At 39.3% G+C, this 100,083-nt stretch carries 91 protein-coding genes, 8 tRNA genes, 2 rRNA genes, 1 other RNA gene, 1 pseudogene, 2 riboswitches and 2 other annotated features; of the genes and pseudogenes, 80 read left to right on the plus strand and 23 right to left on the minus strand.

What is annotated here, in order from left to right:
- Positions 1 to 15 precede the first annotated feature (15 nt).
- The 12 genes from rrf (at position 16) to ACEN36_RS06730 (ending at position 4,837) form a co-directional block, all read left to right on the plus strand.
- Positions 16 to 131: ribosomal RNA gene (rrf, locus tag ACEN36_RS06675) — 5S ribosomal RNA — on the plus strand.
- An 11-nt stretch (positions 132 to 142) separates the two neighbouring features.
- Positions 143 to 218, plus strand: a tRNA-Val gene (locus tag ACEN36_RS06680).
- A 1-nt stretch (position 219) separates the two neighbouring features.
- Positions 220 to 292 (plus strand) — tRNA-Lys (locus ACEN36_RS06685).
- 43 nt (positions 293 to 335) lie between these two features.
- Positions 336 to 417 (plus strand) — tRNA-Leu (locus ACEN36_RS06690).
- 29 nt (positions 418 to 446) lie between these two features.
- Positions 447 to 522 (plus strand) — tRNA-Thr (locus tag ACEN36_RS06695).
- Between the two features lie 4 nt (positions 523 to 526).
- Positions 527 to 598 (plus strand) — tRNA-Gly (locus ACEN36_RS06700).
- 38 nt (positions 599 to 636) lie between these two features.
- Positions 637 to 725 (plus strand) — tRNA-Leu (locus ACEN36_RS06705).
- Positions 726 to 731: 6 nt separating this feature from the next.
- Positions 732 to 805, plus strand: a tRNA-Arg gene (locus tag ACEN36_RS06710).
- Positions 806 to 835: 30 nt separating this feature from the next.
- A tRNA-Pro gene (locus ACEN36_RS06715) sits at positions 836 to 909 on the plus strand.
- A gap of 475 nt (positions 910 to 1,384) precedes the next feature.
- Positions 1,385 to 1,846: a CtsR family transcriptional regulator gene (locus tag ACEN36_RS06720; RefSeq protein ID WP_407096738.1), complete on the plus strand. Its 462-nt coding sequence runs from the start codon at positions 1,385 to 1,387 to the stop codon at positions 1,844 to 1,846.
- 21 nt (positions 1,847 to 1,867) lie between these two features.
- Entirely contained in the window at positions 1,868 to 4,366 is a 2,499-nt protein-coding gene (locus ACEN36_RS06725; protein WP_407126216.1) for an ATP-dependent Clp protease ATP-binding subunit, read from the plus strand.
- A 120-nt stretch (positions 4,367 to 4,486) separates the two neighbouring features.
- Complete coding sequence (locus tag ACEN36_RS06730) at positions 4,487 to 4,837, plus strand: hypothetical protein (RefSeq protein WP_407096642.1); 351 nt, start codon at positions 4,487 to 4,489, stop codon at positions 4,835 to 4,837.
- Positions 4,838 to 4,887: 50 nt separating this feature from the next.
- Here the strand turns inward: ACEN36_RS06730 and ACEN36_RS06735 are convergent, their stop codons facing one another.
- On the minus strand, positions 4,888 to 5,751 hold the full coding sequence (locus ACEN36_RS06735; RefSeq protein ID WP_407126217.1) for a helix-turn-helix domain-containing protein: 864 nt from the start codon (positions 5,749 to 5,751) through the stop codon (positions 4,888 to 4,890).
- A gap of 147 nt (positions 5,752 to 5,898) precedes the next feature.
- Between ACEN36_RS06735 and tadA the strand changes: the two genes are divergently transcribed.
- From tadA to ACEN36_RS06750, 3 genes are read left to right on the plus strand one after another with little or no spacing between them, the layout of a single operon-like run.
- The gene (gene tadA, locus ACEN36_RS06740; protein ID WP_407096644.1) at positions 5,899 to 6,417 is read left to right on the plus strand and encodes a tRNA adenosine(34) deaminase TadA; all 519 of its coding nucleotides are present in this window, start codon (positions 5,899 to 5,901) and stop codon (positions 6,415 to 6,417) included.
- A 3-nt stretch (positions 6,418 to 6,420) separates the two neighbouring features.
- Positions 6,421 to 6,906 (plus strand): ribonuclease domain-containing protein, encoded by a 486-nt coding sequence (locus tag ACEN36_RS06745; protein WP_407126218.1) that lies wholly within the window; start codon positions 6,421 to 6,423, stop codon positions 6,904 to 6,906.
- Between the two features lie 10 nt (positions 6,907 to 6,916).
- Entirely contained in the window at positions 6,917 to 7,201 is a 285-nt protein-coding gene (locus tag ACEN36_RS06750; protein ID WP_407102301.1) for a barstar family protein, read from the plus strand.
- Between the two features lie 27 nt (positions 7,202 to 7,228).
- Here ACEN36_RS06750 and ACEN36_RS06755 read toward each other — a convergent pair whose 3' ends face one another.
- Positions 7,229 to 7,732 carry an ECF transporter S component gene (locus tag ACEN36_RS06755; RefSeq protein ID WP_407126219.1) on the minus strand — a complete coding sequence of 168 codons (504 nt, stop codon included), beginning with the start codon at positions 7,730 to 7,732 and terminating at the stop codon, positions 7,229 to 7,231.
- A gap of 147 nt (positions 7,733 to 7,879) precedes the next feature.
- Here ACEN36_RS06755 and ACEN36_RS06760 point away from each other — a divergent pair, with 147 nt between their 5' ends.
- Positions 7,880 to 8,740, plus strand: a complete 861-nt coding sequence (locus ACEN36_RS06760) for a pyridoxamine kinase (protein ID WP_407126220.1) — start codon at positions 7,880 to 7,882, stop codon at positions 8,738 to 8,740.
- Positions 8,741 to 9,917: 1,177 nt separating this feature from the next.
- Here the strand turns inward: ACEN36_RS06760 and proC are convergent.
- Positions 9,918 to 10,748 (minus strand): pyrroline-5-carboxylate reductase, encoded by an 831-nt coding sequence (proC, locus tag ACEN36_RS06765; protein ID WP_407126221.1) that lies wholly within the window; start codon positions 10,746 to 10,748, stop codon positions 9,918 to 9,920.
- A gap of 151 nt (positions 10,749 to 10,899) precedes the next feature.
- Here proC and ACEN36_RS06770 point away from each other — a divergent pair, with 151 nt between their 5' ends.
- From ACEN36_RS06770 to ACEN36_RS06800, 7 genes are all read left to right on the plus strand, one after another.
- On the plus strand, positions 10,900 to 11,346 hold the full coding sequence (locus tag ACEN36_RS06770) for a CopY/TcrY family copper transport repressor (protein WP_407126222.1): 447 nt from the start codon (positions 10,900 to 10,902) through the stop codon (positions 11,344 to 11,346).
- A 12-nt stretch (positions 11,347 to 11,358) separates the two neighbouring features.
- Entirely contained in the window at positions 11,359 to 13,815 is a 2,457-nt protein-coding gene (locus tag ACEN36_RS06775) for a heavy metal translocating P-type ATPase (RefSeq protein WP_407126223.1), read from the plus strand.
- Between the two features lie 63 nt (positions 13,816 to 13,878).
- On the plus strand, positions 13,879 to 14,100 hold the full coding sequence (locus tag ACEN36_RS06780; protein WP_407126224.1) for a heavy-metal-associated domain-containing protein: 222 nt from the start codon (positions 13,879 to 13,881) through the stop codon (positions 14,098 to 14,100).
- A gap of 444 nt (positions 14,101 to 14,544) precedes the next feature.
- Positions 14,545 to 16,758, plus strand: a complete 2,214-nt coding sequence (locus ACEN36_RS06785) for a heavy metal translocating P-type ATPase (protein ID WP_407126225.1) — start codon at positions 14,545 to 14,547, stop codon at positions 16,756 to 16,758.
- Positions 16,759 to 17,295: 537 nt separating this feature from the next.
- Positions 17,296 to 18,150 carry a DegV family protein gene (locus tag ACEN36_RS06790; protein ID WP_407126226.1) on the plus strand — a complete coding sequence of 285 codons (855 nt, stop codon included), beginning with the start codon at positions 17,296 to 17,298 and terminating at the stop codon, positions 18,148 to 18,150.
- 17 nt (positions 18,151 to 18,167) lie between these two features.
- Positions 18,168 to 18,839 (plus strand): endonuclease III domain-containing protein, encoded by a 672-nt coding sequence (locus tag ACEN36_RS06795; RefSeq protein WP_407126227.1) that lies wholly within the window; start codon positions 18,168 to 18,170, stop codon positions 18,837 to 18,839.
- 6 nt (positions 18,840 to 18,845) lie between these two features.
- Positions 18,846 to 19,430 carry a hypothetical protein gene (locus ACEN36_RS06800; protein ID WP_407126229.1) on the plus strand — a complete coding sequence of 195 codons (585 nt, stop codon included), beginning with the start codon at positions 18,846 to 18,848 and terminating at the stop codon, positions 19,428 to 19,430.
- A gap of 130 nt (positions 19,431 to 19,560) precedes the next feature.
- On the opposite strand, the gene ACEN36_RS06805 is transcribed toward ACEN36_RS06800, so the two are convergent.
- Positions 19,561 to 19,704, minus strand: a complete 144-nt coding sequence (locus tag ACEN36_RS06805) for a putative holin-like toxin (protein ID WP_407096665.1) — start codon at positions 19,702 to 19,704, stop codon at positions 19,561 to 19,563.
- Positions 19,705 to 19,945: 241 nt separating this feature from the next.
- Here ACEN36_RS06805 and ACEN36_RS06810 point away from each other — a divergent pair, with 241 nt between their 5' ends.
- The 4 genes from ACEN36_RS06810 to ACEN36_RS06825 all read left to right on the plus strand — a co-directional run bounded on the left by ACEN36_RS06810 (position 19,946) and on the right by ACEN36_RS06825 (position 23,405).
- Entirely contained in the window at positions 19,946 to 20,797 is an 852-nt protein-coding gene (locus ACEN36_RS06810; protein WP_407126230.1) for an aldo/keto reductase, read from the plus strand.
- A gap of 885 nt (positions 20,798 to 21,682) precedes the next feature.
- Entirely contained in the window at positions 21,683 to 22,354 is a 672-nt protein-coding gene (locus tag ACEN36_RS06815) for a hypothetical protein (RefSeq protein WP_407126231.1), read from the plus strand.
- Between the two features lie 15 nt (positions 22,355 to 22,369).
- Positions 22,370 to 22,828 (plus strand): 8-oxo-dGTP diphosphatase, encoded by a 459-nt coding sequence (locus tag ACEN36_RS06820; protein ID WP_407126232.1) that lies wholly within the window; start codon positions 22,370 to 22,372, stop codon positions 22,826 to 22,828.
- A gap of 25 nt (positions 22,829 to 22,853) precedes the next feature.
- Positions 22,854 to 23,405: a GNAT family N-acetyltransferase gene (locus tag ACEN36_RS06825; protein ID WP_407126233.1), complete on the plus strand. Its 552-nt coding sequence runs from the start codon at positions 22,854 to 22,856 to the stop codon at positions 23,403 to 23,405.
- Between the two features lie 228 nt (positions 23,406 to 23,633).
- On the opposite strand, the gene ACEN36_RS06830 is transcribed toward ACEN36_RS06825, so the two are convergent.
- Complete coding sequence (locus ACEN36_RS06830; protein WP_407096676.1) at positions 23,634 to 25,307, minus strand: hypothetical protein; 1,674 nt, start codon at positions 25,305 to 25,307, stop codon at positions 23,634 to 23,636.
- On the minus strand, positions 25,300 to 26,085 hold the full coding sequence (locus ACEN36_RS06835) for an ABC transporter ATP-binding protein (protein WP_407102284.1): 786 nt from the start codon (positions 26,083 to 26,085) through the stop codon (positions 25,300 to 25,302). The genes ACEN36_RS06830 and ACEN36_RS06835 overlap by 8 nt, the downstream gene beginning before the upstream one ends.
- Positions 26,086 to 26,427: 342 nt before the next feature.
- Between ACEN36_RS06835 and ACEN36_RS06840 the strand changes: the two genes are divergently transcribed.
- The 18 genes from ACEN36_RS06840 to adhE all read left to right on the plus strand — a co-directional run bounded on the left by ACEN36_RS06840 (position 26,428) and on the right by adhE (position 44,055).
- A complete protein-coding gene (locus tag ACEN36_RS06840; RefSeq protein ID WP_407096678.1) occupies positions 26,428 to 27,318 on the plus strand; it encodes a transporter substrate-binding domain-containing protein in 891 nt (296 codons plus the stop codon).
- Positions 27,319 to 27,335: 17 nt separating this feature from the next.
- Complete coding sequence (locus tag ACEN36_RS06845; RefSeq protein WP_407102283.1) at positions 27,336 to 28,022, plus strand: amino acid ABC transporter permease; 687 nt, start codon at positions 27,336 to 27,338, stop codon at positions 28,020 to 28,022.
- A gap of 131 nt (positions 28,023 to 28,153) precedes the next feature.
- Complete coding sequence (locus ACEN36_RS06850) at positions 28,154 to 29,824, plus strand: FAD-dependent oxidoreductase (RefSeq protein WP_407102282.1); 1,671 nt, start codon at positions 28,154 to 28,156, stop codon at positions 29,822 to 29,824.
- 106 nt (positions 29,825 to 29,930) lie between these two features.
- Positions 29,931 to 30,019: signal recognition particle sRNA small type (ffs, locus tag ACEN36_RS06855), an RNA gene on the plus strand.
- 564 nt (positions 30,020 to 30,583) lie between these two features.
- Positions 30,584 to 32,434 (plus strand): DNA polymerase III subunit gamma/tau, encoded by a 1,851-nt coding sequence (gene dnaX, locus ACEN36_RS06860; RefSeq protein ID WP_407096681.1) that lies wholly within the window; start codon positions 30,584 to 30,586, stop codon positions 32,432 to 32,434.
- Positions 32,435 to 32,455: 21 nt separating this feature from the next.
- Entirely contained in the window at positions 32,456 to 32,770 is a 315-nt protein-coding gene (locus ACEN36_RS06865; protein WP_407096682.1) for a YbaB/EbfC family nucleoid-associated protein, read from the plus strand.
- 93 nt (positions 32,771 to 32,863) lie between these two features.
- The gene (gene recR / locus ACEN36_RS06870) at positions 32,864 to 33,460 is read left to right on the plus strand and encodes a recombination mediator RecR (RefSeq protein ID WP_407096739.1); all 597 of its coding nucleotides are present in this window, start codon (positions 32,864 to 32,866) and stop codon (positions 33,458 to 33,460) included.
- Positions 33,461 to 33,753: 293 nt separating this feature from the next.
- Positions 33,754 to 33,984, plus strand: coding sequence for a YaaL family protein (locus ACEN36_RS06875; protein WP_079650937.1), 231 nt, complete (start codon positions 33,754 to 33,756; stop codon positions 33,982 to 33,984).
- Positions 33,985 to 34,017: 33 nt separating this feature from the next.
- A complete protein-coding gene (locus ACEN36_RS06880; protein WP_407102279.1) occupies positions 34,018 to 35,451 on the plus strand; it encodes an aminotransferase class I/II-fold pyridoxal phosphate-dependent enzyme in 1,434 nt (477 codons plus the stop codon).
- Between the two features lie 60 nt (positions 35,452 to 35,511).
- Positions 35,512 to 36,162, plus strand: coding sequence for a dTMP kinase (tmk, locus tag ACEN36_RS06885; protein WP_407096684.1), 651 nt, complete (start codon positions 35,512 to 35,514; stop codon positions 36,160 to 36,162).
- Positions 36,163 to 36,175: 13 nt separating this feature from the next.
- On the plus strand, positions 36,176 to 36,505 hold the full coding sequence (locus ACEN36_RS06890) for a cyclic-di-AMP receptor (RefSeq protein ID WP_407096685.1): 330 nt from the start codon (positions 36,176 to 36,178) through the stop codon (positions 36,503 to 36,505).
- A gap of 67 nt (positions 36,506 to 36,572) precedes the next feature.
- Positions 36,573 to 37,574 carry a DNA polymerase III subunit delta' gene (gene holB / locus ACEN36_RS06895; protein WP_407096740.1) on the plus strand — a complete coding sequence of 334 codons (1,002 nt, stop codon included), beginning with the start codon at positions 36,573 to 36,575 and terminating at the stop codon, positions 37,572 to 37,574.
- A 68-nt stretch (positions 37,575 to 37,642) separates the two neighbouring features.
- Entirely contained in the window at positions 37,643 to 37,984 is a 342-nt protein-coding gene (locus ACEN36_RS06900) for a DNA replication initiation control protein YabA (RefSeq protein WP_407096741.1), read from the plus strand.
- Between the two features lie 167 nt (positions 37,985 to 38,151).
- On the plus strand, positions 38,152 to 39,150 hold the full coding sequence (locus ACEN36_RS06905; protein ID WP_407096686.1) for an NAD(P)H-quinone oxidoreductase: 999 nt from the start codon (positions 38,152 to 38,154) through the stop codon (positions 39,148 to 39,150).
- Between the two features lie 72 nt (positions 39,151 to 39,222).
- Positions 39,223 to 39,981, plus strand: coding sequence for a tRNA1(Val) (adenine(37)-N6)-methyltransferase (locus ACEN36_RS06910; RefSeq protein WP_407096687.1), 759 nt, complete (start codon positions 39,223 to 39,225; stop codon positions 39,979 to 39,981).
- The gene (locus tag ACEN36_RS06915) at positions 39,977 to 40,324 is read left to right on the plus strand and encodes a GIY-YIG nuclease family protein (protein WP_407096742.1); all 348 of its coding nucleotides are present in this window, start codon (positions 39,977 to 39,979) and stop codon (positions 40,322 to 40,324) included. The genes ACEN36_RS06910 and ACEN36_RS06915 overlap by 5 nt, the downstream gene beginning before the upstream one ends.
- Positions 40,302 to 41,183 carry a 16S rRNA (cytidine(1402)-2'-O)-methyltransferase gene (gene rsmI, locus ACEN36_RS06920; RefSeq protein ID WP_407096688.1) on the plus strand — a complete coding sequence of 294 codons (882 nt, stop codon included), beginning with the start codon at positions 40,302 to 40,304 and terminating at the stop codon, positions 41,181 to 41,183. Before ACEN36_RS06915 ends, rsmI begins: the two co-directional genes overlap by 23 nt.
- A gap of 274 nt (positions 41,184 to 41,457) precedes the next feature.
- On the plus strand, positions 41,458 to 44,055 hold the full coding sequence (adhE, locus tag ACEN36_RS06925; protein ID WP_407096689.1) for a bifunctional acetaldehyde-CoA/alcohol dehydrogenase: 2,598 nt from the start codon (positions 41,458 to 41,460) through the stop codon (positions 44,053 to 44,055).
- Positions 44,056 to 44,107: 52 nt separating this feature from the next.
- Here the strand turns inward: adhE and mscL are convergent, their stop codons facing one another.
- On the minus strand, positions 44,108 to 44,515 hold the full coding sequence (mscL, locus tag ACEN36_RS06930; protein ID WP_407096690.1) for a large conductance mechanosensitive channel protein MscL: 408 nt from the start codon (positions 44,513 to 44,515) through the stop codon (positions 44,108 to 44,110).
- A gap of 235 nt (positions 44,516 to 44,750) precedes the next feature.
- On the opposite strand from mscL, the gene ACEN36_RS06935 reads away from it, so the two are divergent.
- The 7 genes from ACEN36_RS06935 (at position 44,751) to ACEN36_RS06965 (ending at position 53,004) form a co-directional block, all read left to right on the plus strand.
- Positions 44,751 to 45,560 carry a hypothetical protein gene (locus ACEN36_RS06935; RefSeq protein ID WP_407096691.1) on the plus strand — a complete coding sequence of 270 codons (810 nt, stop codon included), beginning with the start codon at positions 44,751 to 44,753 and terminating at the stop codon, positions 45,558 to 45,560.
- A gap of 357 nt (positions 45,561 to 45,917) precedes the next feature.
- Positions 45,918 to 46,946: an ABC transporter ATP-binding protein gene (locus ACEN36_RS06940; RefSeq protein ID WP_407096743.1), complete on the plus strand. Its 1,029-nt coding sequence runs from the start codon at positions 45,918 to 45,920 to the stop codon at positions 46,944 to 46,946.
- Positions 46,943 to 47,833 carry a carbohydrate ABC transporter permease gene (locus tag ACEN36_RS06945; RefSeq protein WP_407126234.1) on the plus strand — a complete coding sequence of 297 codons (891 nt, stop codon included), beginning with the start codon at positions 46,943 to 46,945 and terminating at the stop codon, positions 47,831 to 47,833. Before ACEN36_RS06940 ends, ACEN36_RS06945 begins: the two co-directional genes overlap by 4 nt.
- Positions 47,834 to 47,849: 16 nt before the next feature.
- Positions 47,850 to 48,671, plus strand: coding sequence for a carbohydrate ABC transporter permease (locus ACEN36_RS06950; protein WP_407126235.1), 822 nt, complete (start codon positions 47,850 to 47,852; stop codon positions 48,669 to 48,671).
- Positions 48,672 to 48,711: 40 nt separating this feature from the next.
- Positions 48,712 to 50,034 (plus strand): ABC transporter substrate-binding protein, encoded by a 1,323-nt coding sequence (locus tag ACEN36_RS06955; RefSeq protein ID WP_407126236.1) that lies wholly within the window; start codon positions 48,712 to 48,714, stop codon positions 50,032 to 50,034.
- A gap of 10 nt (positions 50,035 to 50,044) precedes the next feature.
- Positions 50,045 to 51,352, plus strand: a complete 1,308-nt coding sequence (locus tag ACEN36_RS06960; RefSeq protein ID WP_407126237.1) for an MBL fold metallo-hydrolase — start codon at positions 50,045 to 50,047, stop codon at positions 51,350 to 51,352.
- Between the two features lie 89 nt (positions 51,353 to 51,441).
- A complete protein-coding gene (locus tag ACEN36_RS06965; protein WP_407126238.1) occupies positions 51,442 to 53,004 on the plus strand; it encodes a bifunctional metallophosphatase/5'-nucleotidase in 1,563 nt (520 codons plus the stop codon).
- Between the two features lie 378 nt (positions 53,005 to 53,382).
- Here the strand turns inward: ACEN36_RS06965 and ACEN36_RS06970 are convergent, their stop codons facing one another.
- From ACEN36_RS06970 to proB, 3 genes are read right to left on the minus strand one after another with little or no spacing between them, the layout of a single operon-like run.
- Positions 53,383 to 54,513: an NAD(P)/FAD-dependent oxidoreductase gene (locus ACEN36_RS06970; RefSeq protein WP_407126239.1), complete on the minus strand. Its 1,131-nt coding sequence runs from the start codon at positions 54,511 to 54,513 to the stop codon at positions 53,383 to 53,385.
- A complete protein-coding gene (locus ACEN36_RS06975) occupies positions 54,510 to 55,754 on the minus strand; it encodes a glutamate-5-semialdehyde dehydrogenase (RefSeq protein WP_092481082.1) in 1,245 nt (414 codons plus the stop codon). The genes ACEN36_RS06970 and ACEN36_RS06975 overlap by 4 nt, the downstream gene beginning before the upstream one ends.
- 18 nt (positions 55,755 to 55,772) lie before the next feature.
- A complete protein-coding gene (proB, locus tag ACEN36_RS06980) occupies positions 55,773 to 56,588 on the minus strand; it encodes a glutamate 5-kinase (RefSeq protein ID WP_407126240.1) in 816 nt (271 codons plus the stop codon).
- A 433-nt stretch (positions 56,589 to 57,021) separates the two neighbouring features.
- Here proB and abc-f point away from each other — a divergent pair, with 433 nt between their 5' ends.
- Positions 57,022 to 58,608, plus strand: a complete 1,587-nt coding sequence (gene abc-f, locus ACEN36_RS06985) for a ribosomal protection-like ABC-F family protein (RefSeq protein ID WP_092481081.1) — start codon at positions 57,022 to 57,024, stop codon at positions 58,606 to 58,608.
- 279 nt (positions 58,609 to 58,887) lie between these two features.
- Positions 58,888 to 59,763, plus strand: a pseudogene (locus tag ACEN36_RS06990) (DUF4349 domain-containing protein).
- A gap of 304 nt (positions 59,764 to 60,067) precedes the next feature.
- Here the strand turns inward: ACEN36_RS06990 and ACEN36_RS06995 are convergent.
- Positions 60,068 to 61,207, minus strand: a complete 1,140-nt coding sequence (locus ACEN36_RS06995; RefSeq protein ID WP_092481079.1) for an acyl-CoA dehydrogenase family protein — start codon at positions 61,205 to 61,207, stop codon at positions 60,068 to 60,070.
- Positions 61,208 to 61,686: 479 nt separating this feature from the next.
- On the opposite strand from ACEN36_RS06995, the gene ACEN36_RS07000 reads away from it, so the two are divergent.
- Positions 61,687 to 62,763, plus strand: coding sequence for an FUSC family protein (locus ACEN36_RS07000; RefSeq protein ID WP_407126241.1), 1,077 nt, complete (start codon positions 61,687 to 61,689; stop codon positions 62,761 to 62,763).
- Positions 62,764 to 63,102: 339 nt separating this feature from the next.
- On the opposite strand, the gene ACEN36_RS07005 is transcribed toward ACEN36_RS07000, so the two are convergent.
- The gene (locus ACEN36_RS07005) at positions 63,103 to 63,618 is read right to left on the minus strand and encodes a type 1 glutamine amidotransferase domain-containing protein (protein ID WP_407126242.1); all 516 of its coding nucleotides are present in this window, start codon (positions 63,616 to 63,618) and stop codon (positions 63,103 to 63,105) included.
- Positions 63,619 to 63,794: 176 nt separating this feature from the next.
- On the opposite strand from ACEN36_RS07005, the gene mgsA reads away from it, so the two are divergent.
- Positions 63,795 to 64,226, plus strand: coding sequence for a methylglyoxal synthase (gene mgsA / locus ACEN36_RS07010; protein ID WP_407126243.1), 432 nt, complete (start codon positions 63,795 to 63,797; stop codon positions 64,224 to 64,226).
- A gap of 54 nt (positions 64,227 to 64,280) precedes the next feature.
- Here mgsA and ACEN36_RS07015 read toward each other — a convergent pair whose 3' ends face one another.
- The 5 genes from ACEN36_RS07015 to ACEN36_RS07035 all read right to left on the minus strand — a co-directional run bounded on the left by ACEN36_RS07015 (position 64,281) and on the right by ACEN36_RS07035 (position 71,214).
- A complete protein-coding gene (locus ACEN36_RS07015) occupies positions 64,281 to 66,827 on the minus strand; it encodes a vitamin B12-dependent ribonucleotide reductase (RefSeq protein ID WP_407126244.1) in 2,547 nt (848 codons plus the stop codon).
- Between the two features lie 266 nt (positions 66,828 to 67,093).
- Positions 67,094 to 68,287: an amidohydrolase gene (locus tag ACEN36_RS07020; RefSeq protein WP_407126245.1), complete on the minus strand. Its 1,194-nt coding sequence runs from the start codon at positions 68,285 to 68,287 to the stop codon at positions 67,094 to 67,096.
- Positions 68,288 to 68,587: 300 nt separating this feature from the next.
- Entirely contained in the window at positions 68,588 to 69,409 is an 822-nt protein-coding gene (locus tag ACEN36_RS07025) for a MetQ/NlpA family ABC transporter substrate-binding protein (protein ID WP_407126246.1), read from the minus strand.
- Positions 69,410 to 69,442: 33 nt separating this feature from the next.
- A complete protein-coding gene (locus ACEN36_RS07030) occupies positions 69,443 to 70,123 on the minus strand; it encodes a methionine ABC transporter permease (protein WP_407096708.1) in 681 nt (226 codons plus the stop codon).
- A 14-nt stretch (positions 70,124 to 70,137) separates the two neighbouring features.
- Entirely contained in the window at positions 70,138 to 71,214 is a 1,077-nt protein-coding gene (locus ACEN36_RS07035) for a methionine ABC transporter ATP-binding protein (RefSeq protein WP_407126247.1), read from the minus strand.
- Positions 71,215 to 71,506: 292 nt separating this feature from the next.
- Positions 71,507 to 71,767: a binding site (T-box leader), on the minus strand.
- Positions 71,768 to 71,827: 60 nt separating this feature from the next.
- Positions 71,828 to 72,093: a binding site (T-box leader), on the minus strand.
- Positions 72,094 to 72,161: 68 nt separating this feature from the next.
- Here ACEN36_RS07035 and ACEN36_RS07040 point away from each other — a divergent pair.
- From ACEN36_RS07040 to ACEN36_RS07070, 7 genes are all read left to right on the plus strand, one after another.
- A complete protein-coding gene (locus ACEN36_RS07040) occupies positions 72,162 to 72,347 on the plus strand; it encodes a hypothetical protein (protein ID WP_407096710.1) in 186 nt (61 codons plus the stop codon).
- A gap of 169 nt (positions 72,348 to 72,516) precedes the next feature.
- Positions 72,517 to 72,621: riboswitch (THF riboswitch) on the plus strand.
- 39 nt (positions 72,622 to 72,660) lie between these two features.
- Positions 72,661 to 73,182, plus strand: coding sequence for a folate family ECF transporter S component (locus tag ACEN36_RS07045; protein WP_407096711.1), 522 nt, complete (start codon positions 72,661 to 72,663; stop codon positions 73,180 to 73,182).
- A gap of 216 nt (positions 73,183 to 73,398) precedes the next feature.
- Positions 73,399 to 74,604, plus strand: a complete 1,206-nt coding sequence (locus ACEN36_RS07050; protein WP_407126248.1) for a hypothetical protein — start codon at positions 73,399 to 73,401, stop codon at positions 74,602 to 74,604.
- Positions 74,605 to 74,617: 13 nt separating this feature from the next.
- Entirely contained in the window at positions 74,618 to 75,805 is a 1,188-nt protein-coding gene (locus ACEN36_RS07055) for a hypothetical protein (RefSeq protein ID WP_407096713.1), read from the plus strand.
- Complete coding sequence (locus tag ACEN36_RS07060; protein WP_407096714.1) at positions 75,802 to 76,740, plus strand: ABC transporter ATP-binding protein; 939 nt, start codon at positions 75,802 to 75,804, stop codon at positions 76,738 to 76,740. The genes ACEN36_RS07055 and ACEN36_RS07060 overlap by 4 nt, the downstream gene beginning before the upstream one ends.
- Entirely contained in the window at positions 76,724 to 77,563 is an 840-nt protein-coding gene (locus ACEN36_RS07065) for a hypothetical protein (RefSeq protein ID WP_407126249.1), read from the plus strand. Before ACEN36_RS07060 ends, ACEN36_RS07065 begins: the two co-directional genes overlap by 17 nt.
- 87 nt (positions 77,564 to 77,650) lie before the next feature.
- Complete coding sequence (locus ACEN36_RS07070) at positions 77,651 to 78,091, plus strand: NUDIX hydrolase (RefSeq protein WP_407126257.1); 441 nt, start codon at positions 77,651 to 77,653, stop codon at positions 78,089 to 78,091.
- Positions 78,092 to 78,163: 72 nt separating this feature from the next.
- Here the strand turns inward: ACEN36_RS07070 and ACEN36_RS07075 are convergent, their stop codons facing one another.
- From ACEN36_RS07075 to ACEN36_RS07095, 5 genes are all read right to left on the minus strand, one after another.
- Positions 78,164 to 78,604, minus strand: coding sequence for an organic hydroperoxide resistance protein (locus ACEN36_RS07075; protein ID WP_407126250.1), 441 nt, complete (start codon positions 78,602 to 78,604; stop codon positions 78,164 to 78,166).
- 95 nt (positions 78,605 to 78,699) lie between these two features.
- Positions 78,700 to 79,515, minus strand: coding sequence for a sugar-phosphatase (gene yidA, locus ACEN36_RS07080; protein ID WP_407126251.1), 816 nt, complete (start codon positions 79,513 to 79,515; stop codon positions 78,700 to 78,702).
- A gap of 34 nt (positions 79,516 to 79,549) precedes the next feature.
- Complete coding sequence (yidA, locus tag ACEN36_RS07085) at positions 79,550 to 80,359, minus strand: sugar-phosphatase (RefSeq protein ID WP_407126252.1); 810 nt, start codon at positions 80,357 to 80,359, stop codon at positions 79,550 to 79,552.
- 17 nt (positions 80,360 to 80,376) lie between these two features.
- Entirely contained in the window at positions 80,377 to 81,756 is a 1,380-nt protein-coding gene (locus ACEN36_RS07090) for an HD domain-containing protein (protein WP_407126253.1), read from the minus strand.
- Entirely contained in the window at positions 81,740 to 82,621 is an 882-nt protein-coding gene (locus ACEN36_RS07095) for a biotin/lipoate A/B protein ligase family protein (RefSeq protein ID WP_407096720.1), read from the minus strand. Before ACEN36_RS07095 ends, ACEN36_RS07090 begins: the two co-directional genes overlap by 17 nt.
- A gap of 252 nt (positions 82,622 to 82,873) precedes the next feature.
- On the opposite strand from ACEN36_RS07095, the gene ACEN36_RS07100 reads away from it, so the two are divergent.
- The 15 genes from ACEN36_RS07100 to ACEN36_RS07170 all read left to right on the plus strand — a co-directional run bounded on the left by ACEN36_RS07100 (position 82,874) and on the right by ACEN36_RS07170 (position 97,860).
- Positions 82,874 to 83,308, plus strand: a complete 435-nt coding sequence (locus ACEN36_RS07100) for a DUF1934 domain-containing protein (protein ID WP_407096721.1) — start codon at positions 82,874 to 82,876, stop codon at positions 83,306 to 83,308.
- Between the two features lie 44 nt (positions 83,309 to 83,352).
- Positions 83,353 to 83,997: a DNA-directed RNA polymerase subunit delta gene (rpoE, locus tag ACEN36_RS07105; protein WP_407126254.1), complete on the plus strand. Its 645-nt coding sequence runs from the start codon at positions 83,353 to 83,355 to the stop codon at positions 83,995 to 83,997.
- A gap of 233 nt (positions 83,998 to 84,230) precedes the next feature.
- Positions 84,231 to 85,088 carry a class II fructose-1,6-bisphosphate aldolase gene (fba, locus tag ACEN36_RS07110; protein ID WP_407096723.1) on the plus strand — a complete coding sequence of 286 codons (858 nt, stop codon included), beginning with the start codon at positions 84,231 to 84,233 and terminating at the stop codon, positions 85,086 to 85,088.
- 643 nt (positions 85,089 to 85,731) lie between these two features.
- Positions 85,732 to 86,991 carry a UDP-N-acetylglucosamine 1-carboxyvinyltransferase gene (locus ACEN36_RS07115; RefSeq protein ID WP_407096724.1) on the plus strand — a complete coding sequence of 420 codons (1,260 nt, stop codon included), beginning with the start codon at positions 85,732 to 85,734 and terminating at the stop codon, positions 86,989 to 86,991.
- Positions 86,992 to 87,371: 380 nt separating this feature from the next.
- Complete coding sequence (gene rho, locus ACEN36_RS07120; RefSeq protein WP_407102260.1) at positions 87,372 to 88,667, plus strand: transcription termination factor Rho; 1,296 nt, start codon at positions 87,372 to 87,374, stop codon at positions 88,665 to 88,667.
- Between the two features lie 153 nt (positions 88,668 to 88,820).
- Positions 88,821 to 89,084, plus strand: coding sequence for a type B 50S ribosomal protein L31 (locus ACEN36_RS07125; RefSeq protein ID WP_407096726.1), 264 nt, complete (start codon positions 88,821 to 88,823; stop codon positions 89,082 to 89,084).
- A 190-nt stretch (positions 89,085 to 89,274) separates the two neighbouring features.
- Entirely contained in the window at positions 89,275 to 90,045 is a 771-nt protein-coding gene (locus ACEN36_RS07130; RefSeq protein ID WP_407096727.1) for a hypothetical protein, read from the plus strand.
- A gap of 173 nt (positions 90,046 to 90,218) precedes the next feature.
- Positions 90,219 to 91,328 carry a D-alanine--D-alanine ligase gene (locus tag ACEN36_RS07135; RefSeq protein ID WP_407102258.1) on the plus strand — a complete coding sequence of 370 codons (1,110 nt, stop codon included), beginning with the start codon at positions 90,219 to 90,221 and terminating at the stop codon, positions 91,326 to 91,328.
- A gap of 73 nt (positions 91,329 to 91,401) precedes the next feature.
- Complete coding sequence (murF, locus tag ACEN36_RS07140) at positions 91,402 to 92,787, plus strand: UDP-N-acetylmuramoyl-tripeptide--D-alanyl-D-alanine ligase (RefSeq protein ID WP_407096729.1); 1,386 nt, start codon at positions 91,402 to 91,404, stop codon at positions 92,785 to 92,787.
- A 369-nt stretch (positions 92,788 to 93,156) separates the two neighbouring features.
- Positions 93,157 to 94,710: a DEAD/DEAH box helicase gene (locus tag ACEN36_RS07145; protein ID WP_407096730.1), complete on the plus strand. Its 1,554-nt coding sequence runs from the start codon at positions 93,157 to 93,159 to the stop codon at positions 94,708 to 94,710.
- Between the two features lie 202 nt (positions 94,711 to 94,912).
- Complete coding sequence (acpS, locus tag ACEN36_RS07150; protein WP_407096731.1) at positions 94,913 to 95,263, plus strand: holo-ACP synthase; 351 nt, start codon at positions 94,913 to 94,915, stop codon at positions 95,261 to 95,263.
- 23 nt (positions 95,264 to 95,286) lie between these two features.
- On the plus strand, positions 95,287 to 96,408 hold the full coding sequence (gene alr, locus ACEN36_RS07155) for an alanine racemase (protein ID WP_407096732.1): 1,122 nt from the start codon (positions 95,287 to 95,289) through the stop codon (positions 96,406 to 96,408).
- A gap of 142 nt (positions 96,409 to 96,550) precedes the next feature.
- The gene (locus ACEN36_RS07160) at positions 96,551 to 96,802 is read left to right on the plus strand and encodes a hypothetical protein (protein WP_407126255.1); all 252 of its coding nucleotides are present in this window, start codon (positions 96,551 to 96,553) and stop codon (positions 96,800 to 96,802) included.
- A gap of 24 nt (positions 96,803 to 96,826) precedes the next feature.
- On the plus strand, positions 96,827 to 97,183 hold the full coding sequence (locus ACEN36_RS07165; RefSeq protein WP_407096734.1) for a type II toxin-antitoxin system PemK/MazF family toxin: 357 nt from the start codon (positions 96,827 to 96,829) through the stop codon (positions 97,181 to 97,183).
- A gap of 132 nt (positions 97,184 to 97,315) precedes the next feature.
- Positions 97,316 to 97,361: riboswitch (PreQ1 riboswitch) on the plus strand.
- Between the two features lie 7 nt (positions 97,362 to 97,368).
- Positions 97,369 to 97,860, plus strand: coding sequence for a QueT transporter family protein (locus ACEN36_RS07170; RefSeq protein ID WP_407096735.1), 492 nt, complete (start codon positions 97,369 to 97,371; stop codon positions 97,858 to 97,860).
- Positions 97,861 to 97,962: 102 nt separating this feature from the next.
- Here the strand turns inward: ACEN36_RS07170 and cbpA are convergent, their stop codons facing one another.
- Positions 97,963 to 98,598 (minus strand): cyclic di-AMP binding protein CbpA, encoded by a 636-nt coding sequence (gene cbpA, locus ACEN36_RS07175; RefSeq protein ID WP_407096736.1) that lies wholly within the window; start codon positions 98,596 to 98,598, stop codon positions 97,963 to 97,965.
- Between the two features lie 131 nt (positions 98,599 to 98,729).
- On the opposite strand from cbpA, the gene ACEN36_RS07180 reads away from it, so the two are divergent.
- Both ACEN36_RS07180 and ACEN36_RS07185 read left to right on the plus strand, forming a co-directional pair.
- Complete coding sequence (locus ACEN36_RS07180; protein WP_407126256.1) at positions 98,730 to 99,440, plus strand: O-methyltransferase; 711 nt, start codon at positions 98,730 to 98,732, stop codon at positions 99,438 to 99,440.
- Between the two features lie 582 nt (positions 99,441 to 100,022).
- Positions 100,023 to 100,083, plus strand: a 16S ribosomal RNA gene (locus ACEN36_RS07185); the annotation flags it as partial.

Genomic DNA, 100,083 nt, shown 5'->3' on the forward strand with positions numbered 1-100,083 from the left:
ATTCTCACACATATGTGTGGTGACGATGGCAAGAAGGTCACACCTGTTCCCATGCCGAACACAGTAGTTAAGCTTCTTAGCGCCGAAGGTAGTGAGGGGTTTCCCCTTGTGAGACTAGGACGTTGCCACGCATATAGTTTTTGGAGGTTTAGCTCAGTTGGGAGAGCATCTGCCTTACAAGCAGAGGGTCAGCGGTTCGAGCCCGTTAACCTCCACCACGAGTCATTAGCTCAGTTGGTAGAGCATCTGACTTTTAATCAGAGGGTCGCAGGTTCGAATCCTGCATGACTCATACTAGTTGCTTGTTGACTAGTATGTTTTGCCTTAAACTAAATGCGGGTGTGGCGGAATTGGCAGACGCACTAGATTTAGGATCTAGCGCCGCGAGGCGTGGGGGTTCAAGTCCCTTCACCCGCATCATTTATTTTTTTTGGCACTAAACAGTTGCCGGCTTAGCTCAGTTGGTAGAGCATCTGATTTGTAATCAGAGGGTCGAGGGTTCAAATCCTTTAGCCGGCACCATTTTGCGGAAATAGCTCAGTGGTAGAGCACCACCTTGCCAAGGTGGGGGTCGCGGGTTCGAACCCCGTTTTCCGCTTTCTAGTTATACTAGAAAATGATAACTTGTTCATTAAAGCCGGGGTGGCGGAACAGGTAGACGCACAGGACTTAAAATCCTGCGGATAGTGATATCCGTGCCGGTTCGATTCCGGCCCTCGGCACCATTTTTAGCACCCATAGCTCAATTGGATAGAGTACTTGACTACGAATCAAGCGGTTGCAAGTTCGACTCTTGCTGGGTGCATCTCTTTTAAAGAGTTTTTACCAACGTATACGGGAATTAGCTCAGCTTGGTAGAGCACTTGGTTTGGGACCAAGGGGTCGCAGGTTCGAATCCTGTATTCCCGATAATAAAATAGAGTATCCAAAAGTGAGATAAGCAATCAGCTGTCTCGCTTTTTTTGTATTATGGAGGACGTGGATGATATAATCAGTGCATGTTTCTTCTATAGAATGAGAAAGTAAGCTGTGGGATTCTAGGTTGTATATCTTTCGAAATGCGCAATAGTAATCAGAATGGTTCAGGTATTCTGCAGCTCATGACTATTATATAGAACTCTAGTGGTCGTTTTGAGGTTATTCAATAGAGAAGTGAGACAAACGTTGGTTCTATTAAGAAGTGGGACTTTTCAAATGGAGTTTTTTCCAGTATAATAATAGTCAGGATTAGTCAAAGGAGTATAGAACCTTTGTTAGGAAAGTGGCCTTATATGAAGGCTGAAAGAAAAGGAGGGTTATTAAAAAGTTGATGTTGGCATGAGTAGCGAAAAAGTGTATGATACTTAGACACCAATCATCAATGGTTTTTAATAACAAACAGCACATGGAAAATAAAAATATGTCAGATATTATTGAAGCTTATTTGAAAAAGGTGTTAGGACACTCAGATCAAGTTGAAATCAGACGTAGCGAAATGGCTGATTTATTTAATTGTGTTCCTTCTCAAATCAATTATGTGATCAACACGCGTTTCACTGTGCAAAAAGGTTATTTAGTGGAAAGTAAGCGCGGCGGTGGTGGTTACATTCGGATTATCAAAGTTAAATTGTTGGACGAATCTGAGATGTTAGATACAATAATAGAAATAGTGGGCAATAGTATTTCGCAAAATGATGCTTATGCAATTGTACAAAAGTTATATGACGATGATTTCTTGAGTAAAAGAGAAGCCGTCATTTTGATGGCTGCAATGGAAAAAACAGTATTGGGACTGGAAACTAAAGTGGCTAAAGAAGTAAGGGCACGTATATTAAATTCTTGCCTGAACAATTTGAGATACGAATAATGATAATGTGGAGGCGAGAAAATGAACGAATTATTTACTGAAAAAGCACAAGCCGTGTTAGAGATCGCTCAAGAAGAGGCAAAAGCATTTCGCCATCATTCTGTAGGTACTGAGCATATCTTACTGGGGATTGTCAAAGAGCAAGAAGGTATTGCAGGTAAAACACTCCGTCAGTTTTCAATCACCGAGCAAGATATTCGTGAGGAAATTGAACATTTTACGGGATATGGAACAATGAAATACATTTCAAAACAAGCTGTTTTACCTCATTCTCCTCGAGCAAAACAAGCTATTACGTATGCGACTGATGAATCTAGACGCATGGGGGCAAAATTAGTCGGGACAGAGCATTTGCTGCTCGGCTTATTGCGTGAAGAAGATATTTTATCTTCTAAAATTTTAGCTAATTTAGATGTGAGCTTGAATAAGGCGCGTCAAGTAGTCTTGAAAAAAGTCGGACAAGGCCAAGTGAAGAACAGCAAACGTCAAAGACCTGCAACAAAGCAGCCCACTGCGGGAACGCCCACACTGGATTCATTAGCTAGAGATTTAACCGCTCAAGCTAAAGAAGGCAAAATGGATCCTGTTGTAGGCCGTCAAAAAGAAGTTCAACGAATCGTACAGATCTTAAGCCGTCGAACTAAAAATAATCCGGTATTGGTTGGAGAACCCGGGGTAGGTAAAACAGCCATTGCTGAAGGCTTGGCACAGCGGATCATAGATGGAGAAGTACCTTCTACTCTTACAAATAAACGCTTGATGATGCTGGATATGGGATCATTGGTTGCGGGAACGAAATACCGTGGTGAATTTGAAGAGCGTATGAAGAAAATTATTGAGGAGATTTATCAAGATGGAGAAGTGATTCTCTTTATTGATGAATTGCATACGTTAATTGGAGCAGGCGGAGCAGAAGGGGCTATTGACGCTTCGAATATTCTGAAACCAGCACTTGCGCGTGGAGAATTGCAAACGATCGGGGCAACAACATTAGACGAATACCAAAAACACATCGAAAAAGATGCGGCTTTGGAGAGACGTTTTGCACCAATCCACATTGATCCGCCAAATGAAGATGAAACAGAAGAAATCTTATATGGTCTGCGTTCACGTTATGAAGATCATCATGGAGTAAAAATTATGGATGAAGCAATTCATGCAGCGGTCAAATTATCTAATCGTTATATCACATCTAGACAATTGCCGGATAAAGCGATTGATCTGATAGATGAAGCAGCTTCTAAAGTACGTATCGATGTTACTGGAAAACCAACGCCAGTTGCAGCAGCGGTGGAAGAGTTGGAAACATTGATTGAAGACAAAGAAGCAGCGATTCAAAATCAAGATTTCGAAAAAGCGGGTCTTATTCGAACGCAGGAAATGAAACAGCGTAAAAAAATTGAAACATTATTGAGAAAACAAGAGAAGAAAGAAACGCCAAATGAACTAGAAGTTACTGAACACGATATTGCTGAAGTTGTGGCATTGTGGACCAATATTCCAGTTCAACAAATGGAACAAAAAGAATCGGATCGTTTATTGAAGATGGAAGATGTGCTGCATAAACGAGTCATTGGTCAAAATGAAGCCGTTGTAGCGGTCTCAAAAGCGATTCGCCGTGCAAGAAGTGGTTTGAAAGATCCGAATCGTCCAATCGGTTCATTCATGTTCTTAGGACCTACTGGAGTTGGGAAAACGGAATTGGCTAAAGCTTTGAGTGAAGCGATGTTTGGAAATGAAGAAGCATTGATTCGTGTGGATATGTCTGAATACATGGAAAAATTCAGTACCAGTCGATTAGTCGGTTCTCCTCCAGGTTATGTAGGATATGATGAAGGTGGGCAATTGACAGAAAAAGTCCGTCAAAAACCTTATTCTGTTATCTTGCTGGATGAAGTAGAGAAAGCTCATCCGGATGTCTTTAATATTCTGTTGCAAGTATTGGACGATGGTCATTTGACAGATGGAAAAGGCCGTAAAGTAGACTTCAAAAACACAATCATGATCATGACTTCCAATCTAGGAGCAACGGCTTTACGAGATGAAAAATCAGTTGGTTTTACTGTGAAAGATACGAAACATGATCACAACATGATGGAAAAACGCATTAAAGAAGAGTTGAAAAATGCTTTTCGTCCTGAGTTCATCAACCGTTTAGATGAAACAATCGTCTTCCATTCATTAGAGAAAACTGAATTGAATGAGATCGTTAAATTGATGTCGCAAACAATCGTCAAACGATTAGCTGATATGGACATCCATGCAAAAATCACACCAGCTGCCATCGATGTGATTTCTAAAGAGGGATTCGATCCTGAATATGGTGCACGTCCATTACGCAGAGCTATTCAAAAGAAAATTGAAGATCTTTTAAGTGAAGAGTTGTTGAGCGGAAGAGTGAAAATTGGGGACAACATCACTATTGGTGCTCAAAAAGGAACAATCCGTTTTACGGTTCGGGAACCTAAAAAGTTAGAAAAAGATGCTAAGGCGGAAAAGGAAACAGCTTCTGTCAATTAAGCTAACCAACAAGAAACGTCTATCAGAATTTTAAATTCTGGTAGGCGTTTTTATTCGTGATTGAAATTTATTTCTGATATGATGAAATAGAGAAAAATACGAAGAGGGAAGTGAATTTCTATGAAAAACACAACAAGAAATATTTTATTAGGTGTTGGAGCTGCTGTAGCTATTGGAGCAGCATACATGGTGACTTCAGATAAAGCAATGGAAAAAGCTGAAAGCATGATTAACCGCAAAAGAGCGAAATACTTTGTGAAAGATAAACTGCATGGCAATGAAAAAGCTATGAAAGTTGTGGAAAACTTATCTGATGAGGAAGTGATCAACTTACTCAACGTTGTGGATAAAGTTAGTCATTTACGCGGAAGTGTCAGCGATTATACACATCAATTGAAAGAAGCGACAACAGAATTTACCGATCTGTTATCGGATAAAAAAGATACCTTTGTAGATAAAGTAAAAAAATAAAACGCATAAAAACCTTCTCGTAAAAGATTGCCTTTTACAAGAAGGTTTTTTTAGTCCAGCGTCAATAAATAACACAACAGCAAGTCATCCATATCACGCAACGATAGACCGCTTGTTTCATGAAAACGATCGATTCGGTATTGCAGTGTGTTGCGGTGGATATAAAGGGATTTTGCGGCTACAGATATGTTGCCTTGGCTTTTCCACATTGCTAAGATCAATTCCTTCAGTTCGTTATCCATTACATACTGAGTTTTCATTTGCTGCATCAATGGGCTTTGTGAAATAGCTTCCGCCGTATAATAATGTAAAGCAACTGAGGGCAAATCAAAAACTTGGGTCTTTTGATTTTTTTGAGCTTCAAAAATATGCTGTTCTTCTTTAAATATATTGGGCAAAGCAGCAGTTATTGGCCAATATTGCCCCATATAATACACAGTCTTAATTGAAAAATCATCGTCTAAGGTGCGAATAATGCCGGCCATTTCTTCGCTGCTCAATAAATCAGGCTGTTTTCCTTGGATGAGAATACCTTTATTTTCTGTTAGGAAAAAAGTATCCTCTATGCCTGAAAATAAACTTTTGAAGGCTTTTAGCCAAAGTCCGCGTTCAAAAGCAGCATCCTTCTTAATGATCTCAAATTGGATAATGCGATAGAAGCCTTCTTCTTTAGGCAAAGCAAAGGACCCATTAACTAAAAAAGTATGCCATTTGGACATTTTTTTCGTTTTAAAGGGAATAGGCTTTTGGTTGAGCGCATATTGAATCAAGGCCAATTCAGTATCGCTTTTTTGGTAACGTTCAAATTGAATCCATTGATCTTGATAAGGAAAAGCTATGTACTGCTTCCCAGAGGTGTTGTATTCGGTTAAAACAGCTTCTGGATACAAGTTTTTTAGTTCTTTAAAGTTCACTTCAGTTCCTCATTTCTGCATTGAAATCGTCAAGCTGAACAAGTTGAGCATTCTTCTCTATTTTAGCACTCTTTGGATTTTTTTGTAGGGTTTGAGAGAGAATATGCTATCATAGGGGAAGGAAATGATGAGCAAAAGGAGCACAATATGGAATTGACCAGTAGGGAAAAAGAATACTTTATGCGCGAAGCTATTGAAGAGGCTAAAAAAGCTGGAGCTAAATTAGAAGTGCCGATCGGGGCTGTAGTGGTATTGAACGGGGAGATTATTGGGCGCGGTCACAATTTGCGGGAAATGACCCATGATGCGACGACTCATGCAGAAATGATTGCCATTCGGGAAGCCAATCAGTGCTTGGGGAATTGGCGCTTGGAGGATACGCAGTTGTTTGTAACGTTGGAACCTTGTCCGATGTGCAGTGGAGCAATGATCTTGTCGCGTGTCAACGAGCTTTACTATGGAGCTCCGGATCCTAAAGGCGGGACAGCCGGTACTTTAATGAATTTGCTTGGAGATGAGCGGTTCAACCATCAAGTAACGATTGAAAAAGGACTTTTAGAAGACGAGTGTGCCGCATTATTGACGGATTTTTTTAGAAGCTTGCGTGTGCGTAAAAAAGCTGCTAAACTAGCTCGCAAAGAAATGGAACAAGAAAATGAGGAGTAGAAGATGAAACAAAAGAAAAATTGGATCGTAACGATTGTCGGTGTGCTGGTACTTTTGCTTGGAGGTCAGCAGATGGACGTATTTGATGCGCTGTTTGATTCAGATTCTCAAGAGTCGCAAATGGAATCACAAACAGTGGATAGTTCCGTGGTTGAAGGACAAGCCTATTCGACGAAAGAAGATGTGGCTGCATACCTGAATGAATTTGGAGAGCTTCCACCCAATTATTTGACGAAAAAAGAAGCAGAAGCTTTAGGCTGGGACAACTCAGAAGGTAATTTATGGGAAGTCACTGATCAGATGTCGATCGGCGGTGATCGCTTCGGCAATTATGAAGAGTTGCTGCCTGAAGCAAAAGGCCGCGTGTATTATGAAGCGGATATCAATTATGACGGGGGTTTCCGTGGAGCTGAGCGGATCGTCTTTTCCAATGATGGATTGATTTTCTACACCGGGGATCATTACGAAACGTTTGAACAGCTTTACTAGGAGGTTAGTGATGGATAAGCGTATTATTTTGGATGGTCAAGAAATGACCAGTAAAAAAAGATTGCATCAATATTTAACGATGCAGTTGAACTTACCGGATTATTATGGGCAGAATCTGGATGCTCTGAAAGATTGTCTGACCACTGATTTTACTCCACAAACGATTGAGATCATTGATGCAGAAGCGATTGAGAAGTATCTAGGAAAATACGGAGAAAATTTGTTGAGAGTCTTTAGGGACGCAGCAGCAGAAAATGAATATTTAGAGATCCACATAAAAAATACCAGCGAGTAGTTTTCGAGACTGCTCGCTGGTATTTTTTTAATTGATTCGTTTGATAAAAATCGGTCCAATAAATTTGTGCAATAGAACGGCAAGTATGGCGCCTACAATTCCTTGCATCAGATTCATAGGAAAAGCGGCTATCCCAGCAGCCAGTCCAAATAAGATCCAATCCCCGATGACATAACCGACCGCCATCCAGATACCGGCGATAAGCGCCGACACAAACGGTTTTGAAGCATTCATTTTCAGGAAAATCCAACCGCACAACAAGCCTTCGATTCCTTTGACAAGGAATGTAATCGGCGCATAAAATGAATAACCCGTAAATAAGTCTGCCAATGCACTTCCTATTCCACCGATCCAAAATCCGCCGGCTGGTCCAAACAGCATCCCAGACAGTAGCAAAATAGAATCCCCAATATTGACATAGCCTTGTGCAAAAGGAATTGGTATCCGAATAATCAACGTCATAACAACTGTCATGGCAATAAATAAAGCATAAAGAACTACATTTTGTGTAGTGAGTGTTTTATGTTTCAATTTCCGTTCCCCCTTAATGTAAATCCATTATACCTTTTTTGATGAGCAGACGAAATGCAGTTTTCAGAAAATTTGAAAGAGAGAGCTGAAATCAGGAACAAAACTGTTATAATAAGGAGAGAATGCAAGGGAATAGTGGTGAAATAAATGAATCAGCCAAAAGTGTTAGTGATACAAGATATTTCTGCAAGCTGTCAAATTTCGATGAATGTAGCTTTACCGATTTTAAGCAGTCTGAATAACAGTACGAGTATCCTTCCGACAGCTCTGTTATCGACTCACACGGGCTCGGGATTTGAAGACTATACTTTTTTAGATTTGACCAGCGAAATGGAGCGCATCCTTGATCACTGGAGACAGCTGGGGGTGTCATTTGATGGGGTGTTGATCGGTTATCTAGGATCGCATGCTCAAATGAACATTGTGAAACGAGTGATTCGTGAATTTGCAACGGATAATGCAATTATCGTGCTGGATCCGGTAATGGGCGATCATGGAAAATTGTATCCTGGTTTTGATGAAAAATATGTTCAGCAAATGCGGGAATTGTGTCAGTTATCCACAGTAGTTATCCCCAATATGACCGAAGCGGCTTATTTAACGCAGACGCCATATCATAAGGGGCCTCATACGAAACAAGAGATCGAATTAGTGATACAAAAGATGCTGGAATGGAATCGGCAGCAAGTCGTTCTGACAGGTGTGATGCCAAGTGAACAGGAAATCGGTGCAGCATCAGGTAGTGTACACGATGAGCAAGTAAAGACGGCTTTTTCTCGGATTTACCCTGGACATTTTGATGGCACGGGAGACCTGTTCAGCAGCGTGGTTGCAGGATTATTGTTTCAAAAAGCAACCTTGGAGGCAGCAACTGAAACAGCCGTCGCTTATGTAGAAAAAGTGATTCAACGAACTGTTGCCAGCAAATCAGATCCTAAATATGGTGTGCAATTCGAAACCGATTTGCTTTATTTGATAGAAAAAGCAGCACAGCTTAGAAATGAATAAAAAGTAAAGGATTCAGACAAACTTCTGAATCTTTTTTGCGTGTTCAGGGTGTATTAAAAGAACGAGCAAATAGAGAATATCTTTAAGTTGTCCACATTTCTAAAGAAAATGTGGACAACTTAAAGAGAAGTCAGAAATAATTGTTCACAGATTCAATAATGTGGACAAATCACATCGAAAGAGAGCTCAGTCATCGACTTCCTCACAATAGTGGGTAAACGATGTGGACGTTTTTCTTTATTCGTCTATTTGGGTTAAAAAAAAGTAGTCAAATGTCGCTAACAAGACGAATAGGGTCCATTTGGTTGAGAAAAAGTAGTTAAATGACGCTAACAAAGCGAATAGCGTCTATTTGGGTTAGAAAAAGTAGTCAAATGTCGCTAATGAGGCGAGTAGCGTCCATTTGAGTGAGAAAAAGTAGTCAAATGTCGCTAACAAGGCGAATAGCGTCTATTTGGGTGAGAAAAAGTAGTCAAATGACGCTAACAAAGCGAATAGCGTCCATTTGGATGAGAAAAAGTAGTCAAATGACGCTAACAAGGCGAATAGCGTCCATTTGGATGAGAAAAAGTAGTCAAATGACGCTAACAAGGCGAATAGCGTCCATTTGGATGAGAAAAAGTAGTCAAATGGCGCTAACATGGCAAATAGCGTCCATTTGGGTGAGAAAAAGTAGTCAAATGTTGCTAACATGGCAAATAGCGTCCATTTGGGTGAGAAAAAGTAGTCAAATGTTGCTAACAAGGCGAATAGCGTCCATTTGGGTGAGAAAAAGTAGCCAAATGACGCTAACAAAGCGAATAGCGTCCATTAGGGTGAGAAAAAGTAGCCAAAAGTCGCTAACAAGGCGAATAGCGTCCATTTGGGTGAGAAAAAGTAGTCAAATGGCGCTAACATGGCAAATAGCGTCCATTTGGGTGAGAAAAAGTAGTCAAATGTTGCTAACAAGGCGAATAGCGTCCATTTGGGTGAGAAAAAGTAGCCAAAAGTCGCTAACAAGGCGAATAGCGTCCATTTGAGCCAGAGAAAATTCTCGAATAGCACTAATATTATTCTGAGGGGTCCAAATTCAAGCTCAACCCGGAAGCACTCTATATTTAGGTTGCTTATTTGCTCGTTAAAAAATATAAAAAGAAGTTGTCCCGATACTCGAGTATTGGGACAACTTCTTTATGTGTTAGTTCATGTTGGTGTCTTTTTCCACAACTGCATCCACAGCTTTCACAACCGATGTCATAAAGCCATTTTCTTCTAAAGCCAGTACGCCTTCAATGGTCGTTCCGCCTGGAGAAGAAACTTGATCGATCAAATTCCACGGCGTTTCGCCACTTTCTAGGACCATTTTCCCACTTCCTAAAACAGCTTGAGCGGCGATTTTGGTCGCCATTTCTTTTGGAATGCCGTATTTGACAGCAGCGCGTGCCAGCGAATCTATAAATAAGAACGTAAACGCTGGTGAGCAGCCGGCGATGGCTGAAAAGACACCAAAGTCAGCTTCCTTCATAACGATCGCTTCCCCAATGGATTGGAAAATACTGATGACAAATTCAACATCATCTTGTGTAGTCTGTTCATTTCCGCAAACAGCTGCCATTCCTTCGCCGATTTGTGAATTCAAGTTAGGCATCACGCGAATGAGGCGCATAGCTGAGTCGGATCCGATCCAGTCGTGCATTTGAGCTAAACTAACGCCAGCTGCGATGGATACCACTACCGGATTGTATTTGAGCAAATGAGTACTTAGTTCGGGTAGTACGGTTGAAAACAGGTTGGGCTTGATAGCCAAGATGACTACATCTACTTTGGACACTAATTCTTCATTAGAGGAACATGCGATGGTTCCTGTATCTGCTGTCAACTTTTCTAATTTTTCTGGACTTCTATTGGAGATATAAATATTTTCTTTAGGAAGGTGTTGTGCTTTGATCATTCCTTTTACGATAGCACTGGTCATGTTGCCAGCACCGATAAAGCCTACTTTCATGTGAAACCTCCTCTCAAATTGCATCTGTAAACCTGTTTGTATTTTACCACAGCAGACCTTTTTTTAAAATATTGAGCAAAAGAGGTTGACTTATATCGATTACAAATGTAAACTATGAATTGTAGACGGATTACAAGTGTAAACGAAAATAAAAAATGTTGAAAGGAAGAGAGCCATGCAAGCAATGGAAAAAATAACTATCAGTGATGCAGAGTGGGAAGTCATGCGTGTTGTGTGGACGTTAAAACAAGCGACTAGTAAAGAAATCAATGCGGTCCTACAAGACAAGATGGCTTGGAAGCCGGCGACCACGAAAACATTGATCGGCCGATTGGTTAAAAAAGGCGCCTTAACCACGGAAGCCATGGGAAATCGATTTATTTATTCTGCGGCGATTAGTGAAGAAGTGGAAATCAAAGAAGCTACTAGCGATATTTTAGCGCATATTTGCAATCGGAAAGCGGGAGAAGCGATTGCACATCTGTTGGAAGAAGCTGCTTTAAGTCACGATGATATGGCGATGTTGGAAGAATTGTTGAAGAAAAAAAAATCGGAAGCGGTGGATGTTGTAGCGTGTGACTGTGTTCCAGGGCAATGCACGTGTCAACACTTTCATGGATAAAGGAGGAGCAACATGGCTCAAAAAACATTCAAAATAGAAGGTATGAGTTGCGCAAGTTGTGTGCAAACCGTTGAAAAAGCGGCCTCTAAGTTATCTGGGGTGCAAGAAGCCAACGTCAACTTAGTGACCGAAAAAATGAATATTCAATTTGATGAATCTAAAACAACTATCGCAGATATCCAATCAGCTGTTGAGAAATCAGGTTACAAAGCGGTTGAAGACGGTGTGCGAAAGAATTTTGTCATCGAAGGCATGAGTTGTGCCACTTGTGCACAGACTGTGGAGAAAGCGACCAGCAAATTAACTGGCGTAGTTTTTTCAAATGTTAATTTGGCTACTGAAAAAATGACGGTTCAATTTGACCCGAGTGTCCTTTCAGTGAATGATATCACGGCTGCTGTTGCGAAATCGGGTTATAGCGCTCATGAAGAAGTCAATTCTGCGGACGCTGTAGATGAAGACCGCGAGAAAAAAGAAGCACACATGAAAGAAATGTGGCGTCGTTTTTGGTTGTCAGCGGTGTTCACTGTGCCGTTGTTGTACGTTTCGATGGGGCATATGATGGGCGCTCCTTTACCAGAATGGTTGAATCCGATGCACAACCCGGGAATCTTTGCGCTGGTGCAATTGCTGTTGACGCTTCCGGTGATGGTGTTAGGGAAGAAATTTTTTACGGTTGGGTTTAAAGCGTTGTTCAACCGACACCCCAATATGGACTCGCTTGTTGCTTTAGGAACCAGTGCTGCGTTTGTGTACAGTTTGGCAGCGACGGTTTCCATTTGGCAAGGGAATGCAGCATTGGCGATGGATTTGTATTATGAATCAGCTGCGGTTATTTTAACGTTGATTACATTGGGCAAATACTTTGAAGCCCGCTCGAAGGGAAAAACGTCTGAAGCGATTAAGAAATTGATGGGCTTAGCGCCAAAGACGGCCAAAGTAATCCGCAACGACAAAGAAATGGAATTGTCGATTGATGAAGTTCAAGTCAATGACATCATTGTAGTTCGACCTGGAGAAAAAATTCCTGTGGATGGCATGATTATAGAAGGCGTGACTTCTGTGGATGAAGCGATGCTGACTGGGGAAAGTATGCCTGTGGAAAAAGTTATAGGAGATCAAGTAATTGGAGCCAGTATCAATAAAAATGGTGCAATCCAATATAAAGCGACTAAAGTTGGAAAAGATACCGCGTTGGCTCAAGTGATTAAATTAGTGGAAGACGCTCAAGGTTCCAAAGCACCGATCGCTAAACTGGCGGATATTATATCGGGTTATTTTGTACCGATTGTAATGGTATTGGCTGTAGCAGCTGGATTCGCTTGGTTCTTAGCTGGAGAGTCAGGAGTCTTTGCTTTGAGTATTGCGATTTCGGTATTGGTTATTGCTTGTCCATGTGCTTTAGGACTAGCTACACCAACTGCGATCATGGTCGGTACGGGTAAAGGCGCGGAACATGGCGTGTTGATCAAGAGTGGTGGAGCTTTGGAAACGACTCATAAAGTGCAAACGGTCGTATTGGATAAAACCGGAACGATTACAGAAGGAAAGCCTAAAGTCACGGATATTTTAGCCGTAGATGGCATCTCAACAGAAGAGTTGTTGAGCGTTTCTGCATCGGCTGAAAAAGGCTCGGAACATCCTCTAGGTGCAGCTATTGTTCGAGCAGCTGAAGAAAAAGGGGTTCATTTGCACAAAACGACCTCGTTCAACGCTATACCTGGACACGGAATCGTGGTGCAGATCGATGGTGACGTGTATTCTCTGGGGAATAAAAAAATGATGGACAACCAGCAGATTTCGTTGGCAGAATTGGCTGGTCAATCAGACGCATTAGCCAGTGAAGGAAAAACACCAATGTATGTGGCGAAAAACGATGACTTGATGGGAATCATTGCTGTTGCGGACACGGTGAAAGGCACCAGTTCCCAAGCGATTGCCAAATTACGCCGCATGGGCATCGAAGTGGTCATGATGACGGGCGACAACAAACGGACAGCTGAAGCCATTGCCAAACAAGTTGGCGTGGACCGTGTGTTGAGTGAAGTATTGCCGGAAGACAAAGCGGCTCAAGTAAAGTTATTGCAAGAAGAAGGCAAAAAAGTAGCGATGGTAGGAGACGGTATCAACGATGCTCCAGCTTTGGCCCAAGCGGATGTTGGAATCGCGATTGGTTCAGGAACAGACGTGGCTATGGAATCAGCGGACATTGTCTTAATGCGCAGCGATTTGATGGATGTGCCGACAGCGATTGAATTAAGTAAAGCCACCATCAAGAATATCAAAGAAAATCTTTTCTGGGCATTTGCTTACAATACGCTGGGCATTCCAGTTGCAATGGGTGTCTTGTATTTATTCAGCGGACCATTGTTGAATCCAATGATTGCCGGAGCTGCGATGAGTTTCAGTTCAGTATCGGTATTGATGAACGCATTGCGCTTGAAACGCTTCAAGCCCTCTGCAAATTAATAGCTGTTTGAGGTAAGAAAGATTACACTAGTATCAAATACAATTTGAAAAGGGGAATGAATGATGAGGAAAGAAATTACGATTGAAGGCATGAAATGTGAAGGTTGCGCAAATGCAGTCAAACAAAACTTTTTAGACGTTGAGGGAGTAAATGAGGTAGTAATCAACTTGGAAGCTAAAAGTGCTCTGATTCAAAGTGATGGTGCAGTAAATGAAGACGAACTACGCGAATCTTTATCTGACACAAACTATTCAGTTGTAGGGATCAAAGAATTAGACGCTTAATTGAAAATAGAACGCTTACCTGTTGCTTAGCACTAGATAGGCGTTTTTTGTTTAATGGACTCTTAGTCTTCTAGCGTGGGTAAAGAAATTTCCTCCGGCCTATGGGGTTGCTTATGAAAGTCATGGGACCGCCTTGAGCCGAAAACCGCATCTCTAGGCTTGCAAGCTTTGCCGAAGCCGTTGGAGCGCTAGCGACGTACGGATATGGTATGCGCAGCGCAGCGGAGAACAAACTCCGAGTAAAAGCTGAAGCTTTTACTCGGGATTAATTCACATTGCATCCTTTTTCATGGCTATAAGCAACCCCATAGGCCTCCAGAAATTTCTAGGAATGAGTTTCTAAAAGGTTTTGGATTAAAAAGAAATGTAGGTTTTACTTAACAATGCAAAATGTTGTAGAACCAACAAAAACACTTATTTGAATTACATTAAGGAGTGATTGGAATGGATAAAAATAAACACGATGAACATCAACACCACGACCATCATCACGAAAATCATGAACACATGAATCACACCGGACACGATCATAAAGAAAATAAAGAGCACGTCGGTCACGCTTATCATGAAGAACAAATAGAAGAAGGGATACATGATGACCACAATACTGCTACGAAACATGGACATCATGATCATACGAATCATCATGATCATGAAAATATGGATCATGACAGTCACAGCGGACACGATCATCATGACCACATGGACCACAGTGGTCATAGCGGACACCATCACCATCATGGAAACTTCAAAGAAATCTTTTTGAAGTCTCTGCCTTTAGGACTTATCGTCATGATTTTGTCTCCGCTGATGGGAATCACGCTTCCGTTGCAATTTACGTTTCCTTACTCGGATATCTTGGTAGCCGTGTTGGCGACAGTTTTGTTCGTTTACGGAGGGAAACCCTTTTATCAAGGGGCTGTAGATGAATTTAAACAACGAGCTCCGGGAATGATGGCGCTAGTAACGCTAGGAATAAGTGTCTCTTACGTGTACAGTATTTATGCTGTGGCGGCACGTTATGTAACCGGAACACATGTGATGGACTTCTTCTTTGAATTTGCTTCATTGATTTTAATTATGTTGTTGGGTCATTGGATCGAAATGAAAGCAGTAGGAGAAGCAGGAGATGCGCAGAAATCGCTGGCAGAATTGCTGCCTAAAGATGCTCATGTAGTGCTGGAGGATGATTCAATAGAAACGCGCTCGGTGTCTGAGTTGAAAATAGGAGACATTGTACGAGTACAAGCTGCTGAAAATATTCCTGCAGATGGAGTCATCAAAAGCGGTACAACCAGAGTCAATGAAGCATTGCTGACTGGGGAATCTAAACCCGTTGAAAAAGGTGAAGGAGAAACCGTGATTGGTGGTTCCACAAATGGCGACAGTGTTTTGTATATAGAAGTAAAGGAAACAGGAGATAAATCCTTCATTTCTCAAGTTCAAACACTTATCGGACAAGCGCAAGATCAACCTTCAAGAGCAGAAAATCTGGCTCAAAAAGTAGCTGGATGGTTATTTTACATTGCTGTAGCAGCCGCAGTTATCGCTTTTATTGTATGGTTGTTTGTGGCAGATTTAGAAAATGCTATTCTTTTTACGGTAACGACATTAGTCATTGCCTGTCCTCATGCATTAGGCTTAGCTATTCCTTTAGTAGTAGCTCGCAGTACCAGCTTAGGTGCGAGTCGTGGTTTATTGGTTAAAGACCGTGAAGCTTTGGAATTAGCAACAAACGCTGATGTAATGGTACTAGATAAAACAGGTACTTTAACAACTGGAGATTTCAAAGTTTTGAAGGTAGAGGCATTAAGCGAAGAGTATTCAAAAAATGAACTCACTGCGTTAATGGCAGGTATTGAAGGCGGCTCGAGTCATCCCATCGCACAATCGATTGCGGGATTTGCTAACGAAGAAAACATTCAACCGATTCCATTCGATTCTATTGATGTTGTATCAGGCGCTGGTGTAGAAGGTGTTGCCAATGGGAAGAATTATCAATTGATCAGTCAAAAAGCTTACGGTCAAGACATAGATATAGAGATTCCTGTAGGTGCAACGCTTAGTATTTTGGTAGAAAATGATACAGCCATCGGGACTGTAGCTTTGGGAGATGAACTGAAAAAGACAAGTTCAGAACTCATCAAGGTGTTGAAAGAAAACGGTATTCAACCACTAATGGCCACTGGTGACAATGAAACAGCGGCTCAAGGTGTGGCAGAAGAACTAGGGATCGACTACAAAGCTAATCAATCTCCGCAAGACAAATACAATCTAGTGGAGTCGCTGAAAAATCAAGGCAAGACGGTCATCATGGTTGGAGACGGGGTAAACGATGCACCTTCTCTTGCGTTAGCGGATGTCGGCGTGGCCATTGGAGCTGGAACGCAAGTGGCTTTGGATTCTGCAGATGTCATTCTGACACAATCGGATCCAGGAGATATTGAATCTTTTATTGAACTAGCTCAAAAAACAACGAGCAAAATGAAACAAAACCTTCTGTGGGGAGCTGGCTACAACTTTATTGCTATCCCGCTAGCTGCTGGAATTCTTGCACCAATAGGTTTTACGTTAAGTCCGGCTGTTGGAGCGATTTTGATGTCATTGTCTACCGTAATTGTAGCGATTAATGCAATGACGTTGAGATTGAAGAATTAATAGTTCCTCAGTAAACGTTAGAAGAGAGCTCTTTCAGAAAACATATTCAAAAATTGGACAAATCAGAGGGCAATTGCCTTCGATTTGTCCAGTTTTTTTTGATTCGAGTCCTGGAAGTTGGAGAGAAAAATAATGATATGAAGAATAATGGAAAAAATAAGATTGTCTTTAAATTTAGATTACATACAAAAAAAAAGAGGCTGGTTTAAAAGATAACCAGTCTCTTTTTTTTGTTTTTTGGCAATTAAATTCACGGGATATATGTATTTAGAAAGAGTTGATCTTTGTAAAAAGTGAGATTGTAGGCTACTACTTCATAAAAGCAGGCAATTTTTGTTAGGGGATACGAGCTATCAGAGGTTTAGCTCATAAAAATAGAAGAATTTCGATAAGAAATGTGAGTTAGTCGTTTTCTATACCCACCATTCTTTTGAAAAGGAACTTCTCGAAAGAATTCCTTCTAAACACATGAAATGCTATACTGGAGAAGAAAATGTAAGGGGTATAGCTTTAATTGGGAATCCAGGAGGAGAAATTATGAGGAAGATTATTTTTACAACGGAAAGTGGCGCAGATTTGCCAAAGGACTTAGCTGAAAAATACACTATCAAAACTGTACCGATGCATGTCGTGATGGATGGAGTCGATTACAAAGATGATGGCTCGCTTCCAGTATCTGACATTTATGATTACTACAATCGAACTAAAATGATTCCGTCTACAACATCTACGAATCCTAATGAATACGAAGAGCTTTTTGCGGAGATTAAACGGGATTATCCAGAGCATACGATCGTGCATATCGGATACACGTCAAAAGCGTCTTCTTCATTCCATAATGCAGAAATTGCTGCAGAAAACTTTACCGATATCCATTTGATCGATGCGTTAAATGTTTCGGCAGGATTATCGGTAGTCGTATTGCATGCGGCTGAGTTGTTGGAAGAGAACCCGGAGATTGCTTTAGAAGAATTATTGGCGAAAATTGAAGCCAGTGTTCCTAAATCAAGAATGGTCTTTGTTCCGGGCAGTCTGGAGTTCTTAAAAGCAGGTGGACGTGTATCTAATGCAGCCTATATCAGTGCCTCTTTGTTGAAAATTAAACCCGTGATTGAATTGGTTGATGGCAAATTGGTTTCCACTAAAAAGTATCGTGGAAAAATGAGTCGAGTGTCTGTCGAATTGATGCAGGATTATTTGAAAAAATACCCTATCGATAGAAAACAGCTTTACTTTGTGTTTTCAATTGGGTTAGACGACAGTATAAAAACTCAAATGGAAGAAGTTGCTAAAGAGAACGGATTTGAAAAAGTAACGTGGATTGAAGCTGGATCGGTCATTTCGACACATGGCGGTCCTGGTGCGTTTGGTATTGCCGGTTTAGAACAGTAAGGAGAACGTTTTTTGTTATGAAGAAAGAACTGGAGTTAAAGCAGCTTTATGAATTGTTGGATAAGTATGTCGAGGCTGGGACGAAGTGGCCGGCTGATACGGTATTTGAGATGATGTTAGGAGCTATTCTCGTCCAAAACACGACTTGGCATAATACGACATTATCGTTGACTCGGCTTGGAGAAGTGACGGGGTTTGATCCTGAAGTGATCGCTGACTTATCGACTGAAGAACTCAAAACACTCATTTATTCAAGCGGCTTTCACAAGCGAAAAACGCAGCTGATTCTGGAATATTTTAGTTGGCTGAAGAAGTATGCGTTTGATTTAGAGAAAATCAAGCGCAAGTACCCTGACAATTTGCGCGAACGGCTGTTGGAATTCAAGGGAATCGGGAATGAAACAGCTGACGTGTTGTTGCTGTACGCATTTGAAGAACCGGTCTTTGTAGCAGATACTTATGCGCTCAAATTATTCCGCCATTTAGGCAGTGAACACAGTACGGATTACCTGACATTGAAGAATTATGTAGAAAGTACCGGCACGTTCACGCTGAAAGAGTGGCAGAAGTTTCACGGGTTGATCGATGAATATGGAAAAGTTCATTTGCGGGGGAAACAAGTGGTTGGGCATCCACATTGGGAAGCGTATAGGTTAGTGATTAAACCAGATTCATCATCAGGAAGTTGATTAGTAGTGGACTTAATAGTCATTATGGGGCCTCAAGCTGTCGGTAAAATGACGGTGGGAAGAGAGTTAGAGAAAAAAATAGAGGCAAAGTTGCTTCACAATCATGAAACGATCGATTTATTTGCCAAGTTTCTCGGTTATGGGAAAGAAACTTTTCGTCTATCGGACCAAACGCGTAAAGAACTCTTCAAAGCTTTCGTCAGCAATAAGCAAAACGTTACCGAAAGCATTATTTTTACAGTTGTAGTAGCGTTTGATTTGATAGAAGATATCGATTTTCTAACTGAAATCAGTGAAATATTTCTGGAAGGACAAGGCAGAGTCTTTCTTATTGAACTGGAAGCAGATTTAGAGACTCGCCTGCAGAGAAACATTGGAGAAAGCCGCTTAGAAGCTAAACCTTCAAAACGAAATATTGAATTTTCTAGAAACGATTTACTAACGACGCACGAAAAGCATCGGTTAAATTCTTTGCCAAATGAGGTTACAGAAAAAATTAAACAGGTAAACTACCTCAAAATAGACAATACGCATCTAGAAGCGGAAAAGGTCGCGAGTAGAATAGCTGAATTTGTTCAAAATAATGGATAGTTTTTTACGTTTGTATTATAATCTTATTGAAGAGGAGATATGCGTGAACATATCCCCATCTTGTAGAACCGTTTAAGACGGTAGCTTTGAACAAGTTAAAAAATAACCGTTGCTGGCTAAAGCAAGACGGTTATTTTTTTTTGTCGTTTTTAGCGATTGCAACCACTAATGTGATTAAGGAAATCAATAGACTTCCAAACATTAGCATGAGTTGCAATGCTTCCGATACGGACAAAAGGCTTCTCCTTTCTAAGACTTCAGCACTTACATACATAAGCACCAACTCCTTTCAAAGATAGCCACCATCTTAACTTTTCTACCAACCAATTATAGCATAATCTATTATAGAAAAAGAATGCTAGAAGTATCTTTTCCCACCATGATCAGGACTTTTCAAGTGATTTTATTTACCGTCGAGTCTTTCATTTGGAATGGCAGATCTTAAAAAGATACAATAGAAGATGAATGAGGCAAGGCAATTGATGAATAGCTAGTGGAAGGGAAGGATGAGAAATATGGAGAATATTTTTGATACTGTTGAATTGAATAATGGTGTGAGAATGCCAGCTTTTGGACTAGGAACTTCTGGAAATAAAGATCAGACAGTCTGCAATGATACGATAAAAGCAGCGGTTGAGGCAGGTTACCGTCTGATTGACACCGCACAAATGTATGGGAATGAAGAGCAGGTAGGAAAGGCCATTCATCAAGTCGATCTTTCTGACAAGAACTTGTTCATTACCAGCAAGGTGGATAATCCTAATCACGGGTATGAGGCAGCCAGCAAAGCCATTGATGAATCACTGGAAAAGCTGGGACTCGACTATATCGATTTATACTTAATCCATTGGCCCGTCGTTGAAGGCCGAGGAGAGAACTGGAAGGAAGACAATATTGAAACCTGGCGTGCTTTAGAAGATGCTTATGAAGCGGGGAAAGTTAAAGCGATTGGTGTTAGTAATTTTATGGTAAAACACTTAGAAAATTTGATTGCCAACTGCCGCATCAAGCCGATGGTTAATCAAATCAGATTGCATCCTGGTGTGCTGCAAGAAGAAACAGTCGTTTTTTGTGAAAAAGAGCAAATCGTTGTGGAAGCTTGGTCTCCGTTGTCCCCAATCAAGCAAATGTCTGAGGATGATAAAGTGCAAGCCATGACCAAAAAATACGGAAAATCCGTTGCTCAGCTGTTACTGCGTTTCAGTCTGCAGCACAACTTTGTTCCGCTGACCAAGTCGTCTCATCCTGAACGGGTAGTAGAAAATGCGGATGTCTTTGATTTTAAAATCTCTGATGAAGATATGGACTACTTGAACAGCCTGAAGTTTGATGATTTAAAAGCACCGGATGTAGATGAAGAAAAATAATCTTTTTAAACAAAGCCAAAATTGTTTTTTGTCAGCAATCTTTAATAGTTTAGTGTATATGAATTAAGTGGGTGACATAATGCAAAAAATAGAAAACATGTTAAAAAAAATGGTTTGATTTAGAGAGTGTAGATATCAGTCGACTATTTGGTTCATATTTTAGTCTAGAGCTAGACAATATCAATGAATATACAGAAGGTAAGTATTCGATAGAAGAAATAGAGAATAGCCTATCGGTCTATGGAATTAAATACAATGAAAAAAGCGAGAAATATTTTTCGGAATCTTGGGGGCATTGTTTTCCTTTAAAGACATTAGATGGGGATCTAGTTTTATTAGTTATTACATTTGAAAAAGATAATTATGAATATTTTACAAGTAATTCTACAAGGTTACAGTTAGATTTGATTGTAGAATTGGGAGTAACAGAAGAAGATATAACTGAGCAAAATGATAAATATTATAGTTACAAAGGTGCTAAAGATATATTGGATAATTATGATAAATTTATCTAGGTTGAGTCAGTATGGTAATATGAGTATGAAAAGCCGTTATACTAGTAAAAGGTATTCGGCTTTTTTGTACATATTTTTTAAGATTCATTTTCTTTTTTATTCAGGTTTACGATTCGGAGAAAGAGTGACTTTACTGACTAGGTCTTGGAAGTATTGAAATGACATTCGGAATATATTTCACTTATATCCAAATGAGAATAACGACGTAACTAAACGACTGAATCAAGTTGGTAAACAAGAGTAGTTGGTTCTTGCAATTTTTCTCACGGGGAAAATTGCATCTGAAAGACATATATACCAATAACTTGACTGGGAAGGTGCTTATTATGTGGTAAAATGGAAGGAAATAGATATAAGGGAGTGAGAAATAGTGTCAGTTGAATTTTGGTTAGCAGCAGAAACTTTTTACAATACTACAATGGTTGCAGTGGCAGTTGTTATTCTAGTGTTGCTGATGTTGACCGGCATGATTTTAGGTTATTCAAAAAGTCGGCACAAGAAAAAGATTGCAGCAGGAGGTGGGGTCCTCATTTTAGGACTGAGTATCTGGCTCGTTGCAGGACATTTGAGATACAATGAATTTTTAGAAGTGAATGATCACGTAACACCTCTAGTGCGCGACAGACAAAAGACATTCGGTGATTACATCTATCGTTCTGAAGATGAGATGCAATATTTTGGCGAATTACATGATCCGGAGAGTGTTCGTGCTTTAGAAATGTACGAAGAAGAAACGGTCACTGAACCCATCATTTATGTGGGAAAAGATGCGAACTTTTACTATTTTGAACAAGATGATGAGTTGTTTAAGCAGCGCGCCAATGTCATTTTTGATACGAGCGCTGAAGAAACCGTAATGATTGGAACCACATTTCACTTGATGAATGAGTCGTTTTTTGAGATTGGCTTTCGAAATCCGCCTTACATTATGTATGATCGGATTGTAGTGAACCAAGAAGATACGGATGAATTGATTGATGTCGAAAATGATGACTTTGTGGATACTGCTGAAGAGCATTTCAGTAAAACTTGGTCTTTTTAAAGGTGGCAGGAAAAAGTGAGTAAAGTGATGTTAACCAATATGTGTATGATTACCAATAGCGAGAGCAACCAGGTTTTAGTGCAGCAACGGATAAAAAGTTGGCAAGGTCTAACCTTCCCAGGCGGCAAATTAGAACCGAAAGAGTCGATCTTAGATTCTGTTGTCAGAGAAGTTAAAGAAGAAACTGGTCTTCAAGTGTCTAATTTGAAACTGTGCGGTATAAAAGATTGGTATGAAGAGGAAGAAGATTTTCGCTATGTCGTCTTTTTATACCAAACAGCTGATTATCAAGGAGAACTATTGGCAGAAACCGAAGAAGGTACTCTGGAATGGATGCAGCTGAATGAACTGACTGAAGAAAACTGCTCTCCAGGATTTGCTGTTACACTAGAGGTTTTCAAAGATTCAGCAAAACAAGAACACTTTTATTATTACGATACTGCAACGAATATCTTACGCAATCAAGTGATGTAAACTATTTTAAAAGGTGGCTGGTGTGATGAATAAAGAATACATTTTTGCTGTACATAATCAGATTGATGGAGAACGGATTCGGTTGAGACCCATTCGACTAAGCGATGCGGAAGATATGTATGAGTATGCATCTGATGCAGAAACGACAAAATACGTCTTTGAAACCCATAAAAGTTTGGAAGACACGAAAGAAAATATTGCGAAATATTTCTTAGCCAGTCCTTTGGGCAAATTTGCTATTGAGCTGAAAGACACTCATAAGATGATTGGGACCATCGATTTGCGTGTAGATGAAAAGGACAAAAAAGCAGAAATGGGTTATACCTTGAATAAAGGGTACTGGGGAAAAGGGTATACTACGGAAGCTGCCAAATTAATGCTGCAGCTGGGATTCCAAGAATTAGAATTGCAGCGAATCTTAGCCGTTCATGATGAACGCAATCCAGCTTCAGGCAGAGTGATGGAAAAATTAGGAATGATTTGTGAAGGAACACTCCGAAACAATCGGTTTGTAAAAGAGGAATCTGTTACAGACAAAATGTACAGTATCTTGAAAGAAGAGTATTTTTCAAACTAAGTTGTTTTAGCGGCAAATTTGGTTAGGAGTGAGATAAATACTTGGAAATGGCTGTCGAGTCCACCTGGAATGGAAACAGGGAGAATATCGAAGAGAAGACGTTTAAAATCCATTTGGGTGTAGAGAAGAGTATCAAACGAGGCTAATAAACTGTATTAGCCTTGTTTGCATTGCAAAAGAAAAAGGCGTTAGCGAGTATATCGCTGGCGCCTTTAATCATTCGAGAAACTAATCGTGTTTAAATGAAAAGAATAATAATTTCATAGTAAGAAGCAGTAAGATGATGGTCAATATCCAGCCGCCGTAAGGAATGTAGCTGTCCAAAGCGTAATTGATAAGCCCAATGACTCCGGCCATGATGACAAATAAGATACTGGTCATACAGCCTTCAGAACTGTTCGCCGCGTTTCTTTCTTGTGAGAATGGGTAGTATTTCATAGTTGCTATCAAATAAACGAAGAAACTGCATGTCAATGCCAGAAAAGCATTCAAAGTGACGGACAGAGCGTCCCAACCAAATAGAAATAATAGAATAGTCCCAGCTGCTAAAAAGAGCGGGCATAAAATACGGATCCAAACGGCTTTGCCAGCTGCGATCACAAAATAGGGTTTATGCGATTTGGGACTTAGTTGAAAGGCCCAAGCTCCTTTGTAATAAGTCGAATATTTCATAGAAGCGACTATCTCCGGCACCAATAAAAGCGTGAAATAAAGGTAGTAAGCTAGATTCGTTTCTCTCAATTCAGCCAAATTAAAGCCATCAGAAAACGAAGTGAAAATCAAAATGACTGGCAAAAGGAAGGAAGTCAACAAAGAAGGATATATTCTTGTTTTGAACTCTCTTTCATTTTGAATCGTTTTCCATGTAAAGTGATAGTAAGGCATCTCTTCTGTATGCTGGCAAATCAACTTCTTCGATATGGTCAGCCAGCGACTGGTTTTTTCTGGACTTTGTTTATTAGAGGCAGCCAGCTGCATTAAGCTCTCTTCCATTTTTTCAGCATTTTTTTGGTAAAAAACGGCCAGTACAATAGACAATACTATCATCAAAATTACATAAAGGGCGTAATAAATCGTGACACCTTCTTGCAGCATTCCTAAAGGAGCCGCAAACCAGATGGGGAACAAAAAGACATGCCATAAATGAGGTATATAGACAATAAAAACATCTACAAAATCAAATACTCTGCCTAATAATTGGTAGCCGACCACCATAAAAATAGACAAACCGATTTGAGTATAAGAGATGATATTTTTTAATTTTTCCCCATCAAATTTCTTTAAGACAAAAGAATAAATCCCTAGAGTGAACAATAGTGTCCAAAAACAAAAAACGATCGTCAGAATAGTCACTAAAAGTCCAGGGACGATTCCATTCACGAAGTAAGTAACGATCACCACCGGACCACCTAAAACCAGTGTAAAGGAAAGCAAATAAATGAACACATGCGTAGTTTTGACGGCATTTAATGTTTTCTTGGAAATAGGTTTCGTGCCCAGCAATTCATAGTCTCTGGTGTCCAATAAAATGGCAGAAAAACTGGCGATCAAGTTGGACAATAACATGATAAACAAATAGCTGAAATAAATAGTGTATTGCCAGATCCAAGAATCTCCTATAAATAAGAAAATCACTGTAAAACAACTGATTAGCAGATAAGCTCCCAATGACCGAAAAAAAGAGTTGCCTTCTTTTTTAGCCGGTTGATCTTGGCCTAATAAATTAGGTTGACGTCCGTCCATAATCAATTTGTTCTCAATGATCAAACGTAATGTTGCGTAATCAATATCATTTTTGAGGTAAATCACTTTAAAAAAATCCATTATTTTCAAGATGACTGAATCCTGTTTGGGTGAGAGATTTGTTTCCAACGATTCCTGATTATTGAAAAAATCATTCATAGACCGATTCTCCTTTCATGGCATCCAGAAAGGCGGCGGCTAATTCTCCTTGCTCATTAAAGCCGGTCAGTTGATTGAATAAATGTTCCAGAGTACTATCTGCTTCTTGAGAAATTTCTTTAAAACTACCGTCTGCCACAACTTGCCCGTTATTCAAAATGAGGATCCGGTCGCTTAACTTTTCAACAGTATCCATAATGTGTGAAGAGTAAAAAATCGTTTTTCCTTGTTCTTTCAAACGTACTAAAATTTCTTTGATGACTAAAACACTGTTTGCGTCCAAGCCATTTAACGGCTCATCCCAGAATAGTAAATCAGGATCATGCAGCAGGCTGGAGATGATCAATACTTTCTGACGCATCCCTTTGGAAAAAGTTTCCAGACGTGCATGAAAAGAAGATTCGATGCCTAGAGCCGTCATCATTTGATAAGCTTTATGAAGGACGACTTTCTCTTCCACTCCATACAGCTGCCCCATAAAGACCAAGTACTCTGCAGCAGTTAGCGTTTCGTAGAGATCTGCATTCTCTGGCACATAACCGATGCGCTTTTTATAGTCCTCTTGATTGTTTTGCAACTTCTCGCCAAAAATATGTATTTCACCGCTATCTTGAGACAATAACCCCATAATGATTTTAACTGTGGTGCTTTTCCCAGCTCCGTTTGGTCCAATGTAGCCAATGATTTGTCCAGGGTAAACTTTAAAATCGATACCTGTTAACACTTCTTTTTCGCCAAAGGCCTTTTTAACTTGCTTCATTTCGATGATGGGTTCCATAGTTCTGCTCCTTTTTGAATAGCATCAGATAACAATCTATTTTTAATAAGAATAACCGAAAACGCTTAAGAAAAACAGAGGAGATTGTAGTTTTTTGCACAAAAAGCAGATATTAAACTAAGTTAAACAGATGAATAATACAGTTTCTATCAGCTGTTTTTTGGAGGAATATAAACAATATTGTTTATGATTATTCCTTTAAAGTAGGCTATTTTAAAGCCTTTCACTAAAAAAGAATACAATTTTGTGCTTGAAGTCGAGCTTTTTCTCATGATGGTTTGACGACAGATAATCACACTGTTACTATTTGTAAGGTGATTAAAAAGAAAAGAGGTTTTTAAGTTGAAGAAAAAAAGCACGTGGTTAACGACTTTACTTGCAGGTGCACTGTTCTTTGTTGCAGCTTGTGGGTCACAAGCCGATACTGGAGAAGAAAATGATGAGGAAGAAGCTGCTGAGGCACTTGTTTCAAGAGGCTGGGAAGAAATTAAAGAAGATGGCACGTTAAAAGTCGCTACATCAGGAACCTATTTCCCTAACTCATATCATGATGGGGATACAAATGAACTAACCGGTTTTGAAGTCGAAATTATACGCGAAATCGCGAATCGTTTAGGATTGGAAGTAGAGTTTACTGAAATGGGCGTAGACGGAATGTTGACGTCATTAAACAGTGAACAAATCGATATTGCAGCTCTTGGGATCGACCGTGATGGAGAAAATGCCGATAAATACAATTATACTATACCGTATAAATATTCTTTCGGATCTATGGTCGTTAGAGAAACAGACAACTCTGGAATCGAAACGCTGGAGGACTTAAAAGGGAAAAAAGCAGCTGGTGCAGCGACAACTTCTTACATGAAAGTAGCTGAACATTTTGGAGCAGAATTAGTAGTTTACGATAATGCAACCAATGATCAATACTTGTGGGATGTAGCAAATGGACGTACAGACACAGTATTGAATGACTACTATGGTCAAACAATGGCACTAGAAGCGTTGCCAGAAATCCCTGTAAAAATATTGGAAGATGTTTTCTATAATCCAAGTGAAACCAATTACGCTATCAAAAAAGGAAACGATGAATTAACGGATCAAATCAATGCTCAGTTAGAAGCGATGCATGAAGATGGCACGCTAAGTGAAATTTCGAAAGAATTTTACAATGGGGAAGATGTAACCGTTGAAAAAGATTATGATTTCCGTGAAATTGATGTTTCTGCCTACTAAGGAGTTGGAAAAAGACGATGTCTGGAATACAATGGCAATACATTTTTGATCCACAACTCGCGTTAGAAAGTATTCCTTTTATACTGAAAGGATTGCCTTACACTCTTGGAATTGCTCTAGTCAGCACCATTTTTGGAACGATCATTGGTTTTTTTGTGGCTATTATGCGGATATCGAAGATCAAACCATTGGAATGGATCGCCCGCTTTTACATTTCTTTTATGAGAGGAACGCCGGCTCTGGTACTGCTTTTTTTATTGTACTTCGGATTGCCTTTTATAGGGATTCAATTTGATGCTGTGACAGCGGCTGTGATTGGGTTCAGTATCAATTCTGCTGCCTATATTGCTGAGACGATTCGTTCAGCGCTGTCTTCCGTAGATCATGGGCAATGGGAAGCAGCTTATGCTCTTGGATTGAAAAAATCCTTTATTATGCGCAAGATCATCATTCCTCAAGCAGCTCGGATTGCGATTCCGCCATTGAGCAACGTGATGCTGGACATTATCAAAGGTACATCCTTAGCAGCGATGATCACAGTGCCGGAGATGTTTCAAAATGCCAAGATCGTTGGTGGACGAGAATTTGATTACATGACGATGTACATCTTAGTAGCCGTTGTGTATTGGGTCGTCTGCAGTTTATTTGGCTTCTTGCAGGAGTACTTGGAAAAACGCACGTCAGTTTATGTAGAAACGCATTAAGTAAAAAAACAGCAACGTAAAACTAGCTACTAGTCACGTTGCTTTTTTTTGTACATTTGTTTCTTCAAATTTTATGAATTGTAAGTTACACTAAAAGAAATCAGTGTCACTTAACTAAGGAGGAAAATGCGATGAGAATCATTGTGATCGGCTCGGTAGCTGCAGGAACATCGGTAGCGGCTAAAGCCAGAAGAAATACAGAAGAAGCAGAAATCGTTGTCTATGAACAAGGAAAAGATATCTCATATTCCGTTTGCGGAATCCCCTATGCTATTGGAGGAGAAGTGGGCAGTATGGATAAATTGACTCCGCGTGATACCCAATGGTTCAAGACACGCTATAATGTGGACGTATTAACAGAACATAATGTGGTTCGCATTGATAAAGATCATAAAACGGTCCAAGTCCGCAATCTGAGAACGGGCGAAGCTTTTCTGGACCATTACGACACACTCGTATTAGCAACAGGAGCAAGACCCTATACTCCGTCGCCATTTGACAAAAGGACATATTCCAATGCATTTCAAGTTCGCACAATAGAAAATACGCGCCATATCAAAGACTATATGGAGAACCATTCTGTCAAAAAAGCAGTCATTATCGGAGCCGGATTTATTGGTATGGAGATGACTGAACAGTTGACCAATCTAGGGATAAAGGTCAGTGTAGTGGAGTTTTCTGATCAAGTGATGCCCTCTTTGGATGCGGATATGGCTTTTCGAGTGGAAGAACACTTAGCAGAACATGGAGCAGAACTTTATCTTGGGGACACGGTTGCTGAGATTATGGGAGAAGAGAAAGTGGAGCAGCTTGTGACCACTAAAGGACAGACTTTAAAAACAGACCTGGTTATCTTAGCGGCTGGCGTGCGTCCCAATACGGAGTTGGCAGAAGAAATCGGAATCGATTTAGGCGAGTCCAAGGCAATCAAAGTGAATCCTAAAATGCAGACGTCTATTCCTGATATCTATGCAGTAGGAGATGTAGCGGAAAGTTTTTCAGTTATTACAGGACAGCCTCTTTACCGTCCGCTGGGTTCGACAGCGAATAAAATGGGGCGTATTGCCGGAGATGCGATAACAGGCGGTCAATTAGAACACCGCGGCATACTCGGTACCGGCATTTATCGCGTATTTGACCTGCACATTGGCCAAACGGGTTTGACAGATAAAGAAGCAGCTCGACAAGGATATGACGTAGAGGTCCTTTACAGTATCAAACCAGATCATGCCGACTACCTGGGCGGCACAGAATTGACGATCAAAGCATTAGCGGATAAAGCTTCAAAAAGAGTTCTAGGCGCTCAAATTGTAGGGAAGAACGGCGTGGATAAACGGATCGATGTCTTAGCTACAGCGATCACGTTTAAAGCTAAAGCAGAAGATTTGTTCCATTTGGACTTAGCGTATGCGCCTCCGTTTGCAACGACAAAAGATCCTGTGCTGTATACGGGGATGGGACTGGATAATGCATTGAATCGCAATCCGTTGATGACGCCGGAATTTTTAGTAGCGTGTCAAAACAAAGGCGATAATTTGCAGATTATCGATACACGCTCCAAAAAGGATTACGAGGTTTCGCGGGTGAAAGGTGCCGTGCATATTCCTTTAGCAGAACTCCGTGACAGAATCGGCGAGCTGGATAAAGCGATTCCCACAGTAACGTATTGCAATAAAGGAGTTACGGGAAATGCTGCTCAAAATATTTTGCTGAATATGGGGTTTGAATCGGTATATAATTTATCTGGGGGAAATAAAAACTATCAACTGTTCCAAAAAATGATGCACCGTAAAATGGACTAAGTATATCCTAACGGGCTTTTGAGTCATAAAGGACACAAAAAAAGAATTGTTTTCGAAAAAGACTGGATATCTTTGGAGAAATTTAGTATAATTGGAATTGCCGAAAGGCCGTATAGCAATGGTGGACTTACGAATCGTGTCAGGTCTGGAAGGAAGCAGCACTAAGTTTGCTTCACCATGTGCTGTATGTACATAGAATAATTTTCAAAAAAATTGGATATTATAACATAACACCAGTCGTTCATGCGGCTGGTTTTTTTCGTTCCAATATAGTTGCCTTTATCAAAATACCCTCGAGTGGTAAAGTTTTATAGTTATCGAGCCTCTACTTCACAATTGGAGTGGATAAACGAGTTGAAATGTGAGCTAATGAGCCTCTACTTCACAATTGGAGCGGATAAGTGAATTGAAATATGAGTTAACGGTCCTCTATCTCGCAATTAGAGAGAATTACGAAGTTGTAATGTTAACTATCAGTTCCCTATCTCATAAAAAAATCGAATTTTTATAGTGGATTGTTAACTATGCAAGCTAAACAAAAGAACCGATTACTATTTCTAAAGAAGGTGATACTTGCCCTCTGTATTTGGAACGTGAAGTGTATTTGGCTACGGTTAAAAAGGTTGAATGATTATAGAGTATAGGTTTGTATCGGGAAATCGTAAACCTTTTAAAAACAGTCTCATGAATGGTTTAAATTTGCTCCGATTTACCGTATAATAATATCTAGTACAGTGGTTAAAGGAAGGGAGAAGCAAGATGAGTTATCAAGCACTTTATCGAGTGTGGCGTCCACAGCGGTTTCAAGATATTGCAGGACAAAAGGCTATCACTCAAACACTTAGAAATGCTTTGATTCAAGAAAAGACGAGTCATGCTTATCTTTTTACTGGCCCTCGTGGTACAGGAAAAACGAGTGCAGCAAAGATTTTTGCAAAAGCGATTAACTGTCCTAATTTATCAGATGGAGAACCGTGTAACGAATGTGATACCTGTAAAGCGATCACGACGGGGCAATTAAATGATGTTATTGAAATCGATGCAGCCAGCAACAACGGTGTCGAAGAAATCCGCGACATCCGAGACAAGGCCAAATACGCACCGACACAAGCAGAATACAAAGTTTACATTATCGATGAGGTGCATATGCTCTCAACGGGTGCCTTCAATGCTTTGCTGAAAACTTTGGAGGAACCGCCTAAAAATGTAGTGTTTATTTTAGCAACAACCGAACCGCATAAGATTCCATTAACGATTATTTCACGGACACAGCGGTTTGACTTTAAACGAATCTCCGTCAGAGATATTTGTGACCGAATGGAATATATTCTGGGTCAGGAAAATATCGGTTTTGAAGAAGATTCCCTGAAAGTCATTGCCCGAGCAGCAGAGGGCGGAATGCGTGACGCATTGAGTATTCTTGATCAGGCCATTTCATTTGGCGACGATGTTGTCACTATGGAAAATGCAATGGCTGTTACCGGCAGCTTGACACAAGAGCGGTTGGTTGAATTCTTCAATGCGATTACTCAGCACAATACGGAAAAAGGGTTGTCCTTAGTACAAGAGATCCTTGCTGAAGGAAAAGATGTGGCTCGCTTTGTAGAGGACATTATCCTGTTCAGTCGAGATTTGCTGGTCTACCAGCAAGCTCCGCAAAAAGCCGATATCTTGGAAAGTGCTCATGTAGACGAGCATTTTATGGAGTTAAGCAAAACAATCGATTCGCATGTGCTTTATGAAGTGATCTCAACGCTAAATGAAACACAACGTGAAATGCGCTTAACGAGTCATGCAGATGTCTACATTGAAGTAGCAACGGTCAAATTAACGCAGCTTCGTGCAATGCCAACCGCAAATCCTAATCTGGGACAAGCACCAGCAGCTAATATGGAAACAGCTGCTGATAGTCCGCGAATGTCAGAATTAGAAGCCGAATTAGCACAAATGAAAAAGAAAATGCAGGACATTCTGGCAAACGGCTCTGGACAACCAGTCGAAAAAGCGAAGAAAAAACCGAAAGCCCCTATCAAAGGAGCTTTCAAACCCAATTCGACAGCCATCTATAAAGTACTGGAAGTAGCAACCAAGGGCGATCTGGTCCAACTAAAAGACGTCTGGCCAGATTTGTTAAATATGTTGTCAGTAACGCAACGTGCGGTAATGAAAGCTTCTACACCAGTTGCAGCTAGTCCAAATGGTTTGATTGTTTCATTTGAATATGATATTTTGTGTCAAAAGGCTACTGACGACAGCGAATTAATTGAAGCTGTCAGTGAGTATTTACGTCGATTGATTGGCCACTCGCCGCAAATGATCTGCGTGCCGGCTGAACAATGGCCTACGATAAGAAGTACCTATATCAAACAGAACAAAGATAAAATGAAAGCAAAAAAAGCATCTCCTGCTCAACCAAGTCCAAACACAGAAAAAGCGAGTGGAAATTCGCCTGTTCATAGTGGAAACCATGGTGACTGGGAAAGTTTAGACCAATTGATTCCAACGGATGAGGAAGAAATGGAAGAAACAACAGAAAAAAAAGAGGATCCAATCGTCAGCCAAGCGATGCAAATGTTCGGTGCTGACATCGTCGAAGTTCGAAACGATTAAAATAAGAGAGGAAGTTTTAATATGCGCGGTGGAATGGGAAATATGCAAGGTATGATGAAAAAAATGCAAAAGATGCAAAAAGAAATGCAACAAGCTCAAGAGGAATTGAACGCTACAGAGTTTGTGGGTTCTGCAAATGGGGACTTAGTAAAAGTAACCTTTACGGGAGACAAAAAAATGACGGGTATTTCAATTGACCCAGAAGTGATTGATCCTGAAGACAGCGAAATTTTGGGAGATTTAATCTTATTAGCTACAAACGATGCTTTGGCTAAGATCGAAGCTCAAACAGAAGCTTCTATGGGCAAGTACACTAAAGGTATGCCAGGATTCTAACAGCAAGATTAAAATGAAGCAGGAAATGGGATGCCGTTGCGGGATCCCTTTTTTAAAGGAAACAAAAGTTTGTAAATGAGGAAGGAAATGGACATGCAATATCCTGAACCGATATCAAAATTAATGGATAGTTTTATGAAATTACCCGGAATTGGTGCGAAAACAGCTGCTCGATTAGCTTTTTACACTCTTTCAATGAATGAAGATGACGTCACTGATTTTGCAAAAGCTTTGATCAGCGCTAAACGTGATTTGCACTATTGTTCTATTTGTGGGCATATCACTCAAGGAGATCCTTGTGAGATTTGCCAGGATAAAGCTCGTGATCGCAGCATGATTTTAGTTGTGGAAGATGCAAAAGATGTGATCTCAATTGAAAAGGTAAGAGACTACAATGGTTTGTACCATGTATTGCATGGTATTTTATCTCCTATCGAAGGGACAGGCCCTGAAGATATCAATATCCCTTCTTTATTGAAGAGACTGCAGTCTGATGAAGTACAGGAAGTGATTTTGGCTACCAACGCCACCGCTGAAGGAGAAGCGACAGCCACTTACTTGTCGCGTTTGATCAAACCGGCCGGTATCAAAGTTACCCGATTGGCTCATGGATTATCTGTCGGCAGCGATATCGAATACGCCGATGAAATCACGTTAATGAAAGCCGTAGAAGGACGCCGCGAAATATAAGAGAGCGGAGCAGAGCGCTTAGGGTTCCGTAGAGTTCGACTTTTTTCTTTTCATTGGGTGTTTTTCCCAATAAAAAGAAAAAATCGAAATCATAGGAATCCTGCTCTGCGTAGCTCGTCTAAAGAGCAGAGCGTGGAGTTGGGCGTTTAGACTCTCATAGAGTTTACTTTTCTCTTTTAGTTGGGTGGTTTTTCCCAACAAAAAGAGAAAATGAAATCATAGAGAGTCTGCCTTGCGCAACGCGTCTAAAAAGCAGAGTCAACCCTTGATTTGTTCAGAAAGTTGGAAATAAAATGGGATGGAAGAAAAAATATCGATTACGCAAAGAATACGATGATTCTTTATTGCTCCTAATGAAAAAGTTGAGAGAAGATTGGGAGATGTCTAAAAGAATCGAACGTTCTTCTATTGAGAAAGATGGGCAATTATTCGCGCAAACTAAATTGGCGGAAGCGAAATATTTTTACCTGTTCAAAGAAGCCAGAGAACGTAAAATCAAAGGCGATTTGACAGGGAAATACTAAATAGAATAAGAAAAAATAAGGAGGGTGAAAGTTGTGAAGCAAGAGAAACGTATTCAACAACAACGCCGTCCTCTTTTTTGTGCATTGCAAAGTCATCTCCAACAGGAAAAAGTTTCTTTTCATGTTCCTGGACACAAGAATGGGGTAAATTGGCCTGCGGAATCTTGCATGAAGCAGGTATTGGCAATGGATCAAACCGAAGTATCCGGCTTGGACTATTTGCACGAAGCAGAGGGCGTATTGAAAGAAAGTCAGGATTTGCTGACAGATTTCTATAACAGCGAGCAAAGCTACTATTTGATCAACGGCTCTACTGTAGGAAATTTGGCGATGGTTTTAGGAACAATATCGAGAGGGGATGCGGTATTGGTCGATCGCTCCTGCCACCAGTCGGTTATTCATGCTTTAGAGTTGGCAGAGGCTGAACCTATTTTTATTACCCCTACTTATCAAGCGGAGAAAAAGGAAGCTGTAGGTTGGGACTTTCTTCACATTCGCTCAGGATTTGAAAAAGCGGATTCCATAAAAGCACTTATTTTGACGTATCCTTCTTATAATGGCCAAACTGCTGAATTGAAAGAGGTAATGGATTACGCTCATCAGCAAGGAGCGATCGTATTGGTAGATGAAGCGCATGGTGCTCACTTCACGCTAGGTGCACCATTCCCGCTTTCTGCATTAGACCAAGAGGCAGACGTGGTAGTGCAGTCTGCTCATAAGATGCTGCCTGCCCTAACGCAAACAGGATATTTGCACATTGGAAAACAGCTTCCTAAGCAAATACACCAAAATATAAAGCATTATTTGCATATGCTGCAGTCGAGCAGCCCCTCTTATTTATTGATGCAAAGCCTGGAATACGCTCGCTATTTCTTGTCGCAATTTACAGCAGAAGATTTGCAAGAGACATTTGCTTCTCGCAATCGGTGGATTGAGTTGTTCAAAGAAAGCGGATTGGAGTTTTGGCAAAGCGATGATCCTCTAAAAGGAAGAGTACACTGGCCTGACCATAACGGGGATCAGTTGGCGCAGCTGTTGGAAGAACAAGGGCTTTATCCAGAAAAAAATGATCCTGAAGCTGTTTTATTGACTTTTCCACTATTGAAAGCTGACGAAGTTTCTTTGAAAACAACTCAAGAACTCCATTTGCCGCGAGGAGTGCCTAACGAAAAGGCGCAAAAAATGGAGCAGAACTTTGACTATCCCGTGTTAACTAGTTTAGAGATGGGGTATGCGAAGCAGAAAAAAGCTGCTGTAAAAAAAGTACCTTTAGCAGAAAGTGAAGGCGAAATTGCTGCTCAAAATATTACGCCGTATCCTCCAGGGATTCCGTTAGTATTGAAAGGACAAAGGATTCTGTCAGCGGATATTGTCAGTTTGCAGATGAGTTTAGATAAAAAACACCGCGTTGTGGGACTAGACAAAAATAATTGTCTATCTATTTATTCTGTCAAAGAATTCAGTTAGACTGAAACGCTTAGATACAGTATAATGATAATAAGATAAAAGATTGAGGGGTTTTTAAAGTTGAAGGGAATCTTTATTACCATAGAAGGTCCGGATGGGGCTGGCAAAACGAGTGTCATTAAGGAATTGCTTCCAAGATTAGAACAAACTTTGGAGCAGCACATATTGTCTACAAGAGAACCAGGCGGCAGTCGGATCGCTGAAAAAATTCGAGAGCTTATTTTAGACCCTGAACACACAGAAATGGATATTCGAACGGAAGCATTGTTATACGCTGCGGGCAGAAGACAACATTTAACGGAAAAGATTCTTCCAGCCTTGGAACGAAATGAAATTGTTTTGTGTGATCGTTTCGTAGACAGCTCTCTTGCTTATCAAGGTTATGCTCGTGGAATCGGAATGGAAGAAGTTGCTTCAATCAATCGATTTGCGACAAATGATATTGAGCCTGACTTTACCCTTTATTTAGATATTGAAGCTGAGGTTGGTTTAGAGCGGATCCATAAAGGAAAAGAAGAACGTCAATTTGACCGTTTGGACCAAGAAAAATTAGAATTTCACGAAAAAGTTCGTGAAGCTTATCTGAAGCTTGCCGACTTAAATCCCGAGAGAATCACAATGATCGATGCTGATCAAGAACTAAACCAAGTTGTTGAGGTTTGCTATAATACCATTATAGAAAAAATAACTAACCATTTTAAGATAGAGTAGGAGAGGGTTACTGATGAAACTTATTTTAGCGATCGTTCAAGATAAAGATGGAAACCGTTTATCAAATGTATTTGTAGATAAAGGGATTCGTGCAACGAAATTGTCTACAACTGGCGGCTTTTTAAAAGCTGGAAATACTACGTTTATTGTTGGGGTAGAAGAAGCAAGAGTGGATGAGGTATTGGACATTATTCGCGAAAATTGTTCTGCAAGAGAACAATACATGCTTCCTCCAACCAGTTTTGATGTTTCAATGGAGACTAGTTTTCCTTATCCAGTTGAAGTAGAAGTCGGTGGAGCTACGGTGTTCGTGATGCCGATCGAACAATTTGAACGTTTCTAATGAGGATGGAAAGAAACCTAAATACAGCAAAAGTGAACAGTAAGGTCGTGATCTAATCGAAAATAGAATAAATCGGCTCCAACCTGTACTCATGCAGCAGTTTCAGCAAAAAATGCAGCACAACAAGCTGGCTCATGCTTATCTTTTTGAAGGAGCAAAAGGTACGGGAAAGAAAGAGCTGGCCTTATGGATTGCTGCGGGGCTTTTTTGCCCAAATAAACAAAATGGAATACCTTGTACGACGTGTCAAAATTGTACGAGAGTATTTGAGCAGCACCACCCGGATGTGGTGGAAGTTGAGCCAGAAGGTCTATCGATCAAGGTAGAACAAATTCGTTATTTGAAGTCTGAATTTGGGAAAAGCGGTGTAGAAGGAAATCAGAAAGTTTTTATTGTCAGCGATGTGGAAAAAATGACAGTGGGTGCAGCGAACAGCTTATTGAAGTTTTTAGAAGAGCCTAGCGGAAATGTGACAGCCTTTTTATTGACTACTGCCAAGCAGCGGATCCTGCCGACCATTTTATCCCGTTGTCAGTTGATTCACTTTTCTCCGCTTCCAAAAGACATCTTGCAACAAGAGTTAGAAGATAAAGGGGTATCCAAAAACCAGGCAGCATTGCTGGTACATTTGACCAATGACATTGCGAAAGCTCACGAAATGAGTCAAGATGAATGGTTCATGGATGCACATCCAGTCATATGGAAATGGTTCTTGAAAATTGCTAAAAAAGATAAGCAGAGTTTTGTCTTTGTTCAAACGACAATCATGAATCATTTTAAAGAACGCAGTCAGTACCAATTAGCTTTAGAACTGTTACTGCTCATTTACCGAGATGCATTAAGACTAGCTTACGATGCAGAGGCCTCTCGACTTGCTTTTCCTCGCTACCAAGAAGAATTGACTCAATTCGTGGATAATAAATCATCTAAGATCATTATTTCATCAATAGAAGAAATCTTAGCCAGCCAGAAAAAATTAGAAAGCAACGTCAACGCTCAAGGTATATTTGAGCAATTAGCGATTCGTTTAATGAATGACGCATCACGTTTGCCAGCAAAATCGCGGTAAAAAAGTAATGAATAGAACAAGAAACGTTCTGTTTTGAAGGAGGATCAATGATAAGCGTGGGTGAAAAGATGGACAAAAAAACTTTGTTTGATAGTTTCAATCGTTTAGAGAATGATGCGGGCCAAGCGTTGAATCGAATTTCAGAATTAAAAAATGAAATTGGTGCATTGGTTGAAGAAAATGCTTCATTACGGATTGAAAATCAACATCTGAGAGATCGATTGACAGATTTGGAAAAACCAGATGCTAGTAAAGAACCAGCCGAGACGGAAATGTCAAAATCTCGTTTGAATCTTGAAAAAATCTATGAAGACGGCTTTCATGTCTGCAACGTATTCTATGGCTCAAGAAGAGTCGATGATGAATCTTGTGCGTTTTGTTTAAATGTGATTTATGGCGAACGCCGTTAAAAAGAATCCGATAAAAGTACTTAGTCCAAGCTGGTCGAACGAGCCCAGTAAAAGCTGAGTATTTTTTTGTTTTTCTGAAGTATAAGCGTAATCAGTTCTAAATAGAAAAAAGAAAGTTAGCGTGTTATAGTGGATGTATTTGATAAGATGAAAAGTGAGGGATATCTATGAAAGCAGTCAGCATGAAAAAACCAGGAAGTGCAGCAGAATTGATTATGGAAGAGCGCGCTAAACCAACGCCTCAAAAAGGTGAATTACTGGTAAAAGTAAAAGCAACGGCTATCAATCGAACAGATATTATGAAGCGTGAAAATCAACAATTGAAACCGCCATATCCTATTTTAGGTGTTGAAATGGCGGGAGTGGTGGAAGAAAATAACAGCTCGAATAAGGAGTTTACACCTGGAACTCGAGTAGCTAGTTTAGTGAACGAGGGAAGTTATGCAGAATACGTAACGGTTCCAGCTGAACGAGCGATTGTACTGCCGGATGAAACTACTTTTGAAGAAGGGACAGCCATACCAGAAGTATTTTTAACAGCTTACCAAACGTTGTATTGGTTAGGTGAATTAAAACAAGAAGAAACTGTATTGATTCATGCAGGCGGAAGTGGTGTTGGAACGGCTGCTGTCCAATTGGCGAAACAACTGACTGGCGCAAAAGTAATCACAACAGCTGGTTCAGCAGAAAAATTAGATTTTTGTAAAAGGTTGGGAGCAGACGAAACAATCAATTACAAAACAGAAGATTTTTCTGAACGTGTTCTTGAAATGACAGACGGTAAAGGGGTCGATTTGATTTTAGATTTTATCGGAGCTTCTTACTGGGAGAAAAATCTGAAGTCCATCAAAGTAGACGGCCGTTGGATTTTAATTGGTGTTTTAGGTGGCGCAACGGTTGAAAACGTCAATCTAGGTGCGTTATTAGGTAAACGGGTTTCCCTGATAGGGACATTATTGACCCCAAGATCAGATGAATACAAAGCTGAATTAACGCATGAATTTGCAGAGAAGGCATTGCCGCTGTTTACAGCTGACAAAATCCATCCGATTGTTGATCGTGTATTTCCATTTGAAGAAGCCGCGGATGCGCATCGCTATATGGAAGACAATAAAAACACAGGGAAAATTATTTTGTCTTTGGAAAAAGTGGACAGCAGAGACTAAACTTCCTTAAAACGGAGAGCTGCATTATGCTATAATAAAAAAAGTATACTGAATGAAGGATGTGTGACGTGCATGGACCAGTTGCTACAAAGTGACGAACGAGTAGATCGAATTATCAGTCAAGACTTGGATATTATCCAAAGTCCTTCTGTATTTTCTTTTTCACTGGATGCTATTTTATTAGCTGATTTTGCTCAAGTTCCAAAGCATCATAAAGGAAAAGTTGTCGATTTATGTGCGGGGAATGGAGTTATTGGACTGATCTTAAGTCAAAAGACGAAAAGCCCGATCATTGGAATCGAATTGCAAAAACGTTTAGCAAACATGGCTGAAAGAAGTATTCAGATGAATCAGTTGGAAACAAAGGTGTCCATTATTAATGGGGCAATAGGAGATGCTGCAAATTGGATCAAACATGATTCTGTAGACGTAGTGACTTGTAATCCGCCTTATTTTGCAGCTACCGAAAAAAGCACTCGTAATCCGAACCAGCATTTGGCTATTGCGCGTCATGAATTACATACGAATTTAGACGAAGTGATGAAAGTGACTAGCGGATTATTGAAAATGAATGGAAAAGCTTATTTTGTCCATCGCCCAGACCGATTGTTGGAGATTTTAGAAACAATGAAAGCTCATCGCTTGGCGCCTAAAAAATTGCGGTTTGTTTATCCAAAAATTGGGAAAGAAGCCAATACAATTTTGATCGAAGGTATCAAAGATGGAAAAGATACGGGATTCCGCGTGCTGCCTCCATTGATTGTTTATGATGAAGAGAACCATTATTTACCGGAAGTGAGTGCTATGTTATTTGGAAAAGAACACCATTAGTTATTTCTATGTCTTGTATTGCAATGACGGCACCTTTTATGGCGGCTATACCACAGAATTAAAACGGCGTGAAGAGGAACATAATTCTGGCACTGGGGCCAAATACACCAAACCTGTTAAAAGGCGTCCGGTGCATATGGTCTATGCGGAAGCATTTGCTACAAGAAGCGAAGCCACTAAGGCAGAATATGCGTTTAAACAGCAAACGCGCAAACGAAAAATACAGTACTTGATGCAACAAGGAGTTGAATTTCCTCTTTCCGCAGATTCAGCATGTGTGGTGAATATGGAAATGTTAAACACTAAGGAGGAAACAGCAGATGTTTCAGCAAAAGAGTTTTGAGCCGCAATCCACTGGGACATTGTATCTCGTTCCTACTCCGATAGGGAATTTAGAAGATATGACGTTTCGGGCGATCCGTCTTTTAAAAGAAGTCGATTTGATTGCATCAGAAGATACGCGAAATACGCAAAAATTATTGAATCATTTTGATGTCCATACGAGTCAAATCAGTTTTCATGAACACAATTCCCAAGAACGGATCGGCCAATTGATCGATCGGTTGGAAGACGGACAGGATATCGCTCAAGTAAGTGATGCGGGCATGCCTTCTATTAGCGACCCTGGACATGATTTAGTAGTAGCTTGTATTGAAGCAGGTATTTCGGTCGTGCCACTTCCTGGAGCAAATGCAGCTCTGACAGCATTGATCGCTTCAGGTTTGAGTCCACAACCATTTTATTTTTACGGTTTTTTGCCGCGTAAAAAGAAAGATCAAGTAGAAGCGCTAGAAGAATTGAATTTGCGGCCGGAAACGTTCATCTTGTATGAATCCCCGCACCGGTTGAAAGAAGTGCTGAAGAATATGAGCACGGTATTAGGCGAAACTAGAAAGATCGTTTTATGTCGTGAGTTGACGAAGCGGTACGAAGAATTTATTCGAGGGACGATAGAAGAAGTTCAGGAATGGGCGCAAAACACAGAGATTCGTGGAGAATTTTGTGTGATTGTTGAAGGAAACAGCGAAAGCTCCTTGTGTCCGGAAGAAGATATGAGTTGGCAAAAATGGACAGTCAGAGAGCATGTTACACAAGTCATGGAGGAACAACGCCTGCGCAGTAAAGAGGCTATTAAAGAAGTGGCTAAAATACGCGCTATGAAAAAGCAGGAAGTTTATTCACACTATCATGAGATAAATTAAAAGAAGAGCAAAAAATCCATTTAATTTTCTGTCTAATTAAATGGATTTTTTTGTTTAATTTTAAAAGCACTTAGAGAAAAAATACAGACCATATATGCTCAATTATTAACAAAACAACTGTACTAATTATTCGTCGATCCTGTTATAACATTTTTTAGTTCGAAAATAGAAGTTTAAAATAAGCGAATTTAATCACATAAAATGATTTACTTTCTAAAAAAAATGAGGTAATATCATATGTGAAATAGATAACAAAGTTTGGAGGAATAGGAATATGCAAGAAGTGCTAAGAGAATTTAAAACAAAAGAAGTTTCCGTTGAGGATGTTATTCAAGGGTACACAACTAAAGCTAAAAAAGCGTTGACAGAGTTGGAAGACTTTAATCAAGAAAAAATTGATTACATTGTCCATCAAATGTCGTTGGCTGGACTGAATGACCATATGCGCTTGGCTAAATTAGCCGTGGAAGAAACTAAACGTGGCGTTTATGAAGACAAATGTGTGAAAAATATGTTTGCAACAGAATCCATTTGGCATGATATCAAAAATGATAAAACAGTTGGCGTCATTCAGGATGATGAACAAGCCGGGTTAATGACGATTGCAAGTCCGGTCGGAGTAGTGTGCGGAGTAACTCCGGTAACTAATCCAACTTCTACAACGATGTTTAAAGCCATGATTGCTGTAAAAACAAGGAATCCGATTATTTTTGCTTTTCATCCAAGTGCTCAAAAATCATCCGCTGAAGCGGCTAGAGTATTGTATGAAGCTGCGGTAAAAGCAGGGGCACCAAAGAATATTATTCAATGGATCGAGACACCCTCGTTAGAAGCCACGAATACGCTGATGAATCACCATGATATTGCGGTTGTACTGGCTACTGGGGGATCAGGAATGGTAAAAGCGGCTTATTCTACAGGAAAACCGGCACTTGGTGTAGGTCCTGGAAACGTACCAAGCTACATTGAAAAAACAGCTAAAATCAAGCGGGCTGTAAACGACATTATTCTGTCGAAAACATTTGATAATGGAATGATTTGTGCTTCTGAACAAGCGGTAATCGTGGATCAAGAGATCTATGATGAAGTAAAAGCAGAATTCGAACGTCTACAAGTATATATTGTGCCTAAAAAAGAGTTGGCTTTACTGGAAAATACCGTGATGAATAAAGACAAAACAGCGGTAAACCCAGCTATCGTTGGTCAATCGGCAGACACCATCGCAAAACTTGCTGGTCTGAAAGCACCAAAGGGCACTAAAATATTGGTGGCGGAATTAGATGGAGTGGGCAGTGAATATCCATTATCAAGAGAAAAACTATCTCCTGTATTAGCTATGCTGAAAGCGAACGATACAGCACAGGGATTTGAATTAAGCCAACAAATGTTGGAACTTGGCGGACTTGGGCATTCTGCAGCCATCCATACCAATCGTATGGATCTAGCAGCAGAATTTGGAGAACAAATGAAGGCCGGTCGTGTGATTGTCAATTCACCTACTGCGCAAGGGGGCATCGGGGATATTTACAACAACATGCTGCCATCTCTAACCTTAGGATGCGGTAGTCATGGGCGAAATTCCGTGTCAACAAACGTTTCTGCAGTGAATTTGCTGAATGTCAAAACAGTAGCAAAAAGAAGAAACAACATGCAATGGTTCAAATTACCGCCAAAAATTTTCTTTGAAAAAAATTCGGTCCAATACTTGCAAAAAATGCCGAATGTGAATCGTGTATTTGTAGTGTGTGATCCTGGTATGGTGCAATTTGGATATGCAGATATTGTAGAAAATGAATTGAAGAAACGTTCAAATCCAGTAGCTGTGCGCATCTTCTCAGATGTGGAACCCAATCCGTCTATTGAAACGGTCAATCGCGGAACAGCAGCTATGCGAGAATTCCAACCGGATACAATCATTGCCTTAGGTGGTGGATCGGCTATGGATGCGGCTAAAGGAATGTGGTTATTCTATGAACAACCAGAATCTGATTTTGATGGTGCAAAACAAAAATTCTTAGACATTCGTAAGAGAGCGTACAAGATTCCAGATTTGAAAAAAACACAATTTGTTGCTATCCCTACCACATCAGGAACTGGTTCAGAAGTAACTCCGTTTACCGTTATTACAGATAACGCGATCAATGTGAAGTACCCGCTGGCTGATTATGCGTTGACACCAGATGTGGCCATCATTGATGCTCAATTCGTGATGACAGTGCCTAAATCCATTACGGCAGATACTGGGATGGACGTATTGACTCATGCAATAGAATCCTATGTTTCTGTTATGGCAAGCGATTATACAAAAGGCCTTAGTTTACAAGCTATCAAACTGGTTTTTGAATATTTGGAAGAATCCTATGCTTTTGCTACTGAAGAGGCCCGCGAAAAAATGCACAATGCTTCTACTTTAGCAGGGATGGCTTTTGCAAATGCCTTCTTAGGGATCAATCATTCTTTAGCACATAAAATTGGAGCTGAATTTGAGATTCCACATGGCAGAGCGAATGCAATCTTGATGCCCCATGTAATTCGCTACAATGCTAAAGCTCCTTCAAAACATCAATTGTTTCCGAAGTACGAGTATTTCCGAGCAGATGAAGATTATGCTGAAATTGCTCGTTACCTTGGGTTAAAAGGAGAAACGACAGCTGAATTGGTAGAAGCTTTGATTCAAAAAATCTACGAATTAGGGAAAAAACTGAATATTCAGATGAGTATGAAAGAGCAAGGAGTTACAAAAAAACAACTGGATCAAGCGGCAGACAGATTAGCAGAATTAGCCTTTGAGGATCAATGTACGACAGCTAATCCAAAAGAACCATTGATTGCAGAGTTGAAAGAAATTTTATACGCTACTTATAAAGGTTAAGCTAAAAGACACTTCTCTCTATTTTGAGTGAAGTGTCTTTTGATTTTGTTCATTAGATAGAAGTGCCTTTATCCTTGGCCAGCAAGTCACGGATTTCTTTTAAATATTGCTCAGAAGGAGGTACTTCCACCTCTATCTCTTCTTCCTCAACCTGTTTCATGAATTTGCCTTGGGCATTATTGATGACTTTCACAAATAGAAAGATAACAAATGCAATAATCAAAAAGTCGATCACTGAACTGATAAAAGCTCCGTAAGTAAGTTCTACTCCAACAATCGTGAAAGAAAGGTTCGATAAATCAGATCCGCCGGTAAGAGCACCAACCACGGGGCTGATAATGTTGTCCACAAGTGAAGTCACGATTCCTGTAAAAGCTGAACCGATAACGACCCCAATTGCTAAGTCCAGAACATTCCCTCTAAAAGCAAATTCTTTAAACTCTTGTATAAAATTTTTCATATTGTTCCACCTCCTTGCTTTATTCATTATAGTATTAGATGAATTGTATTCACAAGAAGAATGTTTATAGAAAGGGATAGCAAATTTTAATAGTAATTTAGTTTTATTATTATATAATTGAATCAAGGGATTCAGAGTTTGCTTCTGTAAAGGAATAAACACTGAGTGTCTAAGCTGATGAATTGTGTTTACCAATGTATTAGCTTTAAAATAATGGAAACAAGGAGGCTATATCATGAGAAACAAAAAAGTTGCAACAGCAGTTCTTTTTCTAAGTACACTGGTTATTGGAGCATGTGGAAATGGGGGAGGTAGCGCAAGCAACGCAAGCTCTGCAGACAGCCAATCGAGTGTTGAAGTCACTCAATCAGAAGAAGTCTATCAAAATATGTACGATGACAGTGTGGTTCTGTTTGAATCTGGAAAATATAGTGAAGCCGGCGGGACGATTGATTTATTGTTGCAAAATGATCTTTCTGAATATGCTGATTTAGAAGCGAAAGCCCAAGACTTAAGAGATAAAATCAGCAGTGCACAAGTTGAAACGATGAAAGAAGAACCTACTTATGAGTTAGTTGAAAATTCTGTTTATAAAGATGAACGAAATTCTGTATTGATCAGTCAAGAATACGCGGCTGCTACAGGAAATGATATTCTAGAAGCTTCTGATGAAGAAATTAAAACTTGGTTGGCAAGTAAAGAACAAGAAGCAAGTCAACCAGAAGCCACTCAATCCGAAAGCAGCAGTGAGAGTACTGAAACAGAAGAGTCAGAAAGTGTTGAAACAGCGTTAACTCCTGAAGAAGAAGAGGTTTTTGTTTTAGAACAAGTCATTGCACAAACTGGAATCTCTCCAGAAAATAATCAATTCTTTACTTCAAAATTAGATGATGATACTTATCAAGTCGAGATTCGCAACTCTCACGAAGTAGATGGAGTAGAACTGTCCAATATGGTCGGTATGTTCGAGTTCACAATGTCTAATGAACAAGTTAAGAAAATGGACCCGATGACGGGTGAATACGAGGTAGTTGATCCTCAATAAAATGAATAGGCACGATAGAAAAGGGGTTGTCTCATAAAAGAGGCAGCCCTTTTTCTATTGTGTGAAATCTTCTGTGAGTAATCCAAATACATCTCGGTTAAACACGAACGATTTATAGTTATTAAACCTATATAGTTGCTTTATAGATAAAGCCTCCAGTACTACAATATACAACAAATGCACATTTTAAGCAATATGTTTACAAAAACAAAACAAACGAACTTGTTAAATCACGAACTTTACATTAAATTTATGTATCCAAATCCATTCTGGTTTGTTACAATGTTTTTGGATAGGAAAGCAGTAAAGAAAAAATAAGAGGTGAAAAGTGTGCAAGTTCATTTTGAAGAAATTGCTATGGATTATGGAGACAAAGAAGTATTGCATGATCTGAATTTTGTTATTCCCGAACATTCGCTGGTTTCTATATTAGGACCAAGCGGCTGTGGAAAATCAACGACTTTGATGTTGATATCAGGATTAACCTTTCCTACGAAAGGGAAAATATTTTTCAATGAGAAAGAGGTCACCAAGCAAGATGCTGTAAAAAGAAAAGTGGGCATGGTTTTTCAAAATTACGCCTTGTACCCTCATTTGTCTGTTCTAGAAAATATTATGTTCCCGTTGAAAATGGTAAAGATGCCTAAAAAGCAACGGAAAGAACGTGCACTGGAATTAGCCAAGCTTGTACAGATCGAAGACCACATACATAAGAAACCTAAGCAACTTTCAGGTGGACAGCAGCAGCGAGTTGCCATTGCCCGAGCGCTAGCAAAAGAGCCGGATATTTTATTGATGGATGAACCGTTATCCAATTTAGATGCCCGTTTGCGAATCGAGATGCGCGAAGAGATTCGCCGTATCCAGCAAGAAACTAATGTTACCACTATTTTTGTGACTCATGATCAAGAAGAAGCGTTGAGCATCTCAGATCATGTGATGGTATTAAATGAAGGACACATTCAACAAATCAGCGAGCCGCAAAAACTTTACGAGCACCCAAGTAATTTATTTGTAGCGGAATTTTTAGGGAATCCAGCCATCAATACATTTGATGCAGATGATTCGCGGATCAACCTTTCTACGTTGGAACTTCCTGAAATGATCCAGCAGCAAGTGAAGAAAATCGGTGTTCGCCCTGAAAACATCGTCCAAACAATAGATCCTACTAAAGCTTTTTACACGGGAGAAGTCACTCATATCGAGCGGATCGGGAAAGACACATCGATCAAATTAATCCAAGATGGACTGGCTATTGTTGCCAATAATATAACAGGGGAATTTCAAATCGGTGAGACCCTTCATCTGACGATTGACGCAAAGGATGTCCTTTACTTTGATGCTGCAGGGCAAGCGTTGCTGATGGAGGAGGAGGTTGCTCAATGATCCAGAAACCAACTTGGAAAAGCTCTTTAAAAGCCTATATGTACTTAGCCCCCATGTTGATCGTTATGCTGACATTCAATATTTACCCGATTTTTAAATCTTTGGCGATGAGCTTTTATACGGATTACAATTTTTTCCAGGATATCGTCAACGAATATGGTATCGGAAACTTCGTGGAGATTTTCCAAGACCCTAATTTTCATATTGCATTGAAAAATACGTTCATTTTTGTATTAGGAGTAGTTCCTTTGTCGATTGCTTTATCTCTGTTAATCGCGTTGATGTTGAATAAGATAAAATTGCTGTCCAGCTTTTTTAGAACGATTTACTTCTTGCCATTTGTAACGAGTACCGTAGCGATTTCACTGGTTTGGAACTGGATTTACCACACACGTTTTGGATTGATGAACTATTTTTTAGGCTGGTTTGGCATCAATCCAATCAATTGGCTGACGGATCCAGATTACGCTTTACTAGGATTGATCATTATGTCCGTTTGGAAAGGATTAGGATTTAACATCATTCTCTTCTTAGTGGGGTTGAACAATATTGATGAGAGTTATTATTCAGCGGCTAAGATTGATGGAGCAAGTCCATGGCAACGATTTTTAAATATTACGATTCCATTGTTGAGTCCGACAACGTTTTTAGTAACTGTTACGGGGTTCATCAATAATTTTAAAGTGTTTGATGAAGTTTATGCGATGTTCCAAGGTCGACCTGGTCCAGGAAATTCCGCGTTGACAGTGGTCTATTATTTATACGAGAAATTTTATACGGAATACAATTATGGGGAAGCGGCAGCAGCTGGAGTAGTATTGTTTATCATTATTTTACTCGTGACCATTCTTCAGTTGGCTTACAATCGCAAATTTGTCCATTATTAAGAAAGGAATTGGCTAAATGAGTGAAAAAGTACAAAAATCCATTTTATATATTTTACTAACGCTTGGCGCCATTACGATGTTGATTCCTTTTGTATGGATGCTGTCAACGTCTATCAAATCTGCCGGCGAAACAATGCAGATGCCGCCTATATGGATTCCAGACGATCCTAAATTTGAAAATTATATTGAGGCTTGGAACGCGGCGCCGTTTGGACGGTATTTCTTAAACAGTGTTTTGGTGACGGTTCTCTCGACAGCTGGCGAACTGATCACCACGATTTTAGCGGCCTTTGCTTTTGCGAAGATGGAGTTTTATGGAAAAAATATTCTCTTTACGATTTTAATTGCGACCATGATGGTGCCGGGAGAATTATTGATCATTCCGAACTTTGTAACGTTGTCCAATTTTGATTTGATCAACACGTATGCCGCACTGATTGTCCCTTGGCTGGCAAGTATCTTCTCTGTCTTTGCGTTACGACAGACTTTTCAAGGTGTTCCAAATGAATTGTATTACGCTGCAAAAGTGGATGGCTCTAGTGACTTCCGTTTTTTATGGTCCATCATGGTGCCTTTAGGAAAGTCTTCCATTGTAGCGATTGCGATTTTAAAAATTATTGGAAGCTGGAATTCATTCATGTGGCCGCTGATTGTGACCAATGACACGGAGCTTCGAACATTGCCGGTTGGATTGCAAGCTTTCACAACCGAAGCGGGAACACGCTTTGAGTTGTTAATGGCTGCTTCAACCATTGTGATTATCCCAATGGTCATTATTTACATTTTCCTTCAAAAACAGATTATTGCTGGGATATCTAAGAGTGGGTTAAAAGGGTAAAAGCCCAAAAAATTATACATACAAGGGAGAGAAAGAAGAAATGGAAAAGTCTAGAAAGTTTTTGGCAGGAGCAGTTACGTTAATGAGTGCATTTGTATTGGGAGCTTGTGGAGCTGGTGAAGGGGAAACGGCAACAACGGAAGAAAGCAGTTCAGGGGAAGCGACAGGCGAAGCAGTAGACATCACGTTTTGGCATGCGATGAACGGCCCTCACCAAGAAACGATCACTAAATTGACAGATGCGTTTAACGAATCGCAAGACCTGTATGTAGTTGAAGAGCAGAACCAAGGCGATTACAATACACTGCAACAAAAAATCATGGCATCTGGCGTTTCGGGCGATTTACCGACAATGGCTCAATTGACTCCAGGGAATGTTCCGGATTTAGCGGAAAACAATTTATTGGTTCCTTTAACAGACATGCTCGTTAGCGATAGCGGCTTTACGCAAGAAGCACTAGATGATATTTATGAAGGATTCTTAAGCAGTTCAACGTATAATGAAGAATTGTATGCCATGCCTTTTTCCAAATCGACTCGAGTAATGTATTTTAACCAAGATATCTTGGATGAATATGGCGTTGAAATTCCAACGACTTGGGAAGAAGTCGAATCTTTAGGAGAACAAATGGTAGCTGCTGGAGACGAGGCTGTCGCATTAGGTCTTGAGAATGGTTACGAAATGGAATACGAAACATTGGCTCGTCAAAATGGAGCTGAATTTATCAATGGGGAAACCATGACAACCGATATCGGCGGTGAAGAAAGTGTGGAAGCTTTAACACTCTTAATGGACTTGATTGATCAAGGATATGCTCGTACAGCAGGTGAAGATGGATTCTTCTCTGGTCCATTTGGCCGCGGAGAAAGTGCTCTATACATTGGTTCAAGTGCTGGTTTAGCGCACGTGGTTCCTGTTGCTGAAGAAAATGGCATCAATTGGAGTACTGCTGAACTGCCTGCTTACAATGATACTCAATTGACTTTATTTGCTGGAAACGATTTAGGGGTCTTCTCTTCGGCAACAGAAGAAGAACAACAAGCTGCGATTGCTTTCATGGCTTTCTTATTGGAACCTGAAAATACAGCTACTTGGGCAATTGAAACTGGTTATGTGCCGATCCGTCGTTCTGCATTGGAAGTAGAAGAATACAAAACGTATTTAGAAGAAAATCCTCGTGCTCAAGCAGCGAACTTGGAATTGGAATACGGCATGTCTTCTCCTTCATTTGCAGGTTCTGGAGAATACCGCAACAATTTATTGGAAACATTGGATAGTGTATTAGTAAATAATGCAGACATCCAAGAATCATTGACTCAATTAGAAGAAACTACGCAAGCGATATTAGACGAAAACAACTAGGAGCGATTGAATGACGACATTTCAGATTTGGAATGGTCTGAATACAATTGGCGGAAATATTGTTGAAATACGGACCGAAAAAGCGCGTGTTATCTGTGATTTTGGACTAACCGGTATTGGAAAAGTGATTGAAAATACCGATGGGCTTAGCGAAATGGAGTATTTGATTAAGCATGGATTTATGCCCGCTATTCCTGAATTGTATGATACTTCCGCATTTCAAATGGTAAAGCTGTCTTCAGTTAAAGACAGCTCACTGGAAACAGCAATTTTTATCTCTCACTTGCATTTGGATCACATGGGATTATTGAAATACTTGCCTGCTGCAACAAAAGTTTATTTATCAGAAGAAACGGATAAACTGTACCAAACGTTAGTAGCCGTTGGCGAAGAAGAGGAAAGTCCAGTAGAATGCATCACGTTTAAGGGTAACGAGAAAATCGAAATTGGCGATATTCATGTCCAACCTAAATTGACGGATCATGATACGATTGGAGCTTGTGCCTTTTTCATTGAAGCACCAGGGTTAAAATTGATTCATTCAGGTGATGTGCGTTTGACGGGTTATTACCCGGAACTCGTAGACAAATGGGTACAAGAGGCTGCTGATTGGCGACCTGATGTGTTGTTGTTGGAGGGGACTTCCTTTAGTTTTGAAGAACCGAAAGAATCAGGTTATGAGTCAGAAACAGCACTAGTCGAAAGTTGGAAAAAACTGCTTCAGTCCACAATGGATCAAATCATTTTTTACAATCCGTATATTCGAAATGTGGATCGATTACGAAAAGTTTCTCTGGCAACAGAAGAATGCGGTCGAACTTTTGTGTTTGAGGAATCTTATACGCAATTGATGCATGCTTTTTATCCAAATGAAACATGGACAGTTTTGACGGAATCAGCAACCAGTTCTCAAGAACAGTCTGACATAAAGTGGATCTCTTTAGCAGAGGTGCAGCAACACCCGGAACACTATGTGTTGCAAAACAGCTTTAAAAATAGTGAGATGGTATCGGCATTTGAAAAAGGGATTTATGCCCACAGCAATGGCGAACCGCTTGGCGATTATGACAGCAACTATGCCGTTTTACTGGACACATTGGCTGCGAGTCAGTTTGAATTCTTACCAATTGGTGCCAGTGGACATGCGGCTCAAGAAGATTTGATCCGTATCGCCAAAAAAGTACAAGCTAAACAAACGATACCGTGGCACACATTTGAACCAGAAAAAATGTACCAACGATTTATGGCGGAAGGGGTACCTGCTTTCTTAGCAGAAAAAGGAAAAGTCTATTCTGCAGCTGAAATTCGGCATAATTAACCCTGACGCAACAGAAAACCATTTGGCGATAACAGCTGAATGGTTTTCTGTGTTAAAATCAAACGAACTAAACAATGGAGATGACGCAAATGGAATTGACGATCCTAGAAACGAGTGACTTGCACGGTTATTTATTTCCGACTACTTATCAAAAAAGAAACATGAACGAACCGTTTGGTATTTTAAAAGCCGCAACGCTCTTTGAAGAAGAACGCGAAAAAGCGAATGGTCCGGTGTTTACAGTGGAAAATGGAGATTACATCCAAGGCTCTTCTTTAAGTTATTATCTAGCTAAACAACGCAAAGACCCTGCTGAGTTGATGCAAGCACTGAACGCTATGGGATATGATGTAGGAGTTTTAGGCAATCACAGTTTTAACTATGGACTGGATTATTTGAAAAAAGGTATTGCAGCAACTAATTTCCCAGTGATGTCAGCCAATATTTTAAATGCGCAAAATGAACCTGCTTTTGGAAAAGGGTATGGTGTATTTGAAAAAGAAGGCGTGAAAATCGGCTTTTTAGGATTGACGACGCAATACATTTCGCAATGGGAACATCCGAATCACTACGCAGGTTTGCATTTCCAATCCGCCGTAGAGTGTGCCAAAGAAATTGTTCCTTTACTGCGTGAAGAAGCCGATATTGTGGTGGTCAGCTACCATGGTGGATTTGAGCGGGATTTAAAAACTGGGGAGCCCACAGAAGTATTGACGGGCGAGAATGAAGGTTACCAATTGCTCAGTGAAGTGGCTGGAATCGATGTCTTATTGACCGGGCATCAGCACCGAGTAATCGCAGAAATGGTGAACGGAGTTGCGGTTATTCAGCCGAGTGACAAAGGCAGTTATGTGGGGAAAGTTGTTATGCAATTGGAGCCAAAAGCTGATGGATATGAGGTTGTATCAATGATACCGAGTTTGATTTCAGTAGCAGAAGCTGAGTGCGATGCCGAATTGAAACAACAATTTGAACCGCTGCACAAAGAAGTGGAAGACTGGCTGGACCAGACAGTCGGAGTGGTGAAAGGCGACATGAACATCATCGACCCGCACCAAGTCCGAGTCAAAGAACACTCGTATATTGAACTGATTCAAAAAGTGCAAATGGACGCTACCGGAGCAAGCATTTCTGGGACAGCTTTGTTTAATAATCAAGGTACTGGATTTGACAACACGATTACCACGCGCGATATCGTGACCAATTACATTTATCCTAATACATTGGCAGTGTTAAACATTACCGGAGCTGAGTTGAGAGAGGCGTTGGAGCAATCTGCAGGCTATTTTACTTTGGAAAGGGATGGTACGATCGGCGTGAATCCTGATTTTATGGATCCGAAACCGCAACATTACAATTACGATATGTATGAAGGTGTGGAGTACATTATTGATGTCAGTAAACCCATTGGCTCGCGCATTGTAGAGTTGACCAAAGATGGCAAAGCCATTCCTGATGATGAGCCGTTGGAAGTAGTCACCAATCAATACCGCGCGGTTGGTGGCGGGGATTATATGATGTTTGATGCTTCGAAAATCGTGCGTGAAGTAACGACGGACATGAGCGAACTGATTGGGGAGTATATCAAAAAGAACCCTGTGATTGATGCGAGGGTGAATGATAATTTTAAAGTCGTGAACGGAAAAGAATAGAGGATATAGTGACAATTGAAAAGAGTACCTGTGATTTTTGGCAGGCACTTTTTTTCTTGCCCGGTTGTGTAAGGGGGTATAAAAAAAGCTTTTTACTACTTTTCTCTTAGCAGCTCGTGTACTGGGCTGCCTAGTGAACAATAGGCTTCAAGAATTTGGTTAGATTGTGAGCTAGAGTCTGCCTAGTGAACAATAGGCTTCAAAAAATCGGTTAGATTGTGAACTATAGCTTCACTAGCTCACAATAGTTCTCGAAAATCCCGGCAGAATATAAGCTAGAACCCCTCTAGCTTATATTTCCACTAAAAAACACCCTATCTAGCGCTCGGGATACATCGAGGAACGCTAATTAGGGTGTCTAGTGGATAACTAATTCTGTCATCTTTTAATGTAGTTTTCTATCGGATAATCTCCTACAGGCAAATCTGTAACCTCTCCATTAATGAGCTGTACCAAAATTTTCGCAATCATCGGGCCACTGGTCAGTCCTGACGAACCTAGTCCGCTTGCGGCATATAGCCCAGGGGCGTCGGGAACTTCTCCGAAAAATGGCGCAAAGTCGGAAGTATAAGCACGCGTACCCACACGAATCCCTTTGATATCTGCAACAGCTAGCTGAGGAGCCATTTCAATGGCTTCGTCCAGCATCACACGCAATTGTTGTTTAGTCGGCTCTAAATCATAACCTTGATCATTTTCATGAGTCGCACCGACAATCACTTTTCCGTTGGCAAATGGAATGATGTCTTTTTCCCCATCCGGCATAACCACCGGCCAATCGTCTGTCTTTGCATCCAAATGCAATTCGACCAATTGGCCTTTTTGAGGACGAATATCCACTGCATATCCCAGTGGCTCAAGCAATCCCGGTAACCAAGCACCGACTGCCAAAACGACTTTATCAAATGAGTACTGATTAGTTTCAGTCTTTAAGCGATAAGGTTGTTTTTCCCCAAGCTCGATAGTTAGTTGTACCTCATCATTATAGACTGAAGCACCATTTTTCTGAGCTTTTTCTTTTAATTTGCCAGTCAATAAGGCACCGTCAACTTTAGCACCGCCAGAAGCAAATAAGGCAGATTCTGTTGTTTCAAGAAGCGGCGTTTTTTCTTTGATTTCTTCAGGAGACAAGATCGCTAATTTTCCAATAGTAGGGGCATCCTCGCGTCGTTTTAAAGCAATTTTTTCTAATTTAGCTAAGAGTTTAGGCGTTTTTTTGAACACTAAAGTTCCGACTTGACGGTAAATGTCCGAACGAGCGGGATCTTCGCCTAAGTCTTGCATCAATTGAGGGTAAAAGGCCGCACCACTAGCGGCTAATTGGTACCACTGCTTGTTTCGACGTTGCGACAACCATGGACAAATAATCCCGGCTGCAGCTGAAGTAGCTTGACCAATTCCACTATCAAAAAGAGCCACCTCGTATTGAGAATGTTGGCTGAGGTAAAAAGCTGTTGTGGAGCCGACAATTCCGCCACCCACAACAGCAATCTTTACTTTTTCACTCATCGTATTTGACCATTCCCATAGACAATGGTTTTGTAAGAAGTTAATTCTGGCAATCCCATTGGTCCACGAGCGTGAATTTTTTGAGTACTGATGCCAATTTCCGCTCCAAATCCAAATTCAAATCCATCTGTAAAGCGAGTAGAAGCATTGATATAAACAGCAGCTGAATCGACTTCATGAAGGAATTGCTGACTAGATGCATAATCGTCTGTCACGATAGCTTCAGAATGCCCCGTGCTGTAACGATCAATGTGTTCAACTGCTTCTTCCAGATCTGAAACCACTTTAACAGCTAAAATGTAATCCAAAAATTCTGTTTCCCAATCTTCTTCAGTGGCAGGAATCGATTTGGACAAAATAGTACCCGCTTTTTCGTCTGCACGCAATTCAACATTGTATTCAGACAAGGCTGTTTCAATTTCAGGTAAGAAAGCAGCAGCCACATCTTCATGGATCAACAATGTTTCAGCAGCGTTGCATACGGACGGACGCGAGCATTTGGCATTGACGATAATGTCTTTAGCCATTTCAAGTTGCGCATCTTTATCAATGTACACGTGGCAATTGCCGACACCTGTTTCAATGACTGGGACTGTAGCATTTTCCACAACTGCTTTAATCAAACCAGCTCCGCCTCGAGGAATCAAAACATCTAAATACTCGGTCAATGTCATCAATCCTGTAGAGGATGCTCTAGAAGTATCTTCTACCAATTGAATCGATTGCTGAGGGAAATCCGTTTGACTCAAAGCTTTTTGTAAGATAGTAATAATCGCTTTATTCGTGTGAATCGCTTCTTTTCCACCACGCAAAATAACGGCATTTCCGGATTTAAAGCACAACACACCAGCATCTGTCGTGACATTTGGACGAGATTCATAAATGATTCCAATAACGCCTAAAGGAACGCTTTGACGGCCGATAGTTAAGCCGTTGTCCAGTGTACGCATAGAATGGACAGTTCCGATTGGATCGGGCAACCCAGCTACTTGTTTGATACCTTCTGCCATAGCGATGACGCGTTCTTCATTCAATGTCAGACGGTCCAACATCGTTCCTTTAATTCCGTTGCTTTCAGCGGCAGCTAAATCTTGTTGATTCGCTGTTAGAATATCCTTTTGGTGTTCCACTATTAATTGACTCATAATGAGTAGAGCTTGGTTTTTTTCTTGAGCAGAAGCTTGAGCTAATTTGCGCGAAGCTTTTTTGGCGTTTAGGCCTAACTGATTTAAAGTTTCCATAGTAAACTTCCTTTCTGGTTAATCTTTAGGAGTAAACAACGTTCCGACTTCTTTTCCGACCACGATATCAAAAATCGTATCCGGTACTTTTCCGTTCGTTAAGACCATTTGTGCATGAAGATTCAGCATGTGGTCTGCAGCTTTTAATTTCGTGATCATTCCACCCGTTCCAAATCGAGAACCTTGGCCACCGGATTGCTGGTAATGAGCGTCCGTAATGTCAGAAATTTCAGAGAATAAAACAGCATCTTGATGTGTATTCGGATTTTTATCATAGAATCCAGCTACATCCGTCAGCATGATCAATAAATCAGCGTTTGTAATTTCAGCAACAATCGCAGATAATTGGTCGTTGTCGCCAAACTTAGTCAAATGATCCAATTCTTCTACTGAAACTGAGTCGTTTTCGTTCACAATTGGGATGACGCCAGTTTTGAGTAATTGTTCAAATGTGTTTGAAGCATTTATTCGGCTTTCGGGAAAGTCTACAATATCGCGGGTCATTAAAATCTGCCCGATGATCTGACCGTAGCTAAGGAAAAATTTGCTGTATAGATTCATGAGTTGGCTTTGGCCGATAGCAGCGACCGCTTGTTGTTCCGGTATCGTTGCAGGGCGTGTGGACAAGTTAAGCAGATCCATGCCTACACCAATTGCACCAGATGAAACTAAAATAATATCTTTTCCTCTGTTTTGCAAATCGGTCAGTACAAATGCCAACCGCTCAATACGTTGTAAATTGACGCTCCCATTCGGGTACATTAAAGTGCTCGTACCCACTTTAATGATAATACGTTTGCTGTTAGCAACTTTTTTTCTGGCTAATGTATTCAAGTATGTCCCACCTTAATGTTTCATCATTTTAGTGATTATTGTATCAGTTTAACGAAAGAAAAACCACCACAGCAAGAAGAGGATTAAGATGAAAGCCTTTAAAATGAAAGGAAACACATTTTAAAATGACGCATAAAGAACAAATGAGGTGCAATACAAATGCTTGTATCAAGACGAATAAATTGCTAGAATAAAGGCGTAGAGAAATCTAAGAAAGGTACAGGTGTAAGCCGATGCGTATTATTCAATCTTAATTCAGAAAAGAATGTGTTGTTCTATAGAAGAAAAGTTGATGTTTTCAGCTTATTTGATATGGACAAAATAACAGGACTGAACGTAGATTGAATGGGACATAATGGCTATACCTATACTATAAATAGGCTTATTTAGTTATGTGCAGGCAATCTTCTTCAGAATTGAAGGAGGTTTTTTTGTGCTTTTAGAAGTAAAACAAATTGAAAAATCTATTGGAGAAAAGACACTATTTACGATACCAGAATGGCACATCTATGAAGGCGATCGAATCGGTATCGTTGGAAGGAATGGGTCCGGGAAAACGACGTTGCTGAATATTTTGGCTCAAAAAGAAGAGCCCGACACTGGTTTTGTCCAACTCAATGGCATGGCAGGCTTTATCGAGCAGTTGCCGGATCATGAACCATTGGATACGTTAAGCGGTGGAGAACAGACGAAACAACAAATCAATCGAGCATTGTCAATTCAGTCAGGGATTTTATTTGCGGATGAACCCACTAGTCACCTAGATACGGATGCCCGCCACTATTTGGAAAAACAACTGAAGCATTTTTCGGGAGCTGTCTTAGTAGTTTCCCATGATCGAGCTTTCTTGAATCGCGTGTGCAACCGGATCGTAGAGATAGAAGAAGGCAAGGTACATTTTTACACAGGAAATTATGAGTCCTATCAAGCTCAAAAAGAACAAGAAAAAGATTTTGCCCAGCAAGAATACGAGGCCTATACAAAAGAAAAGAAACGCTTAAAGAAAGCCATGATAAGTACTCATCAAAAATCAGAAAACTTACGAAAAGCACCTAAACGGATGGGTCCTTCTGAAGCGAGGTTGCATAAAATGGGCGGACAAGATTCCCGTAAAACCTTGGACAAAGCCGTGGGGAATTATGAGAAACGAATGGAACATTTGGAAGTGAAAGAAAAACCCGTTGATCTTTCGCCAGTTAAAATCCAATTGGACAAAGGAAGAGAGATTCACAATTCTATTTTGATTTCGGGTACAAAAATCCAGAAAAAATTTGGTTCACGAGTGTTGTTTGATAACGCAGAATTTCAGTTATTGAACCATTCAAGAACTGCTTTAATTGGACCAAATGGATCTGGGAAAACATCTTTAATCAAAATGATGCTCCAAGCAGAAAAAGGGATTCATTTGGCAAAAAATATTCATTTCGGCTATTTCAGCCAGTCATTGGATCTATTAGATGAATCTGAAACGATTTTAGAAAACGTGATGAAAAAAAGTACGAAAGAAGAATCATTTGTCCGTATGTTGTTGGCAAGACTATTATTTAAAGGCAATGCAGTATTTAAGCCCATTTCAGTTTTAAGCGGCGGAGAGAAAAACAAAGTTTCTTTAGCACTTTTATTGGCGAGTGATGCGAATGTATTGATATTGGATGAGCCAACGAATTATTTAGACATTGCTTCTATGGAAGCTATTGAAGAAGCCTTAAAGGGATATGAAGGAACTATTTTATTTGTTTCTCATGATGAGCAATTCGTCAACAATGTTGCGACTCACATTTGGCAAATTAAAGACCGAAAAGTTCTTGCAAAAGAAGTTGATACAGATGATGAGACCTTTAGCCAACAAGAAAAGCCGGAAAAAAAGAATGTTGCTAGTGAAGAAGAATTGCTTGTATTGGAAAATCGACTGAATGCAGTGATTTCAAAGTTATCTCTATTGCCGGAAAAAGAGCCTAAAGATCAATTGGAAGAAGAATATTCTACATTGCTCCAACAGATTCGTCAATTAAAAAAATAATCGTGGAATTTATAGAAGTTTTGGGACAATAGTTCAAACGTCTACTATAAAACCGAACGCATTTTGACCCGCTCCCTTCCTACGTTTTTCAAAAGGATTATATTTTAGTTCAGCTTTTAGAAAAGGTATACTAAAGCTATTAAAGAAGCATTGAGGAGGGGTTGGATGAAGAAGAAAGCCGGATTATGGACTTTAGCCCTATTATGCTTATTGGTTGGCTGTTCTTCAAATGGAGTAAGTGATTCAGAAAATGCTGCGGAGGATAAAGGCATTACCCAGATGAATGAAGCGCAAGATACCACATCCCAAGAAGAGAATAGCGCTAATTTATTGATCGGAGAAAAAGTTATCACCACGATAGACATGACTTACGAGACTATCGAGTATCAAAACTCTGTCACTCAGTTAAAAGAAATTATAGAAAAACATCAGGCTTATATCGAGACATCAAATGAAACGACAAATAGCTACAATGGCAACAGCAATAGGACAGAAGCCAAACTTCGTCAAGGAACGTTCTCTATTCGTATCCCAGTTGAAGCAGTGGATGATCTTTTAGCTGATTTAGAAGGAAACCTCGGAACTAAGGTCAGTGAACAAATTGGAAACGAAGATGCGACTAAACAGTATCAGGATACGCAGATGAGAATTGAAGTATTGCAACGCAAAGAAGACCGGTTGCTGGAATTATTAGATCAAGCTACAGTGATAGAAGACATTTTAGCGATTGAAAATAATTTATCCGAAACCGTTGCAGAGAGATAAATATTGCAGTCTCAAAATGATAACATCGATGAACTTGTGGAGTATTCTACTTTGTATCTAACGCTTTTGGAACGATCTAGAATCTCCAGCCAACCAGGTTCAACTATGCCATTTTGGGAGCGGGCAAAAGAAGCCATTGTGGATTCAGCGTACACATTCTATTACTGGCTTCAAGATACAGCTATCTGGTTGATTTATGCATTGCCTTATTTGATTATACTGGCGGTTATTGTTTTGTTAGTATTGGGAGTGCGCCGTACGAATTGGTGGAAGAAAAGAGAGGCTGAAAGAGCATCTAAAAACCGACAACCGAGTCGCTATCAAGAAAAGAAAAAAATAATGGCTAAAAGAAGCGACAAAAAAGAGCCGAAAGAGAAAGATTCAGAATAGAGTGGGCCTTTAAAAACAGTTGTGACTCCTATCCCTTAGCAGCAATAAAAAACACAAAAAAATCGATGACACAAAAAAGCACTCCCATTTGCCTAACGAAGCAAATGGGAGTGTTTGTGTTCAACTGCTTTAGCATACGTTGAATCACAGAAAAGGGCTGTCTCTACTTTGGAGGAGTAAAGAGTAAACAAGGGGTTGCTTGTTTATTTGGTATAAATAGAGTATAGCTTTCAAATATGAAGAATCTGTGATAGAACTTTTTTCTTTTAGCGAAATCAGTTTTTGCAGTCCCAATCCATTAAATTTATCTTTCAATGGGCCCTAGCAAAAGGTTTGCCCATGAATCATGGAGCGATTCTTGGTCAGAAGGTTGGAACAACCCAGCATAGACATCCCGCAGTAAACGAGACAATTCGCTACTGTTGGAGTAAGAACCGCCTCCAGAAGCGCGTACCATTTCTTCCACTGTTTTAAACGAAGCTTCCACAGAATAGTTTTTAATCGCGGACAGCCGCGGCATCCAATATTTTCCATGGTCCACATCGTTTTCCACATCATCGGCAAGGGTATTGATTTGAGGCGGAATAGAGTCTAATAATAAAGCAGCTTCCGCGATACGCCAACGGATATTTTTGTCTTGGTCGTAAGTCGTCCCTTGAGCAATTGATTTGCGCTTTTTCACACGTTCAATTCCTAATTCTAAAGCGCGTTTTCCAATTCCGTGATATGTTGCAGCTAGTAAGATTTCAAAGTGGGCAAAAATACCAAATACGACGGGATCAAAACTTGGTCCTGGAGCTACTTTTGTCAAAATATTTTTTTCAGCCGCATAAGCGCCCTCCAACATTAAGTTGTAGGATTGGGTACCTCGCATACCAAGTGTATCCCATTCTGGTTTAACTTGGACCGTTTCAGGATTGTTCTCGATATAAGCAAACACAGATTGCGGATCGCCGTTGTTATCATCCATTCCATAAGTCACCATACGAGTAGCTTCTCCAGACATCGAAATAAACACTTTTGGTCCATAAAAACGGTAACCGCCATCATCTTCAGGCTTCGCTTGGCAAATAGATCCAAAAAGAACACGATCATTAGCAGGCTCTGAAATAGCAAAAGAGAGCAAGTGCCCATCAACTGCATCTTTTAAAAGTTGTTCGCCTCGCTTATTACCATGGCTGATCATATATTTTCCAACGCCCACAATGATTTGATGCATATTAATACCTAAAGCTGTCGCAGGAGCTGCTTTTGCAAGACGAGTTTGCTCCTGTGCGATTTCTTTCAGCGTCAATCCATGGCCGCCATATTCTTTAGGCACAAAGGCTTTGTAATATCCCGCTGCCTTTAAGGCTTCGTAATCTTCATAGGGAAAACTATTTTCTTGATCGTATTTTGGTGCACGATTGTGAATCTCCTCTAATAAATCCTCGCTCAAAAACATGCTTTTTCCTCCTTGAATCCATTTATTTATATAACTAAAGATAATTCAAAACAAGTCGCCACTGCAAGCATACAAATGAAATAGGAAGGCTTTGAGGCGTATTATGGCTATTATTCTTTCAAATAAGTAGAAGAATCTCTTTTTTAAATACAATGATGTTTTTTTCAGAAATCTCTGGAGAAAACAAAAAAACCACTTGCTGCATGAGCAAGTGGTTAAAAGGAGTAGTACCTGATACTTTGGAGGAGTATAAGGTAAAAATGAAAATATAAAAAGTTGGTTGTTATTGGTATGAGTTAATAATACTCAACAATTGTGAAGAAATTATGCCTAAACTGTACATTTTTTTCTAATTGTATCTGGATAGGTTTGTCATAAAGAATAAACAAACAGCAAAAAAGGTGTATAATAGAAGAGTTACTGAAGTTTTGCTCGATAAATACAGGAACAATTAAATGAATAGAGTGGGTGATTGACGAATGAGCAAAATAGAAATAACCGTCAAAGATCTCTTATTGATCAAGGAAACGGATGATTCCCTCCTAAGAGTTTTTGGAGCTGGAATTACAACAGGATTGATGCTTTTTATTGGCTATTTCTCAGGCAACATGCAAATTGGAACTTTTGGGGCACTAGGTGCATTTGCCTTTTTGTATTACTTACCGATTCCAACAAAATTTTTAATGAGGCGAATTTCTAAAGTAGGAATTTGTATCATACTAGGATTCTTTTTGGGAGCTGTATCGACTTTTGTACCGTGGACGATTCCTATAACCATTAGTGTCATCAGTTTATTTGGTTTTATTATTTTTAGGATATTAAATGCACCGAAACCAGGAGCTTTTTTTGTCATTATGGTTAGTTCTATGGCAACAGGAACGTCATTAGACTTTATAGGAATCTTAAACGCTACCTCATATGTTGTATTTGGAGTGATAGCAGCTGTTCTTGTCGCTTCTGCAGTAGGAATAATGCATCGCAGATTAATTGGGGACATTGAGCCGTACAAATCCATTCCTTTTAGAGAAAAGCTTGATTATGCACTTAAAAATGATTCAAAATTATTGCTTTCTTCTATCCATCATGCAGGGATTATCTTTTTTGCGACTTATATCGGGATGTCTTTAGGATTAGGAAACCCTTATTGGGTCACGATTTCTTGTGCAGCAGTTCTGCAAGGAAGAGAATTGATCATTATTTTCCATCGGAACGTTCAAAGAATCATTGGAGGAATTATCGGATTACTATTAGGGATTATCTTATTTTCTCTAGATTTGAGTGTGCTTTCGACCATCATTATTATCACTGTTCTAAATATTTTTGTAGAATATTGTATGGTTCGGAATTACGGACTTGCTAATTTCTTTACCAATCCGCTATCTTTGTTGTTAGCTAGCTTGTCGAGTGGAGCTTTTGTAAATGACTTGGTCATTTATCGATTTGCAGGTTTGGTGTTAGGAAGTTTTATCGCGTTTATCGGAGCAGCTATTATTGCGCTGGCGATTATGCTGTATAAAGGCCAATTAAAAATACCAGAAAGACACCATAAACCATAAAAAATAAAGTAAATTTACATTGTAAATAGTGTGTGAGCTGAGAAGCTTATGCATTATTTTTTTAGCGAAAAAGCAGATAAAGCATATGGAATCCGGTCAAGAAGTTCACTCTGAAATTATTTTTTACAAAGATATTTAGACAATAAAAAAGTAGAAACCAGGGGAGGTTTCTACTTTTAGGGATAAGTCTCTTTTCATTAGGGGGAGAAAAGAGTCTGAAAATTTTTAGGTTTACTTAAACGACTAAAAATAGTATAACAATTTCCCAAAAACTTTTCATGAAAAATAGGTGAAGTTTTTAGGGTAGTTTAATGAAAAATTACTTATTTAGTAAGCGATTTAATCTAATGCAGCTACAATCGCTTTGTTGAAAGCGGGCAAATCATCTGGTGTACGACTGGAAATCATACCACTATCATCTGTCACAACTTCTGCATCAATAAAGTCAGCTCCAGCATTTTTTAAATCGATCGCTACTTGTTTAACGGAAGTCAATTTCTTACCTTTTACTACTTCAGCATTGATCAACAATTGAGGTCCATGACAGATAGAAAAAATAGGTTTTTGATCGTTTGCAAAAGCTTTGACAAATGCAAGGAAGCGATCATCTTTACGAAGCTGATCTGGAGAAAAACCGCCTGGAATATATAAAGCATCAAAATCTTCTGGTTTCACATCGTCAATTCCTTTGTCGATAGTAACAGAAGCTTCACCTTTTTTACCGTCAACTGTTTCACCAGCTTCAAATCCAATTGTAACTACTTCGTGGCCAGCTTCAGTTAATGCTTCATTTGGAGAAGTAAACTCAACATCTTCGAATAATTTGGTAATGACTGTTGCTACTTTTTTTCCCATAATAATCTCCTTCACTGTTGTTTTTTTGATTCTAAATTAAGTGTAACGAAATTAGAAAAGAGCATCAAGTAATAGGGCTTTTACAAAAAAATTCTCACAACATAGAACTTAGTTTCAAATGTAGAATGCTAAATGGTATGATAAGGAAGAAAAGATATTGGAATGGAGTGAGTGATTTGATTAAATTAAATATTGCTTTGATTGCCCATGATAAAAAGAAAGACGACATTGTGAAATTGAGTATCGCTTACCAAGAAATCTTAAAAAATCATACTCTTTATGCTACTGGAACGACCGGTGAAAGGATCATTGAAGCCACAGGATTGCCTATTCATCGTTTTAAATCAGGCCCATTAGGTGGAGATCAACAGATTGGTGCTTTCATCTCAGATAACAAAATGGATATGGTGATTTTTATACGTGATCCCTTGACTTCACAACCGCATGAACCGGATATTTCTGCTTTGTTGCGTTTGAGTGATGTCTATGAGATTCCTTTAGCAACAAACCTTGGGACAGCTGAAATGTTGTTGCGTGGGTTGGATGCTGGTTTCTTGAATTGGAGAGAAATTGCTAAAAAAAGAGAACGAGATTTAATCGATATTTAATCAAATGAAAAATCCCCATGGAACAATTGTCCATGGGGATTTTTCAATTTGATATTACAAACCACATTTCAATTGAGCATTACAGTTGGTACATGTGTTGCATCCACCAATATCTTCAACCGTACCTTGGCGGCAAATAGGACAAGTATCTCCAATTTCGTTACCAACAGTACTTTCTTCAACATTCGTAAATGTTTTGGTTTCCACTGTAGTTTCTTGAGGAGCTCCTATAGATGCGTCCTCTTCCCAATTATTTTCTTCCGCTTTAAGAGTCAATACTTGAGTATCGCGGCTGCCGTCAACGTAAACTGTACCGCCTTTAGCACCTCCGTTGTAAAGACGTTCATAAATTCCTTGAACTTGTTCTACGCTGTAACCACGTGGCGCATTTACCGTTTTAGAGATAGAGCTGTCTACCCATCGTTGGATTGTTGTTTGCACATCTACGTGAGCTTCAGGAGCTAATTCCATGGCTGAAACAAAGAATTCAGGAAGAGCATCTGCATTTGCTTCAGGATGCTTGTCCAAATATTCTTGAACGATATCCGCTTTGACTTCAATAAACTTGCCTAAACGTCCACTTCTATAGTAAGAGAAAGAGAAGTACGGTTCTAATCCAGTAGAGACACCGACCATCGTTCCTGTAGAACCTGTTGGCGCAACCGTCAATAAATGAGAATTACGAATACCATGTTTCAAGACGCCTTCACGAATGTGCTCCGGCATTTCTTTCATGTAGCCAGTGTTGATAAAGTTTTCTCTCAATTGAGCTGTTTCTTCATCAGTAGCTCCGATTAAGAATGGGAAACTGCCGCGTTCTTTAGCTAGTTCAATGGAAGCTTCATACGCGGAAACTGCAATCGTTTGGAAGACTTCGTCGACTAATTGATTGCCAGATTCAGAACCATAAGTCTCACCAGCATAAATCAATAAATCGGCTAATCCCATAACACCAAGACCAACTCGGCGTTCGCCAAGAGCTTGTTTTTCGTTTTCTTCTAAGAAGTAAGGAGTCGCATCAATAACGTTGTCTTGCATTCTAACGCCCGTTTTAACGGTTTGAGTCAATTTGTTAAAGTCTACAGATTGCGTATCTTTATTGACCATTTGTGCCAAATTAACGGCTGCTAAGTTGCAAACTGAAAAAGGAGCTAAAGGTTGTTCGCCACAAGGATTTGTAGCCACCACTTTTTGGCCGTATGCAGTAGCATTGGTTTTTTGGTTGGCATTGTCGATAAAGAAAACACCAGGTTCTGCAGAATAAGTCGCACAAATGTTGATCAATTTCCATAATTCGCGTGCACGAATAGAACGATAGACACGTATGCCATGGCCTTGAGCTTCCCACTCACGAACATCACCGCAGTCTGCCCAATGAGCATTGTAATAGTCCATTTCTTCAGGGCTGTAATTTTCAACATCAGGGAATTTCAATTGATATTCTTCGTCGTTTTCGACAGCCTGCATAAAATCATCTGTTAAGCACAGCGAAATATTGGCACCTGTTAAGAAATCTGGATTGTGAACAGAGTAAGTACCACCTGTGTGCAATTTATCTTCTGCTTCTTTGATAATAGAAACGTCAAATCCACCAGTTCCAGGCATGTTTTTGTAATTAAGGACTCCTTGATACAACGCTTTTTCTTTTTCACTGAAAGGAGTAAAGTTCAATTTTTCTTGAGCCAGCTGTTTGATTTGCTCGTCTTCTGTTTGCTCAATTAAGAAACGAAGAATACGAGGGTTTTGCATTTTGGAAATAATAAACTCAAGCACATCTGGATGCCAGTCAGCCAGCATGATCATTTGAGCACCTCGACGGCTGCCACCTTGTTCTACTAAATGGGTCAATTTAGCAATGTCGTCTAACCAAGAGATGGAACCAGAAGATTTCCCGTTTACTCCACGTGCTAATGTATTGCGAGGACGTAAAGTCGAACCATTTGTTCCCACACCGCCACCACGACTCATAATTTCCATGACTTGTTTCCGGTGATCAGAAATCCCTTCACGAGAGTCTTCTACAAAAGGCATCACGTAACAGTTAAAGTAAGTAACTTCTGTTTGAGAACCTGCACCATACAAGACACGACCGGCTGGAACAAAATTCAACGATTTCAATTCTGCGTAAAAGTCTTCGAAAGCAGCAGCTTGTTGAGAACCAGCTTCAACCTCTGATAATCCGCTGGCGTTTCGTTTTGCGATTTGTTCGTAATAGATTTCTAATGGCTTTTCAATGGTGTCGATACTACGAACGATTTCACCTGTTTCGCGTTCATGAGCATCTTCTAGATTACTTCTATATTCTTCTTCGACAAGAACCGTCACTTGATTTTTTTGATGATTCAGTTCGGTGATGAATCCAGTGCCGCGAGCAGGATATTTTGGATCTTCTTTAATGGTTAAGACCACTAAATCTCCCGTAGAGAGAGTCATTTTTGAGGTGTCTTTAAACGAATAGCGGTCGAGCATCACTAAACGAGAGACCCCCTCAAAAGTTAGACTCATCTCTTCAGTGATAGGGTGGACTTGAGGAAATCCTTTGATGTCCCCATTTAATTGTTTGATATTTAAAGTTGCGTTCGATGATATATTCATTGCCATAACCAACACTCCAATCTTTAGTCAATATTCGCACAAAAAAACACAATATATAGTGTTTCGAAAATAGTTTATACGCTATATATTGTAATACTTAGTTTATTATATATCAAACAAAATATGTTTTTAAGTCTTTATTTCTAACAGAAAATGTGCTTGTCTTTTGAAAAATCACATGAAAGCAAGAGTATCTAAGGAATATATCCAAATAAAAAAACTCAGAATTTTTTCTGAGTTTTTTTATAAGAATCGAATGACAAAACTGTCTATTATTCAGTTAAAAAGTCGAGTGCGTAATTCACATGCAGTTCCGTTGCGATAGCCAAACCGCGTTCATCGATATCGAAATTTTCGTGGTGGTGACCATACCAAGTATCTGGATCATCTGGGTTACGTGTTCCCACAAAAGCATACACGCCTTGAGCGACTGCTAAATAATCGGCAAAATCGTCAGCGCCCATACTTTTTGGTGAATCAGTAATGATATTTTCAACACCAACAATGCCAGCAGCTACTCGTTCAGCGCGTTTAGCTGCAATTGGGTCGTTGATAAGAGGAGCGGCAGCATCGTAGTTTTCAAATTCAATCGTCGTCCGATGAGCTTTGGCTACCTCACGAGCTACACGTTCCACAGCCTCCAAGACAAACTGGCGTGTTTCGTGGCTAAATGTGCGAACGGTTCCTTCTAAACTGGCTTCATTGGCGACAATATTGTACCGCGTGCCTGCGTTTAACACACCGACAGCAACAACTGCTTGATCCAATGGGTCTACTTCGCGTGCGACGATACTTTGCAATTCAACTGTGATAGCAGCTGCAGCTAGTAAAGCATCTTTTCCTAAATGTGGTTTGCCTACATGACTGCTTTTTCCATGCACTTTGATTTTAAAAATATCACATGATGCATTAGAAGCACCAGAAGTAATGTCGATTTTTCCAATAGGAGTGCCCGAAGAAACATGGATGCCAAATACTTGATCCACACCGTCTACAAAACCGCCTTTGACAAATTGACGAGCACCAGCACCGATTTCTTCAGCTTGCTGAAAAGCTAGTTTGATTGTTCCTTTGAAGTCTGCTTCATGATTTTTAAGAATTTTGGCGGCACCGAGTAGAGCAGAGGCGTGACCATCATGACCGCATGCATGATGTAAACCTGGTTTTAATGATTTATAAGGTTTGTCTTTAGCATCATCTAACTCCAATGCATCAATGTCCGCCCGCAAAAGTATGGTTTTACCTGGGCCTTTACCACCAGTGATCGTTCCAATAGCTCCAGTTTCACCGACAGACTCATGGGGTATACCTAATTTGTCGAGTTCTTCTTTAATACGTTTGATTGTTTCAAATTCTTTTAAGCTCGGTTCAGGATGTTGGTGGAAAAAACGTCTTAAAGCAATCACCTCATCGGCACCTTGTAAAATTTCTTCTTTGATTGTTGTTTGTGTGAGTGTTGTCGTCATGAATGATTTCCTCCTTAGAATGTTGGTGTTGCTGTTTTTTTGGTTTCTGATCTGAAACGAGCTGCGCAAGGCAGACTCTCTACGATTTCACTTTCCCTTTTAGTTGGGAAAAGCACCCAATTAAAAGGGAAAGGTGAACTCTACGAGAGTCTAAACGCCTTGCTCCGCTCTCTGTTTTAAACGAGTTGCGAAAAGCTGCCTATGCGACTATAAGCTAATCCCAACTGTCAGGTAAAAAACACCTGCCTGTTGGGATTTTCTTATAGTCGATAGGCAAAACGCTTTTCTTCGCTCTCTGTTTTAGTCCCAAGCTGGTACTGAGGAGCCTTTTGAGGATTCTGCGATTATTTCTTTAGTGTCTTCTGCTTGATAAGCTTCTACGACTTTTTGGTACAATTCGTTTTCTGTATCTTCGGCACGTGCTACGATGATGTTGATGTAGGGTTCAGAGTTGTCATCGACTGGTTCTAGGAAGATAGCGTCTTCTACAGGGACGAAACCTGCATCAACTGCCATACCGCTGTTAATGATGGAAACAGCTACGTCCGGAAGAGAGCGGGCTGTTTGAGCAGCATCTAGTTCTTGGATCTCAAGGTTTAAAGGGTTATCTGTAATATCGTTCACTGTAGGTGTTGTTTCAGCTGCAGGATCGACTGTTATCAGACCAGTTGTTTGCAATAGCAATAATGCACGACCGCCATTTGTAACGTCATTCGGAATAGCCACAATATCATTTTCTTTTATTTCTTCAATAGAAGTAAGGTTTTGAGAATAAATACCAAGTGGAGCGATCACGGTATTTCCAATAGCCGTTAAATCAGTGCCACTGTCCTCGTTGTAAGAATCTAAGAAGATTTGATGTTGGAAAGAGTTCAAGTCTACTTCGCCTTCATCCAATGCGTTATTGGGTTGTGCGTAGTCAGTGAATTTTACTAATTCTAACGTAATACCGTCTTCTTCTAACTTATCTGCTACAAAATCCCACACATCTTGATCTTCTCCGATAACACCCAATGTAACTGTTTGGTCTTCATCTCCTGCAGCTGTATTTCCACAAGCTGCTAAGACCAAAGCTCCAAAACCTAATACGATACTCGATAATAATTTTTTGCTGTTTTTCATGATAATTTCTCCTTTTAATGTGTTTTAGTTTGATTAATGACTGGTTTTTTTGACCAAATAATTTCCAAGCGCCTGACTGATAAAAACGATCAACAGAATTAGTAAAGTAGCTACAAGAGTGACATCCGTTTGGAATCGATTGTATCCTCGCGCGATAGCCAAGTTTCCTAAGCCACCACCACCAATAGCTCCTGCCATTGCTGTTAACCCCACTAAATTAATAATCGTTAAAGAGGAAACACGAATGATGGGCGTTAACCCTTCTTTCAAATACACTCTAAAAATAATTTCAAGAGGACTCGAGCCCATCGCTTCAGCGGCTTCAATTACACCAGGGTCAACTTCTAGTAAAGCATTTTGTATTTGTCGAGCAAAAAATGGTGTTGTCCCTACGATTAAAGGAATAATAGCAGCAGAAGTCCCGATGGAAGTTCCTACAACCAATCGTGTGAAAGGCACGATCAATGTCATCATAATAATGAAGGGGACGGAACGAAAAATATTAATAACTTGATCTAAAAAATTATAGATACGCTTATTTACGAGGATTCCTTTAGGTCCTGTAACCACTAGAATAATCCCTAGGAAGATTCCTAAAACTCCCGCAATAGCAGCAGTCAATAAGACCATATAAATTGTTTGGATAAAACTTTCAATCACTTCATCTTGAATTTCAATCACATTTGGAAAATACGTATTTAAGAATTGAGACATGATTCATTTCCCCCTTAACCAATTTTTTGTTTTAGTTTGAATTGAATGACTTTTTCAGACTGACTTGTCAGAATCTCCACAGCAACGTCTTTACTGGCTAGATAAGACAAGGCTTTTTGTTTTTGAGCGGGTTCTCCAGACAGAACGACCAATAAATTTCCTACCGGCGTTTCTTGCAATATCTCCACATTCCCAAAGAGAATATTGGTAGAGACATGGAACCGACTGGATAAAGTAGCGATTAAAGGTTCGCTGGTATTGGAACCGACATAAGAAATGTTGGCTAAGGTATCGTCTCCTTGCAAGTTCAATAGAGTAGGGTGGTTCAATATTTTTTCAAATGCTTGGTCCACATGAGTAGCGGTATTGATAAATTCTTTTGTGATTTGCTCTTTTGGCTGAGTGAAAATAGAAACCAAATCCCCGTCTTCAACAACATGCCCATTTTCCATTACAGCTACTTTGTTGCAGATTTCTTTGACCACTTGCATTTCATGAGTAATGATGACGATAGTTAATGACAAGCGCTCATTCAATTCTTTCAACAAGCTTAAAATAGAAAGGGTAGTCTTAGGATCTAAAGCACTTGTGGCTTCATCACAAAGCAGCACATCTGGATCATTCGCTAATGCTCTTGCTATAGCTACTCGTTGCTTTTGCCCACCGGAAAGTTGAGAAGGAAAAGCGTCGATTTTGTCTGAAAGTCCTACTAAATCAAGTAAATCGGCTACCTTTTGTTGAATAGCTGATTTGCTAAGCCCTGACTTACGTAGGGGATAAGCAATATTGCCAGCTACGGTGCGCGAATCCATCAGATTAAAGTGTTGGAAGATCATTCCAATCTTTTTCCGCGCAGCCCGCAACCCGCTAGGATTTAGTGCCAAAAGATCTTTTCCAGCAACGATTACTTTTCCGCTAGTAGGGCATTGCAATAAGTTGATTGTTCGAACCAACGTGCTTTTTCCGGCACCACTGTATCCGACAATTCCATAAACATCTCCTTTATCTACTGAAAGCGAAACCTCTTCAACAGCTTTAATTGGTGCATTTGCACTTCCAAAAGTAACTCCAATATCTTTTAATGTAATCATTTAATGTCCTCCTCAAATTTTTTCTCAACTGGTACAAGAGCTAAATGCTTTTTACTGCTCTCTGTTTTTGAAACGAGCTGCGCAAGCCTGACTTCCTATGATTTCATTTCTGCTTTTTGTTGGTAAAAACCACCAACTAAAAGCAGAAAATGAACTCTACGGAAGTCAAAACGGCTGGCCCCGCTCTCTATAAGAAACGAGCTGCGCATGGCAGCTTTCGCGTCTATAAGCTAAACGCTTTTCTTCGTTCTCTAATAAAAAAAGCGCTCGTCCTTTTCTATAATTGTTTATAGAAAAGGACGAACGCTTTTTTGTTCGTGTTACCACCTTTTTTCAAGATTCCCTCACAGAAATCTCCTCATCAAGTACCTGAACAAATTGCTCAGAGACTCTAGCACTGTAATGGGTGCGCCCATGATAGCCTTGTGCTTTTCAGCATTCGGTATCCCGCTCAGAGGCCATTTTCCTTCGATGTCTAGCAAACCTGTTCTCAGCAATTCAGGCTCTCTGTTGTTGCTTTTTAAAGAAGTACTTTTCTCGTCAATGCGTTAGTAGAAAGAGTTATTTAATTGTAAAAAAAATCGTCCTTAACAACAGTCATTCAATGACCGTTGTTAAGGACGATAGCTATAGTCGCTTCGTGTTACCACCTTAATTTATAAACTTATTGCTAAGTTTACCTCTATCAGTACAAAAGACAAATGCATCTTTTCATACTGGGGCACTGTAACAGGTGCTTCCCGTAATAAGCTATATCTCTTGGATAGTCGCTTATTCCACTCAAAGACCATCTTCTGTCAGGCGCGTCTGCTTATTTTCACCAACCATAAGCTCTCTAATGAGAGTTGCCAAACTTACTCTTCTTTTCATCGTGTTTTTGTATGTGTGAACTTGTTTATTAATATACCGGTCATTTATGAGGAAGTCAACAGGAAAATGATAAAATAATGAAAAAAATAAATAGAAACTTCACGTTCCAAAAAAAATTTCCGGTTAAAAAAATCTTAAAGGGTGATTTAGGAGGAAGGAGAGGCGTTTATTCTTCAAGTGAAGAACGAATGGGAGATCACTTGACTAGTAAAGTGAGTTTGCTCATCAAATCAAGACAAAATAAGAGCTTGCTTGCAGAATAAATCCATTTTATTCATCAAGTGAGCGCGAAACAAATCTTTGCTTGACTAGTAAACCAGTTTTTTCTAAATAACATTAGAAACTCCGAATGCATTTGCCGAGAAATCCGTTGTAGAAAGTGAGGAAACAGTGTATAGTTGCCTATGGAAGATAGACAACTGTCTTCAAAAAAACAGAGTAGGAAATAAAGCGTTAAGTGCTGAGAGGATGGGATGTTGCCTCTCGGACGAAAAATTGACCCTGTCGATTTGCGGTTTTATTTTCGCATTCGCTGCATAATAGATATGTGGGGAGCTCGTAAAGGGGATCTTCAATATGAAAAAAATGAAGTTTGATGCTAGAACCATCTCAAAGATTGCTTTGCTGATGGCGCTAGACATTATTTTGACACGCTTTGTTTCCATTCAAACACCGATTGTACGCATCGGATTTGGCTTTTTGCCTACTGCAATGATCGGGATGTTGTTTGGACCAATGGCAGCAGGGATAGCTGGAGCATTGACCGATATCGCCGGTATCTTTTTATTCGGTGGTTCTGGACCATTTTTCCCAGGCTTCACTCTATCGGCATTTCTAGGCGGCTTTATCTATGGTGTTTTTCTGCACAATAAGGCTAAATCGCTATGGCGGATTAGTTTAGCCGTACTGGTGATTACAATCTTCGTCAATTTAGGGTTAAATACATTATGGGTATATATTTTAACGGAAGAAGCAGCTTTAGCGATTTTACCAGCACGTTTGATCCAAAATGCCATTCTTGCTCCGGTACGTGTAGCGGTAATTTATTTTGTTGTAAATAACCCTACGATTCGCAAAGCCATGCAGTTGAAAGACTAAATAGAAAATACAGAAACAGACTCGATTCTTTTATAGAAATGAGTCTGTTTTTTTGTGCATCCAACCCTCCTTCAAAATAAACCTAGACACTATTTAAGCAAAGAGTCAGTCTAATATCCAATAGTTTTTACATGATAAAACTATCATCTTTTTCACACTATGCTATAATAATATAACGTAAGTTCATTAAAGAGGTCTACTTAAAAGGGTGAGTTGATGATAGCGAAGGTAGTTTTTGTCAAAACGTTTAAAAGAATGGTAAGGAACAAAAAGAACCGTTTAGTGTGGATTATCGCTTTTTTAGGAGTACTGATTTATTCAGGACTCATTTTACCGAATACAGAACCAATGGATACCGTAGACATGGAACGATTGGAAATTGATTTGTTGGGAAATCAAGGATTGATGAAAGCTCAATTTGAAGCAGGGAGTACAGAGGCCAATAACTACACTGGCTTATCCACATATGGAGAAGCCAAAAACAAATTCGAACAACAAAGGGCTTTTAAAATAGCTGTAGATACAGGGAATGTTCGTCAATATATTCAGTTAAATTATCTGCCAGAAGATTTGAGCAAAGAAATAATGGATGATTACTTAAAAAATTCGGAAGAACCTATGAAGGATTTGCATTACGACCAAAGTAATAAACGGCTTCGGTTAAATAGTTATTTAGAAGAAATACCAGCTATTACGTTTCATTTGGTCCAGGAAAAAACAGCATGGCAGCAAATTCATTTATTCTTTCTTAACTGGGGACCGCTGATTATTCTCATTCTAACTGTTTTCTTAGTTAGTGATGTGACCACAGGAGAAAGAGAAGCTCGAACTCAAAAAGCAGGCATTCCTTACAATTGGAGAAAATATCTATGGGTACAATCTATGGCTGCATTTTGCTTTGTGTGTTTATTTTTTGCAGTAGTCTTTGTATGGTTCTTTTTAGTCAATGGGATTTTATTTGGGTTCGGAAGTTTAGATCTAAAAGTACCTTTGTATACATATAGTTCGGATTACACGACCAATGATGCTGTGTTTGGCTTGATGGAGATTGGAACCTTTTTGATAAAAGTGTTTCCTTTTTTAGTCTTGTTCATTTATGTAATGGTTCGATTATCGGTACTGTTCAGCTTGTTATTCAAAAATGATGTGGTGGTGCTTACTCTTGGCGTATTTGCGGTTGTTTTTGAGAAGTTGTATTACAGTCGACGGATGCGAGATATCTTAGGCATTGATTTAAGTTTTTTCCCACAAACCTATATTGATTTTGGGAAAGTAGTTAGTGGAGAGAAGAACTTCTTATTGAATACATCAACGATTACGATGGATAGAGGTCTTTTAGTGATGGTAGGGACGGTACTCGTTATTGAAAGCTTATTAATATTGGCGACCAAATTTATTCATCGTCAGCGATTTGTGAGATAAAGGAGGGAAAAAGATGGGTTTAGCGAAATGGCATTGGCGAAAATTATTAAGGGACTGGAAAACACGAATCGTTTTAATAGCGTTCTTTCTATTTTTTAGTTCTTTTTCGTTATTTTACCGCCAACAAAATTTAGATTTGCCACTAGATCAAGTAAGGGAACAATATAGCATCACGCAACAACTGTTTCACATTATTCCAGAATCACACTTTGAAGGAGCATTAGGAGAAGAAGCGTACAATCTTTTAGCGCAACAACAAAGGCTTTATGGAATGCAACGCTATATTCTATCCGAAAAAGAAGGCAACACGGTAGAAGCGATGGCATCGGTGGTAGACAATTACTTAGATAACGGACGAACCATTGCAGAAAATCAACAGCGCTTATGGGAAATGACTGATTTTGATTCCTATACGATTTTGACAAGCATCTTGCCTGACCGTGAAACTCTTCAGCAAGAACTAGCTTTTTATCATTATTTAGATCATCATCAATTGGACATTGAGTGGAATCCGTATTCTGCCAGCCAAGTGTTTTACCAACAAGCTGAGCTCATTGTAGGAATCGTGTTGTTTTTATTCGCCGGCCTATTAGCAGCTGATCGGTTTACACAAGATCAGAAAAAGAATTGGAGTGTGACACAAGGGATTCCGATTTCTTGGAAAAAACAATGGCATCAACGCAGCATGCAGTTGTGGCTATTGATGTGGTCGGTAACGATCCTTGGCATGGGCATCAGTTACACAATCAGCTTATTGCGCGAAACAGCTGGAAGCTTATGGTACCCCATAGCCATCTATAACAGAGAAGGGATGGAATACCTAGCTACCTGGCAATACATCCTGTTGTTGATTGGATTTGGAATGCTTCTTAGTTATGTGGTCTTGTTACTGGCTACTGGTCTAAGCTGGATCATTCGGAATGTCTACTTAACCATTGGTTTAGTAGTGAGTGTTTATTTCATCCCTTCCATCTGGCAACTAGTCGAGCCCTTTAGTTCATGGCAGCCCTCTCTTTATTTGCAAATTGTGCCCGTCATAAGAGGATCAAGTGCAGAAAAATTTGGCTTAGCTTCGGTCACTAGTTGGAAAATGCTGCTTCTGTTGCTGGTTTATCTACTCATACTAGAAGGAGTATTTACAGTCGTATTTAACTTTATTCCGACTAAAACCATGGGATTGAAGAGGAGGAAGGTATCATGAGCTTAGAAATCAAAGGCTTGACGGTTGCTTATGGGGACCGAGTAATATTGGATGATGTAGAATTGACTTTAGAAAATGGACAGATCATAGGATTGGTAGCTCCTAATGGAACTGGGAAAACTTCTTTGTTCAATGCCATCATGCGTTTTATTCCTATACGTGCAGGTCATATATTGATTGATGAAAAAGAATATACAGACACTGCAAAAGATGTTTTGGAATTGCATAAAAAAGTTACTTTCTTTCCTGACCAAGCTGACTTGCATGAGAACTTTTCTGGAAAAGAACACATCCAAATGTATGCTAATATTTGGAAAAAAGACAAAAGCGATGTAGATGCGATTATCGATCGATTGCAGATGAAAGGATATGTGGGTAGAAAAGTAGACACCTATTCTTTGGGGATGAGACAACGGTTGTGTTTTGCGATGATGATTGCTGCAGATACGCCGATTATGTTAATGGACGAAGTGATGAATGGTTTGGATCCGGAAAATGTGGATTTAGTCTCCAAAATTTTACAAGAATTGAAAAGAGAAGGGAAAATCATCTTTGTGTCGTCGCATTTATTGGACAATCTAGATGAATACGCTGATCGGATTTTATTCTTGAAAAAAGGCGGGATTCATTTTGTTTACGATCGACATGCAGCAGCTCCGGATTATTATAAAATATCCCTGAATGCAGAGCAGCAAGCTGAACTGATGGAGAAGTGGGGACTTCCTGAAGGAACCATTCGCTTAAATCATTCTAAAATTTGCATTCCTTTAGCTCAGTATACCCAGCAACAAGAACTAGAATTGTTCCAACTCTTGCGAAGTGTGAAAACAGCAGGACTAGAAGTGGGTTCTTTAGGAACTTCGGAATATTACACTCACCTCTATGGAGATTCTGAAGTAGAAGCGAGGAGGGAACCAAATGAGAGAACACCTTAAGGAAGCTAGTCTATTGAAGGCTTTCCTTATAGGAGGCTGTTTGCTGCTTTCTGGCTGTGCCAGTTGGACAGGACTGATTCCAGAAAAATATGATGGGAATGCTGTTGAAAAAGATGTGGCTGCCATTACTGCTTACAATGACCATAAAGAAGTCATTGGGGCAGGAAAAGAACTTTTTATTCTAGAACCATTTAGCGAAGAATTGCTGAGACCTTCCTTCCCGCTGACTGAAAAGAAATTCGTTGGGATTGATTCAGGTGAATATACGATTGGAGAAGACTTCCCTGAAGGACGCTATCAATTCCGTTATGTAAGTGAGCTTATGGAACCGCATCTAATGACTAACGCAACATTACGAGTGACGGATGAAACTGGGAATTTAGTATTTGAAGAATTATTGACTCCTTTTGAGACGTCTTTTTTAGAAATGGATTTGTATGAAGGCAATAAACTAGTTTTGATGGGGGAAGATATTTCTGTTGAAATAGGAGCCAGTGAAAGTCGATTTTTGGAAGAAGAAACAGCTCTCTCTTTGTCAAAAATGGATGTTTTGCTGACCAACGGTGTGTGGGAAGTGGGGGAACATTTAGAAGCTGGTACTTATGTTATACCTGAATTACCATTGAGTGGTTACTTGTATGTATTTGGTGATACGACAGAGCCGCGTGTATTTGAATTGGGCGGAATAGCGGAATTTAGTGAAGTGACAGGTGAAATGGTTTCTGTGGAATCTGAGAAGGAATTAAGCCTAGAGAAAAATCAGAAAATTTATTTAAAAGATTTGAGTCAACCCTTGGAATTAAGATATAAAGAAAAAGAATAGCAGGAAAAATGAACAAGGTATTGACTAAAACTGAGGAAATGGTTAAAATGATGAGTATTAAATGAGAGAAAGAGGCGGATGGATGAGATGACAATCAAGCAATTTGGAGAAAAGATTGATGGAATAACGTATACGTTAAGAGTCGGTATTCACTTGATTGTTTTGAATTCAACATACGATAAAATCTTACTGGTTTCACCTCCGAATGGTTCTTATCTATTGCCAGGGGGAGAAAGAGAACTAAATGAAACACACGTTGAAACACTTAAGCGTGAGGCAATGGAAGAACTGGGGTTTGAAATCGAAGTAGGAGAATACTTAGGGGAAGCAGATGAGTACTATTACTCATCTCATCGAAAACGATATTATCATAATCCTGCACACTTTTACGTGGCAACTTCTTGGAAGAGGGCTAGTGATCCGTTGGAAGATTTCAATACATTGGAATGGACAACGATTCCTGAAGCCATATCTTTATTAAAAAGAGGGAGTCATCGTTGGGCTGTTGAGCAATTTTCTCAGCAGTAACTTTTTTCTCATTTGAAACAACAAAAAAAGCTGTTGAGACTTAAAATCTCAACAGTTTTTTTTATTTGATCGTTAATCTTCTTCAACGTATTCTTTTGTTTTTACGGTAACGTCAATGTTGCCTGCAGTTGCTTTTGAGTAAGGGCAATAGTTGTGAGCTTTTTCTGCTAATTCTTGCACTTTTGCATCTTCCAAGCCTTCAACAGCTACTTCGATAACGGCAGCTAATTTAAATCCTCCGTCAGTTGGATCGCTTAACAAATTGATTGTTAAAGTAACTTTTGATTTATTGGAAATTTTTTCTTCACGTTTATAGTGATCTAAAGCTGAGTGGTAGCAAGCGCTGTAACCTAATGCAAATAGTTGTTCTGGGTTACTACCTTGCCCTGGACCGCCCATTTCTTTTGGAGTAGATACTTTTACAGAAAAAGATCCGTCGGGTACGTGACTTTCTCCGACACGACCTCCAGTATTAATCGCAGTAGTGGAATATTTTACTTCTGATTCAGTCATTTGATAAAATCTCCTCTCACTTATTTATTCTTACATCTTTCATTATACAAAGTACAGATCAGAATGCGAATAAAACGATTTTTGCTATTGAGAGATCAGGGCATCAAAGCAAATTTTTCAATGACAGTTGCTACGCCATCATTTGCGTTCGTGTCGGTTACATAAGTGGCATTTTCTTTTACTTTAGGGACCGCATTTCCCATAGCTACTCCAAGACCTGCAAATTCGATCATGTCTAAGTCATTTTCATTATCGCCTATGGCCATTACTTCATCTTGAGTGAAACCTAATATATCGATAAGGCTTTTTAAAGCTTGTCCTTTACTGGCAGAAGGATGGAGGATTTCTAAATAAAAAGGTTCGCTTCGCAAAACAGTATAGCGATCAACAAAATCCTCAGACAATTGTTTGATTCCTTCATCCAAAACAGCTGGTTCATCAATCATCATCATTTTACTGATTGAAATCTGTTTATCCATTTCTTCCACAGCACGATATTTTAAAGGCATTTGAACTAACATAGCTTCACGTACAGTATAAGCACTGATATCTTTATTAGAAGTATACATAGCATCTTGGGTAGTCGTATGGTAATGCACACCGGCTTTTCGACTCATTTCTTCTACACGATAAAAATCGTCAATATCTAAAGTATGATGAGAAATGACTTCTCCTGTATGTGTATCCTGGACTAATGCACCATTATACGTGATGGCATAGTCGCCGTTGTTTCTTAGATCTAATTCTGTTAAGTAATCTGTCACTCCTGGTAAGGGGCGCCCAGTGCTCAATACAATTTTGATTCCAGCTTCTTTAGCTTTTAGTAAAGTTTCTTTTACGCGTTTACTGATCACTCTTTCAGGTGTCAATAACGTTCCATCGATATCAATGGCAATTAATTTTATCGGCATTTTTATTAGAGCTCCTCTTTAGTCAATCAATTTTTTAGAATGCAAATTTTTCAATAGCAGTTGCTACACCATCATGAGCGTTGCTGTCTGTGACGTAATCGCTGGCTTCTTTAGCCGCCAGAGAAGCGTTACCCATAGCCACTCCCATTCCAGCAAATTCCAACATGTCCAAATCATTTCCATTGTCGCCAATCGCCATGATTTCTTCTCTGGGAATATTCAGAATAGCTGCCAAATCCCTGAGTGCTTGTCCTTTGCTGGCGGATTTATTCAATACTTCTAAGAAAAAGTCTTCACTTCTCAGTAAAGTATATTTTTCAGCGAATGCTGACGGAATTTTAGAAATAGCTTCTTCTAAAATTTCTTTGGGATCCACAAACATGATTTTACTGATCAATAACGATGGATCCATTTCTTCAGCTGAACGATAACGAAGCGGAACAGTGGTTAAGAAAGATTCTCTTACAGAGTAGTAACTGATATCTTTATTGGTCGTATACACTCCAGTGTCGTTTACTGCGTGACAATGAATACCCAACTCTCGACCAAGTCCATCTACTTCAAGAAAATTTTCATAGTCCATTGTATGGTGAGCAAGGATTTTACCATCATTTGACTGCTGAACTAAAGCGCCATTATAGGTAATGACGTGGTCGCCTTCGTTTTGCAGATCCAATTCTTCCAGTAGCGGTAATACGCCGGGCAATGGTCTTCCAGAGCAGAGAACGAGCTTGATGCCTTTTGATTGGGCAATAGCTAGCGTCTCAGCTACTTTTGGTGATACGGTTCTATCAGGCAGTAATAAGGTACCATCTAAATCTAGGGCAATTAATGAGATTTTCACAAAACAAAACTCCTTTTTTAATTATTGTCGGTTGGATGGTAAACAGCTCCATTTTTAATGTAGCGCGAAAAGCCTGCATACAATTCTTCAAACAACGTGATTTCCATTGATTTGTCCGGTTTTAGAAACTCTTTCGGGACATAAAAACGCTCGTCGCCGTATTCTTTTCCAGCGATGGAAGTGACCAGTGCACTGGCTTTAGACAATTCGATAAAACTTCCATCAGGATAGATCAATTCGATTTGAGTAATTTCATTGTCTGTTTCGGGACGGTAAAAGTCATATGGCAAATCGTAACTATTGTTGACAGCTGTGTAGTATTCTGTGTCGTAACCAGCTTTTTGAATCAACTCACTCAGCTTATCCAGAATATCTGTATCGGTTTCTTTTGAAAAAGTGACTGATTTAAAAGGTTTCCGGTCTAAAAAGCGCGATGCCAGATCACTTAAAATAGGGTCTTGATCGTCACGCCATAATGTAAAGTACGTATTTAAAACACCATCATCTAAAGCCAGATAGTCTTTCAAAGTGAACTCTTCTTTAAAAAAGGGTACCAATAGAGAAAAACTGTGTTTAAAGGTAACTTCTGGATTTTCGTAGACTGTTTTAGCTCGTTTCAGTAAATGGTCCAAAATAACTTCCATCCCCCGAGAGACACGGTGGAAATAAACTTGCATGTACATTTGATAGCGGCTGACGATGTAATCTTCGACTGCATGCATCCCTTGGATTTGAAAAGCAATCCCGTCTTTGTAAGGTCGTATTACACGCAAGATACGGGTCAAATCAAAAGTGCCGTAATTGACTCCGGTAAAATAAGCGTCTCGTATCAAGTAGTCCATGCGATCAGCGTCGATCTGACTGGAAATCAATTGCACGACCTGAGGGTTAGGATAGGTTTTTTCAATCACGCTGGCTACTTTTGCAGGAAAATCTAAACTGACACGAGACAATACTTGATTGACTTCAGTTTCTGAGGAAAGAATGATTGCTACCGTCAATTCTTCATGATCGGTATGAAAAATACTTTCAAAAGTATGTGAATAAGGTCCATGTCCGATATCGTGTAAGAGTGCCGCGCACAATGCAACCAATCGTTCATTGTCATCCCAACCTCCATCTCCGGGGGTTTTCATAGCATAATTACGCAAGAATTTATCACAAATGCGGCGCGTGATCTCATAGACTCCAAGGGAATGGCCAAAGCGAGAATGTTCTCCGCCATGAAAAGTGAAAGAGGTCGTCCCCAATTGTTTGATACGGCGCAACCGCTGGAATTCTTTTGTGTTGATCAAATCTAGAATAACTTGGTGTTGAACATGGATATAATCATGAACCGGATCCCTGAAAACTTGTTCCATTGGTAATAATTGATCGCTCTCATACATTAGGTTCATCCAACAGCCTCCTGTCTAGTTTATCTTGGAGCATTTGTTCATTTCTGCGGATCATTTTTTTAAAAGCTGTTTCGTAGTCTTCCATGATTTCATCTGAATAATTTCCTTTAGAAACAGTACTATTCATTTCAGATAAAGCTTTTAAAATATGTTCTTTCATATCGCTGAGTGTCATAGTGACCTCCAGGAGATCTTCCAAGGTGGCCATGACTTGCGGATCAACGTTGGGGTAATGCCATTTCACTGTTTCATTTTGTAAACCAACTTGATAAAAGTCGCGGATCAATTCAGCTCGCTTAGTCTGGTTTCCATTTACACTGATATAAATCATAACAGCAATCCCGTTTTTTATTCGACGTTGTGCGATGCCGGCAAATTTCTTGCCGCCGATACTCAAATCGAAGTCTCCGGGACAATAAGAATCTTCAATTTCATAGGCTTCAATTGTCTTTCCGTATTGTTTTAAGGCTAAATGAACCAGCAATAGCATGATAGAATAGCCTTCATCAATCGGGATGCGTTGGTTATCGCGTTCAGGTAAAATAATGGAGAAATTGAGCACCCCTTCGTCGCCCACCACAGCTAATCCCCCGGAGTTGCGGACGATATAATCTGCTCCGGCATCTTTCAAAACCGCTAAAGCTTTGCTGAAAAAGGGCAATTTAGTGTCCATCATTCCCAAAATAATCAAATTCGAAGTCGGCCAAAAATGGATAATCGATTCCTGATTTTTTCCTGCAGCTATCAGTAGAGCATCTGCTAAAGCGAAATGGGAAATGGTTTGATTTTTAAAAGGCATTGTTTCTGCATCGTATTGAAGAAACGATTGCTGAGCAATATAATCGGTTGTTTTTAAAGAAGTCATGCGTTTGACGTACTCCAATCTTTATCAGCCATCTATATAAAATGACTAGTTAATAGTCTAATTGCCATTATTATACCAAATGAGTATCAGAAATAGGGAAATAAACGCAAAGACTTGGAAGGATTTATTTAGGGAAAGTCATTCGTTAAGAGAATTTAGTAAAGTAAGAGAGATTTCTATGCTAAAATAGAAGAGACTTGATGAAGTAAGATGTCAAAACCAGACAGATAGAAAACTGCTAGAGGTGAAAAAATGGATTTAACAAAAGGAATGCCGGCAAAAATACACGTTGAGACAGCTATCACTCAAAATAATGATACAGAAAAATTTGTCTTCGATGAAAAAGGAAAAGTTGTTCAAATGGGAGGCTCATATTATATACGTTATGAGGAAAACTATGAGGAGCAAGGACGAATTCCTGTCACATTTAAAATTGAACCGAATGGTATCGTCACTTTAACGCGTAAAGGCGAAATGACCACTCGCTTAAAATTCGAGCAAGGAAAAAGCTATGAGACGCTTTATCGTACTCCACAAGGTGGAGTTTATGTAGACACGGTGACCCGACAATTGCAGATCAGCTACACAGACAATCCTTTCTCTGGGAAGGTATTTATCGGATACGATTTGTTTATGGGAAAAGAAAAGTTAGGAGAATACAATTTACAATTGCTTTTTACTGTTTAACTATTGTAAGATAGAGAGTAGACTCTTGAAAGGACGGAACTTTAATGGAACTAACACAATTTGATGGACAAATTAGAAGTGAATTGTCAATGATTGAAGTTGCTCATGCTATTTTGGAACAAACAGGTGAAGTCATGGATTTCACGGATTTGTTGAAAGAAATTATCGATTACTTAGATTTAACAGATGAAAAAGTTGAAAAAGAAATGCCGCAATTTTATACAAACTTAAATATTGATGGTAGTTTTATTTCCCTTGGAGATAACCGCTGGGGATTACGTTCATGGTATCCAATCGATTCTATTGATGAAGAATTAACTCATGATAATGATAACGAAGACGAAAGACCACGCCGTCGTAAAAAAGCTAAAACTGCTTATGGTGACGAAATTGATTACAATGCAGATGATCCTGAAGACTCTGACGAATACGAAGAAGAAGAAGAAGAAGTCGTTGAAGAAGATGAAGAAGAGGACGACAAAGGAACTGTTTATGGTGGACGTGTAGATGTATCTGATCATGGTGTCTTGATTGATGAGGAAGATGAGGAAGACCTTGGCGAATACAAAGAAGACTTGTCAGCTTTAGGAGCAGACGATGACGAAGAAGATGAATTGCCGGATGGTGTAGAAGGCGATTTAACATTGATTGAAGATGAAGATGACGAACAAGATGAAGAAGATTTCTAATCTTCGTTAGGTCCCATCTTTAACCCATGGCACAAAAAACTCTCTATTCAAAAAGGAATAGAGAGTTTTTTTGCAGAGAAAAGTAGTGAGACTAATTGTCTATTTTAAATAGACATAATGAAAACACGTTATTTTTTTCAATTTTCATGGAAAAATAAGTTAGAGTCTGGTACAATTGGAGCGTCGGCTAAGTTCATTAGCACACAAAGATATCTCTGAGGAGGCAACAAAGTATGACTCGTTTAGTAAGCATGACAGATATGTTACAAAAAGGGTTGAAAGGTCACTACGCAATTGGTCAATTCAACATCAACAATTTAGAATGGACTCAAGCTGTATTGACTGCTGCACAAGAAGAAAAATCACCGGTAATTTTAGGGGTTTCAGAAGGCGCAGCAAAATATATGGGCGGTTTTAAAGTAGTAGCAGCTATGGTGGAAGCTTTAATGGAAACTATGGAAATCACAGTTCCAGTAGCGTTGCACTTAGACCATGGTTCGTCTTTAGCAAACTGTACTGCAGCTATCGATGCTGGATTTTCTTCAGTAATGATCGATAACTCAAAATTCCCAATTGAAGAAAATATTGCAGCAACAAAATCTGTTGTAGAATATGCTCATTCAAAAGGCGCTTCAGTTGAAGCTGAAGTTGGGTCTGTTGGTGGTACTGAAGATGGCGTTACAGGCGGAGTTTTATATGCAGACGCTCAAGAATGCAAACGTATGGTTGAAGAAGCTGGTATTGATGCATTAGCAGCAGCACTAGGTTCTGTACATGGGGATTACGATGGCGAACCAGTACTAGGTTTTGATGAAATGAAAGAAATCTCTGAATTAACTGGTGCTCCATTAGTATTACACGGTGGATCAGGAATTCCAGAATTCCAAATTAAAAAAGCTATTGAATACGGCCACACTAAAATCAACGTTAATACTGAATTACAACAAGTTTGGGCTAAGAAAACTCGTGAAGTTATCGCAAACAATGCGACAGTTTACGACCCACGTAAAATTGTTGGACCAGGTAAAGAAGATATTACTGCAACAACAAAAGCAAAAATGCGTGAATTTGGTTCATCTGGCCAAGCTTAATGCATGACTTTAAATAGATGATTAATGCCTTTTCCTTCGGGAGAAGGTTTTTTTGTTGAAAAAAAGCTGACTATGATCATTTTTTAGACACTATTTCGTTGCTTTTGACCTCTGCCGCTATATAACACAGCGATGACAGGATATGACAAAAATATTTTCTTGGTTAAAGTTGTTTCAACTTTCCGTTTGAAGCGTTTGTTTGGTCTATAATAGTTGTCAGATAAGGTGCGATGTAGTAGAATAGTGCTAATGTCTTACAGTTTTTTATACTGCCATAAAACTGAACAGGAGAGCATACATCCTCAAAAGCTGCGTATCAAAGAGCCCTTTTTTCTAAGTGGCCAGATTCGCTGAATCTTCGCTAGTCACCAATTTTATTTTCATTGATCTCATTTCTCATAGCACGGAACAACAAAACTACAAAAGTAGTTAGAGTAATATCATTTATCAGAGTGAGAAGAGATTTAGCGAAGAATCTTTTTTTGATTGTGGTCTTCCAATTTTTATGTATAGAGTAAGGGTAGTAGGCTGTCAAGAGAGTTACTAAGAAAACGAAAATCGTGTGATCCTTATTGAATAGAACTAGATTAATCATCCAAAAAAATAAAACGAACGTATAACTATAAGTGAGGTAATGAAACAAATGAAAAAAATTGTCATCCGTGGTGGTAAACAATTGTCTGGAGAAATCACCATTAGTGGAGCTAAAAACAGTACTGTCGCATTGATCCCAGCTACAATTCTTGCAGACTCACCGGTAACGTTAGAAGGTGTGCCTGATATTCAAGATGTGCACTCATTGATTGAAATATTAAATGATATGAATGTAAAAACGAATTTTGATGGTTCTACATTAGTGGTAGACCCCACAGAAATGATTTCGATTCCGATGCCCAATGGTAAAATAAAAAGTTTAAGAGCTTCTTATTATTTTATGGGTGCTTTATTAACTAAGTTTGGAAAAGGTGTTGTTGGTTTACCTGGAGGTTGTTTCCTAGGTCCTCGTCCAATCGATCAACATTTAAAAGGTTTTAGAGCTTTAGGAGCTACTGTAGACAATGAAATGGGAGCTATGTATTTAAAAACTTCAGAAGAAGGATTGACTGGAACGCGGATTTATATGGATGTCGTGTCTATCGGAGCAACCATTAATGTAATGTTGGCATCGGCTAAGGCAAAAGGCAAAACCATTATTGAAAATGCAGCCAGAGAGCCTGAAATTATTGATGTAGCTACTTTATTGAATAATATGGGAGCTAAAGTACGTGGAGCAGGTACGGATGTAATTCGTATCGAAGGTGTCGAAGAAATGCATGGCTGTCGTCATACGATTATTCCAGATCGTATTGAAGCAGGTACCTACCTAGCCATGGCTGGAGCAGTTGGGAAAGATGTTCTTGTACAAAGCGTTATCGTAGAACACATTGAAGGTCTATTAGCAAAAATGGAAGAAATGGGCGTACCGATGGAAATTGGAGAAGACAGCGTGCGTGTTAAAGAAGCGACTGACTTAAAACCTGTTTCTGTCAAAGCTGTACCTTACCCTGGATTTGCAACAGATTTGCAACAACCTCTTACTCCTTTACTGCTTAAAGCAGGCGGAGAATCGATCATCAAAGATACGATTTATCCTAAACGAGTTAAACATATTCCGGAATTAGTGCGTATGGGTGCCAAAGCGAGAGTAGAAAGTGATATTATTATCTTAGAGGGTCCAAACGAATTAACTGGTGTGGAAGTTGAAGCGAGTGATTTAAGAGCAGGAGCATGTTTAGTTACTGCCGGATTAATGGCTCAAGGAACAACGACCATCACTGGCGTTGAAAATATCCTCAGAGGTTATGATCATATCATAGAAAAACTGACCAACCTCGGAGCAGATATTGAAATGATAGAAGAATAGAGAGCGGAACAAACCGTTTAGGCCTTCGTAGAGTTCGACTTTCAGTTTTAATTGGGTGCTTTTCCCAATAAAAACTGAAAATCGAACTCATAGAAGAACTGGTTTGCACAGCTCATTTAATAGAGAGCAGAGAAGAGCGTTTAGACTTCCGTAGAGTTCGATTTTAACTTGTCATTGGCGTTTTTTGCCAATAACAAGTTAAAACGAAATCATAGGAAGGCTGCTCTTCGCAGCTCGTTTAAATAGAGAGCAGAGCGTGGCGCATGGCGCTTAGACTTTTGTAGACTTCATTTTTTCCCAACTAAAAGAAAAAATGAAGTCATAGAGAGTCTGCCATGCGCAACTCATTTTAATAAAAGACTGGAGTGAGGGGCAAATTTATGGATGAGATCTTAACATTGAAGGAATTAGAAAGCAAAACACTAAAGGAAATTTACCAATATGCTAAAGCATTAAAAATTCCCTATTATAGCCAAATGAATAAAAAAGAGCTTTCTTTAGCAGTTATTCGTGCACAGGAAGAGAAACAAGGCTTCTTTATTGTAGAAGGTGTACTGGATATTATGGACCAACAAGATTTTGGGTTTTTACGTCCAATCAACTACACACCTAGTAAAGAAGATATTTATATTTCCGGCTCTCAGATCAAACGTTTTGGTTTAAGAAATGGAGACAAAGTTTCAGGTAAAGCTAGACCTCCTAAACCATCTGAACGATATTATGGTTTGATGCACGTTAACTTAGTAAACGATAAGAATCCTGAAGATGCAAAAGAACGGTCACATTTTCCAGCCCTGACACCTCTTTATCCAGACAAACAGATTGTCTTAGAAACAGCTCAAACAAAGGTTTCTACTCGGATCATAGATGTCGTTTCTCCAGTTGGTTTTGGACAGCGTGGATTAATAGTTGCACCGCCAAAAGCTGGTAAAACAGTCTTGCTGAAAGACATTGCTAATGGAATTGCAGAGAATTATCCAGATGTCGAACTGATTTTATTGCTGATCGATGAACGACCAGAAGAAGTGACTGACTTAGAACGTACGGTTAAAGGTGAAGTCGTATCTTCTACTTTTGACCAAATGCCTCAAAATCATGTCCGTGTTTCGGAACTTGTTCTTGAAAGAGCTATGCGGTTGGTGGAAGATAAGCGAGACGTAGTGATTTTAATGGACAGCATCACTCGTTTAGCAAGAGCTTATAATTTAGTCATTCCTCCAAGTGGACGGACATTAAGCGGTGGTATCGATCCAGCTGCTTTGTACAAACCTAAAAAATTCTTTGGGGCTGCTCGTAATATTGAAGAAGGTGGAAGTTTAACGATATTGGCTACCGCTTTAGTCGATACAGGAAGCCGTATGGATGATATTATCTATGAAGAGTTTAAAGGGACTGGGAACTCTGAACTGCATCTTTCAAGAGAATTGGCGGAGAGACGTATTTTTCCGGCAATCGATATCAAAAAATCTGGAACTCGAAAAGAAGAATTGTTGCTTAGCGGAAGTCGCGTAGAGTCGATTTGGAAAGTACGTCATGCAATGACGGGAGAATCTTTAGAGTTTACGGATCAATTTATTCGAGCTTTAAGAAAAGCGAAAACAAATAATGAGTTCTTTGACACTTTCTCGGCTTCAGCATTGGCCCAGCCTAAAAACTATCGGAATAATCGTCGATAGCATTGCGATGGAGTAAAGTAAAAGACTCTTAATCAAGGTCAGAAAAATTAATTGCAATCATCTGCTAAACATGATAATATGCTATTGTTGTGAAAAAAACAGCGAATAACTCTGGTTCAGCAAATGATCCAGGGCATAAGGAGAGATATAACTATGAAACAAGAAATCCATCCAGGATATAATCAAGTTGTATTTATGGATACAACTACAGGGTACAAATTTTTATCAGGATCAACTAAATCTTCAGATGAAACAGTTGAATGGGAAGATGGAAACACATATCCATTAATCCGTGTTGAAATTTCTTCTGATTCTCACCCGTTCTACACTGGACGTCAAAAATTTACTCAAGCAGATGGACGTGTGGACCGTTTCAACAAGAAATATGGTCTTGCAGATACAAACAAAGAAAAATAAATCAACTATCCTTTATTGTGATGATTGGTCAAAACTCTTCGAAACTTTTTCGAAGAGTTTTTTTTGACTTAAAAATAAAATTGACGGACAGACTTAAGCGAGATTGTAACGTTATTTTCATCATATTGATACAGTATGAGAGGAATTTTGTAGTACAATAAAGATGACTATAACACGAGGAGAATGTATTGTGGAAAACGATTTTATTTATGTCCACTTGGACAGCGTCTCTAATTCAGTTTTGAACAAAGGGGTCAGCTTTTCAGGTTATAAGGACATTATACAACAACCACTGAAGAATTTATTGTTGCTGAATGCTGCAAAAGACACCGGCGAATACGATTCTCATACGGGCTTTCGGGTAATTCGTGGAGCACAAAAAGTGGAAGAATTTTTAACTAGTGAAGCTTACCACACATACATTAAAAAACTGGGCAAATGGATTGATTTTCAAAGCTTGGATTTATTACACGAATTAACACCTGTAGAAATCTCTGAATTGCTTTATGTTGCACATGCTTATACTTCGCTGCACTCACCTTTCTATTACAAGCTGCAAAATAACTTTATCGTACTTACCTTAGCAGATGGCTTTACAAAAATTTACTGTCGTGATTTAAATTTATTTTATGATTTTTTTGCTCGGGAAATTACGAATCGAGTAAATGAGTGTGTCAATGAAAAACGGATTCTATTTAAAAAACCGAAAAAAATCGAAACCATTCCACTTGAACTGACCCATGAACTGACACCTCTGTTGAGAGAAGGTGCTGCGCTGTCTTTTTCGAAAATAACTTCTCGAGACACTGTTTCAGAAATAGGGGTTTACTTAGTAGAAGATCGAGTTCGAAATTTGCAATCCCAAATGAAAGAAAGCGAGTTAATGTCTTTGGTGCTTTATGATCACCAAGAACAAAAGTGGTCAATCAAGGAATTGCAACCTTTGGCTCCAAGTTTGTAAAAGTAAGGACTACTAGCTGAAAGAAGTATCGGACAGCATAAAAAGGGCATTGTGTCACAAATATTTAACGCCCAGGAAACCTAGGATTCTAAATTGAAATATGATACAATTACAGCTGAATTATCGCTAATAACTGATTTATAATGATAAGTCCGAAACGTGGAGGAACAATAATGAAAATTTTTCTTTTATATGGTGGGAAAAGTGCAGAGCATGACATATCTATATTGACTGCATACTCTATCATTCAAGAAATTTATTATCAATATTATGAAGTGGAACCCATTTACATTACTCGAACTGGCCAATGGATTCGAGGACCGATTGTACACCAAGCGGATGAAATTACGTCAGCGAAAGCGTTGCGTATGGAACCATCAGAACAAAAAGGATTTACGAAAGATGATCTTGTATCATCAACCGGCCAACTGATTAAACCGAGCGAGATCCAAGAAGAAAATGCCGTCATTTTCCCAGCTCTTCACGGGCCGAATGGAGAGGATGGAACTGTACAAGGTTTATTTGAAGTGTTGAATATGCCTTATGTTGGGGCTGGAGTGTTAGCCAGCGCTGCCGGTATGGATAAGATTGTTACAAAACACTTATTCCATCAAGCGGGACTGCCCCAGGTACCTTATGAACCGATCACTAAATTTGATTGGGAAAACCAGCGGGAACAAGTCTTTATTCGTTGTGAAGGTTCATTGATTTATCCGATGTATGTTAAACCAGCAAACATGGGATCCAGCGTAGGAATCAATAAAGCCACTAATCGTGAAGAACTGGAAGAAGCCGTTCGTCAGGCCTTCCAATATGATCGCAGAGTGGTAGTCGAGCAGGGTATCGAAGAAGCGCGAGAAGTTGAGGTAGCTTTATTGGGTAATGATGACATTCATACATCTGTCCCAGGAGAATTACTGAAAGATGTAGATTTTTATGATTATGAATCAAAATACATCAGCAATGAAGTGCAAATGCAAATACCAGCTGCTTTAACCGAAGAGCTGACCGCTAAATTAAGGTCGTACGCAGTTCGTGCGTTCCAAGCGATTGATGGAAATGGATTAAGTCGTTGCGACTTCTTCCTAACCAATAATGGAGAGATCTTTGTAAATGAGATCAATACAATGCCTGGGTTTACTGCATATAGTATGTATCCATTATTGTGGAAAAATACAGGTTTGCATTACGGCGACTTGGTGGAAGAATTGATTCAATTAGCCTTGAAACGGTTTGAAGAACGCCAAGGGTTTCAACAAAAAAATTATGATGCAATGAAGTAAAAGAAAAATAATAGGCTAAAGGGGCTTGACTATGCATTTTCAGTCCAGCCTCTTTTTTTATGGAGGAATAACAATGATTTCTTTATCAGTAAAAGAAACTGCCCAAGCTTTAAAGAGTTTAAACGACACAAGCAAATGGGATAATGTGGAAATTACAGCAGTTGGCTTTGATACTCGAAAAATGGTTTCCGGTTCTTTATTTGTTCCATTGATTGGAGAGAGCGATGGACATCAGTTTATCCAAAGCGCAATCGAGAATGGTGCAAAAGCTGCATTATGGAGTGCTCCTTTGGAAGATGCACCAGCAGATTTTCCGGTAATTCTAGTAGAAGATACATTAATCGCGTTACAAGAATTAGCCCATTATTATTTGAAAAAAGTGGGTCCTAAAGTGGTCGCTATTACAGGAAGCAACGGGAAAACGACCACGAAAGATATGACCGATGCTGTTATGTCCAGCCGTTACTGTGTTTATAAGACCCAAGGCAATTTTAATAACCAAATAGGACTTCCGATTACAATTTTAAGCATGCCTGCTGACACAGAAGTAGTGATTTTAGAAATGGGTATGAGCGACAAAGGAGAAATCGAAGTCCTCTCTCGAATTGCAGAACCAGATATTGCCATCATTACGATGATCGGAGAATCACACATCGAGTTTCTAGGTTCTCGCGCCAATATTGCAGATGCAAAGATGGAGATCACGTCAGGGATGAAAGAAAACAGCTTACTGATTTATCCGGGAGAAGAAGAATTATTGGAAGAAAGAGTAAAAAAATTAAAAGGGATTCAACGAAAAACGTTCGGTACCAAAGAGTCAAATGATATTTATCCGTTACAAGTGAAAAATCAAATGCGCGAGACGTCATTTGTTACAAACGTAGATTCATCTATTGAAGTGAAAATTCCTGTCTTGGGTACTTACAATGTCAATAATGCTCTAGCTGCTTTAACAGCGGGTATGGCACTGGATATCCCAGTTAAGGAAAGTTACACGCCTTTGGCTAAGTTTCAATTGACTAAGAATCGTACGGAGTGGGATAAAGGAATCAATGGAAGTATGATTTTGAATGATTCTTATAATGCAAACCCAACAGCTATGAAACTGGTCATCGAAAATTTCAGTCAATTAGAAAGCAATGGAAAAAAATACGTTGTTTTAGGGGACATGCTGGAACTGGGCGATTTGTCAGAAGAATTGCATGTCAGTGTCAAAGAGGCTTTGGATCCAACTAAAATCAATGAAGTTTATTTATATGGAGCGGAAATGAAAGTATTACAAGAAGCTTTGCTGAGTGAAGGACGATTTGCCAAAGAAAATATCCATCACTTTACAGGAGACAAACACCCTTTAATAGAAGAAGTAAAACAAAAATTAGCGTTAGATGATTATATTTTGATCAAATCTAGTTTTGGAACTGATTTATTATCAGTGGTTGAAGCACTGAAAGCAGAGTAGAATAAAATAAGAACCGGATGTGTCTATTGAACCCCTTTCATTTAATAAGGAAACGTGTTCATTGGATACTCCGGTTAAATTTGTTGCCAAATAAGCATTTACATGGTAATATTACACAAGTTGCGAACCGGCAATAAATAAAAGTAATGAAAACACTGAGGGTTTAAGTAGCTCAGAAACGCAGAAAATAAGTAGCTTGTAAATACAAGCCTTTGATATGAGAAGAAACTGCTGGTAACAACAGAGCTCAGTTGCCAGGATTTTATAAAGACTGACCATAGCAGGTGTCCTTGATGAAGATCAACGAAAAACCTGTTTTTTTTTGCAAAAACTCTCTTTCGGTTTTCAAAAATACGGGAGGAAAATTAGTTGAAATTTTCAGAATTAGGATTAGCACCAGATTTGCTTAAAGCAATCGAAAGAATGGGATTCGAGGAAGCAACACCTATCCAAGGACAAACCATTCCATTGGCATTAGAAGGAAAAGACGTTATTGGACAAGCTCAAACAGGAACTGGTAAAACAGCTGCTTTTGGTTTACCAATGTTACAAAAAATCGATAACAAAAACCACAATGTTCAAGGATTAGTTATCGCACCAACAAGAGAATTAGCTATTCAAACACAAGAAGAACTATTCCGTTTGAGCCGCGATAAAAAAGTCAAAGTTCAAGTTGTTTACGGTGGAGCTGACATTAGTCGCCAAATCCGTGGATTAAAAGACGGACAACATATTGTCGTTGGAACTCCAGGACGTTTATTGGATTTAATCAAACGTAAAGTATTGAAATTAAACAATGTAGAAACATTGGTTCTTGATGAAGCAGATGAAATGTTAAACATGGGATTCATTGAAGATATCGAAAGTATTATTCAAGAAACTCCAGCTGCACGCCAAACATTATTGTTCTCAGCAACAATGCCATCTGCCATCAAACGTATTGGCGTTAAGTTCATGAAAGATCCTGAACACGTTCAAATCAAAACAAAAACATTATCAAGTGCATTGATCGATCAATACTTCGTGAAATGTAAAGATTTCGAAAAATTCGATATCATGACTCGTTTGTTCGACGTTCAGACACCAGAATTGTCTATCATTTTCTGTCGTACTAAAAGACGCGTGGACGAAATCGCTAGAGGATTGGAAATGCGCGGATACCGTGCTGAAGGAATCCACGGCGACCTTTCTCAACAAAAACGTATGAGTGTATTAAAAGCTTTCAAATCAGGAAGAGTAGATATCTTAGTAGCTACTGACGTAGCAGCTCGTGGACTAGATGTTTCAGGTGTAACTCATGTTTACAACTTTGACATTCCTCAAGATCCTGAAAGTTATGTTCACCGTATCGGCCGTACTGGTCGTGCAGGTAAAGAAGGTATGTCTGTATCTTTCATTACACCAAATGAAATGGGTTACCTGCGTACGATCGAAAACTTAACTCGTAAAGCAATGACACCATTGCGTCCACCTTCAGATGCTGAAGCATACAAAGGACAAATCAAAGCTGCAATGGATCAAATCCAAGAATTGATCGATAAAAATGACTTGGAACGGTACGAAAAAGCTGCTCATACTCTATTGGAAGAATTCTCAGCTGAAGATTTAGCTGCAGCATTCTTGAAGAGTACGATTAAAGATTCCACTGAAATTCCAGTGAAAATCACTCCAGAACGTCCATTGCCAAGCAAGTCTCATAAAGGTGGCGGCGGTGCAGCCCGTAGTCGTTCAAAAGGCAAAAACTACGGAGACCGTCGTGGTGGCGGAAAACGTAACGATCGTCGTGGTGGCAACAGCCGCAGTGGCGAAAAACGTTATAGCTCAGACAAACGCCAAGGTTCATCAGTTTCATCAGATAAGAAAAAAAGCGACCGTCGTGGTTCAGGAAACGGTAAACGTGACTTCACGATTCGTCAAAAATAATCTATCCGTACGCAAAAGAGAGCAGATTTTCTGTTCTCTTTTTTGCATTTTAACGATGACAGAAAAACAATAGAAGTGTAAAAATGGATTTATTAAGAAATAATAAAATACTATAAATAGGAAGTGTTATTGCTATTCAAATGCCTCTTTAGAGGTGTATACTAAAGAGAAAACAAGAATGACTGCTTCAAAGGAGTTAAACATGATTATAGGGATAGGATTGGATATTGCAGAAATAAACCGGATCGAAAATGCGTATAATAGAAAGAACACATTTTCATCACGAGTTTTAACAGAGGAGGAGCATAACATTTTTTCCTTGTTAAAAGGGAAAAGACAGATGGAGTTTTTAGCAGGACGATATGCGGCAAAAGAAGCTTATTCAAAAGCAATGGGGACTGGGATTGGGAAGTTGGGCTTTAAGGATATTGAGATCTTACCTGATGCATCTGGCAAACCTGTAGTTACAAAGAGCCCATTTGATGGGAATGTCTTTTTGAGTATTACCCATACAGATTCAATTGCTGCGGCACAAGTAGTGTTGGAAAAGTAAATGAATAGGAAAGGAAGAGTAGCTTGGTTGCAGGAGAATACCGAAATACAGTTGCCGTTGTAGACAAAGACGCCATTCGTTGGAATATAGAGCAAGAAAAAAAACGTTTGACTGATGCTTCTTTACTTTATGCAGTAGTAAAAGCTGACGGCTATGGTCATGGGGCTGTAGAAGTTGCAAAAACAGCTCAAGAGGCAAAGGTAGATGGTTTTTGTGTGGCATTATTGGATGAAGCCGTTGAATTAAGAGAAGCAGGTGTTACGGAGCCGATTTTGATTTTAGGTTTAGTAGATCCACAGTATGCGGATCTTATTGTGGAAAATCAATTAAGTGTGACGATTGGGCGTTTGGATTGGATTGAAGAAGCTGAATCCGTTTTGCGTCAGAAAAACATCATAGGTTCAGTTGCTGTACATATCGCATTAGATACCGGTATGGGAAGAATCGGTTTTAGAACTGAAGAAGAAGTTAAAGAGTCGGAGCTACAAATACATAAAAGTGAACACTTCTTTTTAGAAGGAGTGTTTACGCATTTTGCAACAGCGGATAGTGAAGACAATACGCTGTTTATTCAACAGCAAGAACGGTTTAATGTTTTAATCAAATCATTTGATAAACTACCTGAAATAGTTCATACTGCAAATAGTGCTACGACTTTATATCATCCAAGCAACTCATCGAAATTGATTCGATTTGGAATCGCAATGTATGGTTTAAATCCTTCAGGTAATCTTATTCCCCCCCCGTATCAATTAAAACCAGTCTTACAATTGAAAAGCGAATTGATTCATGTTAAACAAATGCATCAAGGAGATTTTATCAGCTATGGAGCTACTTACCAAGCTGAAGAAGGAGAGTGGATTGGGACGCTTCCTATCGGTTATGCAGACGGCTGGCTTCGCGGTCTACAAGGTCAAGAAGTATTAGTGAATGGTAATCGTTGCGAGATTGTAGGAAGGATCTGTATGGATCAATGTATGATTCGACTGCCAGAAGAAACTCCTATTGGAACTGAAGTTGTTTTGGTAGGGAAAAGCGGACAAGAAGAAATTACATTGCAAGAAATTGCGGATAAAATGGATACGATCCATTATGAAATAGCTTGTGGTATTTCATCAAGAGTAAAAAGAAGATATGTCCATTAAGAATAATAGTTTGTGAATGAGTTTTGAACATTAAATGGATTCTCGAAAAACCTATTTTAATGTTTTAGATTACATGTTACTATAAGCTAAAGCTTGGTTTTTTAGCTTATTGGGTACTTGGTAATCTTTAGGAGGCAAATTCATGAGCAATAAAGAGTTTAAAGTTGTTGAAATACAATTAGAAGCGGATCTTTACGAACAAGTACAAGAATATTGCGCTTTGGAGGAACTTGAAGAAAAAGAACTAGTAAGCTGTTTTATGACAAAATTTGTTAAAGAAAAACTAAATATAATCGATACCCTGCGCAATGGTTATGCGGAAATGGCTGGAATCAATCTTGATATTTGTAATGAGTTTGAAGAATGCGAGAAAGAAGTCCTTTCCCAATACTAGCAGGTATTGCAGGAGGAGGTACCTATGGTTAAACGTGGGGACATATATTACGCTGATTTATCCCCAGTTGTAGGTTCAGAACAAGGCGGCATGAGGCCAGTGCTTGTGGTGCAAAATAATGTAGGAAATCATTATAGTCCTACTGTTATTGTTGCAGCAATAACTGCTAAGATACAAAAAGGAAAAATGCCGACCCATGTAGAAATCTCAGCTGAAAAGCATGGCATAGAACGTGATTCAGTGGTGTTGCTAGAGCAAATACGTACAATAGACAAACAAAGACTACGGGAAAAAGTAACTCATTTAGATTATGCGACAATGAAAGAAATCAATGAAGCTATTGAAGTTAGTCTTGGTTTAGTAAGCAAATTCAGTACTTAACTTAAATTTACTTATTCTAAAGAGTCGATCTTGCAAATGAATTTCATTTGCGAGAGAGGCTCTTTTTTGGTTTAAATGAGTGTGGAAGACATTGTTTTTTGAAAAAGGGGATGTTATGATAATAAAGTTGAAAACAGCGTGGTTCATCAACCATCCCACGTAAAAAAACTAGGAGGAACAAATAGATGAAAGTAAAAACTATGGTAATCAATGCCATTGTCGCAGCACTATATGTAGCTGTCACTTCGGTGATTGCTCCAATAGCGTATGGAGCTGTTCAGTTCAGAATATCGGAAATTTTTAACCATTTAGCGGTTTTTAACCGTAAATACATTATCGGAATCGTAGCAGGTGTTTTTATCGCCAATCTTTTTTCACCATTAGGGTGGTATGACATCATCTTTGGAACGGCGCATTCGTTGATTTCGTTGGGTGCGATGCTTTTGCTGACACGTAAAACGACAAATGTATGGATTAAGATGGCTATCAATACCTTAATGTTTATCCTTTTTTCCGGAATTATTGCTTGGGAATTAAAACTCGCTTTTAATGCGCCGTTTTGGTTGAATTATGCCTCAGTTGCTTTTGGGGAATTGGTTATTATGGGCTTGGGTGCTCCGATAATGAAAGTATTAGATGATAAAGTCCATTTCTCTAAACGATTAGAAACCAAATAAAAATACGCAACAGTCCACTAAAAAAACATCCCTTAAAGACCGGTCAGTCTTTGAGGGATGTTTTGCTAGTAAAGAAAATCTATTGGCTATTAAAACAAAAGATTAATTATTTAAACTCTCTTTTTCAATGACACGGAATCCTTTTTTATCTAAAGCGGTTGAAATTTGATTGACGGTCTCTTCAGTTACTCCAGGTTCTAAAGTAATGATCGTACGACGAATCAAATCTTCACGTTCAACATCTAACGTGATACAACTAGAGATAGAAGCAAATTTATTAATGATTTTTGAAATATTTGCCAAATCTCCTTTTTGTCCAGCAGAAGCAATAGTCAGTACAAAACTTCCATTGTCAATACTCCAGGATTGTTGTAGCATGGAAAGTAAAGAACTATGTGTTAAAATACCATAAAAATGATTATCAGAATCAAGTACAGAAATATAAGGCAGTTCTTTGATCGAGAAGAAGATATTAAAGAAAGAGTCATCCAAATGGACGTATTTAGTAGCGTTTTTTAACAAATGAGTTACAGGTAAATTCATGTCTCCACCGTTGGCTTTGTGACGATAGATATGCATTTTATAAATATTGCCTCGGAAAATTTGACCGCTCTCATCTAGGATAGGAACGCACCGATAGCCGGATTCTTCTAAGATCTCAATAGCTTCTTGAAGTGTGACGTCTTCATTAACAGTTGTTAAACTTTTTTTGGGGATACAGAGTGATTTAATGAGCATTTTGCTATTCTCCTTTAACCTTTATTTAATTTGATAATAACACATTATCAGTTTTCTAAACAGTTCTTTTGATATAATTTTTTCAGACAAATAGTAAATGATGCAATTAATTGAAGAAAGTAGGAAAAATAATGAATCAGAATGAAATGATGGATCGACCAGTTATCAATAATGATGTTCGAGAATTTTTACGAAATGCACAAAAACCATTAGCGGGAAAATTAGGTGAGATCGAACAAGACGCACATGAAAGAAGAGTCCCGATCATCCCGCATGAAACAGTTGTTTTCTTAAATTTGCTTTTAGGACAATTAAAACCGAAGCAGATTTTAGAAATTGGAACGGCGATTGGGTTTTCGTCTAGTTTAATGGCTCAACATGTAGGAGAAAAGGGACAAGTAACTACTATTGATCGCTATGAAAAGATGTTCCAAGAAGCTAAAGTGAATTATGAAGCACAAGGCATCACCGATAAAGTTACATTGTTGGAGGGAGACGCAGCAGATATACTTCCTACTTTAGAAGGGCCGTATGATCTTATTTTCATGGATAGTGCCAAATCAAAGTATTATGATTTTTTACCAGAATGTATGAGATTGCTGAAGGTTGGGGGAATGTTGATTGTGGATGATGTTCTTCAAGGGGGAACAATACTTGAACCTAAGGAAAACATTCCGCGTAAAGTTCGTACCATCCATCGTAAACTAAATCTCTTTTTGGATGTAGTCATGAAACATCCTTCTATAGAATCTAGCCTATTGCCTCTAGGTGACGGTTTACTTCTGATTGTAAAGAAAGATGAAACAGATTTTTCTTACTTGTTAGAAGAAAAAAAGGATTAAAAATTAAGTCAAACTGATACTATGCATTTTAAAAACAACCTCTGTCATTTACGAGAATTATAATGAGGGAGGCTTGTTTTTTTTAGGTTTTTATTAGTGAGATTAAATAATATATACATAGAGGTATTTGGTTTAGAATGAAAAATAGTTGTAAAATGAATATTTAGGATTGACGGAATTTAAAAAACTTGATATGATATAAAACGTTGCTGCTAGAACTACTGAGCAGAACAAAATAAACAATGTAAAATAATTAATTATATATATTGACATTGTTAATTGCAACATGGTATGATATTTAAGTCCTAAAGAAACGGATAATTTTATAAAATGAATTTTTATTCATTAAGTTGTTTTTTAAGAAAACGAAATAAAGGTTGACAGTTTCGATAGATGATGATATTATTTAGAAGTTGTGAAACAAAGTAATTGACCTTTGAAAACTAAACAAAGTAAGACGAACCAAACGTGTAAGAAAGTTTTGGCAAGTGCCAAAACAAACAAATTAGTGAATATTTATTCGCTAGCAATCAATTAATGAGCTACAAGCATCATTAAAATAAGCAGGCTTCGGTCTGCAACTTTTATGAGAGTTTGATCCTGGCTCAGGACGAACGCTGGCGGCGTGCCTAATACATGCAAG

Origin of the sequence: Desemzia sp. FAM 23989 (genome assembly GCF_045528345.1) — a bacterium.
Taxonomy (GTDB): domain Bacteria; phylum Bacillota; class Bacilli; order Lactobacillales; family Carnobacteriaceae; genus Desemzia.

Coding starts and splice junctions, on each gene's coding strand:
- ACEN36_RS07025 (WP_407126246.1), bottom strand. CDS start 69,409: ATGAAAAACAGCAAAAAATTATTATCGAGTATCGTATTAGGTTTTGGA.
- ACEN36_RS06940 (WP_407096743.1), top strand. CDS start 45,918: ATGGATTATGGAGACAAAGAAGTATTGCATGATCTGAATTTTGTTATT.
- ACEN36_RS06805 (WP_407096665.1), bottom strand. CDS start 19,704: ATGTATGTAAGTGCTGAAGTCTTAGAAAGGAGAAGCCTTTTGTCCGTA.
- ACEN36_RS06810 (WP_407126230.1), top strand. CDS start 19,946: ATGGAGAATATTTTTGATACTGTTGAATTGAATAATGGTGTGAGAATG.
- ACEN36_RS06945 (WP_407126234.1), top strand. CDS start 46,943: ATGATCCAGAAACCAACTTGGAAAAGCTCTTTAAAAGCCTATATGTAC.
- ACEN36_RS07020 (WP_407126245.1), bottom strand. CDS start 68,287: ATGACGACAACACTCACACAAACAACAATCAAAGAAGAAATTTTACAA.
- ACEN36_RS06760 (WP_407126220.1), top strand. CDS start 7,880: ATGAATCAGCCAAAAGTGTTAGTGATACAAGATATTTCTGCAAGCTGT.
- ACEN36_RS07030 (WP_407096708.1), bottom strand. CDS start 70,123: ATGTCTCAATTCTTAAATACGTATTTTCCAAATGTGATTGAAATTCAA.
- ACEN36_RS06960 (WP_407126237.1), top strand. CDS start 50,045: ATGACGACATTTCAGATTTGGAATGGTCTGAATACAATTGGCGGAAAT.
- ACEN36_RS06875 (WP_079650937.1), top strand. CDS start 33,754: ATGGGATGGAAGAAAAAATATCGATTACGCAAAGAATACGATGATTCT.
- ACEN36_RS07160 (WP_407126255.1), top strand. CDS start 96,551: ATGAGCAATAAAGAGTTTAAAGTTGTTGAAATACAATTAGAAGCGGAT.
- ACEN36_RS06970 (WP_407126239.1), bottom strand. CDS start 54,513: ATGAGTGAAAAAGTAAAGATTGCTGTTGTGGGTGGCGGAATTGTCGGC.
- ACEN36_RS07040 (WP_407096710.1), top strand. CDS start 72,162: ATGAAAAAAATAAATAGAAACTTCACGTTCCAAAAAAAATTTCCGGTT.
- ACEN36_RS06900 (WP_407096741.1), top strand. CDS start 37,643: ATGGACAAAAAAACTTTGTTTGATAGTTTCAATCGTTTAGAGAATGAT.
- ACEN36_RS06750 (WP_407102301.1), top strand. CDS start 6,917: ATGGATAAGCGTATTATTTTGGATGGTCAAGAAATGACCAGTAAAAAA.
- ACEN36_RS06995 (WP_092481079.1), bottom strand. CDS start 61,207: ATGTTTTTGAGCGAGGATTTATTAGAGGAGATTCACAATCGTGCACCA.
- rho (WP_407102260.1), top strand. CDS start 87,372: ATGGATGAGATCTTAACATTGAAGGAATTAGAAAGCAAAACACTAAAG.
- ACEN36_RS06795 (WP_407126227.1), top strand. CDS start 18,168: ATGAAGAAAGAACTGGAGTTAAAGCAGCTTTATGAATTGTTGGATAAG.
- ACEN36_RS06785 (WP_407126225.1), top strand. CDS start 14,545: ATGGATAAAAATAAACACGATGAACATCAACACCACGACCATCATCAC.
- fba (WP_407096723.1), top strand. CDS start 84,231: ATGACTCGTTTAGTAAGCATGACAGATATGTTACAAAAAGGGTTGAAA.
- ACEN36_RS06950 (WP_407126235.1), top strand. CDS start 47,850: ATGAGTGAAAAAGTACAAAAATCCATTTTATATATTTTACTAACGCTT.
- acpS (WP_407096731.1), top strand. CDS start 94,913: ATGATTATAGGGATAGGATTGGATATTGCAGAAATAAACCGGATCGAA.
- ACEN36_RS07095 (WP_407096720.1), bottom strand. CDS start 82,621: ATGACTTCTTTAAAAACAACCGATTATATTGCTCAGCAATCGTTTCTT.
- ACEN36_RS07060 (WP_407096714.1), top strand. CDS start 75,802: ATGAGCTTAGAAATCAAAGGCTTGACGGTTGCTTATGGGGACCGAGTA.
- ACEN36_RS07165 (WP_407096734.1), top strand. CDS start 96,827: ATGGTTAAACGTGGGGACATATATTACGCTGATTTATCCCCAGTTGTA.
- ACEN36_RS07170 (WP_407096735.1), top strand. CDS start 97,369: ATGAAAGTAAAAACTATGGTAATCAATGCCATTGTCGCAGCACTATAT.
- ACEN36_RS06845 (WP_407102283.1), top strand. CDS start 27,336: ATGTCTGGAATACAATGGCAATACATTTTTGATCCACAACTCGCGTTA.
- ACEN36_RS07180 (WP_407126256.1), top strand. CDS start 98,730: ATGAATCAGAATGAAATGATGGATCGACCAGTTATCAATAATGATGTT.
- ACEN36_RS07070 (WP_407126257.1), top strand. CDS start 77,651: ATGACAATCAAGCAATTTGGAGAAAAGATTGATGGAATAACGTATACG.
- ACEN36_RS06890 (WP_407096685.1), top strand. CDS start 36,176: ATGAAACTTATTTTAGCGATCGTTCAAGATAAAGATGGAAACCGTTTA.
- ACEN36_RS06730 (WP_407096642.1), top strand. CDS start 4,487: ATGAAAAACACAACAAGAAATATTTTATTAGGTGTTGGAGCTGCTGTA.
- cbpA (WP_407096736.1), bottom strand. CDS start 98,598: ATGCTCATTAAATCACTCTGTATCCCCAAAAAAAGTTTAACAACTGTT.
- ACEN36_RS07090 (WP_407126253.1), bottom strand. CDS start 81,756: ATGAACCTAATGTATGAGAGCGATCAATTATTACCAATGGAACAAGTT.
- rsmI (WP_407096688.1), top strand. CDS start 40,302: ATGTTTCAGCAAAAGAGTTTTGAGCCGCAATCCACTGGGACATTGTAT.
- ACEN36_RS07100 (WP_407096721.1), top strand. CDS start 82,874: ATGGATTTAACAAAAGGAATGCCGGCAAAAATACACGTTGAGACAGCT.
- mscL (WP_407096690.1), bottom strand. CDS start 44,515: ATGAAAAATTTTATACAAGAGTTTAAAGAATTTGCTTTTAGAGGGAAT.
- ACEN36_RS07045 (WP_407096711.1), top strand. CDS start 72,661: ATGAAAAAAATGAAGTTTGATGCTAGAACCATCTCAAAGATTGCTTTG.
- ACEN36_RS06975 (WP_092481082.1), bottom strand. CDS start 55,754: ATGGAAACTTTAAATCAGTTAGGCCTAAACGCCAAAAAAGCTTCGCGC.
- ACEN36_RS06910 (WP_407096687.1), top strand. CDS start 39,223: ATGGACCAGTTGCTACAAAGTGACGAACGAGTAGATCGAATTATCAGT.
- ACEN36_RS06830 (WP_407096676.1), bottom strand. CDS start 25,307: ATGAATGATTTTTTCAATAATCAGGAATCGTTGGAAACAAATCTCTCA.
- ACEN36_RS07125 (WP_407096726.1), top strand. CDS start 88,821: ATGAAACAAGAAATCCATCCAGGATATAATCAAGTTGTATTTATGGAT.
- yidA (WP_407126251.1), bottom strand. CDS start 79,515: ATGCCGATAAAATTAATTGCCATTGATATCGATGGAACGTTATTGACA.
- ACEN36_RS06825 (WP_407126233.1), top strand. CDS start 22,854: ATGAATAAAGAATACATTTTTGCTGTACATAATCAGATTGATGGAGAA.
- ACEN36_RS07075 (WP_407126250.1), bottom strand. CDS start 78,604: ATGACTGAATCAGAAGTAAAATATTCCACTACTGCGATTAATACTGGA.
- ACEN36_RS06835 (WP_407102284.1), bottom strand. CDS start 26,085: ATGGAACCCATCATCGAAATGAAGCAAGTTAAAAAGGCCTTTGGCGAA.
- ACEN36_RS07115 (WP_407096724.1), top strand. CDS start 85,732: ATGAAAAAAATTGTCATCCGTGGTGGTAAACAATTGTCTGGAGAAATC.
- dnaX (WP_407096681.1), top strand. CDS start 30,584: ATGAGTTATCAAGCACTTTATCGAGTGTGGCGTCCACAGCGGTTTCAA.
- ACEN36_RS06745 (WP_407126218.1), top strand. CDS start 6,421: ATGAAACAAAAGAAAAATTGGATCGTAACGATTGTCGGTGTGCTGGTA.
- ACEN36_RS06770 (WP_407126222.1), top strand. CDS start 10,900: ATGCAAGCAATGGAAAAAATAACTATCAGTGATGCAGAGTGGGAAGTC.
- ACEN36_RS06780 (WP_407126224.1), top strand. CDS start 13,879: ATGAGGAAAGAAATTACGATTGAAGGCATGAAATGTGAAGGTTGCGCA.
- ACEN36_RS06720 (WP_407096738.1), top strand. CDS start 1,385: ATGGAAAATAAAAATATGTCAGATATTATTGAAGCTTATTTGAAAAAG.
- ACEN36_RS07050 (WP_407126248.1), top strand. CDS start 73,399: ATGATAGCGAAGGTAGTTTTTGTCAAAACGTTTAAAAGAATGGTAAGG.
- ACEN36_RS07055 (WP_407096713.1), top strand. CDS start 74,618: ATGGGTTTAGCGAAATGGCATTGGCGAAAATTATTAAGGGACTGGAAA.
- ACEN36_RS06790 (WP_407126226.1), top strand. CDS start 17,296: ATGAGGAAGATTATTTTTACAACGGAAAGTGGCGCAGATTTGCCAAAG.
- ACEN36_RS07035 (WP_407126247.1), bottom strand. CDS start 71,214: ATGATTACATTAAAAGATATTGGAGTTACTTTTGGAAGTGCAAATGCA.
- ACEN36_RS06865 (WP_407096682.1), top strand. CDS start 32,456: ATGCGCGGTGGAATGGGAAATATGCAAGGTATGATGAAAAAAATGCAA.
- ACEN36_RS06725 (WP_407126216.1), top strand. CDS start 1,868: ATGAACGAATTATTTACTGAAAAAGCACAAGCCGTGTTAGAGATCGCT.
- ACEN36_RS06905 (WP_407096686.1), top strand. CDS start 38,152: ATGAAAGCAGTCAGCATGAAAAAACCAGGAAGTGCAGCAGAATTGATT.
- adhE (WP_407096689.1), top strand. CDS start 41,458: ATGCAAGAAGTGCTAAGAGAATTTAAAACAAAAGAAGTTTCCGTTGAG.
- ACEN36_RS06935 (WP_407096691.1), top strand. CDS start 44,751: ATGAGAAACAAAAAAGTTGCAACAGCAGTTCTTTTTCTAAGTACACTG.
- ACEN36_RS07000 (WP_407126241.1), top strand. CDS start 61,687: ATGAGCAAAATAGAAATAACCGTCAAAGATCTCTTATTGATCAAGGAA.
- ACEN36_RS07015 (WP_407126244.1), bottom strand. CDS start 66,827: ATGGCAATGAATATATCATCGAACGCAACTTTAAATATCAAACAATTA.
- tadA (WP_407096644.1), top strand. CDS start 5,899: ATGGAATTGACCAGTAGGGAAAAAGAATACTTTATGCGCGAAGCTATT.
- murF (WP_407096729.1), top strand. CDS start 91,402: ATGATTTCTTTATCAGTAAAAGAAACTGCCCAAGCTTTAAAGAGTTTA.
- ACEN36_RS06775 (WP_407126223.1), top strand. CDS start 11,359: ATGGCTCAAAAAACATTCAAAATAGAAGGTATGAGTTGCGCAAGTTGT.
- recR (WP_407096739.1), top strand. CDS start 32,864: ATGCAATATCCTGAACCGATATCAAAATTAATGGATAGTTTTATGAAA.
- ACEN36_RS07135 (WP_407102258.1), top strand. CDS start 90,219: ATGAAAATTTTTCTTTTATATGGTGGGAAAAGTGCAGAGCATGACATA.
- ACEN36_RS06965 (WP_407126238.1), top strand. CDS start 51,442: ATGGAATTGACGATCCTAGAAACGAGTGACTTGCACGGTTATTTATTT.
- ACEN36_RS06850 (WP_407102282.1), top strand. CDS start 28,154: ATGAGAATCATTGTGATCGGCTCGGTAGCTGCAGGAACATCGGTAGCG.
- ACEN36_RS07065 (WP_407126249.1), top strand. CDS start 76,724: ATGAGAGAACACCTTAAGGAAGCTAGTCTATTGAAGGCTTTCCTTATA.
- proC (WP_407126221.1), bottom strand. CDS start 10,748: ATGCAATTTGAGAGGAGGTTTCACATGAAAGTAGGCTTTATCGGTGCT.
- ACEN36_RS06955 (WP_407126236.1), top strand. CDS start 48,712: ATGGAAAAGTCTAGAAAGTTTTTGGCAGGAGCAGTTACGTTAATGAGT.
- ACEN36_RS07005 (WP_407126242.1), bottom strand. CDS start 63,618: ATGGGAAAAAAAGTAGCAACAGTCATTACCAAATTATTCGAAGATGTT.
- rpoE (WP_407126254.1), top strand. CDS start 83,353: ATGGAACTAACACAATTTGATGGACAAATTAGAAGTGAATTGTCAATG.